This window comes from Rhizobium centroccidentale, assembly GCF_030182565.1.
GTDB lineage: Bacteria > Pseudomonadota > Alphaproteobacteria > Rhizobiales > Rhizobiaceae > Rhizobium.
The window spans coordinates 1-115343 of the sequence record NZ_JAQJCG010000004.1 but is presented as its reverse complement, the minus strand read 5'-3'; the positions used below and the strand labels follow the sequence as shown (position 1 = coordinate 115343).

103 protein-coding genes (1 of these 103 running past the window's edge) are annotated in these 115343 nt (G+C 59.4%); 47 read left to right on the top strand and 56 right to left on the bottom strand.

The genetic code is table 11. The features are described 5' to 3' along the window. Positions 1 to 3368: the 3' portion of a Pls/PosA family non-ribosomal peptide synthetase gene (locus tag PH562_RS07290; protein WP_285172372.1), read on the top strand. Its footprint begins 676 nt before the window's first position; 3368 of the gene's 4044 nt are visible here — the last part of the coding sequence; its start codon lies off the left edge, out of view; the stop codon is at positions 3366 to 3368. A 7-nt stretch (positions 3369 to 3375) separates the two neighbouring features. After that, positions 3376 to 3993: a 4'-phosphopantetheinyl transferase family protein gene (locus PH562_RS07285; RefSeq protein WP_285172370.1), complete on the top strand. Its 618-nt coding sequence runs from the start codon at positions 3376 to 3378 to the stop codon at positions 3991 to 3993. A gap of 80 nt (positions 3994 to 4073) precedes the next feature. Here PH562_RS07285 and PH562_RS07280 read toward each other — a convergent pair whose 3' ends face one another. After that, complete coding sequence (locus PH562_RS07280) at positions 4074 to 5021, bottom strand: bile acid:sodium symporter family protein (RefSeq protein ID WP_285172369.1); 948 nt, start codon at positions 5019 to 5021, stop codon at positions 4074 to 4076. Positions 5022 to 5178: 157 nt separating this feature from the next. Between PH562_RS07280 and PH562_RS07275 the strand changes: the two genes are divergently transcribed. Next, a complete protein-coding gene (locus tag PH562_RS07275; RefSeq protein WP_285172368.1) occupies positions 5179 to 5877 on the top strand; it encodes a methyltransferase family protein in 699 nt (232 codons plus the stop codon). Positions 5878 to 5896: 19 nt separating this feature from the next. Here the strand turns inward: PH562_RS07275 and PH562_RS07270 are convergent, their stop codons facing one another. Continuing rightward, on the bottom strand, positions 5897 to 6394 hold the full coding sequence (locus tag PH562_RS07270) for a cupin domain-containing protein (RefSeq protein ID WP_285172367.1): 498 nt from the start codon (positions 6392 to 6394) through the stop codon (positions 5897 to 5899). 131 nt (positions 6395 to 6525) lie between these two features. Between PH562_RS07270 and PH562_RS07265 the strand changes: the two genes are divergently transcribed. From PH562_RS07265 to PH562_RS07220, 10 genes are all read left to right on the top strand, one after another. Further along, positions 6526 to 7086 (top strand): DJ-1/PfpI/YhbO family deglycase/protease, encoded by a 561-nt coding sequence (locus tag PH562_RS07265; protein ID WP_285172366.1) that lies wholly within the window; start codon positions 6526 to 6528, stop codon positions 7084 to 7086. A gap of 190 nt (positions 7087 to 7276) precedes the next feature. Then, positions 7277 to 8095 (top strand): ABC transporter ATP-binding protein, encoded by an 819-nt coding sequence (locus PH562_RS07260; RefSeq protein ID WP_285172365.1) that lies wholly within the window; start codon positions 7277 to 7279, stop codon positions 8093 to 8095. Then, positions 8092 to 8862: an ABC transporter permease gene (locus tag PH562_RS07255; protein WP_285172364.1), complete on the top strand. Its 771-nt coding sequence runs from the start codon at positions 8092 to 8094 to the stop codon at positions 8860 to 8862. Before PH562_RS07260 ends, PH562_RS07255 begins: the two co-directional genes overlap by 4 nt. Positions 8863 to 8896: 34 nt before the next feature. Then, positions 8897 to 9928, top strand: a complete 1032-nt coding sequence (locus tag PH562_RS07250) for an ABC transporter substrate-binding protein (RefSeq protein WP_285172363.1) — start codon at positions 8897 to 8899, stop codon at positions 9926 to 9928. A 265-nt stretch (positions 9929 to 10193) separates the two neighbouring features. Continuing rightward, entirely contained in the window at positions 10194 to 10619 is a 426-nt protein-coding gene (locus PH562_RS07245; RefSeq protein WP_285172362.1) for a hypothetical protein, read from the top strand. Further along, on the top strand, positions 10540 to 11400 hold the full coding sequence (locus PH562_RS07240) for a hypothetical protein (protein ID WP_285172361.1): 861 nt from the start codon (positions 10540 to 10542) through the stop codon (positions 11398 to 11400). The genes PH562_RS07245 and PH562_RS07240 overlap by 80 nt, the downstream gene beginning before the upstream one ends. Positions 11401 to 11467: 67 nt before the next feature. Next, on the top strand, positions 11468 to 12145 hold the full coding sequence (locus tag PH562_RS07235; RefSeq protein ID WP_285172360.1) for an ATP-dependent Clp protease proteolytic subunit: 678 nt from the start codon (positions 11468 to 11470) through the stop codon (positions 12143 to 12145). Positions 12146 to 12460: 315 nt separating this feature from the next. After that, positions 12461 to 13282 carry an alpha/beta hydrolase family protein gene (locus PH562_RS07230; RefSeq protein WP_285172359.1) on the top strand — a complete coding sequence of 274 codons (822 nt, stop codon included), beginning with the start codon at positions 12461 to 12463 and terminating at the stop codon, positions 13280 to 13282. Between the two features lie 273 nt (positions 13283 to 13555). Then, positions 13556 to 14683 carry a LysM peptidoglycan-binding domain-containing protein gene (locus tag PH562_RS07225; protein ID WP_113229100.1) on the top strand — a complete coding sequence of 376 codons (1128 nt, stop codon included), beginning with the start codon at positions 13556 to 13558 and terminating at the stop codon, positions 14681 to 14683. Beyond that, positions 14680 to 15504, top strand: coding sequence for a hypothetical protein (locus PH562_RS07220; protein ID WP_285172358.1), 825 nt, complete (start codon positions 14680 to 14682; stop codon positions 15502 to 15504). Before PH562_RS07225 ends, PH562_RS07220 begins: the two co-directional genes overlap by 4 nt. Positions 15505 to 15592: 88 nt before the next feature. On the opposite strand, the gene PH562_RS07215 is transcribed toward PH562_RS07220, so the two are convergent. From PH562_RS07215 to PH562_RS07200, 4 genes are all read right to left on the bottom strand, one after another. Then, the gene (locus PH562_RS07215) at positions 15593 to 16003 is read right to left on the bottom strand and encodes a DUF4168 domain-containing protein (protein ID WP_285172635.1); all 411 of its coding nucleotides are present in this window, start codon (positions 16001 to 16003) and stop codon (positions 15593 to 15595) included. 345 nt (positions 16004 to 16348) lie between these two features. Further along, positions 16349 to 17521 carry a lactonase family protein gene (locus tag PH562_RS07210; protein ID WP_285172357.1) on the bottom strand — a complete coding sequence of 391 codons (1173 nt, stop codon included), beginning with the start codon at positions 17519 to 17521 and terminating at the stop codon, positions 16349 to 16351. A 70-nt stretch (positions 17522 to 17591) separates the two neighbouring features. Next, the gene (kdgD, locus tag PH562_RS07205) at positions 17592 to 18500 is read right to left on the bottom strand and encodes a 5-dehydro-4-deoxyglucarate dehydratase (protein ID WP_285172356.1); all 909 of its coding nucleotides are present in this window, start codon (positions 18498 to 18500) and stop codon (positions 17592 to 17594) included. Positions 18501 to 18538: 38 nt separating this feature from the next. Further along, positions 18539 to 19513: a mannonate dehydratase gene (locus PH562_RS07200; protein ID WP_285172355.1), complete on the bottom strand. Its 975-nt coding sequence runs from the start codon at positions 19511 to 19513 to the stop codon at positions 18539 to 18541. A gap of 302 nt (positions 19514 to 19815) precedes the next feature. Here PH562_RS07200 and PH562_RS07195 point away from each other — a divergent pair, with 302 nt between their 5' ends. The 9 genes from PH562_RS07195 to ehuR all read left to right on the top strand — a co-directional run bounded on the left by PH562_RS07195 (position 19816) and on the right by ehuR (position 30813). Continuing rightward, the gene (locus PH562_RS07195) at positions 19816 to 21411 is read left to right on the top strand and encodes an ABC transporter substrate-binding protein (protein WP_285172354.1); all 1596 of its coding nucleotides are present in this window, start codon (positions 19816 to 19818) and stop codon (positions 21409 to 21411) included. A gap of 20 nt (positions 21412 to 21431) precedes the next feature. Further along, positions 21432 to 22460: an ABC transporter permease gene (locus PH562_RS07190; RefSeq protein ID WP_285172353.1), complete on the top strand. Its 1029-nt coding sequence runs from the start codon at positions 21432 to 21434 to the stop codon at positions 22458 to 22460. Further along, the gene (locus tag PH562_RS07185) at positions 22457 to 23359 is read left to right on the top strand and encodes an ABC transporter permease (RefSeq protein ID WP_285172352.1); all 903 of its coding nucleotides are present in this window, start codon (positions 22457 to 22459) and stop codon (positions 23357 to 23359) included. The genes PH562_RS07190 and PH562_RS07185 overlap by 4 nt, the downstream gene beginning before the upstream one ends. Continuing rightward, positions 23346 to 24191: an ABC transporter ATP-binding protein gene (locus PH562_RS07180; RefSeq protein ID WP_285172351.1), complete on the top strand. Its 846-nt coding sequence runs from the start codon at positions 23346 to 23348 to the stop codon at positions 24189 to 24191. Before PH562_RS07185 ends, PH562_RS07180 begins: the two co-directional genes overlap by 14 nt. Continuing rightward, the gene (locus PH562_RS07175; protein WP_113229091.1) at positions 24188 to 24925 is read left to right on the top strand and encodes an ABC transporter ATP-binding protein; all 738 of its coding nucleotides are present in this window, start codon (positions 24188 to 24190) and stop codon (positions 24923 to 24925) included. The genes PH562_RS07180 and PH562_RS07175 overlap by 4 nt, the downstream gene beginning before the upstream one ends. A gap of 789 nt (positions 24926 to 25714) precedes the next feature. Further along, the gene (locus PH562_RS07170; RefSeq protein WP_113229089.1) at positions 25715 to 26209 is read left to right on the top strand and encodes an Lrp/AsnC family transcriptional regulator; all 495 of its coding nucleotides are present in this window, start codon (positions 25715 to 25717) and stop codon (positions 26207 to 26209) included. Positions 26210 to 26328: 119 nt separating this feature from the next. Then, entirely contained in the window at positions 26329 to 27825 is a 1497-nt protein-coding gene (locus PH562_RS07165; RefSeq protein ID WP_285172350.1) for an NAD-dependent succinate-semialdehyde dehydrogenase, read from the top strand. A 34-nt stretch (positions 27826 to 27859) separates the two neighbouring features. Then, positions 27860 to 29239, top strand: coding sequence for an aspartate aminotransferase family protein (locus PH562_RS07160; RefSeq protein WP_285172349.1), 1380 nt, complete (start codon positions 27860 to 27862; stop codon positions 29237 to 29239). Between the two features lie 143 nt (positions 29240 to 29382). Beyond that, a complete protein-coding gene (gene ehuR / locus PH562_RS07155; protein WP_285172347.1) occupies positions 29383 to 30813 on the top strand; it encodes a MocR-like ectoine utilization transcription factor EhuR in 1431 nt (476 codons plus the stop codon). A 31-nt stretch (positions 30814 to 30844) separates the two neighbouring features. Here the strand turns inward: ehuR and ehuA are convergent, their stop codons facing one another. From ehuA to PH562_RS07110, 9 genes are all read right to left on the bottom strand, one after another. Continuing rightward, a complete protein-coding gene (gene ehuA / locus PH562_RS07150) occupies positions 30845 to 31609 on the bottom strand; it encodes an ectoine/hydroxyectoine ABC transporter ATP-binding protein EhuA (RefSeq protein ID WP_285172345.1) in 765 nt (254 codons plus the stop codon). Further along, positions 31606 to 32298, bottom strand: coding sequence for an ectoine/hydroxyectoine ABC transporter permease subunit EhuD (ehuD, locus tag PH562_RS07145; protein WP_113248906.1), 693 nt, complete (start codon positions 32296 to 32298; stop codon positions 31606 to 31608). The genes ehuA and ehuD overlap by 4 nt, the downstream gene beginning before the upstream one ends. Further along, the gene (gene ehuC, locus PH562_RS07140) at positions 32295 to 32960 is read right to left on the bottom strand and encodes an ectoine/hydroxyectoine ABC transporter permease subunit EhuC (RefSeq protein ID WP_285172337.1); all 666 of its coding nucleotides are present in this window, start codon (positions 32958 to 32960) and stop codon (positions 32295 to 32297) included. The genes ehuD and ehuC overlap by 4 nt, the downstream gene beginning before the upstream one ends. A gap of 93 nt (positions 32961 to 33053) precedes the next feature. Beyond that, the gene (ehuB, locus tag PH562_RS07135) at positions 33054 to 33911 is read right to left on the bottom strand and encodes an ectoine/hydroxyectoine ABC transporter substrate-binding protein EhuB (RefSeq protein WP_285172335.1); all 858 of its coding nucleotides are present in this window, start codon (positions 33909 to 33911) and stop codon (positions 33054 to 33056) included. Positions 33912 to 34015: 104 nt separating this feature from the next. Beyond that, complete coding sequence (gene doeB / locus PH562_RS07130; protein ID WP_285172333.1) at positions 34016 to 35035, bottom strand: N(2)-acetyl-L-2,4-diaminobutanoate deacetylase DoeB; 1020 nt, start codon at positions 35033 to 35035, stop codon at positions 34016 to 34018. A gap of 9 nt (positions 35036 to 35044) precedes the next feature. Continuing rightward, a complete protein-coding gene (gene doeA, locus PH562_RS07125; RefSeq protein WP_285172326.1) occupies positions 35045 to 36223 on the bottom strand; it encodes an ectoine hydrolase DoeA in 1179 nt (392 codons plus the stop codon). Then, on the bottom strand, positions 36220 to 37236 hold the full coding sequence (gene eutC, locus PH562_RS07120) for an ectoine utilization protein EutC (RefSeq protein WP_285172324.1): 1017 nt from the start codon (positions 37234 to 37236) through the stop codon (positions 36220 to 36222). The genes doeA and eutC overlap by 4 nt, the downstream gene beginning before the upstream one ends. Further along, positions 37233 to 38219, bottom strand: coding sequence for a hydroxyectoine utilization dehydratase EutB (gene eutB, locus PH562_RS07115; RefSeq protein WP_285172322.1), 987 nt, complete (start codon positions 38217 to 38219; stop codon positions 37233 to 37235). The genes eutC and eutB overlap by 4 nt, the downstream gene beginning before the upstream one ends. Before the next feature lie 283 nt (positions 38220 to 38502). Further along, positions 38503 to 39702 carry a DUF3422 domain-containing protein gene (locus PH562_RS07110; RefSeq protein ID WP_285172320.1) on the bottom strand — a complete coding sequence of 400 codons (1200 nt, stop codon included), beginning with the start codon at positions 39700 to 39702 and terminating at the stop codon, positions 38503 to 38505. A 274-nt stretch (positions 39703 to 39976) separates the two neighbouring features. Here PH562_RS07110 and PH562_RS07105 point away from each other — a divergent pair, with 274 nt between their 5' ends. Beyond that, on the top strand, positions 39977 to 40525 hold the full coding sequence (locus tag PH562_RS07105) for a VOC family protein (RefSeq protein WP_285172318.1): 549 nt from the start codon (positions 39977 to 39979) through the stop codon (positions 40523 to 40525). Positions 40526 to 40546: 21 nt separating this feature from the next. On the opposite strand, the gene lpdA is transcribed toward PH562_RS07105, so the two are convergent. From lpdA to PH562_RS07070, 7 genes are all read right to left on the bottom strand, one after another. Then, entirely contained in the window at positions 40547 to 41935 is a 1389-nt protein-coding gene (lpdA, locus tag PH562_RS07100; protein WP_285172315.1) for a dihydrolipoyl dehydrogenase, read from the bottom strand. A 4-nt stretch (positions 41936 to 41939) separates the two neighbouring features. Continuing rightward, a complete protein-coding gene (locus PH562_RS07095) occupies positions 41940 to 43244 on the bottom strand; it encodes a dihydrolipoamide acetyltransferase family protein (RefSeq protein WP_285172313.1) in 1305 nt (434 codons plus the stop codon). Between the two features lie 2 nt (positions 43245 to 43246). Next, positions 43247 to 44260, bottom strand: coding sequence for an alpha-ketoacid dehydrogenase subunit beta (locus PH562_RS07090; protein ID WP_285172310.1), 1014 nt, complete (start codon positions 44258 to 44260; stop codon positions 43247 to 43249). A gap of 1 nt (position 44261) precedes the next feature. Further along, positions 44262 to 45494: a 3-methyl-2-oxobutanoate dehydrogenase (2-methylpropanoyl-transferring) subunit alpha gene (locus PH562_RS07085; RefSeq protein WP_285172307.1), complete on the bottom strand. Its 1233-nt coding sequence runs from the start codon at positions 45492 to 45494 to the stop codon at positions 44262 to 44264. An 81-nt stretch (positions 45495 to 45575) separates the two neighbouring features. Then, complete coding sequence (locus PH562_RS07080; RefSeq protein WP_285172301.1) at positions 45576 to 46703, bottom strand: acyl-CoA dehydrogenase family protein; 1128 nt, start codon at positions 46701 to 46703, stop codon at positions 45576 to 45578. Positions 46704 to 46728: 25 nt separating this feature from the next. Then, entirely contained in the window at positions 46729 to 47916 is a 1188-nt protein-coding gene (locus PH562_RS07075; RefSeq protein WP_285172299.1) for an acetyl-CoA C-acyltransferase, read from the bottom strand. A 26-nt stretch (positions 47917 to 47942) separates the two neighbouring features. Then, positions 47943 to 48710, bottom strand: a complete 768-nt coding sequence (locus PH562_RS07070; RefSeq protein ID WP_285172297.1) for a 3-hydroxyacyl-CoA dehydrogenase — start codon at positions 48708 to 48710, stop codon at positions 47943 to 47945. A gap of 138 nt (positions 48711 to 48848) precedes the next feature. Between PH562_RS07070 and PH562_RS07065 the strand changes: the two genes are divergently transcribed. Then, positions 48849 to 49913 carry an AraC family transcriptional regulator gene (locus PH562_RS07065; protein WP_483315327.1) on the top strand — a complete coding sequence of 355 codons (1065 nt, stop codon included), beginning with the start codon at positions 48849 to 48851 and terminating at the stop codon, positions 49911 to 49913. A 111-nt stretch (positions 49914 to 50024) separates the two neighbouring features. Here the strand turns inward: PH562_RS07065 and PH562_RS07060 are convergent, their stop codons facing one another. After that, complete coding sequence (locus PH562_RS07060; protein WP_285172295.1) at positions 50025 to 50912, bottom strand: LysR substrate-binding domain-containing protein; 888 nt, start codon at positions 50910 to 50912, stop codon at positions 50025 to 50027. 108 nt (positions 50913 to 51020) lie between these two features. On the opposite strand from PH562_RS07060, the gene PH562_RS07055 reads away from it, so the two are divergent. Together PH562_RS07055 and PH562_RS07050 are read left to right on the top strand one after the other, a co-directional pair. Then, complete coding sequence (locus PH562_RS07055; RefSeq protein WP_285172294.1) at positions 51021 to 52274, top strand: aromatic ring-hydroxylating oxygenase subunit alpha; 1254 nt, start codon at positions 51021 to 51023, stop codon at positions 52272 to 52274. Then, positions 52264 to 53346: an FAD-binding oxidoreductase gene (locus tag PH562_RS07050; protein WP_483315326.1), complete on the top strand. Its 1083-nt coding sequence runs from the start codon at positions 52264 to 52266 to the stop codon at positions 53344 to 53346. Before PH562_RS07055 ends, PH562_RS07050 begins: the two co-directional genes overlap by 11 nt. A gap of 189 nt (positions 53347 to 53535) precedes the next feature. Here the strand turns inward: PH562_RS07050 and PH562_RS07045 are convergent, their stop codons facing one another. The 4 genes from PH562_RS07045 to PH562_RS07030 form a co-directional block, all read right to left on the bottom strand. After that, on the bottom strand, positions 53536 to 54729 hold the full coding sequence (locus PH562_RS07045; RefSeq protein ID WP_285172292.1) for an NAD(P)/FAD-dependent oxidoreductase: 1194 nt from the start codon (positions 54727 to 54729) through the stop codon (positions 53536 to 53538). Between the two features lie 76 nt (positions 54730 to 54805). Then, positions 54806 to 55606, bottom strand: coding sequence for an amino acid ABC transporter ATP-binding protein (locus PH562_RS07040; RefSeq protein WP_285172291.1), 801 nt, complete (start codon positions 55604 to 55606; stop codon positions 54806 to 54808). Positions 55607 to 55611: 5 nt separating this feature from the next. After that, positions 55612 to 56352 carry an amino acid ABC transporter permease gene (locus PH562_RS07035; RefSeq protein ID WP_113229065.1) on the bottom strand — a complete coding sequence of 247 codons (741 nt, stop codon included), beginning with the start codon at positions 56350 to 56352 and terminating at the stop codon, positions 55612 to 55614. Between the two features lie 14 nt (positions 56353 to 56366). Further along, positions 56367 to 57290 carry a substrate-binding periplasmic protein gene (locus PH562_RS07030; RefSeq protein ID WP_285172288.1) on the bottom strand — a complete coding sequence of 308 codons (924 nt, stop codon included), beginning with the start codon at positions 57288 to 57290 and terminating at the stop codon, positions 56367 to 56369. A 113-nt stretch (positions 57291 to 57403) separates the two neighbouring features. Here PH562_RS07030 and PH562_RS07025 point away from each other — a divergent pair, with 113 nt between their 5' ends. Then, positions 57404 to 58090, top strand: a complete 687-nt coding sequence (locus PH562_RS07025) for a GntR family transcriptional regulator (protein WP_285172286.1) — start codon at positions 57404 to 57406, stop codon at positions 58088 to 58090. A gap of 370 nt (positions 58091 to 58460) precedes the next feature. Continuing rightward, the gene (locus tag PH562_RS07020) at positions 58461 to 60413 is read left to right on the top strand and encodes a putative bifunctional diguanylate cyclase/phosphodiesterase (protein ID WP_162738084.1); all 1953 of its coding nucleotides are present in this window, start codon (positions 58461 to 58463) and stop codon (positions 60411 to 60413) included. A gap of 82 nt (positions 60414 to 60495) precedes the next feature. Here PH562_RS07020 and PH562_RS07015 read toward each other — a convergent pair whose 3' ends face one another. From PH562_RS07015 to PH562_RS07000, 4 genes are read right to left on the bottom strand one after another with little or no spacing between them, the layout of a single operon-like run. Next, positions 60496 to 61695, bottom strand: coding sequence for an ABC transporter permease (locus PH562_RS07015; protein ID WP_285172282.1), 1200 nt, complete (start codon positions 61693 to 61695; stop codon positions 60496 to 60498). A gap of 4 nt (positions 61696 to 61699) precedes the next feature. Beyond that, entirely contained in the window at positions 61700 to 62842 is a 1143-nt protein-coding gene (locus PH562_RS07010; protein WP_285172273.1) for an ABC transporter permease, read from the bottom strand. Continuing rightward, complete coding sequence (locus PH562_RS07005; RefSeq protein ID WP_285172266.1) at positions 62839 to 63549, bottom strand: ABC transporter ATP-binding protein; 711 nt, start codon at positions 63547 to 63549, stop codon at positions 62839 to 62841. Before PH562_RS07005 ends, PH562_RS07010 begins: the two co-directional genes overlap by 4 nt. Next, entirely contained in the window at positions 63546 to 64685 is a 1140-nt protein-coding gene (locus PH562_RS07000) for an efflux RND transporter periplasmic adaptor subunit (RefSeq protein WP_285172263.1), read from the bottom strand. The genes PH562_RS07005 and PH562_RS07000 overlap by 4 nt, the downstream gene beginning before the upstream one ends. Positions 64686 to 64694: 9 nt before the next feature. Between PH562_RS07000 and PH562_RS06995 the strand changes: the two genes are divergently transcribed. Together PH562_RS06995 and PH562_RS06990 are read left to right on the top strand one after the other, a co-directional pair. Continuing rightward, positions 64695 to 65036 carry a hypothetical protein gene (locus PH562_RS06995; RefSeq protein WP_285172652.1) on the top strand — a complete coding sequence of 114 codons (342 nt, stop codon included), beginning with the start codon at positions 64695 to 64697 and terminating at the stop codon, positions 65034 to 65036. A gap of 149 nt (positions 65037 to 65185) precedes the next feature. After that, positions 65186 to 66082 (top strand): LysR family transcriptional regulator, encoded by an 897-nt coding sequence (locus tag PH562_RS06990; protein ID WP_285172261.1) that lies wholly within the window; start codon positions 65186 to 65188, stop codon positions 66080 to 66082. A 3-nt stretch (positions 66083 to 66085) separates the two neighbouring features. On the opposite strand, the gene PH562_RS06985 is transcribed toward PH562_RS06990, so the two are convergent. Continuing rightward, positions 66086 to 67582 (bottom strand): aldehyde dehydrogenase family protein, encoded by a 1497-nt coding sequence (locus PH562_RS06985; RefSeq protein WP_285172259.1) that lies wholly within the window; start codon positions 67580 to 67582, stop codon positions 66086 to 66088. A gap of 147 nt (positions 67583 to 67729) precedes the next feature. Between PH562_RS06985 and PH562_RS06980 the strand changes: the two genes are divergently transcribed. Beyond that, on the top strand, positions 67730 to 68476 hold the full coding sequence (locus tag PH562_RS06980) for a glucose 1-dehydrogenase (protein ID WP_285172257.1): 747 nt from the start codon (positions 67730 to 67732) through the stop codon (positions 68474 to 68476). Positions 68477 to 68780: 304 nt separating this feature from the next. Then, positions 68781 to 70019, top strand: a complete 1239-nt coding sequence (serA, locus tag PH562_RS06975; protein WP_285172254.1) for a phosphoglycerate dehydrogenase — start codon at positions 68781 to 68783, stop codon at positions 70017 to 70019. A 92-nt stretch (positions 70020 to 70111) separates the two neighbouring features. On the opposite strand, the gene PH562_RS06970 is transcribed toward serA, so the two are convergent. Further along, complete coding sequence (locus PH562_RS06970; protein ID WP_285172253.1) at positions 70112 to 71599, bottom strand: GMC oxidoreductase; 1488 nt, start codon at positions 71597 to 71599, stop codon at positions 70112 to 70114. Between the two features lie 122 nt (positions 71600 to 71721). On the opposite strand from PH562_RS06970, the gene PH562_RS06965 reads away from it, so the two are divergent. Next, positions 71722 to 72606: a sugar phosphate isomerase/epimerase family protein gene (locus tag PH562_RS06965; protein ID WP_285172250.1), complete on the top strand. Its 885-nt coding sequence runs from the start codon at positions 71722 to 71724 to the stop codon at positions 72604 to 72606. 25 nt (positions 72607 to 72631) lie between these two features. Here PH562_RS06965 and PH562_RS06960 read toward each other — a convergent pair whose 3' ends face one another. Continuing rightward, on the bottom strand, positions 72632 to 73480 hold the full coding sequence (locus PH562_RS06960; protein WP_285172248.1) for a sugar phosphate isomerase/epimerase family protein: 849 nt from the start codon (positions 73478 to 73480) through the stop codon (positions 72632 to 72634). 386 nt (positions 73481 to 73866) lie between these two features. Here PH562_RS06960 and PH562_RS06955 point away from each other — a divergent pair, with 386 nt between their 5' ends. Both PH562_RS06955 and galE read left to right on the top strand, forming a co-directional pair. Next, complete coding sequence (locus PH562_RS06955; RefSeq protein WP_285172246.1) at positions 73867 to 74841, top strand: UDP-glucuronic acid decarboxylase family protein; 975 nt, start codon at positions 73867 to 73869, stop codon at positions 74839 to 74841. Then, positions 74838 to 75812, top strand: a complete 975-nt coding sequence (galE, locus tag PH562_RS06950; protein WP_285172244.1) for a UDP-glucose 4-epimerase GalE — start codon at positions 74838 to 74840, stop codon at positions 75810 to 75812. The genes PH562_RS06955 and galE overlap by 4 nt, the downstream gene beginning before the upstream one ends. 3 nt (positions 75813 to 75815) lie before the next feature. Here the strand turns inward: galE and PH562_RS06945 are convergent, their stop codons facing one another. The 6 genes from PH562_RS06945 to PH562_RS06920 are packed head-to-tail and all read right to left on the bottom strand — an operon-like array spanning position 75816 to position 83108. Then, a complete protein-coding gene (locus PH562_RS06945) occupies positions 75816 to 76994 on the bottom strand; it encodes a glycosyltransferase family 4 protein (protein WP_285172242.1) in 1179 nt (392 codons plus the stop codon). A 47-nt stretch (positions 76995 to 77041) separates the two neighbouring features. Next, positions 77042 to 77782, bottom strand: a complete 741-nt coding sequence (locus tag PH562_RS06940; protein WP_095438330.1) for a class I SAM-dependent methyltransferase — start codon at positions 77780 to 77782, stop codon at positions 77042 to 77044. Next, entirely contained in the window at positions 77779 to 79092 is a 1314-nt protein-coding gene (locus tag PH562_RS06935; RefSeq protein WP_285172237.1) for a glycosyltransferase family 2 protein, read from the bottom strand. The genes PH562_RS06940 and PH562_RS06935 overlap by 4 nt, the downstream gene beginning before the upstream one ends. Beyond that, positions 79089 to 80312: a glycosyltransferase family 2 protein gene (locus PH562_RS06930; protein WP_285172231.1), complete on the bottom strand. Its 1224-nt coding sequence runs from the start codon at positions 80310 to 80312 to the stop codon at positions 79089 to 79091. The genes PH562_RS06935 and PH562_RS06930 overlap by 4 nt, the downstream gene beginning before the upstream one ends. Beyond that, positions 80293 to 82116 carry an ABC transporter ATP-binding protein gene (locus PH562_RS06925; protein WP_285172229.1) on the bottom strand — a complete coding sequence of 608 codons (1824 nt, stop codon included), beginning with the start codon at positions 82114 to 82116 and terminating at the stop codon, positions 80293 to 80295. Before PH562_RS06925 ends, PH562_RS06930 begins: the two co-directional genes overlap by 20 nt. Next, complete coding sequence (locus PH562_RS06920; protein ID WP_285172227.1) at positions 82113 to 83108, bottom strand: glycosyltransferase family 2 protein; 996 nt, start codon at positions 83106 to 83108, stop codon at positions 82113 to 82115. Before PH562_RS06920 ends, PH562_RS06925 begins: the two co-directional genes overlap by 4 nt. 721 nt (positions 83109 to 83829) lie before the next feature. Here PH562_RS06920 and PH562_RS06915 point away from each other — a divergent pair. Continuing rightward, a complete protein-coding gene (locus PH562_RS06915; RefSeq protein ID WP_162738081.1) occupies positions 83830 to 84063 on the top strand; it encodes a hypothetical protein in 234 nt (77 codons plus the stop codon). Positions 84064 to 84088: 25 nt separating this feature from the next. Here the strand turns inward: PH562_RS06915 and PH562_RS06910 are convergent, their stop codons facing one another. Together PH562_RS06910 and PH562_RS06905 are read right to left on the bottom strand one after the other, a co-directional pair. Further along, a complete protein-coding gene (locus tag PH562_RS06910; RefSeq protein WP_285172225.1) occupies positions 84089 to 85864 on the bottom strand; it encodes a thiamine pyrophosphate-dependent enzyme in 1776 nt (591 codons plus the stop codon). A 131-nt stretch (positions 85865 to 85995) separates the two neighbouring features. Continuing rightward, complete coding sequence (locus tag PH562_RS06905; protein WP_113229045.1) at positions 85996 to 87180, bottom strand: 2-isopropylmalate synthase; 1185 nt, start codon at positions 87178 to 87180, stop codon at positions 85996 to 85998. A gap of 949 nt (positions 87181 to 88129) precedes the next feature. On the opposite strand from PH562_RS06905, the gene PH562_RS06900 reads away from it, so the two are divergent. After that, positions 88130 to 88588: a hypothetical protein gene (locus PH562_RS06900; RefSeq protein ID WP_285172632.1), complete on the top strand. Its 459-nt coding sequence runs from the start codon at positions 88130 to 88132 to the stop codon at positions 88586 to 88588. Positions 88589 to 88958: 370 nt separating this feature from the next. Further along, positions 88959 to 90137, top strand: coding sequence for an adenylate/guanylate cyclase domain-containing protein (locus tag PH562_RS06895; RefSeq protein ID WP_285172631.1), 1179 nt, complete (start codon positions 88959 to 88961; stop codon positions 90135 to 90137). A 474-nt stretch (positions 90138 to 90611) separates the two neighbouring features. Here PH562_RS06895 and PH562_RS06890 read toward each other — a convergent pair whose 3' ends face one another. The 4 genes from PH562_RS06890 to PH562_RS06875 all read right to left on the bottom strand — a co-directional run bounded on the left by PH562_RS06890 (position 90612) and on the right by PH562_RS06875 (position 94939). After that, positions 90612 to 91541, bottom strand: a complete 930-nt coding sequence (locus tag PH562_RS06890; protein WP_285172221.1) for an MYG1 family protein — start codon at positions 91539 to 91541, stop codon at positions 90612 to 90614. Positions 91542 to 91749: 208 nt separating this feature from the next. Then, a complete protein-coding gene (locus PH562_RS06885) occupies positions 91750 to 92583 on the bottom strand; it encodes a carbohydrate ABC transporter permease (protein WP_285172219.1) in 834 nt (277 codons plus the stop codon). After that, positions 92580 to 93476 (bottom strand): carbohydrate ABC transporter permease, encoded by an 897-nt coding sequence (locus tag PH562_RS06880; RefSeq protein ID WP_285172217.1) that lies wholly within the window; start codon positions 93474 to 93476, stop codon positions 92580 to 92582. Before PH562_RS06880 ends, PH562_RS06885 begins: the two co-directional genes overlap by 4 nt. Before the next feature lie 128 nt (positions 93477 to 93604). Next, positions 93605 to 94939, bottom strand: a complete 1335-nt coding sequence (locus PH562_RS06875) for an extracellular solute-binding protein (protein WP_483315325.1) — start codon at positions 94937 to 94939, stop codon at positions 93605 to 93607. Positions 94940 to 95174: 235 nt separating this feature from the next. Here PH562_RS06875 and PH562_RS06870 point away from each other — a divergent pair, with 235 nt between their 5' ends. Continuing rightward, positions 95175 to 95798 carry a GNAT family N-acetyltransferase gene (locus PH562_RS06870; protein WP_285172215.1) on the top strand — a complete coding sequence of 208 codons (624 nt, stop codon included), beginning with the start codon at positions 95175 to 95177 and terminating at the stop codon, positions 95796 to 95798. Positions 95799 to 95824: 26 nt separating this feature from the next. On the opposite strand, the gene PH562_RS06865 is transcribed toward PH562_RS06870, so the two are convergent. Next, positions 95825 to 97579 carry a glucosidase family protein gene (locus tag PH562_RS06865; protein ID WP_483315331.1) on the bottom strand — a complete coding sequence of 585 codons (1755 nt, stop codon included), beginning with the start codon at positions 97577 to 97579 and terminating at the stop codon, positions 95825 to 95827. A 359-nt stretch (positions 97580 to 97938) separates the two neighbouring features. Between PH562_RS06865 and PH562_RS06860 the strand changes: the two genes are divergently transcribed. Further along, the gene (locus PH562_RS06860) at positions 97939 to 99111 is read left to right on the top strand and encodes an ROK family transcriptional regulator (RefSeq protein WP_285172629.1); all 1173 of its coding nucleotides are present in this window, start codon (positions 97939 to 97941) and stop codon (positions 99109 to 99111) included. Between the two features lie 176 nt (positions 99112 to 99287). Here the strand turns inward: PH562_RS06860 and PH562_RS06855 are convergent, their stop codons facing one another. Continuing rightward, complete coding sequence (locus tag PH562_RS06855; RefSeq protein WP_285172212.1) at positions 99288 to 99674, bottom strand: winged helix-turn-helix transcriptional regulator; 387 nt, start codon at positions 99672 to 99674, stop codon at positions 99288 to 99290. Between the two features lie 152 nt (positions 99675 to 99826). Between PH562_RS06855 and PH562_RS06850 the strand changes: the two genes are divergently transcribed. Further along, positions 99827 to 100216, top strand: coding sequence for a DoxX family protein (locus tag PH562_RS06850; protein ID WP_285172210.1), 390 nt, complete (start codon positions 99827 to 99829; stop codon positions 100214 to 100216). A gap of 23 nt (positions 100217 to 100239) precedes the next feature. Beyond that, entirely contained in the window at positions 100240 to 100983 is a 744-nt protein-coding gene (locus PH562_RS06845; protein ID WP_285172208.1) for an SDR family NAD(P)-dependent oxidoreductase, read from the top strand. A 190-nt stretch (positions 100984 to 101173) separates the two neighbouring features. Here PH562_RS06845 and PH562_RS06840 read toward each other — a convergent pair whose 3' ends face one another. Further along, the gene (locus tag PH562_RS06840) at positions 101174 to 102565 is read right to left on the bottom strand and encodes an aldehyde dehydrogenase family protein (RefSeq protein WP_285172204.1); all 1392 of its coding nucleotides are present in this window, start codon (positions 102563 to 102565) and stop codon (positions 101174 to 101176) included. Continuing rightward, positions 102555 to 104213 carry an acetolactate synthase large subunit gene (locus tag PH562_RS06835; RefSeq protein ID WP_285172197.1) on the bottom strand — a complete coding sequence of 553 codons (1659 nt, stop codon included), beginning with the start codon at positions 104211 to 104213 and terminating at the stop codon, positions 102555 to 102557. The genes PH562_RS06840 and PH562_RS06835 overlap by 11 nt, the downstream gene beginning before the upstream one ends. 338 nt (positions 104214 to 104551) lie before the next feature. Between PH562_RS06835 and PH562_RS06830 the strand changes: the two genes are divergently transcribed. Continuing rightward, the gene (locus PH562_RS06830) at positions 104552 to 104755 is read left to right on the top strand and encodes a cold-shock protein (RefSeq protein ID WP_047631453.1); all 204 of its coding nucleotides are present in this window, start codon (positions 104552 to 104554) and stop codon (positions 104753 to 104755) included. 59 nt (positions 104756 to 104814) lie between these two features. On the opposite strand, the gene PH562_RS06825 is transcribed toward PH562_RS06830, so the two are convergent. Together PH562_RS06825 and PH562_RS06820 are read right to left on the bottom strand one after the other, a co-directional pair. After that, positions 104815 to 105153 carry a WGR domain-containing protein gene (locus tag PH562_RS06825; RefSeq protein WP_285172183.1) on the bottom strand — a complete coding sequence of 113 codons (339 nt, stop codon included), beginning with the start codon at positions 105151 to 105153 and terminating at the stop codon, positions 104815 to 104817. A gap of 107 nt (positions 105154 to 105260) precedes the next feature. Beyond that, the gene (locus PH562_RS06820) at positions 105261 to 105971 is read right to left on the bottom strand and encodes an SDR family NAD(P)-dependent oxidoreductase (protein ID WP_285172182.1); all 711 of its coding nucleotides are present in this window, start codon (positions 105969 to 105971) and stop codon (positions 105261 to 105263) included. 82 nt (positions 105972 to 106053) lie between these two features. Here PH562_RS06820 and PH562_RS06815 point away from each other — a divergent pair, with 82 nt between their 5' ends. After that, positions 106054 to 107025, top strand: a complete 972-nt coding sequence (locus PH562_RS06815; protein ID WP_483315324.1) for a LysR family transcriptional regulator — start codon at positions 106054 to 106056, stop codon at positions 107023 to 107025. Between the two features lie 143 nt (positions 107026 to 107168). Continuing rightward, entirely contained in the window at positions 107169 to 107819 is a 651-nt protein-coding gene (locus PH562_RS06810; protein WP_285172181.1) for a glutathione S-transferase family protein, read from the top strand. 16 nt (positions 107820 to 107835) lie between these two features. Here the strand turns inward: PH562_RS06810 and PH562_RS06805 are convergent, their stop codons facing one another. Then, entirely contained in the window at positions 107836 to 108429 is a 594-nt protein-coding gene (locus tag PH562_RS06805; protein WP_285172180.1) for a TetR/AcrR family transcriptional regulator, read from the bottom strand. Positions 108430 to 108564: 135 nt separating this feature from the next. Here PH562_RS06805 and PH562_RS06800 point away from each other — a divergent pair, with 135 nt between their 5' ends. Beyond that, a complete protein-coding gene (locus PH562_RS06800; RefSeq protein WP_285172178.1) occupies positions 108565 to 109800 on the top strand; it encodes an MFS transporter in 1236 nt (411 codons plus the stop codon). Positions 109801 to 109865: 65 nt separating this feature from the next. Here the strand turns inward: PH562_RS06800 and PH562_RS06795 are convergent, their stop codons facing one another. From PH562_RS06795 to PH562_RS06785, 3 genes are all read right to left on the bottom strand, one after another. Next, positions 109866 to 110507 carry a Pr6Pr family membrane protein gene (locus tag PH562_RS06795; RefSeq protein ID WP_285172176.1) on the bottom strand — a complete coding sequence of 214 codons (642 nt, stop codon included), beginning with the start codon at positions 110505 to 110507 and terminating at the stop codon, positions 109866 to 109868. A gap of 327 nt (positions 110508 to 110834) precedes the next feature. After that, entirely contained in the window at positions 110835 to 112463 is a 1629-nt protein-coding gene (locus PH562_RS06790; protein WP_285172175.1) for a thiamine pyrophosphate-binding protein, read from the bottom strand. 336 nt (positions 112464 to 112799) lie between these two features. Continuing rightward, positions 112800 to 113141 carry a hypothetical protein gene (locus tag PH562_RS06785; protein ID WP_285172174.1) on the bottom strand — a complete coding sequence of 114 codons (342 nt, stop codon included), beginning with the start codon at positions 113139 to 113141 and terminating at the stop codon, positions 112800 to 112802. A 304-nt stretch (positions 113142 to 113445) separates the two neighbouring features. Here PH562_RS06785 and PH562_RS06780 point away from each other — a divergent pair, with 304 nt between their 5' ends. After that, positions 113446 to 114933 carry a nucleobase:cation symporter-2 family protein gene (locus tag PH562_RS06780; protein WP_483315323.1) on the top strand — a complete coding sequence of 496 codons (1488 nt, stop codon included), beginning with the start codon at positions 113446 to 113448 and terminating at the stop codon, positions 114931 to 114933. Positions 114934 to 115343: the final 410 nt, after the last annotated feature.

Sequence of the window (115343 nt, the reverse complement as noted above, 5' to 3'; positions counted from 1 at the left end):
CGCTCGAGGAGATATTCGTTCCCTATCTGGTCGGCGCAACGCTGAAAGTGGCGACATCCGCCGTCATGGCCGAGCTCGACAGGCTCGCAGACGTGCTGGAAGCCGAAAAGATCACGGTCATCGACACCGTGCCGACTCTGCTGACCATGCTGGAACGTGATGTCGAGAGCCTGCGCGTCATCATCGTCGGCGGCGAAGCCTGCCCTCCGGCGATCGTCAGCCGCTTTTCCAAAGCCGGCCGGCGCCTGATCAATACCTACGGCCCGACCGAGACGACGGTGGTTGCAACCTATGCCGAGCTCGATCCTTCCCGGCCGATCACGATCGGCTGCCCGATCGCCAACACGACCGCCTACGTTGTCGACGAAAACCTGCAGCTCGTTGCTCGCGGCGATACCGGCGAATTGCTGATCGGCGGACCGGGCGTCGCTGCCGGATACAGAAACCTGCCGCAGCTGACAGCCGCGAAGTTCATCGCCAACCCCTTCGCCGGCCATGACGACCCGGTGCTTTACCGCAGCGGCGACGCCGTATTGATGGACGAGGAAGGACAGCTCCATTTCCTCGGACGCATCGACGACCAGGTCAAGATTCGCGGCTATCGCATCGAGCTCGGCGAGATCGAAACGATCGTCGGCGAACTTCCGGACGTGAAGGCTGCATCCGTCGTCGTGCACCGCCCGCCGGATGGCGAGGACATGCTGGTTGCCCACGTTGTTAGCACGGGCAGCAGCTTCGATCGAGACAAGGCGCGCGCCGTGCTTGCAGCCAAACTGCCGCCCTATATGGTGCCCGCCGCCTGGCATAGCCATGTCTCGCTGCCGCGTCTTCCGTCCGGCAAGATCGACCGCAAGACGCTTGCCGCCATTCCGCTGGTGGCCGATCAGCCAACCCAGGCACAAGAGCCGCCGCGCACGTGGACGGAAGCACAGCTGCTGAAGGCCGCAACCGAGGCGCTTCGACTGCGCTCTATTGGCTTCGAAGCGGATTTCTTCACCGAGCTTGGCGGCCATTCCATGCTCGCGGCCCGGTTTGTTTCCGAAGTGCGCAAGATCCCGTTGCTCGCCAGCATCGCCCTGCGCGACGTCTATGCCGGCCGCACCCTGCGCGGCATTGCCGCGATCCTGGAGCAGCGCGCCGAAAGCACCTCGGGACAGGAACGCAAGAATTTCGAACCGGTGCCGCTGCGCCGGCGCATCCTCTGTGGTCTCGCTCAGGCCGTGGTATTGCCCTTCATCGTCGCGATCGCAACGCTGCAATGGATCGGCCTTCTGCTCGCCTCGATCCTGCTGATCGATGACGGTGCATCGCTCTGGAATGAAATTCTCATTCTGGGCGGCGTCTACCTCGCTCTCAATCTCGGCGAGAAGCTTGTCGTTATCGCTCTCAAATGGCTTGTCATCGGCCGTACAAAGCCCGGTGTCTATCCGCTCTGGGGCACCTATTATTTCCGCATCTGGCTGATGCAGCGCATCGTCCAGCTCACCGCTCCGAAATTCCTCAAGGGCTCACCGCTCATTCGGGTCTATATGCGCGCACTGGGCGCCCAGGTCGGCAAGGATGCGATGATCGACGAGTTCGAGGAAGGCGCGATCGATCTTGTGCGCATCGGCGCAAGATCCAGCCTTGGCGTCAAGATCAAACTCGCGAATGTCGAGGTCATCGGCAATGAGATCCATGTCGGCACGATCGACATCGGCGAAGGCGTGCAGGTCGGCAATGGCTCCGTCATCGGCCATAACGTCAAGATCGACGACGGTGCCGTCATCGGCGATCTGACGGCGATTGCCGCCGGCACCCATGTCGAAGCCCATACGCGCTGGGACGGTTCGCCCGCCCGCCAGACCGGGCATGCCGAGCATGAAGAGATGCCCGCCCATCCGGAGCTTGGAACCGCCGGGCGCATCTTCCAGTTCGGCGCCTATTTCGTTGCCTACAATCTCAGCCTCGTCGTCGGCCTGCTGCCGATCTTCCCGGCCTTCTATCTGTTCTCCGCCGTGCAGCAGATCTACGCGCCCGGCTCCGATGAGGCCCTATCCTGGGGGATGATCGCTGCGCTCTCCTGGCCGGCCGCATTCCTGCTGATCGTCGTGTCCATGGCAGTGGTGGTGGCGCTCAGATGGGTGCTGTTGCCTCGCGTCGTGCCGGGCCGTTACTCCATCTTCGGCAATCTCTATTTCCGCAAATGGGTCGTCGGCCTGACCACAGAGGCTATGCTGGAAACCCTGAATTCGCTCTACGCTACCGTCTTCATGCGCAACTGGTACCGCCTGATGGGGGCCAAGATCGGCAAGGGCACGGAGATTTCGGCAAACTTCGCCGGCCGCTACGATCTGATCGAAATGGGCCGCGACAACTTCATTGGCGACGAGACGATTTTCGGCGACGAGGAAATCCAGAACGGCTGGATGATACTCAAGCGCCTGAAGACCGGCGATCGCTGCTTCTTCGGCAATTCCTCGGTCATTTCGCAGGGTGCCGTGATCGAAAGCGATTCGCTCATCGGCATCAAGACGCGCCTGCCCGATTCCATGCACGTCAAGTCTGGCGAAACCTGGTGCGGCAGCCCCGCCTTCCAGTTCCCGACGCGCGAGAGGCTGCAGGCGGCTGCCGACACTACCTATGCGCCACCGCTCCGCATGCGCCTTGTGCGCATCCTGTTCGAGGCCATGCACACGTCGCTGCCGACCGCGATCCTCATCGTCATGGCACTCGCCATGTCCGACATGTTGGCCAGCGAAATCGACAACGGCGCCTGGGGCAGCCTTTTCTGGACCCTGATGGCTGCAGGCCTGGCGACCTCCGGCATCCTCTATCTCGTCGCGGTCGCGTTCAAATGGACGCTGATTGGCACCTATAAGCCGATGAACCGGCCGATGTGGTCGTGGTGGGCGATGCGTACGGAGGCTGTTGCGGTGTTTTACGGCGGTCTCGCCAGCAAGATGCTGCTCGACTATCTGCGCGGCACGCCCTTCCTGCCCTGGCTGCTCCGTCCCTTCGGCGCCAAGATCGGCCAGGGTGCGTGGATCAACAGCACCGATATCTGCGAATTCGATTGCACTCATATCGGCGACCATGCGGTTCTCAACATGGGCTCCTGCCCACAGACCCATCTCTATGAAGACCGCATCATGAAGGTCGGCCGCATCACGATCGGCGAAGGCGTCTCCATCGGCTCGGGCAGCACCGTCTTGTACGAGGCCAATGTGGGCGATTTCGCCGAGATTGGACTGCTGACCCTGGTCATGAAGGGTGAAGCCATCCCGCAAGGAACGTCGTGGGTCGGCGCACCCGCCCAGGCGGTTCAAGCCGCGCAGGAGCCCGCTCCCGTCGCTCAGAAAGAGGCCCTGCCCTCCGCCGCAGCGTGAGCGCGGGATGACGGCCCCTCGATTTGAGGTCGTCCTGACGGTCGCAGATGCGATCGCCATCCTCGTTCGCCCGATGCCCGGCGGACGAGCAGAGCGTGATCAGATCGCGCAAACAGCCTTGAGAGAAGCCACACAACGGGACGATCTTTCCATCTATCGCCGGCCCAGCGAGCGGCCGGCGCTAAGGCCTCCCTATCACGAACTGGGCGTTTCGCTTTCGCATCGCGGCGATCTGCTGCTGGCGGGCTTTGCGCCTAATAGCGCTGTCGGCATGGACATCGAGATCGAGGATATCAACGGCTTCGATCCGGCAGCTTTTGCCGCCGACCATTTCTCGCCAAAGGAAGCGGCCGCCTTGGCCACTCTCGATAGCACGGCGGCGCTGGAGGTCTGTTACCGACTCTGGGTCGCCAAGGAGGCTGCCTTGAAGATCAGCGGCCGCGGTATTTTCGACGGGCTGGACGAACCTGATCTGGCGGCGCAGCTGAATCTCCTCCGCACCGATGGCGCAACAATCCATCTTGGCGCCGGGTCGCGGCTGCCGCCGATTGCGCTCGCGGTGACTCGACTTTCCAACGCTGCGGATCAATCTGTCTATTGTGCCCTTGCCAGGGATATGCGCTGAGCGACGATCCCTCGGCTGCAAGCATCTCGGCCGGAGAGGCGCCGGTGGAAACCGGGCCTTCCCCCATAAGCGTAGATATTTCAGGGCCGCGGCGGTGCGTCTGCGTCTTCGCGCGCTGCAAACCAGTTTGCCAGGGTCGCGCCGGAAATATTGTGCCAGACGGAAAAGATAGCGCTGGGAACCGCGGCGATCGGCGAGAAATAAGCCGTCGCCAGAGCTGCACCCAAGCCTGAATTCTGCATGCCCACTTCGATCGCCAGCGCCTTACGCTTGTAGAAATTGAGGCCGAGCACCTTCGACGCATAATACCCGAAGAGATAGCCAAGACCGTTGTGCAGGATAACGACGGCGAAAGTCAGCAGGCCGGACTGCACGATGGCCGCCTTCGATGCACCGACGACAGCCGCAACGATCAATACGATGCCGATGACGCTGACGAGAGGCAGAACCGGGATTGCCGCACGAACCAGACCGCGCATGGCTTTCTGCGCGACAAAACCGAGCAGAAGCGGCACGATGATGACCTGCACGATGCTGATGAACATCGACCAGGCATTGACAGGCAGATATTGGCTCGCGAACATCCATACAAGGAACGGCGTGACGATCGGCGCTGCAAGCGTTGTCACACTCGTGCAGGCGACCGATAGTGCCACATCGCCACGGGCAAGATAGGTCATGACATTGCTCGAGGTGCCGCCTGGGCAGCAGCCGACCAGAATGACGCCGGCGGCGACCTCCGGCGGCATCGGAATGATCCGCGTCAAAAGCAGTGCCAGCGCCGGCATGATGCCAAAATGTGCGATGACGCCGATCGCGACCTCATGAGGACGACGCGCCAGCTCGCGAAAGTCGTCAACGGATATCGTCAACCCCATGCCGAACATGATGATACCGAGAAGGACGACGATCCAGGGTGCGAACTGCTTGAAGACATCGGGCAGGAAAAAGCCGAGAACGGCAAACAGGATGACCCATATGGAAAAAGTCTTGCCGACGAAGGCGGAAAAGGATGCCAGGAATTTCATGGAATCTCCGGGGGAAGGAGCATAATGATATTCGGCCGGTCTAAACGCGGCGCATCGCGTGTCAAGGCTTCGAACTGCCGGATCTGTCCACTTCCAGCATCCATACGACATAAATACATGAAGGGCGCAGCAGGTTTGTCTTTCAAGGAGCCGATGCATGACTGTTACCGATCCCGAACCGATGTCTCGCAAAAAGGCCATATCGTACGCGATCGGCCTGCCGCTGGCGCTGCTCGTGCTGATCTTTCTGCCCGCCGGCCGCCTCGACTGGTGGCCCGGATGGGCTTTCATCATTTTCCTGGTGGTAATCTATGGGATAGCGTTGCTGATCATGCGGCGCGTGAACCCCGTCATCTTCAGAGCGCGCAGTCGCTTCCAGGCCGGGACCAAAGGCTGGGATCTCATTCTGGTCTCGCTTATCCTGCTTGGGATGATCGCCGAAATACCGCTCGGAGCCCTTGATGCCGGCAGAATGGGATGGTCGGCGATGCCAATCTCCATCGTGCTCCTCGGCTATATCCTGCTCGCGGCAGGCATTGCGCTCGGCACATGGGCTCAGGCCGTCAACCGCTTCTTCGAACCCGGCGTCCGCCTCCAGCGCGAACGCGGCCAGCACGTCATCAGTGACGGTCCCTACGCCTATGTGCGTCATCCCGGTTATGTCAGCGCGATCTTGGTATTTGCGGGGCTGGCACTGACACTCGGCTCCTGGTGGGCCTTGATCCCCGCCGGCTGGGCAAGCGCCGTGCTGATCCTGCGCACGAGCTGGGAAGACGCGCTGCTTTATGGCGAGCTGGAAGGCTATGCCGACTATTCCAAGCGCGTTCGGTTCCGATTGCTGCCGGGTATCTGGTGATGCTCGATTTCGGCTGGCGCTAGGCTTTGCCGTGCCAAAGGGAGCGGAGGCCACCGGTCTCTCCTTTCAGTGGATCCCTTGCGGGCACGCCAAGTTTTTCGATCATCGCCTGCTGCTCGCCCGTAGGCATTTCCCGGCAGAGATCGGCCTCTTGACCGTGAGGATAGCCGCCGATCACGAGCAGATCATCGCTCGCCTCCAGCCGGCAATGGCCGGTTCCGGCCGGCAGCAGCAGGGCATCGCCGGCTTCGACCGTGATTTCCTTGCCGGTGGGTCCGCCGATCATCAGCCGGGCCTGACCTGCCGCAACGCCCAATATTTCGTGGGCCGTGGAATGAAAATGGTGAAAGGAATAGACGCCGTTTCGCCAGAGGCCGCTCCAACCATTGGTTCGAAAGAGCCGTTCGAAACTTTCGGCTCGGTCGGGGCCCTCGAGCACCTGCCGATAGACGATCACAGGAAATCGCTCGTTATTGGGAATCCAGCCGGACTGCTCGAATTTGATTGCCTGCTCCATCCGATCTCTCCCTGTCGGCTGCCATCATAACCACCGGATCTCGGTGCGGTTCCCAGAAAAACCGGGAACGATTGCCTGCGGCTAGGGTTTGGACCTGGCATTCCATCAAAGATATAGCGAAAGGATAGATCATGCCTTCCATCAATTCCGCACATATCCTCATTCTGGCGACGGATGGCTACGAGCGTTCGGAACTTCGCGTTCCTCTCGACGAACTCAGGAAGCGTGGCGCTGACGTCAAGGTTGCCTCCGTCAAGAAGGATAGTATCAAGAGCTGGGACAAGACCGATTGGGGCGACAGCGTCGACGTCAATCTCATGGCCGGGGATGTCGACGTGAACCAGTTCGATGCGCTGGTGCTGCCAGGCGGCCAGATCAATCCCGACAAGCTGCGCCTTGAAGGAGATGCCATGCGCGTCGTCCGCGAGTTCCTGAATTCCGGCAAGGTGGTCGCCGCCATCTGCCACGCACCCTGGCTGCTCGTTGAGGCCGATGCGTTGCGAGGACGTCAGGCAACCTCCTATTGGTCCATCAAGACAGACGTCAAAAATGCCGGCGCGACATGGAAGGACGAAAAGGTCGTGACAGATCAGGGCATCATCACCTCGAGATCGCCCGACGACCTTCCCGCTTTCATCGACAAGATCGTCGAGGAGGTTCAGGAAGGTCCGCATCAGCACCGCGCGGCCTGACCGATCAACTCCCACGGAAACCGTAAAGCCCCGGTATCGAATGCCGGGGTTTTCGCATTTCCCGCCTCCGATAGAACGGAACCTGCACCAATCGCATATTGACTGGTGCGGCCGGCTTTGATCTGTTGGCCCAACATGACAATGCCTGATGTCCGCGCGAGGTTACGGGCGTCCGGGAGGAAAGCAGGGCATGACGATGGAGGCTGTGAGGGCGGTCAGCCTGAAACAGGTGGCGATTTCCTTTGAAATGGCCGGTAAGACACGGTTCGACGCCGTAGCGGCGACCAATCTGAATGTAGAGGCACATGAGTTCGTGGCTATTGTCGGCCCGACGGGCTGCGGCAAATCCACACTTCTCAATGCGACGGCGGGGCTTTTGACACCGGCGTCAGGGACGGTCGAAGTCTTCGGCCAGCCCCTGAAATCCATCAACCGCCAGGCGGGCTATCTCTTCCAGCAGGATTCGCTGATGCCGTGGAAAACGGTTCTCGAGAATGTTGCGATCGGGCTTGAGATCGCGGGCTTGGATAGGGCCGAGGCAAGACGGATTGCGCGCGACTGGCTGGGGCGCGTTGGCCTTGCCCCATTCGCCGATCGTTTCCCGCGCATGCTCTCAGGCGGCCAGCGCAAGCGCGTCGGCCTCGCCCAGGTTCTCATCCGCAATCCCAAACTGCTCCTGATGGATGAGCCCTTCGGGCCGCTCGATGCGCAGACCCGCCTGATCATGGGCGACCTCCTGCTGAAACTCTGGTCCGAGGACCGCAAAGCCGTGATGTTCGTCACCCACGATCTCGATGAGGCGATTGCCCTTGCCGACCGCGTGGTCATCATGTCGGCCGGTCCGAAGTCTCGCATTATCGGTGACTTCAAGGTGCCCTTGGCGCGGCCGCGCGATATCGGCGAGATACGTCACGATCCCGTATTCAACCGGCTACATCGTGATATCTGGCAGGCGCTGCGCGATGAGGTGATGACCGCCTATCGCCAGAGCAGCGGAGAGATCGCATGAACCGTTCTCTCCTTCTCCTGCTGCAAATCCTGGTGGCCGTGGCCATCCTGACTATCTGGCATCTCGCAACGAATACCGGCCTTTTCGGCAATCCGAAAACCATATCCTTCTTCTTTGCCGATCCGCTCAAGGTGGCGCAGCGCGTCATTCAATGGTTCGCGTCGGGATCGATCTGGTATCACCTTTGGATCACGCTATCGGAATCGATCCTGGCCTTTCTGCTCGGCGCCTTCGGCGGCATCGTCTTCGGCTTTTGGTTCGCCCGCCAGCCCCTGATTGCCGCCGTCTTCGACCCTTATGTGAAGGCGGCGAATGCGCTGCCCCGCGTCGTGCTCGCCCCGATCTTCGCGCTGTGGTTCGGCCTCGGTATCTGGTCGAAGGTGGCGCTTGGCATCACCCTCGTTTTCTTCATCGTCTTTTTCAACGTCTATCAGGGCGTCAAGGAAGTCAGCCAGCCGGTGCTGTCCAACGCCCGGATGCTCGGTATGAACGAGCGGCAATTGCTGCGCCATGTCTATATGCCATCCGCGCTCTCGTGGGTGTTTTCCAGCCTGCATACTTCAGTGGGTTTTGCTGTCGTCGGCGCCGTCGTCGGCGAATATCTGGGCTCGGCCGCCGGCCTCGGCTACCTCATCCAACAGGCTGAAGGCGTCTTTGACGTGACTGGCGTCTTCGCGGGCATGGTCGTTTTAACCGCCTTCGTCCTGCTCGTGGACTGGGTGATGACGATGGTCGAAAGGCGCCTGCTCGCCTGGCGCGGCCAATAGCGCATTGAGAATAGCGAAGTGGAGGAACAAGGACATGGAACGCAGGACATTTCTGATCGGGACGGCAAGCTTCGGTATCGGCGCATCGCTTGCAGGCATCTTGCCCGCCGGGGCACAGGATGCGAAACCGGAAAAGCCGGATCTATTGATCGGCGTCGGCGGCAAGCCGCTGCTCTATTACCTGCCGCTGACGATCGCCGAGCGGAAGGGCTTCTTCAAGGAGGAGGGTCTCAACGTCACTATCAATGATTTCGCCGGCGGTTCGAAGTCGCTGGAGGGACTGATCGGCGGCTCCCTCGATGTCGTCGCTGGCGCCTATGAGCATACGATCCGCATGCAGAACAAGGGACAGGATATCGTCGCGATCTGCAATCTCGGCCGCTTCCCCGGCATCGTCATCGCCGTGCGCAAGGATCTCGCCGGCGAGATCAAGTCGATGGCGGACATGAAGGGCCGCAAGATCGGCGTGACCGCGCCAGGCTCCTCGACGGCGCTGATGTTCCAATATGCCATGCTGAAGAGCGGGCTGAAGACCGACGATGCGTCGCTGATCGGCGTCGGCGGCGGGGCCGGTGCGGTTGCCGCGGTCAAGAGCGGTCAGATCGACGGCCTTTCCCATCTCGATCCGGTTATCGCGCAGTTGCAGTATGATGGCGACATCACGGTGCTTCTGGATACGCGCACCGAGGCCGGTACGCGTGCACTTTTCGGCGGTCCGAACCCGGCCGCGACCGTCTATATCAAGCGCGAATTTGCCAAGGAAAACCCGATAACCACGCAAAAGACGGTCAATGCCTTCATGAAGGCCCTGAAATGGATCGCGGCGGCAAGCCCCGAAGATGTCGCCGGCGTCGTTCCGGAAGAATATTTGCTCGGCAATCGCGACCTCTATATGCAGGCCTTCAAAAATTCCAAGGAAATGTATTCCCAGGACGGCATGGTCACGATGGAAGGCTATAATTCCATGATGGGCGTGTTGAAGGCGCTCGATCCCGAACTCGCTAATGCGGACGTGCCCTTCGAGAAGACATTCGATCCGACCTTTGCCAAGGCCGCAAAAACCTGATCGAGGCAATAGGTGTGCCCGGCGGTTGGCCGGGTACGCCTAACCCTGCCGAACCAAAATCCCTATCAGATCGAGCAAGCGCCGACCGACCGGCGTGATGCTGGCAGCGGTCTTATGACGGACCTTTCGGGGCGAAGAATTTTTTCAAATTGACCGACGGATTTCGATCAATTGCGCGTTCAAGCAGCGCAAGATCTGACGAAAGCCTGAATGACAAGGATTCTTAAGATCGAGGCAGGCTGCGGTCCGATACTGGAGAATGAGAATGGTTGCATCATTCAAAACGCCAGCGGGCCAGAAGCGGATATATTCGGCAAAACTGCTCGGCATGTTGCTCGTTTTTGCCCTTCCCTTCGCCGTGCGCGCAGAAGCCTGTGCAATCCCACCGCCAATTTTCACCATTGATGAGCCGTATCAGGCTCGCTTCCACGATCCACGATTGACGACCCTGATTGCTCGGCGCCGGCCATTTATCAAACCGCGGCTCGATAGCAACGTGACGGCCGCCTGGAGTGGACGCCCGACAATGGAGCGTCCCTGGTGGCGATATCCGGAACGGCCCGATCGACCTACGCTTCAGACCCATCTGAGATGGTCAATGGAGGACCAGTATGCATCTAACACGTCGGCAGTTCGCCATTCTGGCTTGCGCTTTGACGGTTCCGGCTGGCCGAAGCGCGGCGGCAAGTGACGATAATGCAGTATTCTGGCAAGCAAACCTGGCAGATCGGTCAATTGCCATCTTCGGCTATGAACGCATCGGTGCCGCACTGGTATCCGACATCGTTCGCGATGGTGAGCGGATATCCGATCAGGCAAGTTCGGTCTATACCGACATCGGCCCGAATGCTCCGCACTTGAAGTACTCGACGAATATAAAACAAGTACCACCGGTTCTTCCCGATTTGCCGCCGACGGATGCAGACGATCTACGCCGCATTATGCCGGCAGCAGCAGGTTCCCCGGTTGAACGTCTTCCAGGATACGTAGTGGCCTTGTTGCTGATGGGCGAAGGACAACACTCATGGGCACCAAGTGTCGAGGGTGTGATCATGGATCATATCCGCTCCGATGGAAAGCAAATCTCCCCGCTGATAAGCGATACGGACCTGATGTCGATATGGTCGCCACCCGATACGTTCACACTGAAAGCAGTCGGCGCACATCAAATCAGCTATCTTCTCGAGAAGCGCCGTCAGCTGGGGCCCATCGGTGGCTACATGGAAACGCTTTACGAGCAGCGGCGTGTATCTGAGATCACGCGGTTACGAGAGGAAATAGCCAAAGAAGGCGTGGTCAGCCCGCTTGGATCTCTGGCAGGTCCACAATTCAAGGCGCGACTTCTCAAACAGATCTTGAGAATTGAGTCGACGAAGAATTTTCTCCTTCTCCCTTTGGCTGTCTTACTGGGTGATGACGGCATCCTGGAACTCATGAAATCAAACGGCTTTCAGATAACGACATTGGCATAGTGCTGCCGGTGCCGGTGAAAGCCGCATGCTCCATCGAGGTATTTATCCCATTCGAGGACTATCCGATATGTCAGCAACGATGAACCGCCGCGATCTCTGCCTGTATCTATCTGCATTGGCTACGGGTATGCTTGTGCCCAGATCTGGCTCTGCTCAGGAGAAGGCAAATGCGAACAGCGCCTCAACGGCTTATTTGTATTTCTCCCAGCCGATCGATGACAAATCGACGCTCAGTCTGACCAATGGATTGATCGACCTGAGGGCCAAAGGCTACAAAGTAATATACCTTATGCTGAATTCCAACGGCGGGAACATATCATCAGGCATTGCCCTGTATCACATGCTATGCGCTATGGATATAACGATCAATACATACGCTATTTCCAATGTTGATTCAGCGGCAATTCTGTTGTTTTTAGCGGGGAAGGAAAGGGTTGCAAATAAAGAATCTCTATTTGCATTTCACTCCGCCAGGGAGGATTTCAGCAATGAAAAGCTCAATCCGGACGAGATCACCGAAAGATCAAACGTGCTGGAAATCGACAATGATCGAATGAAGGAAATATTCAAGGAACGGCTTACAATCAACGACAAGCAATACGGCGATTTCTTCGGTGCGCAGCTCCGGTTTGTACGACCACAGGAGGCATTGAGCATAGGCCTGGCGACACGGATCGGTGAGGTAAGCATGCAACCGCATGACGGTCTCTATTATGTTCAGTCCCCCGCCAGCAAGCAGCTTTGATGAAACATGGCTCCGTTCGCGGCACTCAAGGGCACTGCGGCCTTGTCGCACAGCTGCAATCCGAACGTGATGCCGATCGACTCTCATATTTACGGAGGCTGACCGACAATGAGTGGAAAGACGCGTTCGATCCTGTCGATTTTTCGCCTATGGTGGCGGGCTGCTGCTGTACTCGTCATGGTTTTTTCGGACGCGGCTCATGCTGAAGATCATACGTTTGTCGGCTTTCAGGAGATAGCCGTTCCGAACGGTAGCGAGCCTCCGTTGCACGCGGGCATCTGGTATCCGACGCCTGTCCGACCCCGGAACACACGTTTGGAGACTTTCACCCAATTGGTGGCGCCGGATGGTGCGGTCGCCGGAGGCGATCTGCCGCTGGTCGTCATTTCTCACGGTGGCGCGGGATCGTTCGCCAGCCATTACGACACCGCCCTCGCGCTCGCCCATGCAGGCTTCATCGTTGCCGCGGTCGATCATGCGGGTGACACTTTCGACGATCAGCGACAGGTGCTGAAACTTTGGCGGCGGCCGCTGCAGCTGAATCGCCTGATTACCTTCGTCCTCGACGATTGGCGAGATCATGCTCACGTAGACTCCGGGCGGATCGGCGCTTTCGGCTTTTCGAATGGGGGTTTCACCGTACTCGTGGCTGCCGGAGGAAAACCCGATTTGAGCCTGATCGACCCCTATTGCCGCGATCATCCCACGCATGATCTGTGCTCCGCACTTATGAAAGCCGGCGTCAGCTCTGTGGCCGCTTTACCAGTTCCGCCCGATCCCTGGGTGCGAGACCAGCGCATCAAGGCGATAGCGGTGGCCGCTCCGGCATTTGGGTTCACCTTCTCGAGCGGCGGCTTGAGCGACGTAACGGTTCCGGTCCAGCTGTGGCGTGCCGCCGATGACCGCCATCAACCCAATCCCTGGTATGACGAGGCGGTGCGCATTGCATTGCCTCATCCGCCCGAGATGCATGTCGTGGCACATGCAGGACATTATGATTTTCTGCCGCCATGCAGTGCGGTGCTCGCCAAGCACGCGCCTGAGATATGCGCTGATTCGAACGGCTTCGATCGAGCAGCGTTTCACCGCCGCATGAACGCTCAGTTGATCAATTTCTTCCGGGCCAAGCTTCGGTAAGGAATAAGCCGCGGCTATGCCGGAGTCGTGAACCGATAGGCAGCTCCGGCCTTCCAGCCTCGAGGCGCCACGCAAGTTGAATTCCGTGCTGCCCACGACCGCCGCGGGCCATCGGCAGCACGACCGTTTGGATACAGCTAATGGTGGAATATCTCTACGCCAGGTATGATTAGTAATCTTATTGTCATATGACGATAGCGAAAACCTGATACGGCGTTGACAGGCGCTCCAGCCAACTATCCTATTCCTTTAAGCAACGCACGGGGGAAAAGTATGATCGGCACACGATATCAGATCAAGGTGGGCGATACGCTCTGGTCTATTGCCCACGAACACCTCGGCCATGGTGCGCAATGGCCGCGTATCTGGCGCTATAATAACCGCCGCGATGTCATTCGTGCCACCGGCCATGGAATTCCCGATCCGGATTTGATCCATGCCGGCAGCACAATTCTGATCCCCGTTCTGCCGGGTCAGCGCGAGCATGGCAGCAATGGTCATCACCATCCGCGGCATACGTCGCAGCATCATAATCCCTCGACATCCGCCACCACGCCGGCGCCGCATTCCGCCTCCCCGCAACCGCTTCGCACCGGCAACCCGGCTACGGAACTGAAGAAGGAATTGCCGCACGTCTATTCGCCGATCTCGATCAAGTACCGCTTGAACGATCTGACGATGCCCGTCATCGAGACTCCGACGGCGACGATCGAGTTCCGTATGACCGGCGATGTCGTCCTGATGACGGACAAGCGCTACCCGGCAACCTACGTGAGCAACGGCGGACGGCTGGAGACACAGATCTCGCAGCAGGCCAACGTCGCCTTCGGCCAGCTCGTCGGCGACACGCGCTTCATCTACGATTCGAAGAAAAAAGAAGTGACGGTGCGTTCCATGCTAGTCAGCCAGAGCACAACGCCGAACGCGGCGGCCACCGCCGTCGGTGTCGAGTTCAGCTCCAGCAGCCCGATACCGAAGCTGCGTGCCGAGGTCCGCTTCCCCAAGCTGCAGGGCAGGATCGGCCCATTCCACTATGTCGCCATGAGCGTAGCCTTCGTCATTCTGATCACGCCAAAGGCTCACATTCCTCCGTCGGCACCCTCGCCCCAGGCCGTGCGTGACACGATACGGATCCGCGAGCCCGAGGAAGGGACCAACTGGAGCCGTGTCATCGGCACCGGTCTGGTCATCGGCGCTGGCGTCATTGTCGTCGGCACCCTGGTCGAGGATTTCTTCTCCGGCGGCGTCGGCGTTGCCGATGATCCGGCCTCCTTTGCTGCCGCCGGCGCTTCGCTGACGCGCGGCCTCGCTATGCTTCGCGGTGCCGCCACCATAGCCTTGCCACGCGCAGCGGTTCCGGCCGCCGTGCACGTCGGTGCCCGGGTCGGGCTGGCACATTGATTGTCTCACGACGTCTTCTACTTGGCGCGGCAGTGGTTCTGGCCGGGAGCGGTTCTTACCTTCTCGGCCGGTCGACACCGAAAGAGGATGCCCTTGCCGATCCTGATGCGTGTGCGGCCAAGCTTGGGCGGCAACAGGGCCTGACGATCGGTTTTGGCGATCCATCGACCTTCTACGTGCCGCCCTATCTACCCGCCGATGCGCCGGTGGAGGGGGTCGTGTTGAGCGCTGCCGACCACACGGCCGTAAAGGACTCGCTGCGCGGCATTGCCAGGGCTTTCGAAGCTTACCCGGAACAATGCCTCGGCCGGATCATCAAGGCGATCTTCATCGCCGGCAAGATTTTGATCGACGGTGCCGAAGCGGGCGGCACCTATGGACTAGACTGGATATTTCTCGCCGCGCCCTCCAACGTATCGGCCGAGACCCGTCAGCTGACCGCAGAGCTTGGCGTGCACCACGAAACGAGTTCTTTCATCTGGTTGCGCAACGATGCCCTGCAGCGAGCTTTCACCGCGCTCGAGCCGGCCGGTTGGCAATTTCAGAACAGCGCGACCGATCAGATCGCGCGCAATGCCCAAACCGCTCCGCCGGTGGAAACCGGTTTTCTCTCCGCTTATGGCGCAACGAGCTCGGAGAATGACTTCAATACCTATGCAGAAATTGTGTTTTCCGATCCGGGGCGCCTGATAAAGCTGGCCGAAAGTGTGCCTGTCATTGCGAGAAAACTCGCGCTGACACTCGATTCCTACGTCGCCATCGATGAGCGGCTGCGCGAAACCTTCGCTCGAAACGGTCTGCTGAAAGCAGCCCGGCGATAGGCCGGCCGACCGCCTCGCTGCCGGGGCGTCGAAAAGGCCGGTCGACGCCCCGGCATGAGATCAATTCATTTGGAGATCGTGCCGTCGTTTACTGCTGGGCCGGCTCGGCTTTCTGAATCTTGTCCTGGACCTTCTTGACGAGTGCCGGGTCCTTCTTCGCGGCCGTCAGAATTGCGTTATATTCGTCTACCGACATCCCCGGAGAAGTCTGAACAGCCTGCACCATCTGCTTGCTTGCTTCGGTCTGCAGCTGTTGTTTCGCGGTCGGATCCTGTGTTGCGCCGATCTTGGCCGAATATTCCTGCCTGATCTTGTCCACCTGGAGATAAGCGACCGCAAAAGCCTCTATCTTTTGATCGCTGACTGGGGCAGCGGCAGCGTTGCTATCGGGCTGCTGCGCTTGGGCAGGTTGTTGCTCTTGCGTTGCTTGCTGTGCGAACGCTTGAGTGCTGAGAACCATCAGGCTCAAGGCTGCAGCGGGGATATGACGAATAATCATCTGAATTCCTCTTAGTCGTGCGGGGGGAACACCTCTTTGATGGCGTAGAGCGAAGGTTGGCATATCGTTTTAGATTCAGCCGCCGGTTAGGGTTGAGGAACGATCCGGCGGCAATGTGGCCGTCAAACGTTTTCTGTGAGGCAATAGCGTGACGATCCCCTGGCCGTGGCGCGGCGGCTTTATGGCGATCGAGATCCGACCAGCACCAATTTCTTCCGAAGCCGCAATGCAGTTACCCGATGTGAAAGCCAGGAAACTGCGCGAACATGGCCGGGCTTCGGCCTTTATTGCTTGCACAGCCATCCCGCCATACAAAGGCGGAATGGCTGTGATCCTTGTCTCGTTTCAGGGAAGAGTGACGACCTCGACCCAGTTCGCGCCGGCGTCGACGGGATAACGGCCGATCGGCGTGAGCGCACCGTTTGCCTGGTCGATGGCATAGACGGCGATCTTGTCGGATTTTTCTCCGGTCGCGATCAGGAAACGGCCCGACGGATCGATGCGGATGCCGCGCGGCTGCTTCTCGGTCGGATAATTGGCAACGTAAGTGAGGTTGCCGCTTCCCTCCGCCACATGGAAGAGGGTGATCTTGCTGGTGGTTCGCTCGGTCGTATAGAGGAATTTGCCGTTCGGAGTGATGCCGATGTCCGCAGCCCAGACCTTCGGCTTGCCGTCATCGACAGGTGCAACTGCCGGCGCCGTGGCGTTGAACGGCGGTGGAGGCGGCGGGGCAATGCCCGGAGACAGGCCAGCGTCGTCCGGAACGGATGCGACGCTTTCGACTTCGGTGAGCGTCCCCTTGGCCGGGTCAAGGCTGTAGTGAATGACATGGCCGGTCAGTTCGGTGACGACATAGACCGATTTGCCGCCCGGCGCGAAAATGATATGGCGCGGCCCGAAACCCGGCTTGGTGGCGATCTCAGGCGGATTGTTCGGCTCCAGCATGCCGGTCTCGGCATTGAGCACGAACTGCAGCACCACGTCGGAGCCGAGATTGGTCGCAAAGACATATTTGCCCTTGGGATCGCTGACGATCGAATGAGCATTGCGGCCGGTCAGGATCATCTGGCGAGTGCCGTCCGTCACACGGCCATCCGGGTCGATCGGCAGGACCGCGATCTTGTTTCCACCATAGGAGGAGGTGAAGAGCAGACGCCCGGAGGGATCGGTCGACACATAGGGCATGCTGTCGGGCAAGGCCGCGACCGCACCCTGCGTCAGATTGCCGGTTGCCGGATCGATCGCCAGCGTCAGCACCCGGTAGGGCTGCGAGCGCACGACGGCATAAAGATGCTTCTTGTCGGGGCCGATGGTCATCGGCATCACCATCTTGCCCGCATCGAAAGTCGCCGCCGGCGTCAGGGTGCCGGTCCTCTCATCCATGCTGTAGCTGTCGATCTTCCCGTCCGTCGCCGCGGAGACATAGACGAATGTCCTGGCAAACACATCTTGTGTTGATGCAAGCATTGCCGAGCCCGCCATGATCGCGGCAAAAATTCCCGATGGTAATCCAACCACGAGTGTCCTCCTCAGACAAAGGGCGATCGCCGGCATTGCCGACGATCATTTGCATGTGCTTGGCTGTGCGTCACGCGGCCTTGGCCGTCTCGATGATCTTTGCGAGCGCTGCCAGCTCCTCCGGCGTCAGATCGGTCAGCGGTGGGCGCACTGGGCCCGGATCTTTGCCGAGAACATGCAAGCCGGCCTTGATGATCGAGACTGCATAGCCCTTTTTCCGATTGCGCAGGGCGACGAACGGGAAGAAGAAGCCCGTGAGGATTTCATCGACCGTTGCCTGGTTTCCGCTCCGCAATGCGCTGTAGAAACGCTGGGCAAGTGCGGGAATGAAATTGAAGACGGCGGAGGAATAGGTCGTGACGCCGGCGGCAAAATAGGCCTGGGCATAGACTTCATGCGTCGGCATGCCGCCGACATAGACCAGGCGATCCTGGAGCTTGGTGGTAATCTCAATCACCTTGTCGACGTCGCCGACCCCGTCCTTGTAACCGATGAGATTGGGGCACTCGTCGGCAAGCCGCGCGATACTGTCGGCGCTGAGCACCGCATTATCGCGGTTGTAGACGATGACGCCGATCTCGACGGATCGGCATACCGCCTTGACATGGGCGATCAGGCCGGCCTGTTCCGCAAACATGAGATAAGGCGGCAGGAGCAATAGACCGTCGGCTCCTGCCTTCTCGGCCGCCTTGGCGATCTCGATGGCAAGCGACGTGCCATAACCTGTTCCCGAGATGATCGGCGTATTGCCCGCAGATGCCTTTGCGGCGCGAACGACCTGCGGGATTTCGGCGGGATTGAGGGAGAAGAATTCGCCGGTTCCGCCGGCGGCAAAAAGAGCGGCGGCATCATAGCCTGCCAGCCATTCGACATGGCGGCGGTATTTCGCCTCGTCGAATTTGAGGTCGCTGTCGAAATGGGTGACGGGGAAGGACAGCAGACCGCTGCCAACCGCCTTTTTCAGTTCAATCGGGTTCATCTTGGAATCCTATTATCGATCGGTATGGGCAATGGATCTCAGACGCCTTCCAGCGACTGAACGAGGGCAGCGATGTAGCCGTAGCAGAAGGCGAAGGCGACGCCGGTCGGGTCCCGGCCGCTGATGGTCGGCACATGATCCGGCATCAGCATGTATTGATAGCCGACTTCCTTGTAGACCTTCGCGGAACGGACCATGTCCATGTCGCCCTCATCCGGAAAAGTCTCCATGAAGGACAGCTTGCCGCCGCGAATATTGCGGAAATGAACGTTGAAGAGTTTGCCGCGCGTGCCGAACCAGCGGATGATGTCGTCGATTTCCTCGCGCGGATTGTCGAGCATCTCGCCGACCGATCCCTGGCAGAAATTCAGCCCGTGATAGGGGCTTTCGCGCATCAGTACGAACTTCTTCAAGCCTTCGACAGAGCCAAGCACGCGCGTGACGCCGCGATAGCCCGGTGGTGTATAGGGATCGTGCGGGTGGCAAGCGAGGCGGACGCGATTGCTCTCAGCCACGGGCACGACGCGCTCCAGGAAATAATCGATGCGCTCCCAGTTCTCGTCTTCCGGCAGAACGCCGGCCAAGCCAGGGGCGGCCTGGTGGTCTGCCTTATCCCAGCGGAAGCTCGCATTCATCGAACCGCCGCGCCCAGGTTCTTCCGGCGTGCGCGGAATGCCGATGAGATTGAGATTGTATTTTGCCGCGGGAATGCCGGCCGCCGCCACATCTTCGATGAGCTTGCAGACCGCATCGATCTGGCGATCGCGGTCCGGTCCGGCAAGCAGAATATCAGGATAGGATGCCTTTTCGATCGGTTGAGACGGCAAGGGAAGCTGAATCATATCCAGAATCAGCCCGAAACTCTCGACCTTGTCGCGAAGGCGCTCAAGATCGGGCAGTGTCCAGCTCTCTGGCTTCCCCGGCGGGTCTGCACATATATGCTTCAGCCCCAATTGCGCGAAAACGCGATAATCGTCGTCGTCGCGCGCCTCGACCTGTGTTCCTACATACACTGAGCGTCTCTCCCACGAGATTGATCCATATCATATGACATAATATGAATTTTTTGAGGTGTCGAGCACTATTGCACCTGCAATGCGCCTGCCTCGAATCGGCCTCAAGCTGTGACCCGGGCGGATCGACGATCCTTCGCGACAGCCTTAGCCGCGTCCGGCACTCGTCGCTTCCCCCTCTCCCGTTCATTTGCATTGGAGCATTCTCACGGGCTTGCCAACATCGCCGATCTTCGATAAATCATAATATGAGATGAGGATAACATCATACGTATTATATACTATTCGAGGGAGGAAGCATAATGAAGCACTTTTCGAAGGCCATGTTTGTCGGCGCCACAATCGGCATGCTGACATTGGCCGCGCCACAGCTTCAGGCGGCTACACCCAAAGATCAATTGGTGATCGGTACGTCGCTCGCGCAGGTCCTGTCCCTCGATCCGCAGCAGGCCACCGAACCTAAAGCGCTTGAAATCCTTGCCAATCTCTACGATCGACTTGTCGCAACGACCGCGGATGGCAAGATCGTGCCGCAGCTGGCGGAAAGCTGGACGGATGACGGCAAGTCGCTGACGCTGAAATTGCGGGAAGCCGCTTTCGTTTCCGGCAACCCGGTCACCGCCAACGATGTCGTCTTCTCGCTGACCCGGCTGATGAAGCTCAACCAGTCTGGTTCCTCCTATTTCAAGCGCATCGGTTATTCCACCGAAACGATCGCCAATCAGATCCATGCGGTCGACGCCAAGACGGTGCGCATCGACCTGACGGACAAGGTGACGGCTGAAGGGTTGCTCTATCGGCTGGCGCTGGGCGTTTCGAGCGTCGTCGATAGTGTCGAGGTGCAAAAGCATATTGCGAATGACGATTCCGGAAACGCCTGGCTGCGTACCCATTCAGCAGGTTCAGGGCCGTTCACGCTGAACAAATGGACCCCGAACGAGATCGTCATTCTGGATGCCAACAAGGCCTATGTCGGCGGCGCACCGAAAATGCGGCGCGTCATCATCCGCCATGTGCCGGAAAGCCAGGTCGAGCGGCTGATGCTCGACCGCGGCGATATCGATATCGGCAACGCGCTATCCAAGTCCGATCTCGAGACCTTCGAGACGAAGAGCAATTTCGTCATCCAGCGCGTGCCGACGGGCGGCTTCTATGTGCTGGCGATGAATGCGGGCAACCAATATCTCGCCAACCCCAAGGTTCGCGAAGCCATTGCCTATGGCATCGACTATAAGGGCATCGAGAAGACCATCATGGGTCCTTACGGCCGGGCACGAAACATCCCCGTTCCGGAAAATTTCGAATATGCACTGCCGAATCCGGACTGGCACCTCGATGTCGCCAAGGCAAAGCAATTGCTTGCGGAAGCAGGCTTCAAGGACGGCTTTTCGCTGACGCTCAAGACGATCTCGCAGACGCCACGCATCGATCTGGCAACCGCCATCCAGGCCTCCCTCGGCCAGATCGGCATCAAGGTCGAGATCCAGCAGGGCAATGGTTCCGAGATCATCGCCGCCCACCGCGCGCGCAACTTCGACCTGTTGCTGCCGCAGACGAGCGCGCTGATGCCGAACGTTCTCGGTTCCATGGATGATTTCGCCAACAATCCCGACAACCGGCTCGAGGCCAACAATGCCGGCAATTTTGCCTGGCGTTCGGCCTGGGATATCCCCGGATTGACGGCACTTGCGGAAAAGACCTCGGTAGAGCCCGATGCCAAGAAGCGGGCAGAACTCTATAGCCGGATGCAGCAGATGTTCGTCGATCTGAAGCCGGCGCTCCTACCGCTCTTCGAGCGGTTCGAACCTCTTGTTCTCTCAGCCAGGGTCAAAGGCTATCTCGGACATCCCAACCAGATGACCCGCGTTGAAAACGTGACCAAGGCCGACGCCGAATAAGCAATCGAAGGCAGCCGATCATGAAGGAACTATCCGTAGCCGAATTCGGCCGACGCATCGCGCATCTGATCGTCAGCCTGTTCATCCTCCTGCTGGTCACCTTCGTGATCGGCCGTGTCCTGCCGGCCGACCCAGTGGGGGCGATTGTCGGCGAGCTGGCCGATCCCGCCGCCTATGCGGCGATGCGCCAGCGGCTCGGATTGGATCTTCCCGTTTACGAGCAGTTCTTCATCTATCTGAAGGGGCTCGCCCATGGCGATTTCGGCACGGCGATCCTGACGGGAAATCCCGTCTCAGCCGATCTTGCCCAGGCCTTTCCGGCAACATTCGAGCTCGCGACGCTTGCCGTCATCATCTCGACCTTCGTCGGCGTACCGCTCGGCCTGGTGGCGGCCCTGTTCCGTGACCGGCTGATCGACAAGATCGCGCGTGTCGTCTCTCTCGTCGGTCATTCCATTCCGGTCTTCTGGTTCGGGATCGTCGGGCTTGTCGTCTTCTATGCGGGTCTGAATTGGGTCGGTGGCCCTGGCCGGGTCGATGTCTATTATGAAGGTATCGTCACGCCGCAAACCGGCCTTCTGCTGGTCGACAGCCTCCTGCAAGGCGAAACGGACATTTTCTGGAATGCCCTGAGCCACATCATCCTGCCGGCCTTCATTCTCGCCTATGCGGCCGTTGCGTATATCACCCGCATGACCCGCAGTTTCACCCTGGAGCAGCTCAGCCAGGATTATGTGATCGCAGCCCGTGCCAAGGGTGTCGGTCCGGCGCGAACGATCATCAGCCACGTTCTCCCGAACATAGCGGTGCAGCTCATCACCATCCTCGCCATTTCCTATGGCGGGCTGCTTGAGGGCGCGGTGGTGACCGAAATCGTCTTCTCTTGGCCGGGCATCGGCCAATACATGACGAATGCCCTGATGATCGGCGACATGAATGCCATTCTTGCGGCGACCATCATTGTCGGATTCTTCTTCATGCTTTTGAATTTCCTAGCGGATATCGCCTATGCGGTCTTCGATCCGCGCACCAGGGAGGCCGCCCGATGAGCGATGCGATCCATGCTGACGTAACCGTCCGTCCGCCGAATATCGTGAGCCGCATCATGGGCTCGCTGAGAAGCGCCGTCGGCAAGCTTGCCCACGAGCCGCTTGGCCTCACAGGCTTCATCATCCTCGCCCTGTTATGCCTGATTGCGATCTTCGCGCCGCTTCTGGCGCCCTATGATCCGAACGTGCAGGTGCTTTCGGACGCCTTGAAGCCGCCAAGCCTTGCGCATCTGGCCGGAACGGACGAGTTCGGTCGCGATATTCTCAGCCGCCTGATCTTCGGCACGCGCATCACCATCCAGACGGTGCTGTCGATTTCGGTGATCGTCGGCCCGATCGGTCTTCTGATCGGTGTGGTTGCCGGCTTTTTCGGTGGTCGTATCGACGCGCTGCTGATGCGCGCCACCGATATCGTGCTCTCCTTTCCGTCGCTGATCCTGGCGCTGGCCTTTGCCGCAGCGCTCGGCGCCGGCCTGGGCACTGCGATCATCGCCATTTCGCTAACGGCCTGGCCGCCGATTGCAAGATTGGCGCGCGCGGAAGCGCTCGTCGTCAGGAACACCGACTATGTCGCCGCCGCGCGGCTCTACGGAGCCTCCAGGCTGCGTATCCTCGTCTTCTACATCGCGCCGATGTGCGTCCCGTCGGTCATCGTGCGCCTGACGCTCAATATGGCAGGCATTATCCTGACGGCGGCGTCCCTCGGCTTCCTCGGGCTCGGCGCCCAGCCGCCGGCGCCTGAATGGGGCGCGATGATTTCCAACGGTCGCAAATACATGCTCGATTTCTGGTGGGTCGCCGTCATGCCCGGCATCGCGATCCTTCTGGCAAGTCTGGCCTTCAACATCGTCGGCGACACATTGCGCGATATTCTGGATCCCCGCCATGCAAGATCTTGAGCCCCACCCCATCCTCTCCGTTCAGGGCCTGAACGTCCGGTTCGGCCGCAACTCGCTCGCGGCGGTCTCGGATGTCAGTTTCGATGTCGGACGCGAGCGTGTCGGGATCGTCGGCGAATCCGGTTCCGGTAAATCGACGACGGGGCGTGCAGTCATGCGTCTACTACCCCCTAGTGCAAGCATCACGGCCAAAGGCATGACGCTCGACGGCGTCTCCCTGCTCGACAGGTCGGAGCGCCAGATGGGTGCCCTGCGCGGCAAGGATATTGCTTTGATCATGCAGGATCCGCGCTATTCCCTCAATCCGGTGCTGACCGTCGGTAGGCAGATCGCCGAGGCGGCGCGGCTGCATCTGGGCTTGCGCGGCGGCAAGGCACGCGATGCAGCGCGCGCCATGCTCGAGCGTGTCCGCATCAGCGATCCGGAGCGTGTCATGGCGCTCTACCCGCATCAGATCTCGGGCGGCATGGGTCAGCGCGTCATGATCGCGATGATGCTCCTGGCAAAACCGAAGCTGGTCATAGCCGACGAGCCGACGTCCGCACTCGATGTCAGCGTGCGCAAGGACGTGCTCACCCTGCTCGATGAGTTGGTGCGCGAAAACAATTCCGGGCTGCTGCTCATCAGCCACGATATCCGCATGGTCGCAGCCTTCTGCGAGCGCATCATCGTCATGTATTCCGGCCGTATCGTGGAGACGCTGACGCGTCTGGAAGATGCGCAGCATCCCTATACGCGCGGGCTGATCTCCGCATTACCGGACCCGCACAAGCCGGTGCGCCGCCTGGCGGTGCTCGACAGGGCAAAGCTTGATCTGGAGACCAGTCGATGATTAGCGTTCGCGATCTTGATGTCGTCTTCACCTCCGGCAAGACGAAGAACCATGTCGTCAAAGGGATAAGCTTCGATGTCGGCAAGGGCGAGACGCTTGGCATTGTCGGTGAGTCCGGATGCGGCAAGTCGACCGTGCTGCGTTGCCTCGCCGGCATGGAAAAGGGATGGTCGGGCGATATCGGCCTCGCCGGCAAGGCTGTCGGCAAGACCCGTACACGCGATGAACTGCGCCATGCTCAGATGGTGTTTCAGGACCCCTATGGGTCGCTGCATCCCCGCCACCGTATCGGCACCGCGCTCGCCGAACCGCTGCTGGCCATGGGGCATGGCGATGTCTGGGTAAAGGTCGAAAAAGCATTGCGCCAGATCGGCCTGCCAGCAGCCTTCGCCAACCGCTATCCGCACGAACTTTCCGGCGGACAGCGCCAGCGCGTCGCCATCGCCCGCGCCTTGATCCTCTCGCCGCCGATCCTGCTGCTCGACGAGCCGACTTCGGCGCTCGATGTGTCGATCCAGGCGGAAATCCTCAATCTACTTGCCGACCAGCGTGACGAGCGTTCCCTGACCTATGTCCTCGTCAGCCACGATCTAGCCGTCATCGCCCATATGTGCGATCGAGTGCTGATCATGAAGGGCGGCACCTTCGTCGACGAACTGACCAAGGCGGATTTGCAGGCCGGCACGACGCACGACGCATATACGCGCGAACTGTTCGAGGCGAGTTTCCTTTAAGCGGACATGGCCGATAGTCGATCACTCCAATCATCACATGGAGGCAGATCGCCATCCGATTCCTATTACCATCCCGACTACGGTTTTCGTGTTCATGCTTTTGGAACAACGGAATTCAGAAGGAAACCTCCCGGGACACGTTGATGCATGGCCATTCGCCTAATTTCGATATAGTCCGTGAGGCTGGTGGTTTGCATTCATCATATGATCCTGTAATCGAAGAGAGATGATGCACAAGTTTCTTGCTCTCCTCTTGATCGGTCTTGCACTTTCCGCATGTGAGCAACGCGGCACCGAGGCCATGGATTGCCCGTCGCAGGGGCCTAACCTGGAGGCTATGGGTCCCAATGGGCTGTATGAGTTCCGCGAGGATTGTGAACCCAATGCCTTGACATGTATCGACCCTAACAAGAAGGCGCGAACGGGTGACGGCACCGTCATCTGCAGGGCTCGGAAGCAATAAGCGCTGTTGCAGGCTTGCCGATCCTCACAACGATCGCAATCCGATCGCCAATGTGGCGGAGCCGAAATACGTTTGATTACAGCCGCGGCCTTAGGTGCCGGGAATTAGCTCCTAGGCAGAATTGCCGGACTTGGAGAATTGGGGATGTGGGCGAGGCTCTGAATGAGGCCACAATCGGATCCCAGCGTCTCCTGCCAATCGCGAGCCTCATTCAGGATCGCACAATGCCGAGCCAACAGCCGAATTCCGGGAGGCAAGCTTGTCAGTTGTGGTTTCGAGTGCCATTGGTCTGGAAACGACAAGTGACGACAACAAGCAGCTTTCACATGAAACTTGATGCAATCGATCTGCGGATATTGGATGCCATTCAGCGCGATGGCCGCATCACCAAGCTTGCGCTAGCCGACAAGGTGGGATTGTCGCCGACACCATGCTGGCTGCGCCTTCGAAAGCTGGAAAAGGCTGGAATCATCACCGGTTACCATGCACATCTGGCACTGCGCCGTCTCGCTCCGATCGCCAGCGTCATGGTCGAGGTCACGCTCGCCAATCATCGTCAGGCCGATTTCGAGCGCTTCGAACGAGCGGTCGCGGCAACGCCTGAGATCGTGGCCTGCTGGGCCGTCGGCGGCGGCGTCGATTACATCCTGAAGATCATGGCGGCAGATATCGATGCCTATCAGCGCCTGATCGACGACCTTCTTAATCGCGACCTCGGCATCGAACGCTATTTCACCTACATCGTCACCAAGACTGTGAAGGAGGAGACGGCGCTTCCCGTCGCCAACCTACTTTCTCCGAGTAGGCCTGGCGACGAATAGAGAGATTCTCTACCGACAGCATTCACTTTAGGTCCTTTCTCTCTTCCAACTGCGAGCAATGGACAATCTCTCGCGCCGTTCCATGGCAGCATCGAGCATCTGGAAAGAGAGGCCCGACCATGACTGCGCTCCACGCCCGCGCCACCTATCATGAAGCCCTTTCGCGGCTAAACGACCGCCATCTGCTGCGAGACCTCTCCTATGTCGCAGGCCGCTGGGTCGCCGGCAAAGCCAATCAAAGCTTCGAGGTCACTGATCCCGCGTCCTCTGCGACGCTTGCCTGGGTTGCCAATCTTGGCAAGGACGAGACCGTCCGCGCCATCGACGCCGCGGCAGCCGCCTTTGCCGCCTGGCGCTCACTCCTGCCGCAGCAGCGCGCGGCGATCCTGCGCAGATGGCATGAACTCATGCTGGAGGCACGCGAGGATCTGGCGCTCATCATGACGCTGGAACAGGGTAAGCCGCTTGCCGAATCCCGGGGCGAGATCGATTACGCCGCGGGCTTCATCGAATGGTATGCCGAGGAAGCAAAGCGCATCAATGCGGAGAGCGTGACCAGCCACCTGCCTGATGCCGAAATGATCGTGCGCAGAGAAGCACTTGGCGTTGTCGGTATCGTCACGCCCTGGAACTTTCCTTCCGCCATGATCACGCGCAAGGCCGCTGCAGCACTTGCCGCCGGCTGCACCGTCGTCGCCCACCCGTCGTCCGAAACGCCGCTATCGGCACTGGCACTTGCTGAACTCGGCGAACGCGCCGGGCTTCCGGCCGGAGTCTTCAATGTCGTGACCGGCGATGCCGCAACCATCGTCGGCGCCTTCTGCGAAGATCCCCGGGTCAGGGCATTGAGCTTCACCGGTTCGACCGGCATCGGCAAGATAATCGCCGGCCAGTGTGCCGGGACAATGAAGCGGCTTGTGATGGAACTTGGCGGCCATGCGCCCTTGATCGTCTTCGACGATGCCGATCTCGACCGCGCCGTCGATATCGCCATCAATGCCAAATTCGCGACCTCCGGCCAGGATTGCCTCGCCGCCAACCGCATCTTCGTCCAGCGCCCGATCATGGACGCTTTCGTTGCGGCGTTCGTCAAGCGCATCGAAGCGCTCAAGGTCGGAAACGGATTGGACGGCACCTCCGACATCGGACCTCTCATGCACGAACGCGCCATTGCCAAAGTCGAGGAGCACGTTGCCGACGCATTGAAACACGGCGCAAGGCTTGTCACCGGCGGCAAGCGCCATGCGGCCGGCTCTCTCTTCTACCAGCCGACCCTGCTCGTCGAGCCCTCGCCGGACGCATTGATCATGCACGAGGAAACCTTCGGACCGGTCGCAGCCGTCAGCGTCTTCGACAGCGAGGACGAGGTGGTCGCAAGGGCCAACGACACCGAATATGGCCTTGTGGCCTACGTTGTCACGGCCAACGGCGCGCGCCAGATGCGGCTCGGCCGAGCGCTCGAATACGGCATGGTCGCCATCAACCGCGTGAAGATCACCGGCGGCCCGATCCCGTTTGGCGGCTGGAAGCAATCCGGCCTCGGTCGCGAAGGCTCCCGCCACGGCATCGAGGCCTTCACCGAGCTCAAATATCTCTGCGTCGACACGACAGCCTGACGCGCCCGCCCGATACGAAAGAAGGAACCACAATATGCTGGACAAGCGCAACGAACTGAACGCCTGGGACAGGGACCATTTCTTCCATCCCTCGACACATATGGGCATGCACGCGCGCGGCGAGACGCCGACCCGCGTCATTGCCGGCGCCGAAGGCGTTTACATCACGGATACCGCCGGCAAGAAGAGCCTCGATGCCTTTGCCGGCCTTTACTGCGTCAATGTCGGTTACGGCAGGCAGAAAATCGCCGATGCGATCGCGGAGCAGGCAAGGAACCTCGCCTATTATCATGCCTATGTCGGCCATGGGACAGAAGCCTCGATCACGCTTTCGAAGATGATCATCGACCGTGCGCCCAAAGGCATGAGCCGCGTCTATTTCGGGCTTTCCGGGTCTGACGCCAACGAGACCAACATCAAGCTCATCTGGTACTACAACAATATTCTCGGCCGACCGGAAAAGAAGAAGATCATCTCTCGCTGGCGCGGCTATCATGGCTCCGGCGTCATGACGGGCAGCCTCACCGGCCTCGAACTCTTCCATAAGGCTTTCGACCTACCGCGCGCGCCGATCCTCCATACCGAAGCGCCCTATTTCTTCCGGCGCACCGACCGGTCAATGAACGAGGAACAGTTTGCGCAGCATTGCGCCGACAGGCTGGAGGAGATGATCCTCGCTGAAGGTCCGGAGACGGTCGCAGCCTTTATCGGCGAGCCGATCCTCGGCACCGGCGGCATCGTTCCGCCACCGAAGACCTACTGGCAAAAGATCCAGGCCGTTCTCGACAAATACGACGTCCTGCTCGTCGCCGACGAAGTCGTCACCGGCTTCGGCCGTCTCGGCACGATGTTCGGCTCCGATCATTACGGCATGAAACCGGATCTGATCACCATCGCCAAGGGCCTGACGTCTGCCTATGCGCCCCTGTCAGGCAGCATCGTCTCCGACAAGATGTGGCAGGTGCTCGTCCAGGGATCCGATCAACTCGGCGCCATCGGCCATGGCTGGACCTATTCCGCCCATCCGATCTGTGCGGCTGCCGGCATCGCCAATCTCGAGCTGGTCGACGAACTCGGCATCGTCGAAAATGCGGGCTCGACCGGTGCCTATTTCCGGTCTGAACTCGCCAAGGCCGTCGGCGATCATAGGCATGTCGGCGAGGTCCGTGGCGACGGGCTGATGGCAGCGATCGAATTCGTCGAGGACAAGGATGATCGCAAGTTCTTCGATCCCGCGCTGAAGATCGGTCCGCAGGTCGCGGCAGCGCTACTCGAGCGCGGTGTCATCGGCCGTGCCATGCCGCAGGGAGACATCCTCGGCTTTGCACCGCCGCTGTGTCTGACGCGCGAGGAAGCCGATATCGTCGTTAAGGCGGCTGCCGCCGCCATCGAAAGCGTGCTTTCGAACCGCTGATCCGGCCCACTCGCGGACAGAACGGCTCTGTTTGCGGAATCGGATGGCCCATTGTTGACAATGGGCCGCCTGATCTCATTCGGTCATCGCCATTCAACGGCGGATGGTGTACATGGATTGTGAGAATTGTACCGGATCAATCCATGTATCGTCATGATTCAAAAGACCAGGACAATGGCGCCTGGAAGCCCGCCCTTCAGCATCGCAAGGGCGTGACCAAGCACAAGCTGCTCACTGACAAGATCATCTCCGACATCGATGACGGCATCCTGCCGGTTCACGCACAGATGCCGACGCATCGCGATCTTGCCCATGCATTGGGAATTTCCGTCCAAACCGTGAGCCTGAGTTACAAGGAGGCGGAGCGTCGCGGCTATCTGCGGGGCGAGGTCGGGCGGGGCACCTTCGTGCGTAGCCGTGTCACTGAGCGCGCAGACAGCTTCATGCTCGATCGCGATCCAAGCGGCAGCGCCGATCTTTCCATCATCCGTGCTGTTTATACCGAGGCGCATGAGCGATCGGCCCGCGAACTCATGCAGGCGCTTGCCGAGAGCGATAATAGCAGTTTCATGCGGCCCTGCCGGCCGATCGCCGGCCTCGATGCCCATCGTGCGGCAGCACAGGTCTGGCTCGCCGGCTTGTCGGTCACAACCGATCCGGATCGCATCCTCATCACGAATGGCGCCGCTCACGGCCTCTTCCTTGCCGTCGCCTCGGTCGTTCGACCCGGCGAAGTGGTTTTGACCGAGAACCTGACCGATCACGGCATCATCGGCCTTGCCAACGTCCTGGGCTTCACGCTGCGCGGCCTTCCGACCGATCCCGAGGGTATCCTGCCCGACGCCTTCGAGGCCGCCTGCGCTATCGGCGATGTGTCGGCGCTTGTGATCGTCTCCTCGCTGGGCAACCCCACCAGCCATGTCATGGGAGCCGAACGCCGGCGCGCGATCGCCGACATAGCCCGTCGGCACAATATCTTCGTCATCGAGGATGAGGTCTACAAGCCGATGTTGCGGGATCCCCTTCCCTCGATGGCGGACCTTATACCCGAGCTCGGCTTCTTCGTGACCAGCTTCACGAAATCCGTGATGACGGGATTGCGCATCGGCTATCTCGTCGTGCCGGCCCATTATTCAATCCGCGCTGCTTCGATCCTGCGCGTGACCGGATGGAGCGCCACCAACGTCGTTGCCGAAATGGCGTCGCGCTGGGTTCTCAACGGGACGGCGGAAGCTCTGCTGACCGTTCAGCGAAACGAGGCCGAGGCGCGGCAGGCCATCGTCTCCGATGTGCTGGCGCCGTTCGTGGCTGGCAGCCATCCGCTGTCGCTTTGCGCCTGGTTGTCGGTTCCCGAACGCTGGACGGAGGAAGGCCTCGTGCGGGCGCTGGCTCGCAAAGGTGTCGCGGTCACACCGTCCGATCCATTCGTCGCCGGTGGAGAGCGACCGATCGGCGGCATCCGCATCTGTCTCGGTGGCCGCCTCTCCCATTCCGCCCTTCGCTTGGCGCTCGAAACCGTTCGCGGCACGTTCGAGCAGTTGCCTCCCGTTTTCGATGTGGGATCGATCGTTTGATCGCAAGCGTCAAGTTCAGCGCTGCATCCGATCAAAGAATGGAGCGCAGAAACTCCTTGGTGCGGTCTTCCTTCGGCGCGCTGAAGATATCTTCAGGCTTGCCTTGCTCGCAGATACGGCCCTTGTCGAAAAAGCAGACGCGGTCGGAGACTTCACGGGCAAAGCGCATTTCGTGGGTGACCAGCAGCATGGTCAGATCGTGCTCATGGGCGAGATCGCGGATGACGCCGAGCACCTCGCCGACGAGCTGCGGATCGAGCGCCGATGTCGGCTCGTCGAACAGCAGCACGCGCGGACGCATGGCAAGCGCGCGGGCAATTGCGACGCGCTGCTGCTGGCCGCCGGAGAGCTGGCTCGGATAATGATCCTTCTTCTCCGAAAGCCCCACCATGCGCAAAAGCTCGACGGCTCGGCACTCGGCCTCCGCTCGGCCAAGCCCGAGCACGCGTGTCGGCGCCTCGACGACGTTGCGCAGCACGGTCATGTGTGGAAACAAATTGAAGCTCTGGAAGACCATGCCGACATGGGTGCGAATCTGGCGTAGATGCGCCTCGCTGGCGAGGAACCTGCCCCGGCCATTGTCCTGATGATAGGACATGCCGGCCAGATGCAAAGTTCCCTCCTGGAAAGGCTCTAGCGTCATCAGGATGCGCAGGACCGTCGATTTTCCCGAGCCGGATGGACCGATCAATGTCACCTTTTCGCCGGGCGTGACGTCGAAGCAGAACTCGTCGAGGACGGTCAGGTGGCCGTAGCGCTTGGTCACATCTTGAAAGCGGATCAATGGTTGCGTCATTTGAGAGCGATTCCGTTTTTCGGCAGCGCCTTTTCGAGCCAATGAATGGCCGCCGAGCAGACGAGCGTAAGGATGAGAAAGATCAGGCCGACGAGGGAAAGCGGCACCAGATACTCGAACGTCCGATCCCCGATGAGATTGGCAAGGTTGAGCATATCGACCACCGTGACGACCGAAAGCACCGGCGTCTCCTTCAGCATGGAGACGAGATAGTTGCCCATGGCCGGAATGATGCGGGGGATCGCCTGTGGGATTATGATATCCCAATAGGTGCGGCCGCGGCTGAGATTGAGCGCCGTCGCAGCTTCCCATTGTCCGAGCGGCACGGCATCCAGGCCGCCGCGATAGACCTCCGACGTATAGGCCGAATATTGCAGCCCGAGCGCCAGCGCGCCGGTCAGGAAAGCAGGTAATACGATGCCGTAGATCGGCAGGACATAATAGAGGAAGAAGAGCTGGACGAGCAGCGGCGTATCGCGCAGGAACTCGATGACGAAAGCCGTCGGCCAGGAGATGGCCACGAAACGGCTGCGCCGCAGCAAGGCGAAGACAAGGCCGAGAACAAGCGCGATCGCAAAACCGGCGGCTGCCGCCTCCAGGGTGACGATCAGGCCGATGCCGAGGATCGGCAGGATCGACAATGCGAAAGACAGCGTCGTCGAGGTATCCCAGGTGAAGCCATACATCATACCGGCGCCCTCCCCGGGAAAGCGACGCCACGGCGAAGAATCGTCTCCAGCCAGCGCATGAAGGCAACCAGAATGAGCGCCATGATGAAATATCCGATGAGCGTCAGCGAGTAGATCGTCACGCTGTCGAGCGTGATGTTGCGCAATTGCTGCGCCTGGAAGGTGAGATCGCTGATCGAAATGAGCGACACCAAGGCGGTGTCCTTCAGATTCTGAACGGCGAGATTGCCGAAAGCCGGCATCATTTCGACCACGGCCTGCGGCAGGACGACATGGAAGAGCGTCTGGCCCTGCCCGAAATTCAGCGCCCGCGCCGCCTCATGCTGCGTATCGGGGACCGCCTGCAGCGCGCCGCGCACCACCTCTGCGCCATACGCACCGATGTTGAGCGCCAGGCCGGCGATGCCCGTGGTGATGGGATCGAAGGAGATGCCAATCAGCGGCAGCGCGTAATAGAGCCAGAAAAGCTGCACCAGAAGCGACGTGCCGCGAAAGATCTCGATATAGACGATCGCGATTGCGGAGAGCAGCCGCCCTCCGGCAAAGCGCGCAAGGCCGGCCGCAAAGGCGAGGATGGCACCGAGAAACATCGAGGCAACGGCGATGAGCGCCGTCACCTCGGCGCCCTTCAGCAATGCGGGCAGATAGTGTGTCCAACTCATTCTTAGGTCACCTCCGTTTCGGGATGGGAGGGGCCGAGCGATCTGGCGACCGTCCGCAGACGGCCGCCAGCTCGTTCTTGACTATCGATAAGCTCACTTGCCCGCGCACAGGTCTTCGGTGCTCTTCGTGCGTGCCGCCTCGACGCTTTCGGCGCTCAAACCATAGGACATCAGGATCTTCTTGTAGTCGTCGGTCTTCTTGAAGGCTTCGAGAGCGGTATTGAAGGCCTTGTAGAGTTCCTTGTCCTCGGGCCGGAAATCGAAGCCGCCATAGCTTCTGACGGATTTTCCGTTGATGACCGGATCCGTGAAGGGCTCGGCATGCTCGACATTCGTGCTGCTCTGAACGAGCTTGGCGACAGTCAGCTCGGTTGCCGCATATGCGTCAGCGCGACCGGTCTGGATCGTGGACAGCGCATCCGCATTCGCCTGGATCATGACAATCTGGGATTCCGGAATGCCAAGGCCATGGAAGAAGTCCAGCTGATCGGCGCCCGATACGATCGCGACCTTGAGCGAGGGATCCTTCTTGATATCCTCATAGGAATGCAGCTTCTTCGGATTGCCCTTCGGCACCAGCAGCCCCTCGCCATAGCTGGAGTTCGGCGTGGTGAACTGCACCTGCTTGCAGCGTTCCGGCAGAATATTCTGCTCGGCGGCAACGAAATCGAAGCGTTTAGCCTTGAGGCCGGGAATGAGCGAGCCGAAGGGCGTCACGGTCCACTCGACGTCCTTGACACCCATCGACTTCAGAACCGCCGCGGCAACATCAGGGCCGATGCCCTTGGCGGCACCGCTCTCGTCCATGTAGCTATAGGGAACCTCATTGGCGCTGGCGCCACGGATATAGCCATCCTTCTTGATCTGCTCGAGGCTGGCGGCATGGGCGGAAGCGGCGAGGCCGATGGTCAGGCCCACGGCGGCGAGGCTGCGGTAAAAATTTGATCTCATGGTTCACTCCTCTGTGGTTGAAATTCGTTATCGGCTGTCCGGTTTTCCGGATCTTTGCCAACAACGGGGTGGTGACGCGCGCCGCGCAGTCGCGGCGCGGCAATTCAAGGCGCCTCCGTCAATGTTGCGACGACGGCCAAGCAATCCCCGACCTTGATGAGGCCGGGAAAATGACGCGCGGCGAGAACACCATCCAGCGCCGCCCGATAGTCAAAGGGTTCCGATCCAGTGCGGCCGATCGGATGGATGCGGGCGATGACCTCTCCCCGCACAACCCCGTCGCCAAGATCCTTCAGCGGCTCGAAAAGCCCATCGGCCTCTGAAAAGACGAAGCAATCTGACGATGGCATGTCGAGCCATTGCGTCGCTTCGACCTCCGGAGCGCCTGCGACGATTCCCGCGTGCTTCAAAACATTCAGAACGCCGCGCTTGGCAATGGAAGCCGTGCGCGCCGATATGGTTCCACCGCCTGAAAGCTCGGTGGTCACAAAGACCTTGCCCATCTCCTCGGCCGTGGTGTCATACATGCCGACGGCGTCGATCTCGATCATCCGCATGGAATAGGGCGCGGAGAACGCGGCAACGCCATCGAAGCAGGCCCTTTCCTGGCCCTTGTCCGGAAGAGCATGCGCGGCGGCATAGGGCAGGAAATCGAGCGTGCGGCCGCCCGAATGAAAATCGAGCACGATATCGGCAAGCGGCAGCAGGTAACGGGTAAAATAGTCGGCGATCTTCTCGGTCACGCTGCCGTCGGGTCGGCCCGGAAAACTCCGATTGAGATTGCCCTTGTCGATCGGCGAGGTACGGGTGGCCGCCTGGAAAGCGGGGTAATTCATCGCGGGTACGATGATGATCCTCCCCTTGATCTCCTCCGACTTCAGGGTGCGGGCGAGATCGAAGAGGGCAACGGGCCCCTCATATTCATCGCCATGATTGGCGCCAGTTAAAAGCGCCGTCGGCCCTTCGCCATTCCTGATGACGCAGATGGGGATCATGATCGAACCCCAGGCGGAATCGTCGCGCGACCAGGGAAGGCGCAGGTGGCCGTGCTGGATGCCGTCGCGGTCGAAATCGACTGTCGGCGTGATCGGCGATGGACGTTTGGATATGCTCATGCTGTTCATCTCAGGCCATCACTTGACAACAAGCCGTCGGGGAACGTTCGACAGGCACTCGACGCCGCTCTCGGTGATGACGATGCTTTCGGTGATTTCCATACCCATGTCTTCCAGCCAGAGGCCGGTCATGAAATGGAAGGTCATGCCGGGCTTGAGCTCGGTACGGTCGCCCGGGCGCAGGCTCATGGTGCGCTCGCCCCAATCCGGCGGATAGGAAAGGCCGATCGGATAGCCGGTGCGGTTGTCCTTGACGATCCCGTATTTCTTCAGAACCGCGAAGAAGGCATTGGCGATGTCCTCGCAGACGTTACCTGGCTTGGCGGCGGCAAGACCGGCCTCCATGCCCTCGAGCGTTGCCTTCTCCGCGTCGAGAAAGGCCTGCGTCGGCTTGCCGAGGAAGACGGTGCGCGACAGCGGGCAATGGTAGCGGCGATAGCAGCCGGCGATCTCGAAAAAGGTGCCCTCGCCGCTCTTCATCGGCTTGTCGTCCCAGGTCAGATGCGGGGCGGAGGCATCCGCACCCGATGGCAGCAAGGGAACGATTGCGGCATAATCTCCGCCGAAGCCATCGACGCCGCGAATGCCGGCATCGTAGATTTCGGCGACCAGATCGGACTTGCGAATGCCCGGCTCGACTTTCTCGACGATCCGCTGGTGCATGGCTTCGACGATACGGCCGGCCTTGCGCATATAGTCGAGCTCAGTCGGACTTTTGACGGCGCGCTGCCAATTGACGAGCCCTTGGGCATCCTTGAAGCGGGCATTTGGCAGATGCTTGACGAGCGATGCATACGCCGCGGCGGTGAACCAGTAATTGTCCATCTCGACGGCGATAGAGGCGCTGGCCCAGCCACGCTCCTCAATGATCTTCGAAAGCAGATCCATCGGATGGCGCTCATTGGACTGCACATAGTGATCGGGATAGCCGATGATATTGTCATGGCCGAGATAGGCCGTGCGCTTGGCGCCATTGGCATCCTGGCCGCGGCCATACCAGATCGGCTCGCCGGTATCAGGCACCAGCACGCATTGATGCACGTAGAAGGACCAGCCGTCATAGCCGGTCAGCCAGTGCATGTTGGAGGGATCCGTGACGATGACGAGATCGACACCGGCCTTTTCCATGGCGCGGCGCGTCTTTTCGAGCCTCTCGGCATATTCGGCGCGGGTGAAATTGAGGGTCGGTTCGCTCACGCTGGGTCTCCTGATGCTTTCGTCGTTTCGATCGCTTGGCCCACGCCCGCCGAGACGGCGCGGCGATGGGCAAGCGTGGCAATGGCGGTATCTTGGACGCCGGTCCCGGTCAGATCGCAAAGCGTGATCGCCTCGCGCGACCGGCGGCCGGCAATCTGACCCGAGACGATGGCCCCGAGTTCGGGAAAATCGTTGGTCTCGCTCACAAGCCCAGCGGCGATTGCATGATGAAGCTCACCCAGCCGCCGCGTCTGCTTCAGACTGTCGGCAACATAAGGCGCGGCCTTCAGGATGGCGGTCGGATCGATCTCGTTCTTGTGTTCGGCGTCGGAACCCATGGCGGTGACATGCTGGCCCGGCTGCAGCCACGCGGCTTTGAGGATCGGCTTGTAGGCGGGCGTCGTCGTCACGATAATGTCAGCGCCGCGACAAGCGGTTTCGGCATCGGCTTCCGCCGTCACGGGAAGGCCGAGTTCGGCCGTCAATTCCGAAGCGAGCCTTTCGGCTTTTGCCAGATCGCGCGCCCAAATTCGCGCCGCCTCGATCGGCCGAACCAGCGTGAGCGCAAGCAATTGCAGGCGGGCCTGCATGCCGGCTCCGAAAATTGCGGCAATCCGCGCGTCAGGACGGGCAAGATGCCGTGCTGCCACGGCCCCCGCAGCAGCAGTGCGTACATCCGTCAGATAGCCATTGTCGAGCAGGAGTGCCTCGACCAGACCGGTATGCGCCGACAGCAGCATCATCAGCCCGTTGGTGCTTGGCAACCCAAGTGATGGATTATCGAAAAAGCCGGGGCTTACCTTGATCGCGAAACTGCCGAGATCGGGAACATAGGCCGTCTTCACGTCGACCTCGCCGCGATGGGCGGGAATATCGAGCCGCATGATCGGCGGCATTTCCACGGCCTTTGTCGCCAGCGCCGCGAATGCCTGTTCGACGCAATCGACGGCATCGCTATCGAGCCGAACGATCTTGCGAAGATCTGTTTCCGTCAGGATCAGCACGCGGGTCATGGCGCCACTCCCCTATCGGGACCACTCACGATTGCTCGATGGGTCGCCGGATCGATATTGCCTCCGGACACGATAACAACCGTCAGACCATCGGGCTTGATCTTGCCGGCGAGCAAGGCCGCTATCCCGACGGCACCCGCCCCTTCGACGGTCAACCCCTCGATCAAGGCCGCATGGCGAATGCCGGCGGCGATCTCCTCCTCGCTAAGCAGGATGACATCATCGAGAAGCGCCAGGCACATTCGGAACGTCAGCCGGTTATCGAGCCCAATGCCGCCACCCAGCGAATCCGCCAGGGTCTCCACCTCCCGCACATCCGTCGGCCGGCCGACCGCAAGGCTTGCCACCATCGCCGCGCCACGCTCCATCGACACGCCAGTGATTTTGGCATTCGGCAGACGGCTCTTGATCGCAGCCGCAACGCCCGACGCCAACCCACCGCCCGAGAGCGGCACAAGGACTAGCGCGGTCTCCGGCAGATCATCGGCGACCTCGAGCCCGAGCGTGCCTTGACCTGCAATGACATCGGCATCATCAAACGGGGGAATGAAACACATGCCCTCTTCACGGACGAGGCGCTCGACCTCCAGCATCGCATCATCCTGCGAGTGCCCGACAATACGAATATCAGCCCCAAGATTCCGGATAGCCTCGACCTTGTTGGCGGGAACAAGTGCAGACAGGCAGATCGTCGCGCGAGCGCCCATCGCCTTGGCAGCATGGGCAACCGCCCTGCCGTGATTGCCGGTCGATGCCGTCACAAGCCCGCGCGAACGTGCCTTTTCATCCAAACATAGAAGCGCATTCGTGGCGCCGCGAAGCTTGAAACTGCCCGTATGCTGATGATTTTCCAGCTTGAGATGAACCGGAACGCTTGTCCGCTGAGACAGAGCTTGCGAGAGCCGCAACGGCGTGCGCAGCACGTTTGGCGCAATGCGTTGCCGCGCCGCTTCTATATCCTGCAGTGTCACCATCATTGTCATGGCGCACACCGATGCCTTGCCCATGATGCAACCGGCGTCATTACGAACTTCATCTCTTTCTCGCGCTGGATGTTCATGACTATCAGCGTGAAAGAGACAATGGATCATGTCAATCTGTATATTGTTTCATTACAATTATAAGTGCGCCTCCCAAGACTGATAGCCAAGTGAGGCCATGTCAGCATGGCGCGCGCCGACGGATCGCCAGCTGCATGGGATTTCGTATTCGTGCTGATGCAAATGCCGGCGCAGGCAGTTGCTGTGCGCTGCGTTCAAAAAGACGTCAGGATTTCAGCGCGTGCCTGACCCTCAGGATCGCAAGGGCGACTGCTCCGATCACCACGGGAATGGAGATCAGCATGTAGATTGGATTGATGTGAAGGCCGGCATGATCCGCCGTCTCGATCGCGACCTTGATCAGGCTCAGAAGGTAGTAGCTGATGGCGATGATCGAGAGACCCTCGACCGCCCGCTGAATTTTGACCTGGGTTTCGGCGCGCTCGGCCATGGCCTGGATCTGAACGGCGTTCTGGACCTCGATCTCCACCTGGATGCGGGTCTGGAGCAAATCGATCAGATGCATGGTCGCATGCGATAGCTGCTCCAGGCGCAATGCAGTCGCCTCACAACTCCTGACTGCCGGTTTGAAGCGGCGCGCGACGAAAACCCCGAAACGCTGAAAACCTGGAACATGGGTCTCGCGCAGCTCGGCGATGCGTTCCTCGACGATCTTGGCATAGGCTGCCGTGGCACCAAAACGATTGCGCGTCTGCGCCGCCGCGGAGATCACCTCCGCGGAAAGCTGGGAAATCTCATCGAGCAGTCGCTTATGGTCTTCGGCGGAGGTCGATACGTGGCGATTGGTCAATTCGACAAGCTTCCGGTCGTAGCCGCCAAGAACAGGACCAAGCCGCCGTGCCTCCGGAAAGCCCAAAAGCGCCATGACGCGGTAGGTCTCGATTTCATAGACCCTGCGAACCATGCGGCCGAGCCGATATGCATTGAGGTCATGGTTGAAAAGGATCGTACGGCTGGTGCCGTTGTCTCCGACGCGAAAATCCGAGCAAACGAGTGCAGCTCCGCCGCCAATCGTGGAGGCCGCCGTATCGCCGAATTGAAGCGCCGAAAGGAGAGGTCCGAGTTCGCTCGGCGCCGATCCGCAAATGAGAATTTCCAATCGGCAAATGAACGACCAGTCGGTCAGGCCGGCGAGCCGCGCCGCCTCATCGATCGACAGCGAACCCGCAGGCCAGGTCGAGGGTTCGGCCTCAAGAGGCGTAACCCGGGTGACGGTGACAAATTCGGTGTGAAACTCGACCTGTGTCCGAGGACCTTCGATTGCGTCCTCGGCAACGACGACGCGGTGGCTCAGGTCGGAAGTCGACGGTGATGTGCTCGACAGGGCTATATGCTCGACCAGCGCCGGACCCGAAAAATAGATCGATGGCCGCGCGTGAAGTTCCGAATTGAAATCGACTGCCACCGTTTTCGCTCCCCCAAGCAAATGCCTGCTCCAATCGTATGCCGGCCATTGCGGCAATCGGCAATGCTTCGCTGCCTGCGACAGAGTGTCCCGAGGTTTTGAAGGCAACCCTGTTCGGCTGAATTCTGACATAGGGTAAGCTCGACGCAACCAACATCGATCGCATGACTTGCGAACCGAGGCTTTCGGTAGAAAAATAGCGGTGAACGCACGGCCAGACTCAGAGAACGACACAACCGGTGGTTCACCCTGGGAGTATTGAAGGGGAGATCGCATGACAAATGCCGCAAGCCTGGGATTGCCTGGCCTCCTGGGTCAGGACCATACGGGCATCACCGTTCCTGATCTTGACGAGGCACTCGACTTCTTCGTCCGGATACTCGGTTGCAAGCATGCCTATACCTTCGGCCCGATCGGTGACGATGACGGCGATTTCATGCATCAGGCGTTGGGCACCCATCCACGCGCCCGCATCAGGCGTGCGGCGCTTATCCGCATCGGCCACGGCTCCAACCTGGAGCTCTTCGAATATGAAGCACCGGACCAACGTCGCATTGAACAAAAGAACAGCGACATTGGGGCCTTCCATGTCGGACTTTACGTCGAAGACATTCAGGCGGCCAAGGCCTACCTCGATGCACAAGGCATCACGACCCGCCTCGGACCGCTCTCCATCAGCGAGGGACCGAATGCCGGACAAAGCATCCTCTATTTCCAGTCCGCCTGGGGCTTGCAATTGGAGGTCATCAGCTATCCGGAGGGCATGGCCTACGAAAAGACGGCCGAAACCGTCCTTTGGTCGCCGAAATCTCCGGAAAAATGACTATTGCCACCTGACGCCGGCTCAGATGTGCAGGGCATGGCCAAGCGCTTTCAATGCGGCTTCCTGCAGGCTTTCGCTGCGGGTCGGATGGGCGTGGATCGTGCCCGCGATGTCTTCCAGCCGCGCGCCCATCTCGAGTGCCAGCGAGAACGCGCTTGACAGTTCTGAGACGCCGGCACCAACCGCCTGCAGGCCAAGCACCAGATTGGTGTCCGCGCGCGCCACAGCCCGCACAAAACCATCTTCCGACTGGGTCGTCATCGCCCGCCCGTTGGCAGCGAAGGGAAAGTGACCGACGCGGATTTCATAGCCCTGAACGCGCGCTTCATCGGGTGAAAGCCCCGCGGTGACGATCTCGGGATCGGTGAAGCAGACGGCGGGCATGGCACGTTTATCCCAGACACGCTTGCGGCCGGCAACGATCTCAGCGACCATCTCCCCCTGCGCCATGGCACGATGGGCAAGCATCGGCTCGCCGGTGACATCGCCGATGGCATAGACACCGCGCATGGATGTGCGGCAGCGCTCATCGATGCGGATGAAGCGGCCGGCGCGATCGAGATCGAGCTCTTCGAGACCGCAACCTTCCGTGCGCGGCTTGCGCCCGACTGTGACGAGAACCTTGTTCGCGGCGATCTGTTCCTCTTCGCCGGCAGCGGTCTCGATCAGCAGCGCCTCTCCCGAATAGGCTTTCGCCTTCGCTCCAGTCAGCACACGCACGCCAAGCTCATGCAGGCGTTTGGCAACCGGCTTGACGAGCTCGGCGTCATATTGCGGCAGGATCTGCAGCATTGCCTCGACCACTGTGACCTGCGCGCCCAGCTTGGCGAAGGCAGTGCCGAGTTCCAGGCCGATATAGCCGCCGCCGACGACAGCAAGTGTATTGGGCACACTCGTCAGCGACAGTGCCTCGGTGGACGAGAGGATCGCTCCGCCAAAGGGCAGCAGCGGCAACTCGACCGGTTGGGAGCCAGTCGCAATGACAACCGTTTCGGCACGGATGACCTGAGTTCCCGTCTCGGTCTCGACTTCGACAGTCTTGCCGTCACGGAACGTCGCCTGTCCATGCACGATCTTGACCTTGGACTTGCGCAGGAGCCCAAGCACGCCGCCGTTCAGCCGGCCGACGATGCCATCCTTCCAGCGTATGGTCTGCGCGAGATCAAGCTTGGGTGCCTCGACAGTAATGCCGAGCGCATTGGGGCTGGTCATGTGGCTGATCTTTTCGAACTCCTCGGCCGCGTGAATCAGTGCCTTGGAGGGGATGCAGCCGATATTCAGGCAGGTGCCCCCGGCCTTTGTGGATTCGACGATGACAGTATCCACGCCGAGCTGTCCGGCGCGGATGGCACAGATATAGCCCCCGGGACCGGCGCCGATAACGAGGAGCTTGCAGACGATTTCTTTCATGTCATCAACCTTCGATGAAGATCAGCGCGGGAGTTTCCAGCAGGGCCTTGATCCGCTGCACGAAGACTGCTGCGTCCCAGCCGTCGACAATGCGATGGTCGAAGCTCGACGACAGGTTCATGATCTTGCGCGGGATGAATTGAGTGCCATCCCAGATGGGCCGGGCCACGATCTTGTTCACGCCGACGATCGCGACTTCCGGATGGTTGATGATCGGCGTCGTGACGATGCCGCCTAGCGCGCCGAGCGAGCTGATGGTGATCGTGGAGCCGGAAAGCTCCTCGCGCGCGGCGGTGCCATTGCGGGCGGCCTCGGCAAGACGCACGAGCTCGGCGGCAACGTCCCAGATCGACCGGGCCTCCGCATGCCGCACGACCGGCACGGTGAGGCCCGACGGCGTCTGCGTGGCGATGCCGATATGAACGGCACTATAGCGGGTGACAACGCCGGCATCGTCGTCAAAGGTGGCATTGACGCCCGGCTGCTCGCCGATCGTCTTGACCAGCGCCCGCATCAGAAAGGGCAGGATGGTCAGCTTCGTCTGATCCGGCTTGCGGCCGGCATTCATCGTCGCGCGCAGATCCTCGAGGTCGGTGACATCGACCTCTTCGACATAGGTGATGTGGGGAATGCGCGAGCTGGCAAGACGCATCTTTTCGGCGATGCGGCGACGCAAACCGGTCACCTTGATCTCTTCGGTGGCGGTCTTTCGGGCAAGCCCGGTTTGAGCAGCGGGAGCGGGCTGAGCGCCGCGCGCAACGAACTGATCGAGGTCTTCATGGGTAATGCGACCGGCCGGACCTGTACCGATCACCTGGCGCAGATCGACGCCGGCCTCTTGAGCCCGCAAGCGCACGGCAGGCGATGCCAGCGGTCGCTCCACCGGCTCGCGAGCGGCGGGGCGCTCGGCAACTCCTTCTGGCTCGATGTTTTTCGCTTCGATGACCGCTTTCGCCGGAGACGGTGCCGTCGGCTTGGCTTCCACGGGCTTGCCCTGGACTGGCTCGACTTTCGCAGGCGGCTCGGCATCGTGGGTCGGAGCTTTTTCGGCTGCATTCCCATCCTCGCCAGCGACCTTGATGCGCAGCAGCGGCGCCTTGACGGCGACCGTATCACCGACCTCGGCGCCGAGCCAGAGCACGACGCCTTCGACCGGAGAAGGGATTTCCACCGTCGCCTTGTCGGTCATGACGGCGGCGAGGATCATGTCCTCACGCACCGGATCGCCCGGCTTGACATGCCATTCAACCAGTTCGGCCTCAGCCACGCCTTCACCCACATCGGGCATCTTGATGACGAATTCACCCATCCTCAGCCCTCCATCACTTCTTTCAGCGCCCGGCCGACGCGGGCGGGACCGGGGAAATAATCCCATTCCTGTGCGTGCGGATAGGGCGTATCCCAGCCGGTTATGCGGACGATCGGCGCCTCGAGACTATAGAAGCATTGCTCCTGAACCAGCGAAGCGACTTCCGCGCCGAAACCGGAGGTGAGCGTCGCCTCGTGCACGACGACACAGCGGCCGGTCTTTTTCACCGACTGGACGATCGTATCGAGATCGAGCGGCAGAAGGCTGCGCAGATCGATCACCTCGGCATCGATCCCCGTTTCCTCGGCCGCGGCAAGCGCCACATGCACCATCGTACCATAGGCGACCACGGTGACGGCGCTGCCCAGCCGGCGGATTTCCGCCTTGCCGATCGGGATCGTATAGTGCCCTTCTGGAACCTCGCCGAGGTCATGTTTCGACCAGGGCGTCACCGGCCTTTCATGATGACCGTCGAAAGGGCCGTTATAAAGCCGCTTCGGCTCGAGGAACATCACCGGATCCGGGTCCTCTATCGCCGCCATCAGCAGGCCCTTGGCGTCGTAGGGATTGGAAGGCACGATGACCTTCAGGCCGCAGACATGGGTGAAGAGTGCCTCCGGGCTCTGGCTGTGCGTCTGCCCGCCGAAGATGCCGCCGCCGGTCGGCATGCGCACGACGATCGGGCAGGTGAAGTCGCCGTTGGAGCGGTAGCGGATGCGTGCGGCCTCCTGGGTGATCTGATCGTAGGCCGGGTACATGTAATCGGCGAACTGGATTTCGACGCAGGGCTTCAAACCATACGCGGCCATGCCGATTGCAGTGCCAAGAATGCCGGATTCGTTGATCGGCGCATCGAAGCAGCGGGTCTTGCCGTATTTGGCCTGGAGCCCCTGCGTGGCGCGGAAAACGCCGCCGAAATAGCCGACATCCTCGCCGAAGACGACGACATTGTCGTCACGCCCCATCGAGACGTCCATGGCGCTGCGCACGGCCTCGATCATTGTCATTCTTGCCATGTCAATATCCTGCCTTCTGCCGCTGGCGACGGATATGGGCGGGCATTTCCGCATAGACGCCCTCGAAGATATCCCGCACCGACGGCTTGCCGCCTGCATGGAGCGTGCCGTGGCTTTCGGCCTGCTTCTGTGCCTCGATGACCTCATCGAGAACCTCGGCCTCCGCCTGGGCATGGCGCTCTTCCGACCAGACACCGCGCACGATCAGATGCTTCTTCAGCCGCAACACTGGGTCGCCGAGCGGCCAGGCCTCGGATTCGGTTTTCGGACGGTAGGCGCTCGGGTCATCGGAGGTGGAATGGGCGCCGACGCGGTAGGTGACATATTCGATCAGGGTAGGCCCGAGATTGCGCCGAGCACGCTCGGCCGCCCATTTGGCGACGGCGTAGACGGCCAGATAGTCGTTGCCGTCGACGCGCAGCGCCGGGATACCAAAGCCGAGGCCGCGGGCCGCAAAGGTGCCGGACCCACCGCGGGCAATGCCCTGGAAGGTCGAAATGGCCCACTGGTTGTTGACGATATTGAGGATAACCGGCGCCTTGTAGGTGGAGGCGAAGACCAGTGCGGAATGGAAATCGGATTCGGCAGTCGAGCCGTCGCCGATCCAGGCGGCAGCGATCTTGTTGTCGTTCTTGATGGCCGAGGCCATCGCCCAGCCGACGGCCTGCACATATTGGGTGGCAAGATTGCCTGATATGGTGAAGAAGCCATGCTCCTTCGACGAGTACATGATCGGCAGTTGCCGGCCACGCAAAGGATCGGCCTCGTTCGAGTAGATCTGGTTCATCATCTCGACCATCGGATAGTCGTCGGCGATGAGAAGCCCCGCCTGGCGATAGGTCGGGAAATTCATATCCCCCTTGTTCAGCGCCTTGCGGAAGGCGGAGCTGACCGCCTCCTCGCCGAGATGCTGCATGTAGAAGGAGGTTTTTCCCTGGCGCTGCGCCATCAGCATGCGCGCATCGAAAGCTCTGAGCTTCATCATGTTGCGCAGGCCCGTCAGCAATTCCTCATCGGAGAGCAGCCCGGCCCATGGGCCGACGGCTTCGCCGTCGCGGTTGAGAACGCGGATGATGGAATAGGCGAGATCGCGGATCTCTTCCGGCGCCACGTCGACCGCCGGCTTTGGTACGGCGCCGGCTTTGGCGATCTTGACGTTGGAGAAATCCGGCTGGCCGCCTGGCCGCACCGCCGGCTCGGGGACATGCAGGCTTAGATTTGGTACCTCGTTCATGCGCTGTGATACCTCCCTCGTCGGCCGCCCCACCCGCGCTCCCCACGGCGGGCACGGCCGCAAACATCCTAAGAAAACATACTATAAGTTGCGCGCGATAACGATGCGCTGAACGTCGCTCGTCCCCTCGTAAATCTGGCAGATGCGGACGTCGCGGTAGATGCGCTCCACCGGATAATCCGCCATGTATCCATAGCCGCCATGGATCTGAATCGCGTCGGAGCAGACCTTTTCGGCCATTTCCGAGGCAAACAGCTTCGCCATCGACGCTTCGGTAAGGCAGGGTTGTCCCTCCTCTTTCAACTGTGCCGCGTGCAGCACCATCTGGCGGGCGACCTCGATCTGAGTCGCCATGTCGGCAAGCCGGAAAGCAACCGCCTGATGATCGATGATCGGCGAGCCGAATGCGGTGCGCTCACGGGCATAGTCGCGCGCCGCCTCGAAAGCCGCTCGCGCCATGCCGACGGATTGCGAAGCGATGCCGATGCGGCCGCCTTCGAGATTCGACAGGGCGATCCTGTAGCCGTCGCCTTCCTCGCCGAGCCGATTTTCGGCGGGGATGCGCATGCCGGTAAAGGCGATCTGGCAGGTGTCGGACGAGTGAAGACCGAGTTTGTGTTCGACGCGCACGATTTCGTAGCCGGGCGTGTCGGTCGGCACGATGAAGGCCGAGATGCCTTTCTTGCCCGCCTCGGGGTCGGTGACGGCGAAGACGATGATGACATTGCCGTTCTTGCCCGAAGTAATGAACTGCTTGGCGCCATCGATGACATAATGATCGCCGTCACGGCGGGCGCGGGTCTTCAGGTTCGAGGCGTCGGAGCCGGCCTGCGGCTCGGTCAAGGCAAAGCCGCCGATCCATTCGCCACTTGCCAGTTTCGGCAGGAAGCGCTGCTTCTGCTCCTCCGTGCCGTATTTCAGGATCGGCATGCAGCCGACGGAGCTGTGCACGCTCATGATGGTCGAGCACGGCCCGTCTCCGGCGGCGATTTCCTCAAGTGCTACGGCATAGGCGATCACGCCCGTTTCCGAACCGCCATAGGCCTCGGGTACGAGCATGCCGAGGAAGCCGAGCTCGCCCATCTCCTTCAACTCCTCGCGGGGAAAGAGGCTCTTCGCATCGCGCTCGGCAGCACCCGGCGCCAAGCGCTCCCTGGCAAAATCACGCGCCATGTCGCGGATCTGGATCTGGTCTTCGCTCAGGATCATGGTCCGGTCTCCTCCTCGAAACCGTTCAGTTCAGTTCGACGGCCATGGCGGTTGCTTCGCCGCCGCCGATACAAAGCGTCGCCATGCCACGCTTCATGCCGTGGCGCTTGAGTGCTGCAAGCAGCGTGACGAGCACGCGGGCGCCGGACGCGCCGATCGGATGGCCGAGCGCGCAGGCGCCGCCGTGAACATTGACCTTGTCATGCGGTAAGTCGAGATCGCGCACCGCCGCCATGGCGACGACGGCAAAGGCCTCGTTGATCTCGAACAGATCGACATCCCGAAGGGTCCAGCCGGTGCGTTCGGAAAGCTTGCGCAAGGCACCAATCGGCGCGGTCGCGAAGAGATTGGGCGCCTGCGAATGCGTGGAGTGGCCGACGATGGTGGCAAGCGGTGCGATACCTTCGCGCTCGGCCTTTGAGCGCCGCATCAGTACCAGCGCGGCAGCACCATCGGAGATGGACGAGGCATTCGCGGCGGTCACCGTGCCGTTTTCACGGAAAGCCGGCTTGAGCGTCGGGATTCTTTCCGGCTTCGCCTTTCCAGGCTGTTCGTCACGGTCGACAACAAGTTCGGATCGCCCTGTCTTTACAGTAACCGGAATGATCTCGGCGTCGAATGCACCCTCCTCGATCGCCTTGCGGGCACGGGTCAGGGATGTGACGGCGTAGTCGTCCTGTGCGGTACGGGTAAACTGATAGGCTTCGGCGCAATCCTCGGCGAAAGTGCCCATGAGGCGTCCCTTGTCATAGGCGTCTTCGAGCCCATCGAGGAACATGTGGTCGATGACGCGGCCGTGCCCAAGCCGGTAGCCGCCGCGCGCCCGATCGAGCAGATAGGGAGCATTCGTCATGCTCTCCATGCCGCCGGCAACGGCGACCGACACACTGCCGGCGCCGATCAGATCATGTCCCAGCATGACGGCCTTCATTCCCGAACCGCACATCTTGTTGACAGTGGTCGCGCCCGCCGCAAACGGCAGACCAGCACCGATCGCGGCTTGTCTTGCCGGTGCCTGGCCCTGCCCGGCCGGGAGAACGCAACCGAAGACCGCTTCCTCCACGGCATCCGGACTAACACCACTGCGCTCGAGTGCGGCGCGGATGGCGGCAGCACCGAGTTCCGGCGCCGTGCAATCCTTAAAATCTCCCTGGAAGCCGCCCATCGGAGTACGGGCCGCGCCAACGATGACGATCGGATCTTCTCGCGTCATATCAAACCTCCCGTTACGAGCCTGCCTTAGTGCGACGCCATGCGCAACGCGCCATCGAGGCGGATGACTTCGCCATTCAGCATGACGTTCTCACAGATGTGGCGTACCAATGCGGCGAATTCCACGGGCTTTCCGAAGCGCTGCGGAAAGGGCACGCTCTTGCTCAGCGATTCCTGCACCTCGTGCGGCATGCCGGCCATCATCGGCGTCTCGAAAATACCTGGCGCGATGGCGACGACGCGAATGCCGCTGCGCGCCAATTCGCGGGCGATCGGCAGCGTCATGGCGGCAACGCCGCCCTTGGAAGCCGCATAGGCCGCCTGACCGATCTGCCCGTCGAAGGCGGCAATCGAAGCCGTGTTGACGATGACCCCGCGCTCGCCGTCCGCATTCGGCTGCTCCTTGGCGATGGCCGCGGCCGCGAGCCGGATCATGTTGAAAGTACCGATGAGATTGATGCCGATCGTGCGGCCAAAACTGTCGAGCCGGTGCGGACCGTTGCGGCCAATCACCTTCTCGCCGGGCGCGATGCCAGCGCAACTGACGAGCCCATGCAGATGGCCGAAGCGCTCCTGCGCCATATCGATCGCGGCTTGGCCGTCTTGTTCCTGCGTGACGTCGGTCTTGATGAAAGCGGCGCTGGCTCCAAGCTCGCTGATGACGGCGGCGCCGGCGTCCGCGTTGAGGTCGGCAATGACCACGTTCGCGCCTTCACCTGCCAGCATGCGCGCAACCGCAGCCCCAAGGCCCGAACCGCCACCGGTAACGACGAAGGTCTTTCCCTGGATCAACATGGTCGCTCTCCTCCAGCGCAGTCGATTTCAACCGAGGGCTTCCACGCTTCGTGCAGTCGCCCGCAGTATCGTATCCCCGGAAGAGCGCGATTCACCTTGCGCCTCGGTCAAGCTTATCGCCGCACGATATTGCATTCGATGACAAAAGCGTCTCAAATCAGCGGCCAGTTTTACCATATTTCGCAGGTCATGACGATGACGGAAACCGCACGGCGGATGATATCACCTTTCTTCGTGAAAGAGGCGATCGACTGCCTTCGGCGGCAGGGAAAATCGCCCGAACGATTGCTCGCGACGCTCGGCCTATCCGCTCAGATCGACGCGCCGATTTCGGCCGAAAGCTATGGCGCGCTCTGGCTGGCGATCGCGGCCGAGATGGATGACGAATTCTTCGGCATGGGCGGCAGACCTATGCGTCGCGGCAGCTTCACGCTGCTCGGTCATTGCGTACTACACGCAAGGACCCTCGACCAGGCACTACAGCGGGCGCTGCGATTTTTGAACATTGTGCTGGAAGACCCGAAAGGGCATATCGAAGTGGTCGATGGGCTGGCGCATATTGTGCTAACCGACCTGAAGAACGCGCGTTCGGCCTTTGCCTACCGGACCTATTGGATCTTGCTGCACGGCATCGCCTGTTGGCTCATCGGGCGGCGTATCCCTCTTCGGATGGTCGATTTTCGCTGCGCCGAGCCGGACCATGGTGCAGATTACCGGCAATTTTTCGGGGCGCCCGTGCGCTTCTCACAGCCGGCAAGCAGGCTTGCCTTCGATGCCTCTCTCCTTAAGCTGGCGGTGACGCGCAACGAGCAGGCTCTGAAGCAATTTCTACGCAATGCGCCGGCCAATATTCTCGTGCGTTACCGCTATGACGCCGGCCTTGCGGCGAGCGTGCGCAAGCGGCTGCGCCAATCGCCGCCCGCCTCATGGAAGGCATTCGATGATTTGGCCGCGCAAATGCGCATGTCTCCTTCGACCCTGCGGCATCGCCTGCATGCCGAGGGCCAGAACTATGCCGCCATCAGGGATGAAATCCGCCGCGATCTTGCAATCGAGATGCTGCAAACGACCAAGTTCGGCGTCGGGGAAATCGCAACACGCCTCGGCTTTTCCGAACCCAGCGCCTTTCATCGGGCATTCCGGAAGTGGACCGCAAGGAGCCCGGCTGCATTTCGAAAGGAGATGACCGCGCGAAACCGGTGACTATGGCCGGCGTAGGTCTTCCAACGGCCTTCGCCATAGTGTTTCGTTATGGCCAGCGACGGCATTCGCGATCTCGATAAGCCTTATCCAGGTTGAGCTCCGAAACCGGCCTTACCGCGTCAGGGCGTTGGCAAGCCAGTTTGCGGCGTGTTCCGCGGCAAGCGTACGGCGCGTTCTCGCTGGAAGGAGAATGTGATATTGGTCGGCGGTGGGTATCTCGGCCTCCTCCAGGGCGACGAGCGTGCCATCCTCCAGGAAAGTCTGGACAAGAAGACGCCAGCCGAGCGCGATCCCCTGCCCCGCACGCGCGGCCGCGATCGCCTCCGTATAGTGGTTGAAGCGAAGATGCGGCTTTATTCGCAAGGCCCGGCCCGTTTCCTGAACCCATTGCGTCCAGGAAAGCCATGAGCGTTCGTAAGCGTCCGTCTCTATGAACTCATCGGCATCGGACATCTGCGCCGTCAGACGACGCCGAAAATAGTCGGGCGAGCACACGGGAACGACGACGTCCTCCTGCGAGGCAACCACCTTGGCATCGGCAAACGGTGGCCTGCCGTATCGAATGGCTATGTCTATGCCGCCGGCGTCGAGATCGATTCTTGCGTCCTGCGAGATGACTCTGATTTGTACGCCCGCATTCTCCCACCGAAACGCTGCCAACCGCGGAAGCAGCCAGAAGGAGGAGAAGGCGACGGTCGCGCCGATCGTCACGACGTTCTGCTGGGAGGATCTGACCCCATCGACGGCGTCCGCGATGCTGGCAAAGCTTTGCGCAAGCGTCGTTCCGAGGGTGAGGCACGCAGCAGTCGGTTCGATGGCGCGATGCTTGCGTACGAACATCGGGAGCCCGAGTTCCTCTTCCAATGTTGCGATCTGGCGGCTGACGGCTGCCTGAGTGACGCCAAGTTCAGCCGCGGCCGCCGTAAAGCTCCGATGCCGCAGAACGGCCTCAAGAGTCATCAATGCGGTCAGGGAGGGAATTCGCCGCCGAAAGTTCATTATACGTCCTTCGCATTACATAATATTATGCGTAGGTGAAAATTAATGCCGTTGAAGCATAACGGATGCAAGGGCAAACTGCGGACCATCGAGGCATAAGAGGTTATCATGCTAAACAGGCTCCCGTCTTCCATCTCTGCCCTCCTTGAAGCACGCGCCGATGGTTATTCCCTGCCTGCCGGCCTCTATATCCGCGAGGATGTCTTCGAGGCCGATATCGATGTCTTCTTTCACAAGCACTGGATCTGCGTCGGCCTCGACTGCGACGTGCCGGAACCCGGCGATGCCACCGTTGTCGACGTCGGCAAGACCAGCCTGATCCTGCTTCGCGACGACGACGGCGAGCCCCGCGTGCTTCACAACGTCTGTCGCCATCGCGGGTCGCGCCTGCTCGATGCCGGCAAAACGATCGTCTCGAAGCTCGTCTGTCCCTATCACACATGGACCTACGAACTGACCGGGGAGCTAAGCTATGCGCCACACATGGGCAAGGATCTGGACAAGCAGTGCCACAGCCTTAAGCCGGTGAACTTCAAGTCGATCGGCGGCTTGATCTATGTGTGCCTCTCCGACAATCCGCCGGAAGACATCGCAAACCTCGAGCAGGTAATGATCGAACGCCTTGCGCCCTATGACATTCGGAATGCCAAGGTCGCTCACCAGACCGACGTCATCGAGGACGGCAACTGGAAGCTCACGATGGAAAACAACCGCGAGTGCTACCACTGTTCCGCCAATCATCCCGAGCTCTGTGTCTCCTTCGTCGACCTCGACTTCGGCTTCGATCCGGAAACGCTGAACCCGGAAGACCGCGAGCAGGCCGCCGAGCACTTCCGGCTCTACGACGAGCGGACAAAAGCCTGGGAAGCGGATGGTTTCCCGTCGGCGGCAGTCGAACAGCTCGTCGACTGCGCCACGAACTTTCGCACCCAGCGCCTGATCATTGCAGGTGCAGGCGAATCCCAGACACATGACGCGACTGCGGCATCGTCGAAGCTGCTCGGTGAGATGACCCGCAAGGATCTCGGCGATACGCATCTTTGGGGTCACAATAGCTGGAACCACTTCATGGGCGATCACGCGATCGTTGCGATCGTCATCCCGCTCTCCGCCGGCAAGACGCTCGTCAGAACCAAATGGCTCGTCCACAAAGATGCCGTCGAAGGCAAGGACTACGACCTCGACAAGCTCACGGACGTCTGGATCGCCACGACGGACCAGGATGCGGACCTCGTCGCCCGCTCGCATGCCGGCGTGCTCGACCCTGCCTACCAGCCCGGTCCTTATTCTCGGTTCTCGGAAACCAATCTCGACAAGTTCGCGACCTGGTATATCGATCGGATGCGCGCCCATGGGTATTGAGTTCGCCCAAATGCAGCGCGGCCAGTCAGCTGTTTGGGATCCGGAGCACGACGAGACGCTCGTATGCATCGACGTGCACCAGGAGACGCATGACGTGAAGAGCTTCACGTTCGCATCTCCAGAAGGCAAGCGCTTCAACTTCGATGCCGGGCAATACTTTCTGTTCGATTTCCCGATGGGTCCGGACAGTGAAGCGCGCTGCTACAGCATCTCGTCGTCGCCCCATCGCGGCAACGCGTTCACCGTGACGGTCAAGCGCGTGCCCGGCGGCAAGGTCTCGAACTGGCTGCACGACAACATGGCGGCCGGGATGACGGTCAAGGGCCAGGGGCCTCTCGGTCACTTCATCCGTCCGCAAGGAGAGAACACGAAACTCCTGCTGCTCTCAGGCGGCTCGGGCATCACGCCGGTCATGTCGATTACACGTGATCTGGCGGATCGATACGCACCCTCGGACATCGTTTTCCTTCACGCAGCGCGCACGCCCTCGGACCTCATCTTCCGCCATGACCTTTCGGGTCTTGCAACACGGATGAAAGGCCTGCGCCTCCAGTTCCTGGCGGAGACGGTGGCCGGCGAACCGGATTGGCCGGGATTGACCGGCCGGATCTCGCTCGAATACCTCAAGCTTGCGGTTCCGGACATCGCCGAGCGTGTCGTCATGTGCTGCGGCCCGGCGCCCTTCATGGCGGCGGCGCGTTCCATCACCGCGGCGTTGGGCGTTCCCGCGTCAAACTACATCGAAGAGAGTTTCGATGCGGCTGTCATTGACGAGCCGGGACTGGACGTCGAGCAACAGCCCGCCCAGAAGGTTCATCAGGTCGAATTCTCGAAGCAGAAGCGAACGCTGCAAGTCTCCTCCGATCAGACGGTGCTCGCGGCTGCGAAGAAGGGCAGCATCAGGCTTCCTTCGTCCTGTTCGAATGGCATGTGCGGCACGTGCAAATCGAAGCTCGTTTCAGGCTCGGTCGAAATGAATCACAATGGCGGTATCCGTCAGCGGGAGATCGACGCCGGCATGTTCCTGCCTTGCTGCTCGAAGCCGCTTAGCGATCTGGTCATCGATCGCTGACGAAGGAGTGGTGGGAGAGGAGAGCCGGGTGGAAGAGAATTTGTCGCCTTCATCCACTGTATCCGTCTTTAAGGACGATCCCATCATCGACGCTGGACAGTGTAAGACGCTACCGCCTCGGGCGTTTGGGCGAAGATGAAAAAACGGGACTGTCCGGTGCTGCTGCCCCAGGCCATTTCCTCTCGTCCCTTAGCCGGCCAGCATTGCGCTGACCAGCTGGGCCGTGCGGGGCGCCAGGGTCAATCCGATGTGCCCATGCCCGAAGGCGAGGATGACGTCCCGGCCGCCTCTCGAAGGCCTAATGACCGGTACGGAATTGGGCATTGAAGGCCGAAACCCAAGCCACGAACGACTTGGTGTCCCAAGTTCGGGGAAGAATCTGCGCGCATTCCTCACAAGGGCTTGCGTAAGCCGCGGGTTCCCCGGAGCCGTCAATCCGCCCAGTTCCACCAGACCGGCAACACGCAGCCGCCCCTGCATCGGGCAAAAATAAAAGCCATGAGCGGTCGGGCAGATCGGCCGCTCGATCGGCAATCCCGGCATGTCATATTCAACATGATAGCCACGTTCGGTATCAAGCTGCACGGGATCGCCGAGCGATGCAGCCAGTTTGCGCGAGTGGGCACCGGCTGCAATGACGACTGTGCGCGCATGCAGCTCATAAGCCGAAGCTGCGATGCGCAGGCCGCTTCGTTCGCGCACGATGTCGGTCGCCAATGCCGGAACGAATTCCACGCCTGCCCGCTTCACGGCTGAAGTCAGGAGATGCATCACCTCGCCCGGGTCGCTGAGATTGATGGCATTGGGAAAGAAAACCCCGCCTTCGAACCCTGTGAAGCGTGGCTCGAGGCCGGTCACCTCGGCCGCTGAGAGAAGTTCTTGCGAGACGCCATAGCGGCGGCGCAGCTCTATATCCGCCCCAGCCGCCTTGAACGCCTTGCGCGTCTCATAGAGGTAGAGACAACCCTTTGCGGACAGAAAGTTCGACGCGTTTATCTCCGAGGCGAACTCCGTCCAGGCCGAGGCGGCATCCGAAACAAGCTCGGCAATCCGGCCGGCATTTTCGCGATAGCGGTGTGGGAGGGATTCATAAGCAAATCGGGCCAGCCAGGGAAACAGAGTCGGCAGCGCTGATGTCCGGACTGCCAAAGGGCTATCCGGACTGAGCACGAACGACAGGAAATTTCGAAGCACTGATGGGGTTCCCACCGGTATGACCGCGTAGTTCGCCACAGTCCCCGCATTCCCATAGGAGGCACCTGAACCAGGCTCATTCGGTTCAACGACGATGACCTCGCGCCCATCGGCGCGAAGCCGAAGGGCGATCGCAAGACCAATGACGCCGCCGCCCACGACGGCGATATCTGTCGAAATCCGTATCATATCACCCATATTTTCAGAGAAAGGCAGTCACCGGAGCAGCCCGAACACCGGGCCGGCATGGTTGGAATCGTCGCGCTCAACCCGGTTTTGCGTATCTTGCGACATAGGCAACGGTTCGAGCTTCCGTGGGATTGTCGAGCACGTCTGCAGCCGGACCCTGCTCGATAATTCGACCGCCATCAATGAAGACGACCCAGTCCGACACTTCGCGAGCGAACGGGAGTTCATGCGTGACGATGATCATCGTCATTCCATCCCTTGCAAGTTCGCGCATCACACGCAGCACTTCACCGGTCGATTCCGGATCGAGCGCGGAGGTCGGCTCGTCAAACAGGAGTACGGTCGGCGAGAGCGCGAGTGCCCGCGCGATCGCGACGCGCTGCTGCTCGCCACCGGACATTTGCTCGGGGTAAGCCAGTGCCCGGTGTACAAGACCAACCCGGGTCAGCAATCGCACGGCGCGCTCCACCGCCTCACGCTCGCTGACGGCCGCAGCGTGCATCTGCGCGAGGACGACATTTTCCACCGCAGTCAGATGCGGAAACAGATTGAAGCGCTGGAACACCATGCCGACCCGCTGGCGCAGCTTTGCAAGGTCCTTACAGGTCACGGTTCCATTTAAAAAGACCACTTCCCCGTTTATTTCGATAGCGCCATCTTCAGGCTGTTCAAGCAAATTCACGCAGCGCATGAGCGTCGTCTTGCCGCCGCCGCTCTGCCCGATGATGCTGACAATCCGGCCGCGTGGCACGTCGAGGTCTATGCCACCGAGCACCAGCCTTTCGTCGAAGGATTTTCGAAGTCCCCTGATCTTGATTGCGGCCATGTTGTCGGCCGTGGTCACATGGCGCTTTGCTTCGACCGTCATCTGAGCCATTTGGTCTAGCCTCCCGTTTGAATCAAGGCTCTTGCCAGGCGGAGCCGCCGCCTGCGACCAAACGACAAGGGTATGCCCGCATGTATGGTGCGCTCGAGCCAGAGAAGGCATTGGGAGACGGGGTAGCAAACGGCGAAATAGATCGCCGCAATCACCAGATAGACTTCGAGTGACCGAAACGTCTCCGAGGCAATCAGTTGCGCCCTGGTCATCAGCTCCGCCGCCGAGATAGTCACCAGCAGTGACGTTGATTTAAGGAGGTCGACGAACATCGTATTTGTGCCCGGCAGCGCAAGGCGAAGCGCCTGCGGGAGGATAACATGACCGAAGGTGGTGGCGCGGCCAAGACCCAGTGCATGCGCCGCCTCGTTCTGGCCCGAATGAATGCCCGCAATGGCTGCCCGAAAGATCTCCGACAGATAGGCCGCATAGAACAGCACCAGGCTCAGCACGCCGGCCACGAAAACGCTGAACCTGATCCCGACCGAAGGCAAGCCGAAGTAGGTGACGAAGATGATGGCAAGTAGAGGCACATTCTTGAAGACTTCGGTATAGATCGTAGCCGGCAGACGCACGATGCGCAATCGATTGAGGCGCATCAAGGCCAGCGCAAGTCCGAGGAGCGCCGCCCCAATGAAACTTGCGACCGTATAGGCAAGGGTCCGTAAAAGACCCTCGCCGAGATTGCCTGCATAATCGCCCCAGGGAACTTGAAACAATTGAGCAAGAGATTGCCAAAAGCTCATATCCGTTCCCCCACTCAATCGGCGACGGATGGTGGTGACCAGGTCTGCGGGCGATCGACGCCGCGGCGCTGCGCCGCCATATCCGGCGACGGAACCAGGAACTGCTTGGGATCGCCGCCCCATTTCGTCACAAGCGCGGTGAGCGAGCCATCCTTGTACATTGCATCGATCTGGTCGGAGATCGCCTGGGCAAGCTTCGGCGCTTGCTTGGGTAGATAGAAGCCGGTCATATAGGGCTGGAAATATTTGTAGTCGGGATGAGCGGCAACCTGCTCCGCGGTGGGCGCATTGAGGTAGGCAACCTGAAATTTCATATCGGGTCGTTGCTGCTGCTGATAGATGATCAAGAGCGGATCGAGAAAGCCGACGTCGAGCCTGCCCGACGAAAGATCCGAGAAAACGCTGTCGGCGGTCGGATAGGTGCGCGCGTCGGCTTTCGGGACTTCGGCGATCGACTTGGCCCAGACATATCCGGTCACCGTGCCGAGCGCCTTGCCCTCCAGGCTCTTCACATCGGGATAGGCGGTATCGCCATGCACGGCCATGGCCGGTGGCGAATAGTAGGGCGGATCAGTGAACAAGCCAACTTTCTGGCGCGCATCGGACCATGCGATGCCGCCGATCGTAATGTCGGCACGCTGGGACTGGACCGCCGCCAGCATGCCGGGGAAATCGGTCACCGTCGTTTCGATCTTGAGACCAAGCTTCTTGGCAACGGCATCGAGAATATCGCTGTCGAGTCCGACCAGCTTTTCATCCTTTAATGCCGTGTAGGGCATATAGGGCTCTATTGCGACCTGCAGCACGCCGGGTTTCAGCGTTTCCAAATCTCCAGCAGCCGCAACCATGGATGTTGAGATCATTCCAATACAAAAGCTTAAGATTGCAGTCGCTCCGCGCCTGAACCGCGAATGCAGGAAAATATCGTTGCTAATCATGTTCACCTCCTTATATTTTTGTAATATATTACAGAGTATATTATCGAAGTGCATTGTCAAGCGATTCAATGGGAAGCGTTCCCGGATCGCGCGCAGGGATGGAGACGAGGTGAATGGATACGTGGATGTCGGAAGAAATGCTCGCCGATCCGGAAGCGACGCTGACATTGGCGGAACGCACCTATCTGCAGCTGCGCGAAGACATCATCACGGTACAGCTGGCGCCTGGCACAATCCTGCGCGAAAATGATGTGATGCGCCGCCTTGACGTCGGCCGCACGCCTGTGCGGGAGGCATTTCTGCGGCTGCAGCGTGACGGCTTCATCGATGTCAATGCACGCCGAGGCACTTTCGTCAGCCGAATCGACATCAGCGACCTAACTGCGATCTACGAGGCAAGAGCACGGATCGAATCCTGGGCCACGCGATTAGCGGCAGAGCGGCTTCGCGAGCCAGAGCGCCGCGAAGCCGGCGAACTGATTGAAGCGCTGAAGGCGCTTTCTCTCCCATCGGAACTGGATGCGCTACTTGCGCTCGACCGGCGTATTCATCGATTCATCTATCGGTGCGCCAAGAACCGATATCTTTTCGATACGCTCGACCACTACCATAATCTTTCGCTCCGTATTCTCCATGTCGCGATGCGGCGATTTCCTGAGCTTTCCCCGGAGCTCGATAAGGTCGTGCAGGAGCAGACCCTTATGCTCGAGGCCGTCTGCCGTGGAGATGCCGATACTGCGGAACGAATTGCCCTGCATCACGTCCTCAGTTTCGAACAGGAGGTCCGCAAGGTCATCTGATCGCGTCGAAGAAGCTGAAGCTCCACTTCGCCGCACCATGGGTTCGATGGACTCCGACGATCGGCGCCGAATGCTCGTCTAATGACTATGGTCTGCAATTTTCTTCAAGGCAATCTTACCGCCATGCTCGCATAATTGACCACTGCTGCAACGTTGGAGATCGATCCGACTACTGAGGTACACTTTATATATCAAATTTGGTGCATGTGACAGAATATACAGCCTTTACAAGAAAATACTTGCCCCAAATTAAGATAATAAGGGATGCATCCGATGGTTGAGGCAATTGTTTTTTGATTAACCGTTTGCATTTCAAATAATGTAACAACATCTATGCCATGAATAGCGCCGTTACTCTATGAGCCGCGCTATGGAAATACTAAAAGCCAAACAGAAATTTCAGCATTTTATGTCCATTCGGTCCGATAATCCGGATTTGTTGAAAGCTCAGTACCGCGCTTTCACACGGCAGATGCCGATGATGTATTTAATCCTGATTTCGAGTACATGGGCGCTTTCTATCACCCATATGCAATCGGCACCGACTTGGCTCACCGTTGGCATTCCTGCTTTTTTCACGCTCGGCTGCATGCTGAGGATCACCTTCTGGTGGAGGACACGCAATGTCGACCCGCAGCCCGAGGTGGCTTATGCAGCGCTTGTCCGCACCAATCGCCTGGCTATCGGGATTGCCACCGCATTCACTGTTTGGTCATTTTTGCTGGTGCCCTATGGCGATGCATACGCTCAGTCTCATGTCGCCTTCTATATGGCGATTACGGTCATTTCCTGCATTTTCTGCCTGATGTATGTTCGCTCGGCGGCATTCATAGTCACCGTGATCGTCAATGGAGCATTCGTTTTATTTTTCGTGGCCTCCAGGCAACCGACCTTTATTGCGATAGCTATCAATGTGGCACTGGTGTGTGCGGGCATGATGTCGATTCTCCTGACAAACTACCGCAATTTCGAGCGCATGGTTATCTCGCAGCAACGCACGGAAGCGCTTAGCAATGAGAACCTCTTGCTTGCCAATGTCGACAGCCTGACGGAATTACCCAATCGTCGCGCGTTCTTTACACATCTGGAAGCCGAGTTCGAAAGAGCCAAGACCGAAAACACGCGGCTAGCCCTGGGCGTCATCGATCTTGATGGCTTTAAGCCGGTCAACGATCTTTACGGACACTCGGTGGGAGATAGGCTGCTGATCGATGTCAGCAGACGCCTTACGACCAGCTTGAAAGCCAGTCGGGCGTTTCGATTGGGTGGTGACGAGTTTGCAATCGTCGCCCCGGTCGCGCCTGAAGATGCTCAGCTTGTCAAAAACGCGAATGCGATTTCCGAATGGCTCGGAGCGCCTTATCACCTGCCGGAAGGAACCGTGCACGTATCCGCATCGATGGGAATAGCAGTCTTCCCAAACCTCGCTTCCACTCTGGAGCAGCTTTTCGACAGGGCTGATTATGCCCTTTACCATGCCAAGAGAAGCCATCGTGGGGGTGCAGTTTTATTTGACGCCGAGCACGAAAAGCAGATCAATATAGAAGCACGCATCGAGCACTTGCTCAGGCAAGCCAATTTGGAAGATGAGCTCTCGGTCATGTTTCAACCGATTGTGAGCTTGGGAAATGACCGGACGGTTGGCTTCGAGGCCCTGGCCCGCTGGCACAGCCCGGTTCTTGGACATGTCTCGCCCGCGCAATTCTTCCCGATTGCCGAACGGGCTGGCATCGTCAGTTCACTGACACGGCCGCTACTGAAAAAGGCACTTGCCTTCGCATCCGAATGGGAAGAACCTTTGCGCCTTTCGTTCAACCTGTCGGCCTACGACCTGAATTCAAGCGAAGGGGTGCTGTCGTTGATCGGAATCATCGAAAGCAGCCGCTTTGACGCAAAGCGGCTTGATCTTGAAATTACCGAAACGGCCTTTACGCACGATTTCGAGCAGATCAAATCGTCGGTCGAAATGCTGCGGCATCTCGGTTGCGGTATTTCACTCGACGACTTCGGCACCGGTTATTCCAGCCTGACGCGGCTGCATGCTCTTCCTTTGACCAAGATCAAGATCGACCGCAGCTTCGTCACAGATTTGCACAAAAGACCCGCCAGCTACAAAATAGTGAAATCCCTTCTCACTCTCAGCCGGGACATGGAGCTGGAATGCGTGGTTGAAGGCGTCGAAACACCCGAAGAACTTATCGCCCTTCGCGGGTTGGGAGGTACGCTGGTGCAAGGCTACCTCTATTCGCGGCCGCTGAACGAAAAAGACGCTGCCGAATGGTGTTGCACTGCCGCACGGCAAGCAGGCTCATTAAATAGCTGAACCGCAAGCATCGCCGACACGTGCCGCAGATGGCGCGCTCTTGAACGAAAGGGAACCGGCGGCGACTGTCACACTTGAGAAATTATCCGTTCGACCGAAGCGCCACCGTCAAGGGAAGCCGGCTGGCGACGATCGCCGGCAAGGCGCCGCCCAGAATGCCGATCGCAAGTCCGAGCAGACCCGCTATCGCCATGACGTCGCCGGTTACTGAGAGCTGGAACGCCATGCGCGCGCCATTGGCCCCAACCGTGCTCGCTTGCCAGCCATTGAAGACCAGCCAGGATGCCAGCAGTCCGAATGCCACGCCAAGGGCGGCAAGCACGATCGCCTCCGCCCATGTGCCGAGAAACGCGGATATCCGGCTAAAGCCGAGTGCGCGGACCGTGGCGATCTCGACAGTACGGTCCGATACGGAGTTCATCATGGTGTTGAGCGCACCGGCGGTCGCGCCAACGGCCATCAACAGCGCAAGCGGCCAGCCGAACAGCCGAATAAGACTGGCGGTGTGGGCGGATTGCGCCGCATAAAGGTCGGCTTCGACGACGGCACGCAACGGGGTCGTCCTGATTGTGTCGAGCTTGGCTTGCAGCCGCGGCAAGGAAGCGGGATTGGCAAGACGCAAACGCAGGTTCTGGACCTGCCCCTGCCGGTCGAAGGCCGATCGAACCGCGTCGAGGTCAGCCCAGATTTCGGACTCGAAGGCGCTGCCTCGCGCCGAGAACAGGCCGACCACCGTCCAGTCGACCGTGCCGAGCCGCACGATGCTGCCGATCGATATCCCGAACTGGTGCGCCAGGCGCCCCCCGACGACGATCTCGCGCGAACCGGGTGCGAATGGACGGCCGGCCGACAAGGCAATATGATCACGGATAGAGGGACCGGATTGATCCATGCCACGGAGAGCCAAGGTCCGGCCCTCTTCCGACCCTTTCGATTTGGCATCGACGGCAACGACGATCTCGCGCGAGAAAATCAGCATGCCGTTGGCGTCTCGCGTCACACCGATATCGTCGGTCATTGCGCTCAGCGTGCGAATGACGGAGGCCGGAACATCCGAGCCGGTCTCCTGGTTGGTGCCGCCACCCAGAACGACGGCAACGGAATTGGAGCCGGCACTTTGCAGAGCCGTCTCAAAACCCCTTGCCATGGCCAGAAAGCCTGTAAGAACGCTGACGACGAGCGCCACGGAAAGAACCATGGAGGCGGAAATGGAGATGCGTCGCGGCAGGCTGAACAGATTTGCCCTGATCATGACGAATGCTTGCTTGGCATTGGAGGGCATGGCTCTACCTCGTTTTGAATGCGGAGATTATTGGGATCCTGAGCGCGTTCAGTGCAGGAAGCGCACCGGTTGCAAGCGCCAACAGGGTGACCATCGCCAGGGCTCTTGCAAAAATCGCATTGGAAAAGACGAGGCCGATCGCAGGTCCCGTGATGACCGTTGCAAGCAATGCAAGCATCAGGCCGATGGTGCCGCCGACCACGAAAATGAAGAATGTCTCACCAAGGATCAGCGCCATGATCCATGAACCTGAAAAACCCAAGGTCTTTAGCACGCCGATTTCGAAGGTGCGCTCGCGAACGGCAAAGATCATGGTGTTGCCGACGATCATAAGCAGCGTGCCGAATGCCGCGCCGACCACCATGTTCACGATCAATCCGATGTCGGCATACTGGCGCAGGAAGGCCTCCAGGAATTGCTTTTCCGATCTGGTCTGCGTCGGCGCCGTCGAATTGGCGAATAGCTGATCGATCCTTGAAGCAAGCTGCCCTGTTTGGACACCTGGCTGCGGCCGGAGGATGAAGGCGTCGACCGTGTCCTTGTTGCGGGCTCTGAGCGCATTGACATAGTCATATTGGGCGATGACGAAATAGGTGTCGGTGGAGGCGTTTTCGCCGTCGAAGATGCCGGCGATTTCAAAGGACCAGTCGCGACTGCCATCCTGCCGTGCGGTATCGAAGCTGGTGACAGTGATCTTCTGGCCGACGGTCCAGCCCTGCGCCTCGGCAAGCGCCCGGCCGGCGAGGACGGTGCTGCGGTCCCTGGCAAGCGCGCTGATCAAATCCGGCGTCAGCCCGAGCTCCTTGCCGTTCGAGCTGAAGAGCCGTGCAGGATCGGCGGCACTCACGGAAATGATGTTCTTTTCGACCGTCGCAAAGCCGCGCAGGCGCGACATGTAGCCGACGGCGGCCACACCTGGTTCGGTGTCTATCCGGTTCAGATAGGAAATCGGCAGCGGCTGGGCGCGGCCGACCGCACTCATGACCCCGAGAATATCCTCGCTGGCCGCTGACGAACCCTGGCTACCGTCGATGAAGCTCGCCGTCAGACCGTAGATGAGAAAGGCCGTGGCGACGCTTATCATCAGCAATATTGTGCGCAGCGGTTTTCGCCATACACTTTTTCGCACGAGATCGAGGAACGTCATGCGTCCGCCCTCCGCTCTTCGAGGAACCTGCCCTTGTCGAGATGAAGCGTTCGACTGGCATAGCTTGCGGCTTGCGGGTCGTGGGTCACCATGATGATGGTCTTGCCGAGTTCCTGATTCAGGAAGCGCAGCATTTCCAGCACCTCGTCGGCCGACCGCCGGTCAAGATCGCCCGTGGGCTCGTCGCAGAGCAGCAATGCCGGGTCTGCGACGATCGCCCGCGCGATGCCGACGCGCTGCTGCTGGCCGCCCGACATCAGCTTCGGATACTGCTTCTGGCGGCCCGAAAGCCCCACCAGATCCAGAACCTTGTCGACGCGGACCCGGCGCTCCCTCGACGAAAGCGGCTTCAGCAGAAGCGGCAGTTCGATATTCTCGGCCGCGTTCAGCATCGGCAGGAGATTATAGAACTGGAAGACGATGCCCATATTGTGGGCCCGCCAGGAGGAGCGGGCTGCCTCGCCCATCTGGTCAAGGTTGCTGACTCCAATGCGCAGGCGGCCTTGATCCGGCTTGTCTATGCCCGATAGCATGTTGAGCAGCGTCGATTTTCCGGATCCGGAAGGCCCCATGATCGCGACGAACTCGCCACGGGTGATCTGCAGGTCGAGATTGGAGAAGATCGGTACGGTCTCGGTGCCTATCTTGTATCCCTTCTTGACATTGTTGAGCATGATATACGGCTCTTTGCTTGTTGAGGCGGTCATCGAGGAGTGTCTCCTGGCTGTTGTGCTGGAATGGTCGAAATGCGGATGCGGGCGGCCATGTTGGGCATGGTACCGTCTGGTGGATCAAGGAGCGCCAGACGCAGGGTGATCGTGCCTTTTTCCGCCGAAGTGACGGGCCACAGCTGCAGGATCTCGATCGCGAAAGGCTTATCCGGAAAGCCGTCGAGGACGGCCTCGCCTTGAAGGCCTGGTCGAAGTTCGCCGATATTGGTTTCGGCGACGTCAGCATCGATCACCAGGCTCTTGGTATCCGTGATCGTCAGCAGACTTTCATTTTCGTTGATACTGTCCATTCGGGCCAGCACGCGGCCGCCGACATGCGCGTCGAGCCGCGTCACCGTACCCGAGATCGGGGCTCTGACGGTCAATGCATCGACATGTTCCTGCGCGATCTTCACACCGAGTTGCGCCCTGGCATAGCTTTGGCGCGCCTGGTCGACCGCATTCGACGCCGTGTCTCTGGCGGTCTGGGCCTCCTCGACGGTCTGGATGGAAACAGCGCTCTTTGCAGAGAGCGCCGCATTGCGCTGCAGCGAGCTGTCGGCCTGCTTGAGCGCCAGGATCTTTCCCTCAAGGACAAGCTTGGCGGCATCGTTGTCGGCCTTGGCCTGCTCGAGTGAGAAGTTGGCGCTGATGTCATCGATCCTGACGATAACCTGCCCGGCTTCGACAAGATCGCCGATATGCACGTCAATCGATGCGATCTCTCCCTCATATTTGGAAAAGACTGTCACGATGCGCGGTGCGACGACGAAGCCGGACCCGGTTATCTCCGGCGCGGATGCCGATCTCAGCGAATTGGCGGAAGGGATGGGCGAACCGCTACCGGAGGCCGCCTGACTGGATGCCGCCTTTGGGTCGTCGCCGGTTTGCGCCATGCCGGGCGGTGTCATGATTTCCGGCTGCGATTCCAGTACCGCTTTGAAGCGAGGCGAAATATCCGGCCAGAAGAACGCGACAGCGATCGCACTGACGCCAAGCGCAAGCAGGACACTCGATAAGGCAAGCCGCCGATTCCTCTTGACCGGCGACGCCACTGTTTGGAATGAAGGCTCAAGCGACAATGACCTGAGCGTTTCGGCGAGTTTGCGATTTTGTTCGGTGTTCGTGTTCATGCCGCCAACATGAACGAGACGCCCGAAAACTCGACCTCAAACACGTTCTGGCCCGTGCTCGATCGCGATCCGGTACTTCTTGCGTCACTCCGGAGGCGTCATCTTCGTTACGCCGCAAAGGCCGATAAAGACGAGAACCAGGACAACATCGATCGCGTCGCGCCAGAAAATCAGGAGTATCAAGACAAGGATCGCCGGCAGGCAGTGGGCGTCGTCGTCATTTCCTCCTACCTGCCGGAAATCATGGCCGTGTCCGATCGTATTCTCGTGGTCAAACGCGGCCGTGTTGTCGAAGAGATGATGGCCTCAGATGCGTTCGAAGAGAAAATCATGTTTGCAGCCGTTCATTGATCCCTCCCAAATTGACCTCCAGGCCGCTTGCATCGCCATTGCAAGCGGCTTTTTTCTGCAGCCGATCTTGTCATGATCACATGGCGGAATATGCTCGGGCTCGGAGGGGTCGATCGGTATCGATCGGCGCAAGTGAGACCATAACAATCATGCCGAATATCAATCTGAAATTGCTGCAAACCTTTCTTCTTGCAGCGGAATCCGGAAGCTTTCGCAAGGCCGCGGAAGAAAGCAACCGGTCACCCTCGGCGGTGAGCATGCAGATCAAGGACCTTGAGGAGCAGATCGGCATCAGCCTCTTCACGCGCACGCCGCAGCGGGTCAATCTCACCAACGAAGGCCAGGCGCTGTTCGAGGAGATCGGGCGGGCCATGGCCGATGTGCAGGCAAGCCTCGACAAGCTGACGGAACTGGCCGCGCGCCGTAAAGGAAAGATACAGATCGCCTGCGCTCCGACGCTTGCCACCAGCCGGCTCGGCGACATCCTGTCGACCTTCAAGCTGCGCTATCCGCGCAGCATAGTCGAGGTGCAGGAAACGCCGCCGCAGGCAGCACTCGTCATGCTGCAGCAGCAGGAGGTGGAGTTCTATATCGGCCCGGAGGTGCCCAACCTCAACGACTTCCATTTCGAATCGATCATCGACGATCCGCTGGTCGCCTGCATTCCCGAAGAGCTATACACCGGTGAAAAAACGATCAGGCTGGACGCCATCGCCCAGTTCCCGTTGATCATGCTCAATCGCAAGACCGCTGTTCGCGGCCTCGTCGATCGGCTGATGCGCGAGGAAGGCATCGAACTCAATGTCCAATACGAGGTCGAGAGCGCCCAGACCGCGTTGGCGCTCGCCTCGTCCGGACTTGGCGTGTCGATCGTGCCGGGCATCGCGCTCGGGCGGAATGTCGACAGCCGCGTCCGCGTCGTGCCGCTCGACAATCCCAACGCCCGCCGGGCTGTCGGCATCATCACAAGCCGTGGCTATGTGCAGCAGCGCTATGCCGAGCAGCTTATCGCCCTCATTCGCACCAATCTGCGCGGTGAAGCCTAAATACTAGTCCGTCTGTATCCAAACGGCCTTGGTTTCGAGATATTCGTGAAGATGCTCTATGCCGCCTTCGCGACCGTAGCCCGACATCTTCATGCCGCCGAAGGGCACGGCCGGGTCGAGCGCATGATACATGTTCACCCAGACCGATCCCGCCTTGATGCGGCGCACCAGCTTGTGCGCCATTCCAAGATTCTGGGTGAAGATGCCAGCCGCAAGTCCATAGGGCGATGCATTGGCGCGCTCGACGGCTTCCTCGATCGTGTCGAAGGGCATCGCCGAAATGACTGGCCCGAAGATCTCCTCGCGGGCGATCCTCATCTCGTCCTTGACGTTACCGAATACAGTCGGGGCGATGAAGTTTCCCTTGTCGTAGAGCGCGCCCGAAAGGCGCGTGCCGCCCGCGACCAGGGCGGCGCCTTCGCTCTGCCCGGATGCGATGAAGCTCTCGACGACCTGCGCCTGGCGGGCGGAAATCAGCGGTCCGATATCGGTATCGGCTTCGATCCCGTGACCGATCCGCAGCGAGCGGGCAAATTCGCCGACCTTGGCGACGAATTCTTCGTGGATCTCGCGCGCCACGAACAAGCGCGAACCGGCGATGCAGATCTGCCCCGAATGCGCAAAGACCGCCATGGCGGCGACGGGCACGGCTCGGTCTATGTCGGCATCACGGCAGACAATCACCGGCGACTTGCCGCCGAGTTCCAGCGAGACCCGTTTCAAGTTGCCGACTGCGGCGCGGGCGATCGATTGCCCGGTGGCGGTGGACCCGGTGAAGACGATCTTGTTGACATCGGGATGTTCGGCCAGCCGGGTGCCGGCGACCGATCCCCGGCCGGTGACGATATTGACCACGCCGTCCGGCACGCCGGCCTCTTGCATGAGTTTGGCGATCAGCAGGGGAGTAAGCGGCGCATCCTCAGAGGGTTTCAATACCACCGTGCAGCCTGTCGCCAGCGCTGGGGCGATCTTCCAGATCGATGCGGCGGTGGGCGCGTTCCAGGGAATGATCGCACCGACGACCCCGATCGGCTCCCGGCGGGTGAAAGTCACGATCTCGCCGGGTATGGAGTTGTCGATCACCTCGCCATGAAGGGCTGTCGCCATGCCGGCGTAAAACCGCAGCATGCCGATCACCCGCCGCTTGTTGGCGAGCGTGCGCGTGATCGGCATGCCCATGTTCAGCGTGTCGGAAACCGAAAGGCGCTCCCAGTTTTTCTCGAACAGATCGGCGATTTTCAGGAGCAGCGTCTGGCGCTCATAGGGCGAGAACCTGGACCACGACCCCTCCAGAGCCCGTCGCGCCGCGGCAACGGCGCGGTCGACATCGGCGGGTGCAGCCAACGGAACCGTTGCCAGGACTGCCCCGGTCGCCGGATTGTAGGTTTCGCTGACTTCGCCGGATTGGGCGGCAACCCATTGGCCGCCGATGAACATTGGCCGAAAGCCGCCGTCGTAAAGCTCGGCCGCCATTTGCTTGGCGTCGAAAGTCAATGTCATGGCGCGGCCTCCCAGCTTCATTCTGTCGTCGATATTCACTATCAGACGGCCACAATACAAATAAAGAAAGCTAAAAAGGCGTTCAGATAATCGGACTGTGAAATCGCTCCGACTTATCCGATGCTGGAGCAAATGGAGGAGCTTGATATGCGTCTTGTGGGAAAAGTGGCGATCGTCACGGGTGGCGGGTCGGGTTTCGGCGAAGGGATCGTCCGGAAATTCGTCGAGGAAGGCGCGCGGGTCGTGCTCGTCGATCGGGACCTTGCAGCTGCAGAGCGGGTGGCGGCGCAGCACGAAGGGTCGGTCGCGCCGATTGCGGGCGATGTCGCCACGCTCGACAGCCTCGCTGCCGCAAGGGATCTCGCGCTGGCGCGGTTCGGCGGCCTGCACATCCTCGTCAACAATGCCGGTGTCGGACAGCCGCCGATGCCGATGGAAGATATGGATGAAGACCTTTTCGAGCGCATCTTCAATGTCAACATCCGTTCGATCTACAATGGTGCGCGGGCGGTGCTGCCGCATTTCAAGGCTGAGCGGCACGGCGCCATTTTGAACATTGCCTCCACCGGTGGCGTCTCCCCTCGCCCCAATCTCACCTGGTACAATGCCTCGAAAGGATGGGGCATCGCCGCCACCCGCGCTATGGCCGTAGAGCTTGCTCCCTTCGGAATTCGCGTCAACGCCATCAATCCCGTCGCCGGCGATACGCCATTGCTCTCGACCTTCATTGGCTCCGACAGCGACGAAAGCCGCGCGCGGATCGTCGCCACCATTCCGATCGGACGGCTTTCGACACCCGCGGACATGGGCAACGCCGCCGCGTTCCTCTGCTCGGACGAAGCGAGCATGATCACCGGCGTCGATCTCAATGTCGATGGCGGCAAGTGCATCTGAAGGGGCTGTCATGAAGGATATCTTCGGGTTGTCTTACCGTCGACCTCTGCGGCAGCTGGAAATCGGCTGATATCCCCCAGTTTCTATGCGAACGGCTCGCCCGATTGCATTGAACCGTTGCCAGCCGTCGATGATATGATTTGGCGATCGCATAGTGCGAGGACGAACTGAACTGCTGGAACAAAGCTCCTCCCGCCGAACGAATTGAGTTTGTTCTTGCGCTGTCCCTTGGATGGTCTAAGTCATGTGCTCGTGGCGGCGATCGGCGTCGGCCTAATCGAATTCGACTATCGAAGGTAATTCAATGAGCGGACAACTTTCTCTTCCCCGTGATCGGATTTCAGTCCTTCTGCTGGAAGGGATCAGTCAGAGCGCGGTGGACTATTTTACCTCATCGGGCTACGTCAATCTCACGCATTTGCCGAAAGCTCTCGATGACAAGGATCTCAAGAGCCACATCGCCGAAGCACACATCATCGGCATTCGTTCACGCACGCAGCTGACAGAAGAGATTTTCAGCTCCGCCAAGAAGCTCATGGCGGTCGGCTGCTTTTCCGTAGGGACGAATCAAGTCGATCTGGATGCGGCTCGTCGGCGCGGGATCCCGGTATTCAACGCCCCCTATTCGAATACGCGCTCGGTCGCCGAACTCGTCATCGGTGAAATCATCATGCTGACCAGGCGGATCCTTCCACGTTCGGCTTCCGCTCATGCCGGCGGATGGGACAAATCCGCCGAAGGCAGCCGCGAGATGCGTGGGAAAACGCTCGGTATCGTCGGCTACGGCAATATCGGCTCGCAGCTGAGCGTTCTTGCGGAAAGCATGGGCATGAACGTTCGCTATTTCGATCCGACGGACAGGCTTCGCCACGGCAATTCGGAATCCATGGCTTCGCTCGGCGAGCTGCTCGAAATCTCGGATTTCGTGACGATGCATGTTCCCGAAACCAGCTCAACCCAGAACATGATCACCGAAGCCGAGCTGCGCAGGATGAAGAAGGGTGCCTTTTTCATCAACAATTCCCGCGGCACCGTGGTCGATTTGGACGCCCTCGCGAAGGTTTTGAAAGAAGGGCATCTCGCAGGCGCAGCAGTCGACGTGTTCCCCAAGGAGCCGGCATCGAACAAGGAACGCTTCGAAACGCCGTTGCAAGGGCTGGATAATGTGATCCTGACGCCGCATATCGGCGGATCGACAGAGGAAGCCCAGGAGCGGATCGGAAGAGAAGTTTCCCGGAAGCTTGTGGAATATTCCGATATCGGCTCGACGTTGGGCGCGGTCAATTTCCCGCAGGTTCAATTGCCGCCGCGTCCAAACGGCACGCGTTTCATCCATGTTCACGAAAATCGCCCGGGGATCCTGAACAGCCTGAATACGATCTTTTCGTCGCGCGGGTTGAATATCGTCGGCGAGTTCCTGCAAACCCACGGCGACACGGGCTACGTGGTCATTGAAGTCGAAGGCGTTGGCCAAACAGCGAATGAAATACTCGACACGCTCCGGCAGATCCCGGGAACGATAAGAGCTCGATTGGTTTACTGACCGATCGGTTGCGGACGACGGTAGCGCCCTTAGGTGACGATAAGGGCGCGCATCGATCCGGTCCTATGACCAATAATCAGCCGGTCTCTCGATCAGGCGATACGGCGAGCGGCAGCGATTTGGCTGGCGCCGATACTGGCGAGAGCGACGCTGAACAGGGTCGGGTTTGTGGCGGTCTTCGTGGGAATGACCCCATTGCCGGCAACATAGAGGTTGTCGAAGCCCCAGACCTTGGAGTTCCTGTCGCAAATGCTGGTACCATCGTTGCGCTCGCCCATACGGATCGTGCCCTGATAATGCAACGACGAGCCGACCGGCTGCACGAAGGTAGCAAAACCGGGCGCCGGGCGACCGATAATGGCGGAAATCCGCTGGGCATGGCCCTTGGCCTCTTCGAGGCGCGCCTTGTCGCCCTCCGACTGACGCCAATGGATGGAAATAGCTGGCAGCCCGAGCCAGTCACGGCGATCGTCATCGAAGGTGACACGGTTGTCGGCGCTGATATCGGAGGGCACGAAAACGCCCATGCCAATCGGCTGGCCGCTCATGTCGCTGGCATGCGGCATCGAGTGCAGGCTGGCCGGAGCGATGGTGACCGAGTAGGGGAACTCCTTGGTAGCCGGAATCCAGCTCATCGCGGTCATGGGCACATCGGTCTGCATTTCGGTGATCTGCGAGACGATATAATGGTCGTTGATGTAGCGGCCGAGCGCTTCAGGGCGGATGCCAGAGGCGTAGAGCAGCTGAGGGGAATGCAGCGAGTCGCACGCAACGACGACCGTGCCGGCCTTGACAATAAAGGTTTCCTTCGAGCCGGCTCGCGCGAGCTCGACCCCCGTGACATGACCATTTTCGTGGATCACGCGGCGGCAGGCGGTTTCAGAGAGAATATGAAAGCTCTCCTCGGGCTCGTCGACAAGGTCGCCAAGAACGACGTCAGTGCCGTGATAGCGCAGGCCGTCAGGACCGGGCGTTGCCGCGAGCGGCATCGGCTGGACGAAGCGATCGGGTGAGCGACCGGGATTGAAGACCTCGCCCAGGCGCTCGCGCATCGCGACCGCTGCGGCATCGCCGGCGCGTGGGTCCTTGTTGGTACCGAGCAATCCTGCCGACACGGCCAAAGCCCTCTGCATCTCATCGGTGGAGATGAAGGGCACCAATTCGATCTCCGATGGCACCGGCGTGCCGGTCGACCATTTGGTGCCCATGCCGCCGACATTGGCCGCCGAGAAGCCGGCGAAGAGGTTCTCATCCTGGGCATCGGCGTCGTTGGCGATGAAAAGGCCCGAGCGGCGCAGCAACGAATGATCGAAGCCGCCAGCGCGGCGGGCCTCCCACTCTTCCTTGTTGATTGGCATGCGCGGGCTGCGGTCGCCACCCTGGGCATGCACCTCGAAACCTGCGCGTTCCTCGAGATCCGGAATATTGTCGAGATGTGCACCCTTTTGCGGCAAAATCTGCGGACCGGCTTCCACCATCAGAATACGCGCTTCCGGCCATTCATTCCTGATGACCCGTGCATAGGCCGAGCCGGTCGGGCCACTTCCGATGATGACGACGTCGGCGGACTGACGAGACATTCCTGCTATTCCCCACTCTTAAATCAATTTGATTGCAAACAAAGATGTATCGTAGCCGAAGTCAACCGGGATTGTTAAGTTACCGAACAAAGTTTTTGTGAAAGAGCTCGAGGAGAGGCACGATGAAGATAGGTCTGAGTTCATACAGTTTCCGTCCGTTGATGCAGAGCGGCGGCATGCAGATCGAGGATGTCTTTGCTTGGGTCGGCAAACATGGCGGCGATCATGTCGAACTGGCGACGCTTTCCGTCGCGCCCGAAGGACAGGACCTGCAGTATGAACTCGCCAATGACGCGGAGATGTTGGAGCGGCTGAAGGGCGCATCTCAGAAAAGCGGCGTACCGCTTTCCGGCCTCTGCATGTCCGGCAATTTCATTGATGACGGCGAACGCGCATTCCAGCTTGGCCGGCTGAAGCGCTATGTCGAGCTTTGCGACAAGCTCGGCATCCGCTTCCTGCGGCACGATGTCGTTCCCTGGTCGCTCCGCGCAACGGAGCCCGGCCAGTTCGAAGCCGCGTTCCCGGCGATCGCCGAAGCCACCCATGAGCTTGCCACGCATGCCGGGCGCTATGGCGTGACCACCAGCGTCGAGGATCACGGTTTCTTCATGAATTCCAGCGAGCGGATCAAGCGGCTTCTTCATGCCGTCAATCTGCCGAGCTTTAAGCTGACCGTCGATATCGGCAATTTCCTCTGCGTCGATGAGAATCCCCTGACGGGGACGCGTGCGTGCCTTTCTCATGCAAGTTTCGTCCACATCAAGGATTTCTATGTGCGCCAGATAGCGCCTGGCGCGGACTGGCTGCAGACGGCCGGCGGCCAGGCGATCCGCGGCTCGGTATTCGGCTATGGCGACCTGCCTGTCAGGTCCATCATCGAGGACATCGTCACCTCAGGTTATGACGGCTTCGTCTCGCTGGAATATGAAGGCAACGAGCCGACGCAATATGGTTGCGAAACCGGCCTGAAGAATGCGAAGGCGATGTTTGCGGCTGCCGGCCGCTGACCATCGCCCGCTTGCAATCCGGCCATTAGAGCGCGGCGATCCGATCGACGCGCTTCTTCAAATCGGCTAGGCGCTGACGGTCGCCTCCCGGCACCTCGATGGAGGCCCAGCCGGAGTAACCGACATCAGCGAGAGCCTTGTTGACCGCTGCCCAATCGCAGTCGCCCTCGCCCAGCTCGACATCGAAGCCCTTCCACGGGCCTTCGCTGTTCATCTTTTCGAGGCTGTATTCCTTGATGTCGATCTTCAGGATGCGCTTGCCGAGTGCCTCGATCCAATCCGTCGGCCGGCCGTAGCGGAGCACATTGCCGACATCGAAATACCAGCCGAGCCTGGGATGGTTGAAGTGATCGATAAAGTCAGCCGCCTCAAGCGGGCTCAGAAGAAAGTCGTTCCACACATTTTCGAGTGCGATCGATACACCGCTCTCTTCCGCAGCGGGCAGGATCCTGACGATTTCCTCTCCGGCTCTCGCGTAAGCGGTCTTGTAACTGGTGCCCGCATTGACGACGCCGGGAACGAGCAGCACCGTCGTCGCGCCATAGAGCTTTGCATCATGCAGAGCCTTGACCATCGAATCGATACAGGCCTGGCGCGCCGATGGATCGGGATCCGTCAGCGGACGCTTCCAGTGCACGGCATTGACGAGGCCGGGGATAGCGAGCCCGGTCTTGTCGCGGGCATTCAGAACTTCGTCGAGCGGCAGGTCATTGGGCGCATCGAGCTCGACCCCGTCATAACCGAGATCCCGCAGGAGCTGGAATTTCTCCAGGATGGAAAGCGACGGCTCCTCGACCATGCCCCATTTCAGGCTGATCTTCGCCAAGGGGCGAGCGGAAACGGGCGAAAAGGAATGAGCGGCGGATTCGGTCATTGATGGGTCTTTGCGCAGAATGGTCGGATAGCGGCGGCACTATGTCAGCCAATCCAAAGCCGATCAATCGGTCATTGGAAGCCAAGAAGCGATGCCCGCCATGATGTCCTCCGGAAGACTTTCAGCCTCCATCAGACCAAAGTCCGATCCATGACAGGACCTAGGCCCGAAGACATAATCTTTGGTCCTATTCCCATGGATTGCCCCGACCTTTGCGCCAGTTGTTTCTGGCGATGGAGGCGGCGGGACATCCGGCCGCTGTCATAGTGCATGCGGAGAAGGTCGATGAATATGAACGGCGTCCTTGAAAGCGGCATCCTAGCCCCGGCATCTGTCGCAGTTTCCAACGGCGGCAGCATCACGCCGCCAGCGGCGAGATGACCGTCATGCAGCAAACAAAGCGAATCCTCGTTACCGGCGGCGCAGGTTTTCTCGGCTCCTTCCTATGCGAACGGCTTTTGCAGGAAAAACACGAGGTTATCTGCGTAGATAATTTTTTTACGGGACGGAAAAACAACGTCTCGCATCTGCTTGATAACAGATCTTTCGAAATCGTCCGCCACGACATTACCTTCCCTCTCTATGTGGAGGTCGACGAGATCTACAATCTCGCCTGTCCGGCGAGCCCCGTTCACTACCAGTTCGATCCGGTGCAGACGACCAAGACCAGCGTCCACGGTGCGATCAATATGCTCGGCCTTGCCAAACGGGTCGGCGCCAAGATCCTCCAGGCCTCGACGTCCGAAGTCTATGGCGATCCCGAGATCCATCCCCAACCGGAGGAGTATTGGGGCCGGGTGAACCCGATAGGCCCGCGTTCCTGTTACGACGAAGGCAAGCGCTGCGCCGAGACCCTGTTCTTCGATTACTGGCGTCAGCACCGGCTACGGATCAAGGTCGCGCGCATCTTCAACACCTATGGTCCAAGGATGCGCCCCGATGACGGCCGGGTCGTCTCCAACTTCATCGTGCAGGCGCTGCAGAACAAGCCGATAACGGTTTATGGCAGCGGTCAGCAAACGCGCTCGTTCTGCTATGTCGACGATCTTATCGACGGCCTGGTTCGCCTGATGGGAACAAAGGATGAGGTGACAGGCCCGATCAATCTCGGCAATCCGGCGGAGTTTACGATGCTGGAACTTGCCAATCTCACGATAGAACTGACCGGAAGCCGCTCGGCGATAAAATACCTCCCCCTGCCGGCCGATGATCCCAGGCAACGGCAGCCGGATATCGGGGTCGCATCGCGCGAACTCGGCTGGAAGCCGAAGGTTCAGCTGAAAGCCGGGCTGGGCAAAACGATCGCCTATTTTGAGGAACTGCTTTCATCTGGCCGTTCGCACGCGATCGCCGCCGAATGAGGACGGTCCTTGTCACCGGCGGAGCCGGCTATATCGGATCGCATTGCTGCAAGGCCTTCGCCGAGGCCGGATGGTCGGTTGTCACCTACGACAATCTCTCCCGCGGCTGGCGTGACGCCGTGAAGTGGGGGCCGCTGGTCGAGGGCGACATTGCCGACGCCGAGACGGTCGCGGCAACGTTGCGCCAATACCGCCCGGATGTGGTCGCCCATTTCGCCGCCTACGCCTATGTCGGCGAATCCGTCGAGTTTCCAGAGCTCTACTATCGGAACAACACATTCGGGACGCTGGTTCTCATCGAGGAAATGCTCAAGGCAGGCATCAACCGGCTGATCTTTTCAAGCACCTGCGCATCCTATGGCATTCCGAGCCGTACCCCGATTGACGAGAGCCATCCGCAATGGCCGATCAATCCCTATGGATGGTCGAAATTCATGATCGAGCGGATGGTGGAGGATTTCGCGCGCGCCCGCGGCCTCAACGCGGTGATGCTGCGATATTTCAATGCGGCCGGCTGCGATCCTGATGGCGAGATCGGTGAACGGCACGAGCCCGAGACCCATGTCGTGCCGCTCGCCATAGAAGCGGCGATCAGATCGGGCCGAACCTTCACCATCAACGGCACCGATTTCGACACGCGTGACGGAACTGCCATCCGCGACTACATCCACGTCAGCGATCTCGCGCAGGCTCATGTCCTTGGCGGGGAGAAGCTGTTGCGGGATGAGGGGGTGCACGTCTACAACCTCGGCACCGGCAATGGGACGACCGTTAGGGAATTGGTCGATGCTGTCAGCCGCATTTCCAGACGCGGCCTTCCCGTTGCCTATGGTCCCCGCAGAGCCGGCGATCCACCGGCTCTCGTCGCTGCGGCCGATAAAGCCGAGCGCGAGCTTGGATGGGTGCCCCGGCATTCCGGCATAAACAGGATTATCGAGACCGCGCTCGCCTGGTATCGCCGCCGGATGTGATCCTTACTTGCGTGCCGTTGTCAGAAACTCATCGAGAGCGGCGCCAACCGCTTCGATCGAAAATTTCTCCGTAACCCGCCGTCGGGCGGCGGCACCCAGTCGCGCGCGAAGAGCTCCATCATCTTTCAATCTTGCCAAGGCCCGCGCGATTTCGTCCGGCTGTTCCTGCGCGACCATCAGGCCGCCCGAGGCCTCGCCGTCGACGAGAATGTCCGGCAGGCCTTGTGCATCCGAAGCGATGACGGGAAGGCCGCAGGCCATGGCCTCCAATGGCGCAACCGGCATGCCCTCGATACGCGAAGCTGTGACATAGACGTCCGCGGCGGATAGCCAGCGGCGAATCAAGATGCGATCCGTCATGTAGCCGGACAACCATTGGACGTTCGCCAGTTCGCTTTCGCGAACGAGCTTTGCGAAAGCGTCGTTGTCTTGACCCGAGCCAATGATCACCAATCGGCACGTGGAAGCATCGGCGAAGCGCTCCCACGCGTTCAGAAGTACATCGAGCCCCTTGCGGCGGATATCGATGCGCCCGTGATTGAGGACGATGAAGCAATCCTGCGGCAGGCCAAGATTTGCGCGCGCCTCGCTGCGATCCGTGGCTTGCCATTCCCGCGTATCCAGCGGATTGGGGATATTCGCGATATCGACAGCAATGCGCGGATAGGCCCTGGCAAGACGCTCACGCTCTGCGGAAGACGCGACGATCAGGCCGCGACAGACGCGCAGCGAAAGCTGTCTTGCAGCAGCCTCGATCCAGGACAGCGTGCGATCCCCTCCCTGAAAGGTGGCGTAGAGAGGAAGGTTCAAACGCCGCGCCAGCCATGCCAGCGCATCGAAGCGCGTATATTCATACTCCTGGGCAAGCAGCAGATCGCATTTGGAGCGGGAAAGGATCTCGCGGAAAGCTGAAAGCGGCGTTGCAGACCAGCGCCGCAGGCTGTAGGCGGCAGGGGAATGGCCCTGGCGTGGCCGCTTTGCCGGCGCGACCCAGATCGGCGTGCCCGTACCTTGATGCTCATAGCACTCAATCCCGTTCACTCGCTCCGATGCACAGACGATGATCGGCTTGTGGCCGGCCGAACCCAGTGCCGCCGCATAGCCGAACAGCCAGCCTCCCGTCATCCGCTCGACGAAATCCCGAAGTTCAAGCCCGATCGGATCGAGAAATTCTTCGATCACGTCCCCCCATGGGAAAAGCGCGATCACCTTTGACGTCTGGTCACCTCTCATTTGCGCCAGGCAAAGGCCGTCTCGGTGCCACGCGTGGATGGCCGGTGCATCAAGTAACCGAGGAAGGTCACGGGCGCGGCCAGCGCATAGAGGACCTTGCGGCGACGGCGTCCGATGCGAGAAAACGAAACGTCATGGAAAAACGCTGTGGCGGCATTGATGAAGGTGGCGCGTCGTTCCGGGCGTCTGTCGAAAAGGGCCGCGAGTTCCGGATCCCGGTATCCCCGCCTGACATGGCCCCATTCGCGCATCAGTTCGCTTTCATGCGGACAATGGCGTTTCATGACGCTGAAATAGGGATAATGCCAGTTGATCTCGGGAGTGGAGATCAGGACATATCCACCCGGCCGTACCACCCGCAACGCCTCCTGCGCGGCGCGGCGGTCGTCCTCGATATGCTCCAGCACGTCGAACATGGTGACGATATCGAAACTGTCGTCATCCATTGGCAGCGAGCAGGCGTCGCCGCAAATGAAGGTCGATTTCGCCCAGGAGGGCTGATGGTCGGCCAGCTCCGGATCGATATCGAGCGTGACGATTTCGGCCTGCGGATAGAGGATACTGGCAAGGCCGCTGCGGCCGCCGCCGATTTCCAGCACCCGTCCTCTGCCTCCGGTTTCCGCCGGGGCCACCCGGTGGATGGCGCGCATCTTTTCGCGATAGAACAGGCCATCCGTCAAGCCGTTCGGATAGGGGTTTCCGGACAGAAACTGGCCAAGCGCTGCTTTCTTGATCATCGCGATATTCCTTTTTCAGCCGTAGCAGCGGTCCCCATCGGGGTTCGCCGCATTCTCCAGCCGAAGCGCAGGAGAAACTGCAGGCCGGCGATCCAGCCCTCTACTTCGGCCGCCAAAATTCCGAGCCTGCCCGGAGGCCCTTCGAAAAGCGCCTTGACGAAGGTCTTGGCAAAATAGACGGGCAGCTGCTTGCCGATACGCACGATGTTTCCGCGATCGCCGAAATTGTCGTATTGCGTCACAAGGGCTGCAACGTGACCCTTCATATAGGCTCTGATCTGCCGCTTGAGGCCGGGCCAGTCGCTGCGATGGTGGTGGAAGACAACAGCCCGGGGCTCATAGAGGCATACGCCGCCGGCCGCCAGCAGCCGGTACCAAAGCTCCGAATCTTCGGAACATCCTGCCGCCCCCGCGCCGAGGCGTTCGTCGAAGAGGCCGACCCGCTCGAATACGGAGCGTCGAAAGGCCATGTTGGCGCCGGCGCCGATCTTCCAGACATGCGCTCCGCTCGGCCGCGTCTCCTCAAAGAAACGCCTGTCGAAGGTGAGCGGCACGAAGGTCGAGCCAAAGCCGCCCATGGTGAACTGAAAGGCGCATTGCGCCGCCGTATCGAGACGCGCAGGCAACACGAGACCGGTGAACGCCTCGATGACATCCCGTTCCGCAAAGGCGCGCGCGATCTCCGCAGTCCAGCCCGGATGCGCTTCGACGTCGTCGTCGGTGAAAGCAACGATATCAAACCGGCTCGTTTGAATACCGGTGTTCCGGGCTCGGCTTAGACCGGCACGAGGCTCATGGACATAGCGAAAATCGGGGAATTGCCCGCAGATGTCCGTCGCATTCCCATCGTAAGAATTGTCGACGACGACGACCTCACCTGGAGGGCTGCGTTGTGCTGCAAGGCTGCTCAGACATTTGCTCAGAGCCGGACCGCGATCGCGAGTACAGATGACCACGGAAATGTCCTGCGCGGAAGCGGAGGATGAAGCTGCGATCGCATCGAGCGACTCTACCAGATTTTGCGCGTCGAGCGCCGCCTCCAGCGAGAGCGCGGGCTTGGGCTGTCCTTCATAGGTGGCACGCAAGGGTGCACCCAGCCCGATGCTGCGGGCTTGGAGCTGTGCGGCTGCATGTTCGGCAGCAAGCTGGCGCAATTGAGAAACCCCGTAAGGTAGCTCGTCCTCCAGGGATGCCCGCGCCCCGAGCGGTAAATCTTTCCACCAGAAGATCGACAAAGCGGGCGCGCGTTCGCTACCGATATCCGCAGCCGCAAGATCGACATGCCTCACCTCAAAACGTTCTGTCGTCATGAGTTGCGCTCCCGGATCGACCTGATACGGGCGCGCGAGCGATCGTATTCACCAGCAAGGCCATAGATCCCGCCCCAGAGTTCCGCGATACCAAACCGCAGCTCATGGCCGCGCAGCCGCCTCGCAGCGCGGATAAGCGCCTTCAACTGGTCGAAGAACCACCAGCGGACCATGGCGCGATGGCGCGCTCGCATCATGCCATCGGTGCGGTAGCTCTTGACGAGAAAGGCCATCATGCCGAGACCCCAGGTCCAGTATTGCCGCCTGAGCTGCGGAATGGTTTCGCGGTGCTCATGATAAACCGCATATTCCGGCTCATAGATCATCGGGCGTCCGGAGCGCAGGACGCGGTAAAAAATATCGAGATCCCCGCCTCCGGGCAGCGGCGCTCCCGTATCGAGCGCCTCGTCGAAACCGCCGAGCTCGATCAGTAACGAACGGTCGAAGGCCATGTTGCAGCCGGCACCGAGAATGCCGGCACCGACGGGATGGAGCGGATTGTCGAAGCGCGCCTTGTGAAACTCCCGTCGCGCAAAGCCGCGGCCGAACCCTCCACGTCGCTCGAAAAAGATCTGTGCCTCGGTGTCGAGACGAAACGGCAGCACAAGGCCGGTGAAACCGCCGACGCCAGGGTTGTCGCGGCACGCCTTGGCAAGGCCTGCAAGCCAATTGCGGTCCACCACGACATCATCGTCCAGATAGGCGATGATATCGCCCCAGGCCGCGTGAAGGGCAGCATTTCGGGCGAAATCCAGCCCAGCCTTCGGTTCGAAAACGTAGCGGATATCGCGGAAATTCTCGACGGCCTCGCGCGTGGCCGTATCCACCGAGGCATTGTCGACCACGATGATTTCGACGAACCGGAAGGGAGATTCATGCCGAACCTGATCGAGCGAGCGCAGCAACCGGGAGAGACGTTGTGCACGATCCTTGGTGCAAATGGCGATGCTGAGACTGGGCAGCGTCGCCTCGTTCGCGGGCAAGCGCGCCCTCAGCTCCTCCTCCAGCTTTGCAACGAGGATGCGCTCCGCAAATCGCTCCTCGGCAAGGGCTTTCAGGCTCTCGGCCGACAGCACAGAGCCGGCCGGCCGCTCGATCATTTCAAATGCGATCAGCCGGCCCCGCCATCGTGCGATCAAGCCGACACCCGTCTGGTCAGCCGAGAGTTCGATAGGCGCCAGGGGCTCCGACAACTCGATATCAATAAGCTTGTAACTCATCACCCAACTCCCGCCCGCTGCGGCGGCCGTGCTGAAATTCGTGGAGCCTGGAAAAATGTCCCTGCCGCTTGAAGAGCTCATCCGGCGAACCGGCCTCGACCACACGGCCCTTTGTCATGACGATGATCTGATCGGCCGCGAGAACGGTCGAGAGCCGGTGAGCGATCACGACAACGGTGCGGTTGTGTGAGTACGCGTCGAGCGCCAGCTGAAACGCCTGTTCGGTTTCGGCATCGAGCGCGTTCGTCGCCTCATCCAGGAGCAGAATATCGGGATTTCGAAGGATCGTTCGCGCGAGCGCCACGCGCTGCCTTTGCCCGCCCGACAGCCGCATTCCCTGATCGCCGATCCGTGTCTCGTAGCCATCCGGAAGCAAACGGATGAAATCGTCCGCCTTGGCGATTTCGGCAGCCTTGCGGATCTCGGCCGGCCCGGCCCCCAGATCGCCATAGGCGATGTTGGCTGCAATCGTGTCGTTGAAGAGATGGACCTCCTGCGACATCAGCGACAGGCGCTTGCGCCAGCTGCGAAGATCGAATTCGGAAAGAGGCATGCCGTCTGCCACGATCGCACCGGATGTCGGATCCATGAAGCGAAAGAGCAGCGCCATCACCGTGGACTTACCGGCCCCCGATTCGCCCACGATCGCCGTGGTTTTACCGGCGGGAATGCTGAAGGAAACATCCTCCAGCGCAAGCGGCTGATCATGTGCGTAATGGAAGGAGACACTGCGGAATTCGACGGCGTTCCTGAAGGCGGGCGCCTGCACGTGCCCCTGCGCGAGAAAAGGCTTCTCCGTTGTGCGGAGGAAGTCATCGACATCGTCGATGCTGCCGGCGAGCCCGTCGAGCGCGATCTTCGATTGCAGCAACTCCCGTGTTGGGCCTTGCAGGCGATATAGCAGCGAGAGAAACGCGGCGAGCGCAGCAATGCCCAGGCCCACCGATTGAGCGACGAGAACGAGCACACCGATCAGGATTGTAATCGAGATTTCCGAGACAGGCGCGGGTGTCGCCCACAGCATATCGAGCTTCAAAAGGCGTCGCCGCACATTGTCGGAAGTCTTTCGGAAGCGATTGCGTTCATAGTCTTCCTGGGCGAAAGCGCGGATCAATTGCAGCGCGTTGATGCTCTCCCACATCCTCAAGCCGAACTGCTTGTTTTCCTCGACAACGGCCTTGCCGGTCTCGTCCGCACGCCGCGTGGCCAGGCGAATAGCCATAGCGCCCATGAGCAGGAACATCATCGAGAAGAAGGTCAGCCGGACGGAAATCAGCAGCATCAGCAGCATGAAGACGGCAAACGTGCATAAGCAGATCATCAAACGGTAGGTGAGGCTTAAGGCCTGACTGACTTTCCAGGTGTTGTTGGCGATCGTCGTGATAATATCGGAGCGCTTGTTTTCCACCCTGTAGTCGATACACGAGCTTATCGTCTGATCGAAGACCCTTGCTCTTAGCCGATGCGCAACGAGACCATCGATATACCGGGTCACCCAGATATTGACGAGATGGACGGCGTTCTTCAGAAGGATGCTGACGCACAATACGCCCACCAGGAACGCCGTCAAATGGCTTTGTGGGACGGGCGCGAGAAGCCGGTCGAAAATTCGCTGCCATTCTCCCTGCTGGGCCGCTACGGCGCCGAGACTCTGAATGAGGGGAATGAAGAGAAAGAGGCCTGCCCCCTCAAGGACCGCAGCGGCCAGGCCGAGTCCGACGATGGTCGGTCCTGCCCAGGCAGGCGCCTCTGCCAGGCGGAAGAGCCGCTGCAGCCGCGTGAGGAACGAGCTGCCCGGCCTCACGGGATCGTCTCCATATAGAGCGGCCGCAACTCCGCGTTTCTTTGCAACCCCCGCAAGCGGGCCTTGAGCCAGTCGGGAACCAGCCTGGCGCGGCAATATACGTCCAGTATGTTCGGCAGGCTCGAAATCGCCAGACGCGGCTCCAATGCCAGAAATCGCTTCAACAGATCACAGCCATCGAAAAAGCGGCCGCTGACAAAAGCTCTGACGACCAGCCAGTGGATCATGTCGACCAGATGAGCGTCGAGATCGCTGCCATATTGCGGATATTTTTCACGATACTCGGCGAGGACGATTTCGCATGAAGAGAGCATCTGCCTGACGTCGCTCGACATGTTCGTGTTCGTCATGCGGTAGCCGATCAAGTGCTGCTGTATGACGCGGAATTCGTAATGCTCCGCAATTCTGAGGCAGATCAGAAGATCCTCGCAACCCTGCGCGTTGCGTGCCTTTAAGGATGGGTCGAACTGCCCGGCGTCTTCGAATGCGGAACGACGCATGAGCATCGAACTCCCATTGCCGACGAAATTGTTTCTGCACATGCGCCGGAGCACATGCCCTTCATGGCTCGGCCGGTTATGCAGGGAAAATACGCGGCTATGTTCGTCGATGAGCGCATACCAGCAATAGGCCAATCCAACCGAAGACCCGCCCTCGTCAAGCGCTTGCCATTGAAGCGCGATCTTTGAGGGAGCCCATAAATCGTCGGCATCGATAAATGCGAGAAACTCCGCGTCGGTCGCCGCCGCACCATTGTTACGCGCGACGGCGACGCCGCTATTGGCCTGCCGAAGGATCCGGATTCGCGGATCCTGCCTCGCATATTCAGCCACGATCGATAGCGATCGATCCGTAGAACCATCATCGACAATGATGATATCGAGCGCCTGATGGGTCTGGCGACAGATGCTGGCCAAGGTCGCACCGATCGTTCGTTCGGCGTTGAACATCGGTACGACGACCGCAATCGTGGTACTTCGCTTAGCTTCCAAAGTCGTTGCCACCTTTGGCGACGAAGCCGACGATACCGCTATCGGCGGAAACATTGACAAGTGCCGCGGCTGGGATGCCGCTTTCAGGGGCGCCGTTCATATTCATCGACCTCTCCGCATGCACCACGACAGCGGCCGGATGTCCCGCCGCTTCCATCGCGGGAAACAACTGGCGCAAAGGACGGGGCAATCCATGGCATTAGGACCAAAGATTGCGTCTTCGGCCCTAGGTCCGATCACAAGCCAGACTTTAGTCTGACGGAGGTGGCTTTGTTGCCAAAATCAGCGGAACGATTGCCGGTTGCGGCGGTTTTCAGCGGGACTTTTTCTGGGCAATTTCAAGTAGTCTCATTTCGGGAGTGATGCCTTTGATTGTACCCATCGCTGTCGCCCACTCCTATTTTCATTTAATGCAAATACATTCAATGCGACACAGCCGAGAACGCCAACCGGGAACGTCAGCAATTTCAAGACATGGGCGCGCTCGTGGCTGTGGAACGGTGCGCCGCAATGGCTATGATAGCGCATTGTTGAAGTTTACCCATCGACGACATCGGCGTTGCCGATATCGCTCCCAAGCACTACAACCATTCATTGAATATGCGAATTGCTTATCGTACAGACGAACAAATGATGCCATTGTTCTGGAAAAATGGCGTTACAGCAGTTGCCTGCGCTTACCTCCGCTATACCTTGTCGACAAATATGGACGTCTGTCGTCATGGAGGAGAGCATCGTCATGCCAGATAAGCAATGGCTGATCGGTTTTGCAGATCAATCGAAACAGCAATGCCACGAGCAACTCCGCCGGACAATCGATGCGGCCGTGCAGGATCTCCTGCAAGATGGGCGGGAACCTCAGTGCATTGCGGAAGCCCTGCTCGAAATCGCCGACAACTATTTCGATACGGTCATCGCTGACATGGAAATGACGCCTTCAACACCATTGCATTGAGCTGGATCGACTGCTTCAAGTAGCGCTAAAGGTTGTTGGCCCGCGGATTTTGCCCCACCACCTGCTCTGCATCGACGGGTACCTCAACAAGGATGGATGAGCGACCGGGGCCGTAGCTTTCACGCATGATCTCAGCCAGGTTGCTGAGATCCGGCATCAGCTTGCGGCTTTCCCAACCGCATGCGCGCGCCATGGATCCAAAGTCGATGCGGTAGAGATCGCTGTGGTAGCGATCGGATGAATGGTCGGGGATGACTACGGGCAGGCCCTGCACCATGATGCCCAGTGCGCCGTTGTCCAGCACGAACAGGATTAGCCCCAATGATCGGGCTTCGGCCAGGCAACCGGCAATCAACCGGAAACACCCATCACCCGTAAAAGCGAAGACCGTCGCGTCCGGTTTTGCGAGCTTTGCGCCGATTGCCGCGCCCAATGCTCCACCCATTGCCGAACCGCGATAAAGCGAATGGAAGCGAACGTCCGGATGCGGGCGCTGCGTGACATATTGACGATCTTTGTAGGCCAGGCACACATCGTCGAATGCAACGCTTCCCGGCTGCCAATGACGATCGAGTTCCTGATAAAATCGGGCAATATCGATCGTCCCGGGGCGTGGCGGCATGATCTCGCGATCATTGAGATCAGCCACGAAAGCCGGTGCCGGAGGGCGCGGCAGCTGAAGACCCTCGAGCCGACCTATCGCTTCGCTCAGAACCTGATCGATCGGGCCTCGAACATCGAAATATTCGCCGCGCACACGATGCCGAAACTCGCCCCCAACGCTGCCGTATGGCGCGGCCAGATTGGTGAAATTCCATGTCGTATGGGCGGGTATGTCAGAGAAATTAAGGGTATATTCGTCAGGGCAAAAGCCGAGGGTAATGACGATATCGTCAGGGCCGAGGCTTCTCCAGAGCTGCATTGCGCGATCGTTGCCGCCAAATCCCAGATAGCCGAAACCGAAGACATTGTTGCGCGCCACCGCATTCGCCCCGTTTATGCTCCAGACGATCGGCGCCTGTAACACCTTGCACAAACGTGTGGTGAGGACGGGCATATACGGATACATGGCCGCCTCTTCTCCAGCGAGCACGATCACCCGGCGCCCAGCCGATTGCCGCGGGAATTCGGCCAGAAAATGGGCGAGCGCTCCATGATCGATCTTGTTCGGTTTATGGACGTACTCACCACGCCAAGGCGTATGGACCGGCTCAGGCACCATCTTTCCAAGTGCCTCCGGCGGCATCAGAAGTGCGATGGGAGAGCCTTGATCAAGGTGTTGACGGGCCTCGTCAAGCTGTTCTCCGATGCGTTCTGGATCGTTCAGAACGAATGTGCCTGATGGCAGCTCGGCCATCAGCTGAGCCACGACATCGGCACCTTCCGGGCTCGTGTCCTGCAATGGTGCACGATATCGCGTATCCGCCGGGCTGAGAGGAATGAGGTAGATTGCGGGAATATTGTGCAATTTCGCATCGCTAAGGCCGCAGGTCAGCAGCCGCGTTGCAGCTCCCGTCGTTGCAATGGCCGCACTGATTTTACCGCTTGCCAGATAGTATCCCAACGGAATGAAGCCGGCGACATACTCTCCGATATTGAAGAAAACCGGAAATTCGGTACCGTCTTGGAGAGAAACCATCGGCTCGAGATGTTTGAGCAAATGGATGACCCCTCCCCCGGTGACGCCGGCATAATGACGCACATGCCAGGTCGCAAGCGTTTCGATCAGGAATTCATATCCTGTTTTCGGCTTGACGACCTGAACATCACTCGCTGTTCCGACTGCAAGATTCACCGTCATTGGCTCGCTTCTCCGCTATGACCTTTTCCTGAACTCAGCAATGTATTGACGTTCGTTCCCCGGACCAGTCGGCCCGAAGAAAGCGCGGTTCCGGCATCGAGCGATCCCGATTACATGCTCCGACGGCCGATTTATGCGATGCTTTTTTCCCGCGAGAACGCTTCCACACCCGCAACCGTCGCCAGAAGATCCTCATCGCAAAGCGATGCCTTCTGATCGGCGATATCCTTGAAACGAGAGAAAGCGAGATCGAGATCGGCATCGGAGCCGAACTCGACGCCGAGCGAGCGCATGCACATGCGAAAACCGTTGCGACCCGAATTCTTTCCGAGCACCAACCGATACTCGTCGGCGCCGACCTCCGCCGCCGTCATGATTTGATAGGTCAACGGGTTCTTCAGCATGCCATCCTGGTGAATGCCGGACTGATGCGAGAAGGCATTCCTGCCGACGATCGCTTTGTTCGGCTGCACGACGAAACCCGTGATCTCCGAGACGAGCCTGGATGCAGCGGTCAATCGTCGGGTTTCAACGGACGTCCGGCATCGGAAAAAATCCTCGCGCGTATGCAGTGCCATGACAATCTCTTCAAGCGACGCGTTGCCCGCTCGCTCACCAATGCCGTTGATCGTGCATTCGATCTGGCGCGCGCCCTGCCGCGTCGCCTCGAGCGAGTTGGAAACAGCCATGCCGAGATCATTGTGACAATGCGCGGAGAATACGGCCTTATCAGCATTTGGCACTGTATTGCGCAGATAGGTGAATAGCTTGCCGTATTCGTACGGCGTGGCGTAGCCGACCGTATCAGGCAGGCTGACCGTCGTCGCACCGGCTTTGATCACCTGCTCCACGAAGCGGGCAAGAAACTCCGGCTCCGACCGGCTCGCATCCTCGCAGGAAAACTCGATATCCTCGGAATAGCGTCGTGCGTGGGCCACCGCGCGAACAGCATGCTCGAGCACGTTTTCCGGTGTCATTTGCAACTTGTATTTCATGTGAATGGGCGAGGTCGCTAGCACGATATGGATACGGGACGACGCCGCACCGGAAACAGCTTCCGCAGTCAGATCGATGTCGCGCTCGACCGCGCGGCTCAGGCTGCAAATCGTGCTGTCCTTGACGACGCGCGCCACGGCCTTGATCGCCTCGAACTCGCCCGGACTGGAGACCGCAAAGCCGGCCTCGATCACGTCGACCTTCAGGCCCTCAAGCATAAGTGCAATTTCCACCTTTTCCCCGGCGTCGAGGTTGATGCCGGGGCTTTGCTCGCCGTCACGCAAAGTAGTGTCAAAGATAATGATCTTTTCAGTGTTCATGCGACTCTCCCGATCAATTGAAGCATCGGCTTTGCCGAATTCCTAAGGCTGGCTGTATGGCACTACATGCACGTCATGGATGATCGATGCCTCAGACACGTTTCATGCCTGCGGCGAAAATCCATCATCGGATGCAAGTCTCGTCAGATCTGATCCTGGTTGCCCTGCGCTTTGCTAACATGCAAAGCGGGCAAAGCGCTTCACGCTTGGGCCGGCATCCACGCCTGCGTCGTCGTCGAAATTTTGCAACTCCTGAAGTACGCGTCCCATTCCGATCCCTGGCTTCGATCGGCTCTGATATCCCTCACCCCGGGCTGCGCCGGCTCCGAAGCGGAATGCAATGCAACATATGTGTGATCGGAAGGGAGCTTTGTCCCCACGCAGGCGCGGCAGGCATATAGATAAACGAGCTCCCAAGCGGCCGCACGGCTCGCATATGGCCGTTGCAGGACAGTCCTGGCCACCTCGATTTTCGGAGCAAAAATTTCAAAACCTGAGAATTGAATGTCCATAGCGCACCGAATGGTTACCATGGCGAGGATGGCTGCATTCGAGGCGGCGGTATTTTAGAAAACTATGGACTATTTTTAGGAAATTACGGCTTTTGCTGAGTCAACGACACGTGTCGCCACTTTGCCACACTTGCTTCTGCCAGCCAGCATTTCAATGATATGACGTACCCCGGCTGCTCTTCGGAAGCATCCCACACTTCGATTGCCTGCACCTGCGCGCCTATTGGCGGTTTTCCGGCATCCGGGCGATCCACTCGCACGGACTTTCCGTGCCCGCCGATATTTCCGTGATCGGTTTCGATGACCTGCCCGTTATGGAATTGTCAGGTTTACCGAGTTAGTTAATGACTGCCTGTGAAGCGTTGATCAGCAAGGATGCAATTGTTTTGGGGAATGTATTCGTTAGAGTGAATGGATTATCAAGCATCGCGGCGATCATGCTTGCCATGAGTATTACCGTGCCGGCACTGGCCGGATCGGCAGATCATCTTTGGTCGCAAGATCCGGTAAGCCATTGCGAGTTCGTTGCCCCCGCATCCCTGACGAATGGGCCTGCGTTCTGGACAGGAGCCTGTGTCGACGGGAAGGCCTCGGGTGCGGGCATGTTGCGACGCCGCGACGGCAACCGCGCCGGACCGGCTTTTTTTGGCCGAATGAAGCACGGCCTTCCCGAGATCGGCGTCGTCGATTTGGGCGATGGATATCGGGCTGGTACGTTCAGTGACGATGACATCGGCGGCGGAGCCGAGCTTGAGCCTCAGGTCAGGATTGACGCGTTTCGCATCGCGGCTGAGGCTGCGAGGAAGGTTAGCGCAAAGTATGCCGCAGAGAAGAATTCGGCCTCGGCGCAACACTATGATGAGATTGCAAAGACGCTTGAACTTCAGATCGAATGACCGTGCACATAAAGACCTCCACTTAGCAAAAGGCCGTCGCTTCAAGCGAAACAAACCTGCCAGATGGTGAAATCGTTGCGCCCACAATGAAGAATCGATTGCGTCGTTCGAGGACGACGCGATTAGGCGGTCAAGGCGTGGCAAGGTAAAGGCCGCCCAGTTTTACCCGTTTGGTTTCGCCATTATCTCCAAACACTTCGAAAAAGCGCATATCGATCTCGTGCTGCACGGCCTGCCGCTTCGCTTGTATGCACACAAGGTACTTTCGCCACTTTCCATGCTAGGCTGCCCATTGATATGAACCGGAACACCAAACCCGGTCGACGATTTTCAAACGTTGCCGTTCAGAGGAGCTTACGAAGTGACGCGGATGCGGGAGTTGGTCGACTGGATCATAGCTATGGGCCTGACCAGCGACAGCGTCGAAGAGATCCTGACCGGAGTTTCAGAACGGCTGATCAGGCTCGGCTATCCACTCGTTAGGACGTCGATAGCGATGCCGTCCATCGATCCGCTTCAGAGAGGCTCTTCTATTTCCTGGTCGCGGTCATCGGGCATCTCTCTCGAAATACAAGAGCATGGCGAAGCGGGTGACGCGATGTTTCGCCGCTCGCCTATTTCATATCTTCTTTCACGAGATCTCGATGCTGGGCGCTGGAGGCTGCCGCCCGGCGGTGACGCAGCCGGGTTTCCGCTGCTCAACGAACTCTCCGATCTTGGGGCAACCGATTACCTGGTGAAACTTGTGCGGCTTCCCGGGGAAACTGCGCTGGCCGGTATCGGCTTCTCATTGGCTGTCGATAGCCCGGAGGGGTTCTCCGACAGCCAGATTGCCGCCCTGGATGAATTTCTACCGCCTCTCGCCCTTGCCTGCTGCCGCATCGCGGCGATGCGCGTCGCGACCGACATGCTCGCCGTTTATACCGGAGCCCGCACGAGCGGCCGCATCCTCAGCGGCCAGACACGGCGCGGCAATGGTGATGCCATCCATGCCGCCATCCTGCTTGCGGACCTGAAGAACTTTACGGCGCTAAACGAACGTTTTCCGTCCGAGCGTATCGTCGGTTGGCTGAACGAGCATTTCGATGCGATCGGAGGACCGGTTGAGCAATTCGGCGGCGAGATCCTCAAATTCATGGGCGATAGCCTGCTTGCTATCTTCCCGACCGATATTGAAGATCCGGCTAACGCATGTGAAAGGGCCCTGTCCGCCGCGAAGATGGCAATCGAGGCGAATTCAGCGGTCAACCAGGCACGCGTGGTTTCCGAGGAACCCGAGCTCCTCGTCGATATAGTTCTGCATATCGGAGACGTATTCTATGGAAACGTCGGAGCTGCCCGCAGACTTGATTTCACGGCAATCGGCAGAGCTGTCAACGAGGCGGCCCGGATGGAAAAGCTGTGCGATACGGTCGAACGCAACCTGTTGGCCTCCGAACTATTCGCTTCGCATGTCCAAGACGGATTTGAACGGCTCGGGATTTTCACGTTGAAAGGTGTGAGCGAGCCCGCCGCTGTTTACGGTCTGTCAGGTAACCCTGGCCGTTGATTATCGCCTCGATGCACACGTTTCTGCCGCGTCCGCACGTTTCCATCAACGCTTCGACAGCGATCTCAAGCTATTGCGAATTAGATCCGCTGGACGGGCCTTCTTCACATATTACTTTTCCACCGTCCGGGCTCCGCATACCGGTGTGACCTCCTTGCTGCTTGGTGTCCGGCGAAAAACCAGCCAGCAACTGCGCAAGTCGTTCTTTCGACATCAGCGGGGCGGATAAGCGCATGATAAGCCTCCCTTCTTGGTGTCGTGATCGTGCCAATGCATGCTCGTGAGAGCAACGGTGGCGCAGGATCATCCCCAATAATTTCAGCCGGGAGTATTTTCAGTCGATCTGAATAGCGTGCAATTCAAGGCAGTCCGGTTCTGATTGCAAAATGAGTTGCTTCCACATTCCGATCCGCTCAGTGCTTCGGGCGGAGTTTGCCCCGCGAAGCGGCGATGCGCTCGGCCCCGAGCCGATAGTCAACCGGCTCGTTGCTGCGCGTCTTTCACCGCCAAGTTGGCCAGAGCGAGCGCTGCCTCTCGCGTTTTGGCGGCGGCGATAAAACGGCCGTTGTGGCAAAAACTTGCGCCCTCGATGCCGGTCGCCATTTCCAGGTCGCGACCGCTCAACCCGGCCCAGCCCGCCGGAAGATCGGCGCGCAGTTCGAATCCTTCCTCCGCACAGCGAATCCCCGTCAGGCACCAGTCAGCCTCGCGCGGATGGACCACGAACAGGAGATGATCGGCACCTGCCTTCACGATCGCCGGACGAAACGGCATGCCCATCGGCAGCTCCAGAACGCGGCTCCCGCCGGCAGACGCAATCGCCTGCAGCACCAGAGCTTCGGCGCGCAGTTTCGCATGGATCCCGGCGATCTTCGCTTCGACGAAATTGCGGGCGATCGCAACGGCAGCATGGAATGCCCGGTCTGTCGCCTCCGGGTCCGCATCGTCGAAGACCGGCTTCAATGTTTCGAGCAATGACGGCAGGGTCAATCCAGCCAGCAGGCCTGCGCTATCCGGGCTGAGCGCACCATTGTCGACCAGGTCGATCGGCAAGACGAAGCCCGCATCGAAAGCAACATGCACGGTCTCGACAAAGGCGCTCGGGACCAAAAGGGCTGTCAGGTAGTCGCGACCGAAATGTTTCCAGATCAACCCGAACGAACTGAAAGGCCGGCCATCTTCGCGCTGCGGTGCGCCGCGCTGGTGATGATCGAATATCCCGGCGGCCGCATCATAAGCGCCCCCGACATCGTAGACGATGCGATCGGCGCCGGGCGTGATCCATTCCGGCGCTCTGCTGCGAACCAACCGCGCGCCGGGGAAAAGCCGCGTGAGAATGACGCTGGACAACACTTCGTCGGCATGGAAGCCGCCGGAATGGGTGACGAGGAAATTGGGAGCCATACGGCCGGGACCTTACTGTTCGCGAATTGGACGGACAGGCAGATAACCAAATTTACGTGTCATCTCAACCGGCAGACCGATTAAAAGATCCTATAATTGCATGACCGCATTTGCGCGGGAACGCACGATGATCGGCGAAAGAAGATCCCCATCGCTTTATGGCGCCCAAGAGCACGCCGATCTCTTCGGAATCGAGATCAACGTGGTTTTACTTCGTCGCTCCAGCTGTGAGGCCTGTGATAAGTTTCCGCTGGAATATCATATAGGCAAGAATGAGCGGCCCGATGACGATGACAGCACCCGCCGTTAACACAGGTGTATTGACCGTATAGCGTCCCTGGAAAAACAGCATGCCGATCGGCAGGGTGCGGTAGTTATCGTCATTGACAAGGACAAGTGGGATAAGAAACTCGTTCCATGTCCAGATGAACAGAAACAATGCCAATGTGGACATCGACGGCAGCATCAAGGGTACGATAACTTTCGAGAGAATGTATCGTCTGGATGCTCCATCGAGAACTGCCGCTTCTATGATCTCCGATGGCAACTGCTGCATCGCACTTGCCATGAACATCGTCGCAAAGGGCAGCGACATGGCAATTTGCGGAAGGATCAGCGCCGCATAGGTGTTGATGAGACCAACATATCGCATCTCATAGTAGAGCGGAATGATGAAGGCTTCGGTTGGCACCATCATGCCGATGGTCAAGAGAACGAAAATGGTGCGCCTGAAGGGAAAACTCAGGAACGCGAAACTGAATCCCGTCAATGTCCCGAGTATGATGCTGGCGATAACCACGGGGAAAACGATCAGAACCGAATTCAGGAAATAGACGTTAAAATGACCCTCGATCCAAGCATTCGCATAATTCTCGAAATGCGGATAGGCGGGCAAAACGAATGCGCCCTGGATAAGATCGGCGCGGCTTTTCAGGGACGTCAGTATCAGAAGCGCGAAAGGAATAACCGTCAGGACCGCAAAGAGCCAAAGAATGATACGAGACGGCAATACGGCGCCTACGCCATGAAAATTTCGACTCACGATGCACTCCCCTCATTCACTGGCCGCACCAGCCGATGAACGGCATAATTGATTATGAAGACCAGAATCGCGCCGATGATGGCGACGGCCGAGGCATAGCCATACCGATTCAATTGGAAGCCAAGTTCATACATATAAATATTGGGAACGAGGGTCGCGTTGGCCGGACCGCCCCTGGTCATCGTAAAGATCAGGTCAAAGCTCTTGATGGAGGCAATGATGGTGAGAAGGAGCGCAATACGTATTTCCGGCAGCAGGAGCGGCAGCGTTATAAAGAAGAAAATCCTGCTTCCTGATGCACCGTCAACCTTTGCCGCCTCAAACAGCGAGGCGTCGATCCGCTGAATACCGGAAAGAAACAGGACCATGCAGAAACCGAAGAAATACCAGCTGGCGACGATGCCGACCGCCGGTAGGACAAAGGTGAAATCGCCAAGCCAGGGTAAAGCGATTGAACCCAAGCCAACCAGCTTCAATGCCTGATTGATGGGACCAAAAGCAGGATTATAGAGCCAGTGCCAGATGATGCCCAGAACGGCGGTCGGCATGATATAGGGCAGAAACAACAATGTCCGCAGAGCGAACTGCTCTCGCTGCCTGAGCGACCAGACCAGTGCGGCAAGTGACAGGCCGACGACAATCGGGATAACGCAGTAAAACACCATGAAGAGAGCATTATTTTTCAATGCGACATAGAAAGTCTCATCCGAAAGCAATTTTGCATAATTGCCGAAGCCGATCCAATTGGGCGAACCGATCCCATTCCATTCGGTGAAGCTGATGCCGATTGCTGCGATAATGGGGCCTAAGACCAGAGCAAAATAAACCAGCAAACCAGGGAGAATATAAACGAGATTTCTGCTGGCGTTGGCATCAAGTGGTGAGCGTTTCATGCACCGTCTCATAGATATGCCAGGGGTCGACTGACGCCGCTCTGGCCGTGATCAGGATTGACGTCGCGAAGTTTCCCGCCGCTGCTTCTCGTCAAATGGAGCAGCAGCGGGATTGCTGTACCTGGCAATCACTTGCTCTTCATGTAGGCGGCATAACCCGCATCGAGCTTGGCGATCAGCTCTTCAGGCGTTTGTTTGTTCGCAAACAGCAGAGGCGTATTTTCATCAAACGTCTTGAGCATGGTGGGGCTCGCCCAATCGGGATAATGCCCGAGTGCATTGTCATCGTTCAACGATTTCCAGATCGCGATGCCCTCTTTCAGAAGCGGGGAAGCGTTGACCCCTGCATCTGCGGGAACCGGGGTCGCTGGCAGATAGCCGGCTCTGGCCCAGGTCACGGATGCGTCCTTGGAGACCATGTAATTGATGTATTCGCCGGCGAGATCCTTCATTTTGTCGCTCTTGGCGAGGCTAGTGATCGCCCAGGCAAGGTCGACGCCGCCCACCGAAAGCGGATGCTCAATGCCGGCGGGTGCCGGGATCGGCATGAAATGGATATCCGGATTGTTCTGCATATCGCCGAAATACCAGGTTCCAGAAATCAGAAAGGCCCCTTGGCCGGCGACAAAAAGCTGAACGGCATCATCACCCGAGATGCCCTGGTAACCATCGGAGAAATAGCCGTTTGTTGCCCATTTCTGAGCAAGTCTCACCGATTCCAGATTGCCGGGCGTATTCCAGGTTCCGCCGCGGCCGTAGATCAGGTCATCGAGCGCCTTTCGATCGGACGCATCGATATGCGCCTGACTGATCCCTGCCAGCATATGGAGCGCCAGATGGCCCTTGGCCGTGCCGATCGTCAGCGGTGGGGTACCTGCAGCCTTGACCTTATCCAAGGCTGCAAGGAAATCGTCGAAATTCTTGATCGGCAGCTCGACTCCGGCGGCCTTCAAGACCTTTTCGTTGTAATAGAGACCGACAATTTCGGCGAGCGACGAGATACCATAGGTCTCGCCGACACCGAACTCACCCTTGCTCGACCAGCGGTCACGCGCCAGGAGGCTATCGGACTGGTTTTTATCCCATCCATATTTCTTGAGATAAGTATCGACAGGAACGAGAAGGTTTTCCTTCACCATCGCGCCCATGTCGCCGGCGCCCTGGTTAACTTTGGTCACCACTGGACCATCGCCGGATGAAACCGCAAGCTTGAGCGTAAGATTGAGATCCTGGAAGTCGCGCACGGTATGGTCGAGCTTAACCTCAGGATGCGCCTTCTGGAAATTGGCGTTGAGCTCGGTCATCACGGCAGCCCGCGACTCCGAGTCATGGTCGTCCCAGACGGTAAGCGTCTCGGCAAAGACGGCCGTCGACATGCCGAGCCCGACGAACGTGACGCCCGCCAAAATTCCTGTCTTCTTCAGAATGGATGCCATGTTGATGGAGATGAAATTGCTAAACATTGATTGGTTCCCTCTAGCTGCGTTTTGGCAGTTCCTATCGTTTCCAACCGGCCGGTCTGCTGAGACGAGCCGAATGTCTTGCCTCATCAGGCCTTTACTGGCCTGATGAATTTCCTTATCCTTTTCAAAAGATCAGCGGGCTTTCATCCCGCAAATGCAGTTCCTCAACCTTCCCAGTTTTACCGCTGCCTGATGTCAGTTCTCGCCGTGCAGCGGCCAGCAAATCGATGGTGCGATGCCTCCTAAGATCGACGATTATTTCATCCGCCCGGCCACCGAAGACGACGTTGACGCCCTCTTTCACATTTGCCTGGTGACGGCTGACGCCGGAGCCGACGCGAGCGCACTTTACAGCAATCCGCGCCTTCCCGGTTACGTATGGGCGGTGCCCTATCTCAAATTCGCTCCGGAATTCGCGTTCGTTCTTGCCAAACACGATCGGGTCGTCGGCTATGTTGTCGGTACGCCGGATACCGCCAGCTTTGACAAAGCGCTCGGCAGAGATTGGTGGCCGGTTGTCCGCCGCGAGATCGCCGGTCTTGTACCCAGCACGGAAAAAGACGCCGATGTTCTGGAGCGAATAGCCAATCCTCATAGCGGCACGCCGGGCCTTGAAGAGACCTACCCTGCGCATCTTCACATCAATATTCTGCCCGAAGCCCAATCGGGCGGATGGGGACGCCTGATGATCAAAACCATGCTCAACGAGCTTTCGCGCCATGGCGTACCCGCGGTCCATCTTGGCGTCAGTCCCGCAAACGAACGCGCCAAGGGATTCTACAGGCATCTCGGCTTCGAAGAACTCAGCCATGGCGATCACCTTGCCTTCGTCATGAGATTGGACAAGCCGGCAATCTGAACGCAAATCTTGCCGGCATCCGCTCATTACCTATCCTCCGCGTTCGCAGCCTCTAGGCCATATTTGAGGACGACTGCCGCCGGCATCGCACTCCATCCCTGCAGCAGGGAGCCGCGTCCATAGGGCGGCGAGAAATACTCGACAGCGCCGGCCCAACCGTTAGCCAAGCAGGTTTCCCACCAGCGTATGAGGGCATAGCGCGCGCCACCGAGACCGTGGCGTATTCTTTCTTCCGCATAGACGCCGTCCCAATAGGGCCAATCCGATCCATTGTGATAGCGAAAGGGGAACGCGGTCTTCGATCTCACGTCACTTGCCCGTTTAAATGGTGGAAACGCGCAAAGGACGCCCCAATCGCCATAGGGCTGTTTCGTATTGTTTCGAGCCTCCAGAGCCCCTTCCATCGCCTTCAGGAGACCAATCGCGCGCGTTTGCGAAATCGCCCCATAACGAGAGAGTGTCAGGCTATCGAGCACGAGATGATCCTCGACAAATCCATCGTGAGTGACGAAATCGGCGTAACCGTTTTTGCCCGGGACGAAAAGCCTATCCTCGATTTCGGCACGAGCGGAGGCCGCTATCTCGCGTGCCTTCTGCGCCAATGCAGGATCATGCACGGCCCCCAGCTTGGCCACGCCATCCAATGCACCGACGAAAAGGCCGAGATTATAGGAGACGAGACCTTCCCGATAGACATTGTCTGCCCAGTCCCTGTCGTTTCGCGGCTTCAAGGGCAATACGCTGCCGGGGCCAGCAAGAGCCAGATATCGTTCAATGATGGCGGTCACAAGCGGCCAGTGCCGCAATGCTTCCGCCGTATCCCCTGTGGCGTCCACATAATCGACGAGAAAGAGGATGAAAAAAAGCGGGCTATCAAAATGATCGCTCCACCAATCATCAGGACGATTGTGATGTTCCGGAGCAGCCTTGCCACGATATTTCTCGGGATTTCGTTTGGCATCGAGAACGAAGTTCTGCCAGGCGCGCGATTGCGCCGGTCCCGTCAATATCACGCCGCTCGGCGCCTCCCCGTCGGGCTGGATTCCCTTGGCCAAAAGCCGGATTTCATCGCGTACCGCTTCGGGCGCAAGCTTCAGCAGCATTTGCATCGTCCAGTAACCATCGCGATAATAGGTGCGTGCAGGCGCACTATAGGCCTGACCCGCGGCTAGGCCGGCAAACACGCCATTCTCGTCCAGCCGAATGCTGGAAAGCGCGGCGTGCGTGCCTTGAATCACCATGCTGCGCATCACTGGATCGGCTTTGGGCGCGACGTCGCACCGGGCGATATAATTGGCAGCTTCTACCACGATAGCGTCGCTGGCGAGGCTAAATGCAGCTTCAGCCTCCTCTTCAGAGGACCCGACCGCGATGCGGATATCTCCGTCACCAAGCTCGACGATCATCACACCCCAGCCGCTCACGACGATACTGCGGTTATTACGTTTGATGATCTTGGCTCGCGGACTGTCCTCATCAATCTCATGCCACCATGCACCGCGACGAGCCGGATAGATTCCTGCCAGGCGAGCGTTGCGGATCAGGAGAATGGGCTTTGACTGGGCGACAAAGATGCCGCCCGCTTCGGCGATGATCCTGTTTGGACCGTAAACGTAAGGTCCGGCAAGCTTGGAAAAACGTATGCGTCCCAGACGACCGCTTCCCCAAAGAGCGAGATCAAGATAGCCGCCGGGATGCGCGTCCGCCTGCAATCGAGGCGCCATGATCGGCAGAATGACCGGATGCCGGGTGGTGATTTCGCCTTGGGACGTGGGGGTCATCATGGCAAATCAAGCACCTTTCACCGCGCGGTGTCGGAAATGGGATGACGTATAAAAATCAGGCGGCAATACCAAGTAATCTTGCCGAAATGGAGCGCTATAAAGTCCGCGGCATAGGCGAAACGAGCTCTCTCATCCGTTGACCTCGCTTTCATGACTCCTCGCAATTTGCTTAGTCATCGGGGAAGTCTACAAATCAGGCGCCGAATTTGTCAATGACATGGACAAATTAAATGATTTCGCGTGGCCAACCGACTGAGAGTTACTTGCTTTTTATTCATTTTCACCGGAAGTTGGCATTGCCGCGGTACGACGTGAATGAATTAGGAAAAGGTCCCGAACTAATTAGAGGCCCCATCATGCCTAACGCGCCACAGACACCAATCGCGCGAAAAATCTCGACGAACTCTGTCATCCGGACCATCCTTGCCAACGGCCCCATTTCCCGCGCGGATATTGCCAAGCAAACCGGCTTATCCAAGCAAACCATTTCCGACGTCGTTCGCAGTTTAGAGAGCAACGGGTGGCTGAAGCCGACCGGATATACCGATGGGCGTTTGGGGCGAACGGCGATAACCTATGAGCTCGATGCGAGCGCGGGCTTTGCCGCCTCCATCGATCTTGGCGGAACCAAGATTGCCGCCATCATCTGCGATCTCGTCGGAAACGTCGTCGCCGAAACCAAGGTGCCGACGAATGCGCGCGGCGGGCTCCATCTGGTCGATCAATTCCAGGCCATTATTGAGGATCTTGCCCGTAGCGCCGGCATCGATCTCTCCAAATTGCGCATCATCGTGCTGGCGACTCCAGGCATACTTGACCCGGCCACCGGACATATCAACGTTGCACCGAACATCCCGGGTGTGGAAACGATCGACTTGCGCCGCCTCCTGAGTAACAGGATGGCAACCCCGGTCATCATCGAAAATGACGTCAATCTTGCTGCGCAAGGAGAACGATGGCGAGGGCACGGCTCCACGTCGGATAATTTTGCCTTCGTAGCACTCGGAACCGGTATCGGCATGGGCATCATTGCAAATGGTCGCCTGATGCGTGGCGCGCGCGGCGGCGCCGGCGAGATTGCCTATCTGCCTCTCGGCGGGGAGCCATTTGATCCCGATGGCTTTACACTTGGTACTCTTGAAAGCGCCGTGGGCAGTGCGGCGATGGTGCGGCGGTATTCCGGATATGGCGGGCAGAGCGAGGCAACCGTGGCGGATCTTTTCTCGGCTCTGGTGGCTGGCGAGCCAGCCGCTGTTGCGGTGATCGAGGAAACTTCGCGATCGATTGCGCTTGCCATTGCCGCGATCGGTGCAACGCTCGATCCAGAGCTCGTGATCATGGGCGGCAGCATCGGCGCGCGCCCCGAGCTTGTTGAAGCCATTCGCAGATATTTGCCACGTTGCACGCCTTACCCGCCCCGCATCGAAATCAGCCAGTTTGGCAATCGGGCGGCCCTCGTCGGTGGCATCGGCATCGCAGTCGAGCACATGCATCAGGAGCTGTTCGGAGTTGATTTGCAAGATTCATGAAATGGGCGCCGTATGGCGCAAATGAGGAGATAGCGAGCTGCCTGGCGACTGCCCCAAAAGGTACACGAACAACCAGGGAATGCTCGGCCCAAAGTCATAACGGCTTTGGGCCGGGAGCGGTGATGACATAGAAGCGCAGATGTCGGCCATCCGGCTGCCCTTCGGCTGCTCTCTAATCACCTATTTTTCGAAGCCTGCTTTCGTCCGCGGGTTGTCGTCCTTTCGGGCACACTTCTCCCATACTCGTTCCACCACGCCGTCAAGGCTTCCATGGTCGGTCCAAGCCCCCTCGCTTTCGCGGTGATCTCATACTCCACGCGAGGCGGAACTTCGGCGAAGACAGTGCGCGACACAAGACCATCGGCCTCCAGTTCCCGCAATTGCGCGGTCAACATGTGCTGGGTGATGCCTGGAATCGCTTTGCGCAGCTCGTTAAACCGATAGACCCGTTGGTTAAGAAGCCACATGATTTCCAGCTTCCATTTTCCCGAAAGCAACGCGAATGCACGACGCATCTCCTCATGCATGTTGACGCTCGCTGGCTCATTAGTCTGGTTTTTCATACTTACAGCGCCGAATTCATCCTACTTGCGTACATTCATTTAATACCACATTTTCAATCCAAGCACCGGAGAGATAGCGGATCGCTATTCCGGACATCGAAAATCTTGAACGGAGCAAGCTGCCGGAGCCATCCGGCGGCAACGGATATCCTATGTCTGAATTCTACATTTACCGGGTCGCGACGGCCTTGCTTATCTTGTTGTATCTGGCCTCTGCCGTGACCTACATCATCAAGACCGAGTGGGTGCGGCAAACAATCCTCGGGTTCGGGTACCCCAGCTATCTTGTCCAATTTCTGACCTTCGTGAAGCTCGCTGCCGTCGCCGCTATCGTCTGGCGATTCAACGTTGCCGTCAGTGATCTGGCATATGCAGGCATGTTGTTTCATCTCCTGCTTTCCGGGCTCGCCCATATGGGCGCTCGCAAACCTCTGGGCGCACTGCCGGCTGTCATCGGACTGGCATTGCTCGCTATCTCTTTCGCGACGCAGAAGGCGGGACGCGAAGTTCCCTCACCGTATGCGTTCGCGCAGATGCTCTGATTGCCAACCCGAAAGGAAACCAAATGGGAAAGCTAACCGGAAAAGTGGCTATCGTCGCCGGTGCCGGCCGAGGCATCGGACGTGCCACGGCGGAACTCTTTGCGGCCGAAGGCGCGAAAGTGGCCGTATTGTCGCTCACCCGCGCCAACGTGAATGCGGTCGTCGATCATATTCAATCCAGGGGAGGCACCGCACTCGGCGTGGTCTGCGACCTGAGTTACGGCGAGCAGATTGCTGAAGCAATAGCTAAGGTCGTGCAGACATTTGGCGGCATCGACATCCTTGTAAATGTCGCGTTCGACCCGACCGTCGTTCAGTCCTCTATCCTCGATCTCTCCATCGAGCAGCTGCAACGCAACTTCGATATGGGACCGATTGCGTACCTGCGGACCATGCAGGCTTGCTACCCATACCTGAAAGCCAGTGGGGAAGGTCGAGTGATCAACTTTGCGTCTCTGGCCGGCGTTCTCGGCATGTCGCCTTACGGGCCGTACAACCTCGCCAAGGAGGCCGTCCGCGCTCTAACGCGATCCGCCGCACGCGAATGGGGTCCAGACAGGATCACCGTCAACAACCTTCTGCCCGTGGCCGACACTTGGGGAGCAGGACGAGACACTCCTCCGCCGGCGAATGCTCTCGGCCGCTTTGGCTCGCCCGAAGATGATGTCGCTCCGGTCGCCCTGTTCCTCGCCAGCAGCGATTCGAAATTCATCACGGGGTCAAGTCTGACGCCGGACGGCGGGCAGATTATCGACAGCGCCCGATAATTCCCATTGGGGCGCTTCGTAAACCTCAGCACGCAGCCTCTATCGATTGTATTGTGAATAGATACACACGCATGCTCTGGGGTTGCGAGGAGGACTTATTTCGAAGTGGCACCCCGGCGTCGTTCGGCAGCCGCATCATCCGACAGACGATCGCGGGGACAGTCCACGGATGATGCTTGCCGACGCTCACCTAGCTGACGCCGTTGAACACTACCATCTTGTCGTCGGCCATCTCCTCCATCGTCCAGGGAATACCCCCGACCCCATATCCCGACTGCCTGCGCCCGGCAAAAGGCATCCAGTCAGTTCGAAAGGCCGTGTGGTCGTTGACGAGCACCGCGGATGCATCGAGATGCCTTGCTGCCTTGAGCGCGACTGCTATATCGGTGGAAAAGACGCTCGCCTGGAATGCGTAGGGCAGCGAGTTGGCTATGCGGATCGCCTCGTCAATGTCGCTATAGCCATAGATACAGGTCAGCGGTCCAAATACCTCGAGGCGCGACACTTTGGCGTCCGCCGGCGGATCGAGCAGGACGGAGGGCAGAAGCGTGGTCTCGGACAGCCGCCCTCCCCCGAATTGCCTTGCTCCCGCATCGGTCGCTTCCTTGATCCAGCTTTCGACACGTTCCGTCTCGCGCGGCAGGATCAACGGCCCGACTTCCGTCTCCTTCAACGTGGGATCGCCGACGCGCAGGTTTGCAACCTTGGCGGCGAGCGCGTCGGTGAAATTGGCTAGGATGTCATTGTGCACGAAGAGGCGCTGCACCGACACGCAGACCTGCCCCGCGTGGTAATACCCACCTTTGACGATCGTCCCGACGATTGCGTCGACGCCGGCGCTGCGATCGACGATGACGGGGGCTGCTCCGCCATGCTCCAGCGCACATCTCGTGCCTGGCGGCAGCTTGCTTTTCAGATACCAGCCAACCTTCGCCGAGCCGATGAAGCTCAGGAAGGCGACGCGCTGATCCGTAGCAAAGCTCTCGGCAAGCGCATTGTCCTCCGTGATGAAGGTCTGGCACCAAGGCTCGTCCAGTCCCGCCTCCCAGAACAGCTTGACGATCTCGATGCAGGAAATCGGGGTGGTTGCCGCCGGCTTGACGATGACGGGGCAGCCAACGGCCACGGCCGGCGCAATCTGGTGGATAATGAGATTGAGGGGGTGGTTGAACGCCGATATCGCCGCCACGACGCCGATCGGCTCCTTGGTGGTGAAGGCCCATCGGTTGGCGCTGGCAACAGTCAGGCCCATCGGGATTTCCTTGCCGCCAAAATTGCGCAACTCGTCTGCCGCATTGACGAGACCATCGATCCCGCGCGTCACCTCGATGATCGCATCCGTCAGCGGCTTGCCACCTTCACGGGCGATCATGATGGCAAAGCGGTCACGGTTCTCGGAGAGAAGCTCGGACACCCTTCTGAGGATAGCTATCCTGCGATGCGTCGGCAGCCAAGCGCTGCGATCGGCATAGGCTTTCGCGGCAACATCGAGCTTATGCTCGAGAGCAGCGGCGTCATCGGCCGGGATTTCGGCAATGAGCGCGCGATCGAATGCCTGATAAACCTTCAGATTAAGCGTCATCTTGATCCTCCAGGATGGCGGGAAGCCGCGCACGCAATTCCTTCACCAGCACACGTTCGTTTTCCGAATAATCGACGGGGACGTTCACCAGATGAACGCCACCGCCGGAAAAGGCATCTTCGAGCGCCTGCTTGAACTGGCTGATGTCGTCGACCCTCGTTCCCCTGGCGCCATAGGATTGCGCATATCTAACGAAATCCGGGTTGCCGAACGTCATCCCGAAGTCCGGAAACTCGTCCACCGCCTGTTTCCAGCGGATCATGCCATAAGCATCATCCTCGATGACGAGGATGACGAGGTTCAGCTTCAGCCGCACCGCCGTTTCGATCTCCTGCGAATTCATCATGAAGCCGCCATCCCCGCAGACCGCCATGACACGCCGCCCGGGATAGAGCATCGAGGCGACCATGGCCGAAGGGAGCCCGGCACCCATTGTCGCAAGGGCATTGTCGAGCAGCAGCGTGTTCGCCATGCGCGTTCGATAGTTCCGTGCGAACCAGATCTTGTACATGCCGTTGTCAAGCGCCAGGATGCCGTCATGAGGCATGACTTCCCGGATGTCATGGACCAGCCGCTGCGGCGTGAAGCGATCTTCCGTCGCCCGAACGGCGATGCGCTCCAGGATGCGCTCCCGCAGGTGAAGAAGGGCTTGCGCGTTCGGCACCTTGCCTTCGAGGCGATCCGCCAGCGCCTTCAGCGATGGGCCGATATCGCCAATGACTTCCGACTGCGGGAAATAGACCTGTTCGACGGTCGCCGGCTGATATCCGACATGGACGACATTGGGACCGCCCTTGCCCATGATGAAGGGCGGCTTCTCGATCGTGTCATGGCCGATGGTGATGATGAGATCGGCCTGCTCGATCGCCTCATGGACATAGTCCCGCTCCGACAGTGCGGCCGTGCCCATGTAGAGCTCGGTTCCGCCCGGGACCGTTCCCTTGCCCATCTGGGTCGTGAAGAACGGGATGCCGGTGCGAATGACGAATTGCGCGATATCAGACGTCGAGCGCGGGCGCGAAGCAGCTGCCCCGAGCATGAGCAGCGGGCGTTTCGCCGCGGTAATGAGCCCAGCCGCACGATCGAGCGCCGCGTCACTTGCGATCGGCAGCTCCAGCTGATGCGGGGCGACGAGAGCGACCGCTTCACATTCCTCGGCGGCGATGTCCTCCGGAAGCTCGAGATGGACCGGCCCCGGCCGTTCCTCCTGTGCGATCCGGAATGCCTCCCTGACCATCGTCGGGATCATTTGCGGCGAAACGATCTGCCGGGCAAGCTTGGTGAGCGGTTTCATCGACGCCACCACGTCTACCACCTGGAACCGGGCCTGCCGGGATGAAAGTATCCCTTTCTGGCCGGTGATCATCACCATTGGCATGGCTCCAAGCAGCGCGTATGCCGCGCCCGTCGAAAGGTTCAAGGCGCCCGGCCCGAGCGTCGTCAGGCAGACACCCGGCTTGCCGGTCAGGCGACCATAGGTCGCGGCCATGAACGCAGCCGCCTGCTCATGCCGGGTCAGCACCAATTGAATGGACGATTTGCGGATGGATTCGACAACATCGAGATTTTCTTCGCCTGGAATACCGAAGATACGGTCGACACCCTCGTTTTCGAGTGCGGCCACCAGGAGATCGGAGCCTTTGGTCATGGATGGAGCTCGTGCTTGTTGGCAGATCGATTGATGCCTCCAAAACTGGGAGGCAGGCCGCAAGAATAGATCCTTTTGCAGTCTAGTCCATCAGAGTTGTATCAGATTCCAGTTACCGGAGATGACCGGAGCTGCGCGCGAATGCTCGACGAAAAGCGGGCAAAGCCGAGTCGCAGAAGGAATGGCTATCGCTGATACCAAGGCTTCAAAGACGATCTGGTACAAAAAAACACGTTTGATCACAGGACCTGACGGGCGCCATTAGCAGATGTGCTTGATCTGACAGCAGTTGCCCGCTAGGTTGCCGCCGCGATCAACTGCAAAGACATGGGGATTTCATGCCAACTGGCACGGTTAAGTTTTTCAACACCGACAAGGGCTTTGGCTTCATTACGCCGGAAAGCGGAGGACCTGACGTTTTCGTTCACGTCTCCGCCCTGCAATACGGCAATGTGCTCAGGGAGGGGCAATCCGTCTCCTACGATCTGGGTCAGGACCGGAAGACGGGCAAGTCGAAGGCGGAAAACGTCAGGCCACTCTAATCATTATGGACACGTCACTACCCGATATCTCGGGTAGTGCACTCGGGCGCCGTGAGAATTCACGTAATCGCCCTGCTTTGTAATGGGCGTGGGCGGTAGCCTTTCGCCCGCTTCTGCCGCGTCAGCGCGAGAAACATTCTGACGGCATCCCTCTCATCCTCGAAATGATGCGCCATCGTCTGGCCGCCGAAACCTATGCGGCCCCAGCGTCGCGTGAGACAGGTATCCCCGAACAATGTCATCGATATGTCCAGCGCGTAGTAGCGGGCCATGTTCTTCGCAGCATTGGTGCGCTCGATATAGAGGTGATAGGGCTGAGTAAGCATGCTGGGAGAATCGTCGATCACGCGGCTGCGGTCCAACGAGTGTTTTGAATCGGTCGGCCAGCTTCGATTCATTTCCGTTATGTGTTCGGCGATCCGCCGAACAATCGCCAGCCGAATCGGCGGAGCGCCGGCTCCGGTCTAGCGATGCCTCAAGGCTCATATGCTGCGTTGACGACGGATCACCAGGGAACTGTCCGGCCCAGATAGTCCAGATATTCAAGGCCCCGCTTCCCTTGCTGGCCGAGAAGCACGTTCACCAGGTTCGGAATGCTTTCCTCTATCGTCAGCCGCCCGTCGGGGCCGCCCAGATCGGTCTTGACCCAACCGGGAGCCATGAGCACCAATGCACGCGCATCTTCCGCATGCCGGGCGGCATAGCTGCGCATCAACGTATTCAAGGCCGCCTTGCTGCCGCGGTAGACTTCCCGCATGCCCGTCGTATTGTTGCTGACGCTCCCCTGCCCCGACGACATGACGCCGATCAGCCCCATGGGCGAAACGAGGTCCTGCAACCCTTCAACGGTCCGCATCGGGCTCAGCGCATTCGTCACCATGACGCGCACGAACTCTGCCGTCGTCACCTCCGCGATCGTCTCGGTCGGGACATTCGTCGTTCCCGCATTGACGAACAGCATGTCGAAGACGCGGCCGTCGAGGCGCGCGCGCAGCGAGGCGAGCTGTTCCGGCTCGTTGATATCGAGCGTTTCGATGGTGACGCGGCCATCGGAACGGTCTGCCAGATCGTGCAGTTTCGTCCTCGCCGTCGACGCCCGCACCGTGCCGACGACGGACCAGCCCTTCTTGAAGAATTCTTCGGCCATCGCATGGCCGAGACCGCGTGATGCGCCGATGATCAGGATGCTGCCGGTGGACGATGATGATGACGGCATGGGCACGCCTCCTTTGTTTGCTGTGAGTGCAATATGAAAGCCTGGCCTGGATTTCGCCAGACGCACAGGATGCAAAGAATAGTTGCGTCAGACGCTAGGCATGTTGATCGATCTGGTCTACCCAATTGCCATGGAAGACATAGATCTCAATCTGCTCGCCGCCCTTGATGTCCTGCTTGCCGAGGGGAGCGTGACGGAAGCGGCGAAGCGTCTTGGCTTGAGCCCTTCCGCCATGAGCCGCACGTTGTCGCGGCTGCGTGCCGTGACGGGTGATCCGTTGCTTGTCAGGGCAGGCAGATCCCTCGTGCCGACACGTTTTGCCGAGACCCTTCGGGATCGCGTTCATGCCGTCACACTGGATGCGCGCGCCATTCTTCGGCCTGCGGCAGGCGAACTCGATGTTGCCACGTTGGACACCACGTTTTCGATCCGCGTGAGCGAAGCCTTTCTCGAGCTTTTGTCTGCGCCCCTCGTCGCGGCCATCACGGAAGCCGCCCCCCGCGTCCGCATCCGCTTCGTGCTCAAGCGGGACAAGGAGCCGCATATGTTGCGGGAAGGACTGATCGATCTGGAAATCGGCGTCTTGGGCGTGCCTGCGCCGGAGCTGCGCACGCGACTTCTGCTTCGCGATCGGCTGGTTGGAGTGGCGCGGGAAGGTCATCCTCTGCTGACGGGCGGGGCGGTAACGGCAAAGCGCTATGCCGCCTGCGCCCACATCGCCGCTTCGAGAAGAGGAGAATTTGCCGAAACGGTCGACGAGGCTTTGGACAGGAAAGGTCTGAAGCGGGAAATCCGCGTTGTGGTGCCTGGTTTTCCGGATGCAATGAGAATTGCGGCTTCGACGAATTTCATCGCGGCTGTCCCCCTCTCCTGCCTCGGCAAGAGCAAGCTGAACGAACCGGTGGGCGAGTTTGGTATTCGAAGCTTTGAATTGCCGTTCGAAACGCCGGAAATACTCATTGCCGCCATATGGCATCCGCGCGTCGACGCCGACCCCGCCCATAAATGGCTGCGCAATATCATCACGCGCGTCTGCCGCGCCGCCTATCCATGAACTGATCCAGCAGACGGTCGAACTGCAAAATGAGATGCATTGGCCCGCATCGCTCCCGGCTCTGAAAACCATCTCGAAAATGGAGTGTCGGAATCTCGTTCAGCCGATCGTCTTTAAGGCAGACAAAGCCATGGAGAGCAGCAATGACGATAACGATCACCGCCTTTGAAAAATCGCCGGATCGCGGCAGAGGTCTGGCGCGCGACATGCGCGTTCGCTGGGCCCTCGAAGAAGTCGGCCAGCCTTATGAAGTGCGCCTCCTCTCCTTCAAGGCGATGAAGGAGCCTGCGCATCTCGCCCTTCATCCCTTCGGGCAGATCCCGACCTACGAAGAGGACGGCCTTGCCTTGTTCGAATCGGGGTCGATCGTGTTCCATATCGCGGAGCGCCATGCCGGGCTTCTGCCGGACGATGCCAAGGCGCGGGCACGGGCGATAACATGGATGTTTGCTGCCCTCTCCACGGTGGAGCCGCCGATCATCGACCGCGCAACCGCAAGAATCCAGGAGCGCGATCAGACCTGGTATCAGCAGCGCCTGTCCATGGTCGATGGGCACATCCGCCAGCGGCTGAACGAACTTTCCGATCGCCTCGGCAGTGCCGACTGGCTCGAGGATGCATTCAGCGCCGGCGATCTTCTGATGATATCGGTCCTGCTCAGGCTGAAGGATTCCGGCCTTTTGCAGCAATATCAGAACCTCTCTGCCTATGTCGCCCGTGGGGAAGCACGGCCTGCCTACAAGCGGGCTTTCGAGGCTCAGCTGGCGGTCTTCACCGCCGCATCGGCCGGCTAAGCGAACTCCAGTCCGATCAGTCCTTCTCGATCCGCAAGCCTTCAAGGAAGGTTCGAAATGCGCCGACTGCCCGTTTCGAGATTGTCTCGGGATCGTCCGAATGGGCGATCCACTGCGCGGCACAACTGCTTGCAGCATTGATGAGGCGAGCGCCGGCTTCCGCGTCGATATCAACGATGATACCCTCCTCGCAAAGGCAACGAAGGCTTTCCCTGATCGTGGCGATACAACCGTTGGCGCTCGGCCATCCGGAGGGATCGCCGAGCACGGCGGGGCCGTCACGAAACATGATGCGCTGGATTTCCGGCTCCAACGCCATCTCGACATAACCGACATTCTCGTCGACGAATGCCTGCCAGCGCGACGGCGCTTTCGACGAGATATGACAGAGCCTTGTGGTCATTTCCGCATCGATCTCGCTGACGACGGCCTGCAGCAGCCCCTTCTTGTCGCCGAAATGATGATAAAGTGCGCCCCGCGTCAGTCCGGCAGCCGCTGTAAAGTCATCCATCGATGCATCGGCATAGCCGACGCTACCGAATGCCTCACGGCCGGCGGCGAGCAGCTTGGCTCGCGTCTCGGCAATCATTTCACTGCGAGGTTTGCGCATTGCGTCTCCATAGATCACCCATATTAATTTGCATACGTTGCGTATATTAGTTGACATACGTGGCGTATGCAATTACTTCATTCACATACGCTGCGTATGTATGCGGCCATTTCGTTCAATATAGGGAATGTTCCGATGTCCAATCCGTACAGAGAGATTTTCCGAGCACCGGGCGCCAAGAGCTTTTCGGCCGCAGCCTTCTTTGCCCGCCTTCCGCTTGCCATGGCTCCTATCGGCATCGTCGCCATGCTGTCGCAGACGCGCGGTGAATATTGGCTGGCCGGCGCCGTTTCGGCGACCTTCGCCCTGACCAATGCTTTTATCTCGCCGCAAATATCGCGTCTCGTCGACCGGCTCGGCCAGCGTGCGGTCGTCACTCCCGCCACCATCCTCTCGGTCATCGCCTTCATCATTCTCGTCATCGCGGCAAACCAGGTCTGGCCCGCCTGGACGCTGTTTGCCTCGGCCTTCTTCGCGGCCGTCATGCCGAGCATACCGGCCATGGTGCGCGCCCGTTGGACGGAGATCTTCCGAGACCGGCCCGAATTGAATACGGCCTTCGCCTTCGAATCCGCCGCCGACGAGCTCGTCTACATCATGGGGGCATCCCTTTCCGTCGGGCTTGCCGTCTCGTTGTTCCCAGAAGCCGGGATGGTCGCCAGCACCATCTTTCTCGCACTTGGATCGGCAGCCTTCCTGATGCAGCGATCGACGGAACCGAAGGTGCGCGCGGCTGGCTCCACAGGCCCGCAACGCTCGGCGATCCGGCTGCGGCCGGTCCAGATCATCACACTCGCCCTGATCTTCGTCGGTGCTACCTTCGCCACGGCGGAAGTGAGTGCCGTTGCCATCACCAAGCAGCTCGGCCAACCGGGTGCCGCCAGCGTCGTCATCGGCGTCTATGCGCTCGGCTCGTTCGTCGTCGGTCTCATCATCGGAGCGCTGAACCTCAAGATGCCATTGCAGCGCCAATTGCTGGTGGCCGTCAGCGTTCTCGCCCTTACCTCCCTGCCGCTTCTTGCTGCCAGCACCTCGGTCGCTCTGCTTGCCTTTGCCGTCTTCCTCAGCGGCGTCGCCATTTCCCCCACCTTCATCACCGCCTTCGGCTTGATCGAACGCCGCGTGCCCGAAGCCATGCTGACCGAAGGCGTGACCTGGGTGATGACCGGCATCGGTATCGGCATGGCACTTGGCGCCTTTGTCTCCGGCTGGGTAGTGGACAGCTTTGGACCTGCAAATGGCTTCTGGGTTTCGGTCGCCGCGAGCATCGCAACCGTCGCGGTCGTGGCGCTCGGCCAGGCAAGCCTTTCCGGCACGCGCGCGTCCAGCCCGGCAGCCATTACGCAACTGCCGGAATGGGCGGACCGCTAAGCTCAAACAAGAGCCGCGCGGCGGCGAATTGGTCAGTGACGAATTCGCCTTCGCAACAATATTGCCTATGCGCGCCGGAAGGCCCGTTGCTTGGCGCCGACCCAATCGAGAAAAGTCAGCACTCCCCCCAGAACCAGCAGGGCCGATGCCAGCAGCCCCATGTTCAGCAGCACGCCTTCAAGGCCGATATCGCGGACATCCAGGAATGGGTAAGGGTAGAAGTGAGAGATATATCCGTGCGAAAGCGTATAAGCGGAGTAGGCTGCGGGAAAAGCCAGCCACCAGAGCACATCGCGCCAGGAAAGCTTGCCGCGCTCGCTCAGAAAAATCCAATCCAAAGCGTACAGCAGCGGAACCCAATAATGGAGTATCTGATCGCCGAGCAGTTGCCAACCGCGAGGGTGCCAAACGTCCCTCAGCATCAAAACGTAAACGATGCCGGCGATCCCCACGTAAAGAAGAAGGGCGCTGCGTACCGGCGGCTTGCTCGCCCATTTGCCAATTGACGAGAGCGGCGCAATTTGCGCGCAAAGCAGTGTCATAGCGAGCAGAAGATTGGATTGCATGGTGAAATAGCTGAAGAAATTCACCGTCATCGTCAGCCGTGAAACATGCACGCCCGGTGTGATGGCGATATATGAGACCGCGATACCCGATAAAGCGAGCAGGGCAAGCAGATAGCGATAGACGCGGATCAAGCCTGCCATGAAGTCCTCCCCGCTGAATTGACGCCTGGGCGGAGGCTGAGGGAATTCAACATCGACTCGTTCGATTTCATCGAAATTCTACGGCTCATTGAAGACAAGACCGGCCTCGAAATCCCCGCCACCTTACCGAACTCCGCGGCAAGATCGACTGTATCGGAGACATCTACCGTCTCGCAGAAGAATATTCGATTGCGGCAAATCAAAAGCAGGCATCGAACGGCTGAAGAAATCCTTCGGCCAGGAGGTGACGTCAGCTCTTGGCCAAGTCGATGTCGTCACGCTGAGCCCGGAAAGCGGTTTTGCCTTTCGCGCTTTCAGAAAAAATCGTCAGATGCGCATCCGTGGCACGTCATTGGGATCAAGGCGCAACTCGATCAGCACTGGGCGATTGCGATTCCTGATGGCATCCAGAGCGCCTCCAAGCTCATCGGCCGAGCTGACCGCAATACCGTGGCCGCCGAGCGCGGTTGCAACCTCGGCAAACGAGGGCCAGTTAAATTGGGTAAGCCCAGGGTCCATCTTGCGATCGCGAAACTGGATATGTTCGGCTCCATAGGCGGAATCATTGCAGACGATGACGATCAGGTCCTGCCCGAGACGCACGGCAGTATTGAATTCGTTGACACCGCTCATCATGAAACCGCCATCCCCGGTGAAAAGCACCACCGGTCGATCGGGTGCGGCAACGCTTGCGCCGATCGCTTCCTGCAATCCCAGGCCGATCGAGCCGAAATTTGCCGTCACCACGAAGCTCCGCGGATCGCTGACGGAAATCCGGCACCAGACCTCGGTCATGAAACGCCCGCCGTCGGTCACAAGCACCCTATTCTTCGGTAGAGCTTTTTCCAGCTCTTCGAGCGCCCAGATGTAGTTCACATATCCCGCATTCGTCTTGTCGCGCTGATCGCCTGGATGGGTTGTGAGCGAGGGGACATCCAGTTCGTGAGTGAAGCCGCTCGGCGGAATTTCCGCCTCGTCCAGCCAATGAACGAAATTGTCTGCCGTCAATCCCGCATCGGCAACCAGAGCTGCATCTGGATGAATGTTCTTGCCGATGGCGCGTGCATCCATATCGATCTGGACGATGCGCTTGCCCTTCAGGAGCTTGCCCCTGTCGGTAGTGAAATCATGCAACCCCGCTCCAAAGCAGATCAGGCAATCCGCCCTGGCGATCAGGTCATAGGCGGCAGGGGTGCTGAGCGTGCCGAAAATATCCATATTATAAGGATGACCGCCGAAAAGCCCTTTTGCCTTCAAGGTCGTTGCAAGCGGCGCTTCCAGCCTGTCCGCCAGCCGGATCAGCTGATCGCGCGCACCGCAGGCCCCGCCGCCCGCGAGGATGAGCGGACGCTTTGCCGAAGCGATCATGCCGATGGCCCTGTCCAGCGCGTCACCCTCGGGCACATATCCGGGAGCATCGAAAACTTCGAAGACAGCCCGCTCGTGAGGCTGTTCGCACCACATGAAATCGGCCGGCATGTTCAAGACGATCGGACGCCGCTCGACGCGAGCACGATAGAAAGCGCGGGCGACGTCCCGGGTTGCAGTTTCCGGCGAGCGCATCTGCTCGAAGCCGGCGCCGGTGGCCTTGACGAGCTCGCGCTGGTCGATGCTCTGCAAATGGTGCGGGTTGACGACCGGCGTGTCGCCCGCCAGGAGCACCATGGGGATTGAGCCGCGGGCGCCTTCGGTGAGCGCAGTGACGCAATTGGTCAATGCCGGACCGTGGGTCACGCTCGCCACGCCCACCCTGCCCGCGACGTGGGCATAGGCAAGCGCCATCAGGACCGAGCTTCCCTCATGCGCCGCCGGCACGAAGCGGCCGCCGCATCCGCGTACATAGTGGTCGATCATGAAGAGATTGGCATCTCCCATGAGACCGAACATCGTGCCGACATCGTGATCGCAAACCGCACGCGCAATCGATTGATACACATAGATCGCATTTTCGGTCATCTTGGGTATTTTCCCTCCTGCAGCGCCTCAAATCGTTGATGCTCAGAATATCAGGAAGGCCATGCAAGAGGTGCGCGACCTAGAGGCGGAATGCTTAATTCAGCACAAGATAATCGCCTATATTTTATACCTCATGCATGATTTGTGCGAACGTAGATATGGGAGCTTCAACATACCTCACTTCGGGCTGATGATGCGGGGGCATCCCGGCCTTGTAGAAGGGACGCGGGCACAGAGACGGCAATGTTGCTGTCCAGGCAAACCCGAGGCATCCACAAAAGCGAACGGGCTCGTTCGCGAAATTCATTATGGCCAAGAGAGGAATCTTGCCCGGTCCTATCGGGGAAGATGACGCTCCTCGCCCGCAAATGTCGGCTTGGCGTCGTCGAGCTTGTTGTAACCTGCCTGTATGATATCAATATCGCATACGTGACCGATGCCGGCCAATTTATAGAGAACATCGCCGACGGCTATATCCACGCGCGGCTTGTTTTTCGAATAGACTTTCTCAACCATCGGCTTGATAGCGTCTTCGGTGCCGCCAGCGGCAAAATAAAGCTCCAGAGCGCGGTGCAGAAACGCATCTCTGCGATCATTCAAATCCATCAGAGACTCGTCGCCGACAGTCGATGCCAGCATCCTGACGGCTTTATTTTGGTATTCACTCATATAATCCATCCAAATCTTCGGAATGATATTCGAATCGAAAACTAATACAGGCTCTGCACGTCTATTCTTTCCCGAGACTGAATCGATTTCGGCAGCTATGTAAGCCCGCGGGGCGATACAGGGAGAGATGAGTTTTCGCCCAATCTCAGCTGGATAGAGATCTGTCCTTTTCGAACATTCACCGGGACTGCGGTTGGTCCATGAGAAGGGATGCGACCTTCAGATAGGTGTTTCGCATTTTTCTATAAAGTCATGAGACGGCACACACCGTAACGTGCAGGGCTCGTTTGGAGGAAACGAGACACGCAAAGGTATGGAGGAGATTACCTTGGCAATAGCAGTAGAGGAAAATACCACACCCCTGTCCCCCGAAGATGAAAAACTCAGCATCGGCGCCAATCTGGCCTATGGCCTTCAGCATGTTCTGACCATGTATGGCGGTATCGTCGCCGTTCCACTGATCATCGGCCAGGCATCGGGCCTGACGCCGGCCGATGTGGGTCTGCTCGTGACCGCATCGCTTTTTGCCGGCGGTCTTGCGACCATCCTGCAGACGATCGGAATACCGTTCTTCGGCAGCCGCCTCCCCCTGGTGCAGGGCGTATCCTTTTCCGGCGTCGCGACGATGATTGCCATTACCGGACATGGGGGCATCCAGGCCGTTCTGGGCGCAGTCATCGCGGCATCGTTCATCGGGCTCCTCATCACGCCCGTCTTTTCACGCATCACCCGCTTCTTTCCGCCGATCGTCACCGGCATCGTCATCACGACCATTGGGTTGACCCTGATGCCGGTTGCGGCAGGCTGGGCGATGGGCGGCAACAGGAGCGCGCCGGATTTCGGCAGCCAGGCCAATATTCTGCTTGCGGCGGCAACGCTCGTGATCGTGCTGCTGCTCAGCAAGCTGGCGAGCGCCGCTATATCGAGACTATCGATCCTGCTCGCCATCATTGTCGGCACGGGGATCGCCTATGCAGCCGGCATTGCCGACTTCTCACGGGTGATGAGCGGCCCTTTCGTTGCCCTACCGCAGATTTTCCATTTCGGCTATCCCGTGTTCGATACCGCGGCGATCATCTCGATGTGCATTGTCATCATGGTGACGCTGGTCGAGACCTCGGCGGATATCCTCGCCGTCGGCGAGATCGTCGGCACCAAGGTCGATGCGCGCCGACTCGGCGACGGCCTGCGCGCCGATATGCTTTCCAGCATTCTCGCCCCGGCCGTCGGCTCCTTCACGCAGAGCGCCTTTGCCCAGAATGTCGGCCTCGTGGCCGTGACCGGCATCAAGAGCCGATTTGTCGTAGCGACCGGCGGCCTTTTTCTCGTCGCTCTCGGCTTGCTGCCGATCGTCGGCCGCATCGTCGCTGCCGTTCCGAGTTCCGTCCTCGGAGGAGCAGGCCTCGTCCTCTTCGGGACGGTCGCGGCAAGCGGTATCCGCACGCTCGCCAAAGTCGACTACGAGAACAATATGAATCTCATCATCGTGGCGACCTCGATCGGCTTCGGCATGATCCCGATCGCCTCACCGGGCTTCTACGAGCACTTTCCCGCATGGGTCATCACCATCTTCCACTCCGGCATCAGCTCCGCGGCCCTGATGGCGATCACGCTAAACCTTTTGTTCAACCACCTGACAACGGGCAATTCGGATCAGCAATCGGTCTTCGTCGCGGGAACGGAACGCCTGATCCGCTATCAGGATATTGCCGGCCTGCATGACGGCGATTATTTCCTGAACGGCAAGCTCTACGACGCCAATGGCGCGGAAGTTCCATTGGTCCCCCTGGAAGCCCATTAAAACACAGAGGGACCTGCTTCGGCGGCTTCAGAGCATTCTGTATGGGTCCGTCGGACAAATTCTAAGAGCCGGACGGCCCCACAATTGCGCCGGTCTCGTAATCCAGCCATTTAGCTGGGGAATCGGCTGACGCATTGCCCTAGTTCGTAAGTGGCCTGCGCGAAGTTCGGCTTCAGGCGCACTACCCAGCGGCACCTTCGCCCCTCCGCCCGTAGATCGACAGGTCGGAAACCACGACCTTCGATCCTTCTGCAATTCATCTCACTGACTTGAGTAAGATTGCATCAAGATGCGCGCTCCGCATCCTCAACAACTATTGTATAGTTTGTATAATTTACTTACTAATATCAAAAATTTTCGATTAGTAACATACATATTGTACGTTTATTACGTATATAATTCTAATATAC

Excerpts from the sequence above, each read along its gene's own strand:
- ehuB (WP_285172335.1), bottom strand. The coding sequence starts at position 33,911 with ATGAGATCAAATTTTTACCGCAGCCTCGCCGCCGTGGGCCTGACCATC.
- PH562_RS07005 (WP_285172266.1), bottom strand. The coding sequence starts at position 63,549 with ATGACCGCCTCAACAAGCAAAGAGCCGTATATCATGCTCAACAATGTC.
- PH562_RS07035 (WP_113229065.1), bottom strand. The coding sequence starts at position 56,352 with ATGAGCTTTTGGCAATCTCTTGCTCAATTGTTTCAAGTTCCCTGGGGC.
- PH562_RS06940 (WP_095438330.1), bottom strand. The coding sequence starts at position 77,782 with ATGATCAAGAAAGCAGCGCTTGGCCAGTTTCTGTCCGGAAACCCCTAT.
- PH562_RS06910 (WP_285172225.1), bottom strand. The coding sequence starts at position 85,864 with ATGACGGTGAATCTTGCAGTCGGAACAGCGAGTGATGTTCAGGTCGTC.
- PH562_RS07265 (WP_285172366.1), top strand. The coding sequence starts at position 6,526 with ATGCCTTCCATCAATTCCGCACATATCCTCATTCTGGCGACGGATGGC.
- PH562_RS06980 (WP_285172257.1), top strand. The coding sequence starts at position 67,730 with ATGCGTCTTGTGGGAAAAGTGGCGATCGTCACGGGTGGCGGGTCGGGT.
- PH562_RS06930 (WP_285172231.1), bottom strand. The coding sequence starts at position 80,312 with ATGAGTTACAAGCTTATTGATATCGAGTTGTCGGAGCCCCTGGCGCCT.
- PH562_RS07215 (WP_285172635.1), bottom strand. The coding sequence starts at position 16,003 with ATGATTATTCGTCATATCCCCGCTGCAGCCTTGAGCCTGATGGTTCTC.
- PH562_RS07195 (WP_285172354.1), top strand. The coding sequence starts at position 19,816 with ATGAAGCACTTTTCGAAGGCCATGTTTGTCGGCGCCACAATCGGCATG.
- ehuD (WP_113248906.1), bottom strand. The coding sequence starts at position 32,298 with ATGATGTATGGCTTCACCTGGGATACCTCGACGACGCTGTCTTTCGCA.
- PH562_RS07095 (WP_285172313.1), bottom strand. The coding sequence starts at position 43,244 with ATGGGTGAATTCGTCATCAAGATGCCCGATGTGGGTGAAGGCGTGGCT.
- PH562_RS07025 (WP_285172286.1), top strand. The coding sequence starts at position 57,404 with ATGGATACGTGGATGTCGGAAGAAATGCTCGCCGATCCGGAAGCGACG.
- PH562_RS06935 (WP_285172237.1), bottom strand. The coding sequence starts at position 79,092 with ATGACGACAGAACGTTTTGAGGTGAGGCATGTCGATCTTGCGGCTGCG.
- PH562_RS07175 (WP_113229091.1), top strand. The coding sequence starts at position 24,188 with ATGATTAGCGTTCGCGATCTTGATGTCGTCTTCACCTCCGGCAAGACG.
- kdgD (WP_285172356.1), bottom strand. The coding sequence starts at position 18,500 with ATGAACCCGATTGAACTGAAAAAGGCGGTTGGCAGCGGTCTGCTGTCC.
- PH562_RS06875 (WP_483315325.1), bottom strand. The coding sequence starts at position 94,939 with ATGTTTAGCAATTTCATCTCCATCAACATGGCATCCATTCTGAAGAAG.
- ehuR (WP_285172347.1), top strand. The coding sequence starts at position 29,383 with ATGTATCGTCATGATTCAAAAGACCAGGACAATGGCGCCTGGAAGCCC.
- PH562_RS07080 (WP_285172301.1), bottom strand. The coding sequence starts at position 46,703 with ATGATCCTGAGCGAAGACCAGATCCAGATCCGCGACATGGCGCGTGAT.
- PH562_RS06810 (WP_285172181.1), top strand. The coding sequence starts at position 107,169 with ATGACGATAACGATCACCGCCTTTGAAAAATCGCCGGATCGCGGCAGA.
- PH562_RS07280 (WP_285172369.1), bottom strand. The coding sequence starts at position 5,021 with ATGAAATTCCTGGCATCCTTTTCCGCCTTCGTCGGCAAGACTTTTTCC.
- PH562_RS07065 (WP_483315327.1), top strand. The coding sequence starts at position 48,849 with ATGACAAAAGCGTCTCAAATCAGCGGCCAGTTTTACCATATTTCGCAG.
- PH562_RS07285 (WP_285172370.1), top strand. The coding sequence starts at position 3,376 with ATGACGGCCCCTCGATTTGAGGTCGTCCTGACGGTCGCAGATGCGATC.
- PH562_RS06990 (WP_285172261.1), top strand. The coding sequence starts at position 65,186 with ATGCCGAATATCAATCTGAAATTGCTGCAAACCTTTCTTCTTGCAGCG.
- eutC (WP_285172324.1), bottom strand. The coding sequence starts at position 37,236 with ATGACCCGCGTGCTGATCCTGACGGAAACAGATCTTCGCAAGATCGTT.
- PH562_RS06790 (WP_285172175.1), bottom strand. The coding sequence starts at position 112,463 with ATGACCGAAAATGCGATCTATGTGTATCAATCGATTGCGCGTGCGGTT.
- PH562_RS06995 (WP_285172652.1), top strand. The coding sequence starts at position 64,695 with ATGAACGAGACGCCCGAAAACTCGACCTCAAACACGTTCTGGCCCGTG.
- PH562_RS06785 (WP_285172174.1), bottom strand. The coding sequence starts at position 113,141 with ATGGATTATATGAGTGAATACCAAAATAAAGCCGTCAGGATGCTGGCA.
- PH562_RS07030 (WP_285172288.1), bottom strand. The coding sequence starts at position 57,290 with ATGATTAGCAACGATATTTTCCTGCATTCGCGGTTCAGGCGCGGAGCG.
- PH562_RS07020 (WP_162738084.1), top strand. The coding sequence starts at position 58,461 with ATGGAAATACTAAAAGCCAAACAGAAATTTCAGCATTTTATGTCCATT.
- PH562_RS06800 (WP_285172178.1), top strand. The coding sequence starts at position 108,565 with ATGTCCAATCCGTACAGAGAGATTTTCCGAGCACCGGGCGCCAAGAGC.
- PH562_RS06880 (WP_285172217.1), bottom strand. The coding sequence starts at position 93,476 with ATGAAACGCTCACCACTTGATGCCAACGCCAGCAGAAATCTCGTTTAT.
- PH562_RS07070 (WP_285172297.1), bottom strand. The coding sequence starts at position 48,710 with ATGTTGATCCAGGGAAAGACCTTCGTCGTTACCGGTGGCGGTTCGGGC.
- PH562_RS06830 (WP_047631453.1), top strand. The coding sequence starts at position 104,552 with ATGCCAACTGGCACGGTTAAGTTTTTCAACACCGACAAGGGCTTTGGC.
- PH562_RS07225 (WP_113229100.1), top strand. The coding sequence starts at position 13,556 with ATGATCGGCACACGATATCAGATCAAGGTGGGCGATACGCTCTGGTCT.
- PH562_RS07045 (WP_285172292.1), bottom strand. The coding sequence starts at position 54,729 with ATGATACGGATTTCGACAGATATCGCCGTCGTGGGCGGCGGCGTCATT.
- PH562_RS06960 (WP_285172248.1), bottom strand. The coding sequence starts at position 73,480 with ATGACCGAATCCGCCGCTCATTCCTTTTCGCCCGTTTCCGCTCGCCCC.
- PH562_RS07180 (WP_285172351.1), top strand. The coding sequence starts at position 23,346 with ATGCAAGATCTTGAGCCCCACCCCATCCTCTCCGTTCAGGGCCTGAAC.
- PH562_RS06825 (WP_285172183.1), bottom strand. The coding sequence starts at position 105,153 with ATGAATCGAAGCTGGCCGACCGATTCAAAACACTCGTTGGACCGCAGC.
- PH562_RS07170 (WP_113229089.1), top strand. The coding sequence starts at position 25,715 with ATGAAACTTGATGCAATCGATCTGCGGATATTGGATGCCATTCAGCGC.
- PH562_RS07055 (WP_285172294.1), top strand. The coding sequence starts at position 51,021 with ATGCTAAACAGGCTCCCGTCTTCCATCTCTGCCCTCCTTGAAGCACGC.
- PH562_RS06985 (WP_285172259.1), bottom strand. The coding sequence starts at position 67,582 with ATGACATTGACTTTCGACGCCAAGCAAATGGCGGCCGAGCTTTACGAC.
- PH562_RS07240 (WP_285172361.1), top strand. The coding sequence starts at position 10,540 with ATGCATCTAACACGTCGGCAGTTCGCCATTCTGGCTTGCGCTTTGACG.
- PH562_RS07255 (WP_285172364.1), top strand. The coding sequence starts at position 8,092 with ATGAACCGTTCTCTCCTTCTCCTGCTGCAAATCCTGGTGGCCGTGGCC.
- serA (WP_285172254.1), top strand. The coding sequence starts at position 68,781 with ATGAGCGGACAACTTTCTCTTCCCCGTGATCGGATTTCAGTCCTTCTG.
- PH562_RS07160 (WP_285172349.1), top strand. The coding sequence starts at position 27,860 with ATGCTGGACAAGCGCAACGAACTGAACGCCTGGGACAGGGACCATTTC.
- PH562_RS06895 (WP_285172631.1), top strand. The coding sequence starts at position 88,959 with ATGCGGGAGTTGGTCGACTGGATCATAGCTATGGGCCTGACCAGCGAC.
- PH562_RS07275 (WP_285172368.1), top strand. The coding sequence starts at position 5,179 with ATGACTGTTACCGATCCCGAACCGATGTCTCGCAAAAAGGCCATATCG.
- PH562_RS06970 (WP_285172253.1), bottom strand. The coding sequence starts at position 71,599 with ATGTCTCGTCAGTCCGCCGACGTCGTCATCATCGGAAGTGGCCCGACC.
- PH562_RS07075 (WP_285172299.1), bottom strand. The coding sequence starts at position 47,916 with ATGACGCGAGAAGATCCGATCGTCATCGTTGGCGCGGCCCGTACTCCG.
- PH562_RS06915 (WP_162738081.1), top strand. The coding sequence starts at position 83,830 with ATGGAGGAGAGCATCGTCATGCCAGATAAGCAATGGCTGATCGGTTTT.
- PH562_RS07165 (WP_285172350.1), top strand. The coding sequence starts at position 26,329 with ATGACTGCGCTCCACGCCCGCGCCACCTATCATGAAGCCCTTTCGCGG.
- PH562_RS06855 (WP_285172212.1), bottom strand. The coding sequence starts at position 99,674 with ATGAAAAACCAGACTAATGAGCCAGCGAGCGTCAACATGCATGAGGAG.
- PH562_RS07060 (WP_285172295.1), bottom strand. The coding sequence starts at position 50,912 with ATGAACTTTCGGCGGCGAATTCCCTCCCTGACCGCATTGATGACTCTT.
- galE (WP_285172244.1), top strand. The coding sequence starts at position 74,838 with ATGAGGACGGTCCTTGTCACCGGCGGAGCCGGCTATATCGGATCGCAT.
- PH562_RS07090 (WP_285172310.1), bottom strand. The coding sequence starts at position 44,260 with ATGGCAAGAATGACAATGATCGAGGCCGTGCGCAGCGCCATGGACGTC.
- PH562_RS07190 (WP_285172353.1), top strand. The coding sequence starts at position 21,432 with ATGAAGGAACTATCCGTAGCCGAATTCGGCCGACGCATCGCGCATCTG.
- PH562_RS06860 (WP_285172629.1), top strand. The coding sequence starts at position 97,939 with ATGCCTAACGCGCCACAGACACCAATCGCGCGAAAAATCTCGACGAAC.
- PH562_RS06870 (WP_285172215.1), top strand. The coding sequence starts at position 95,175 with ATGCCTCCTAAGATCGACGATTATTTCATCCGCCCGGCCACCGAAGAC.
- eutB (WP_285172322.1), bottom strand. The coding sequence starts at position 38,219 with ATGACAATGATGGTGACACTGCAGGATATAGAAGCGGCGCGGCAACGC.
- PH562_RS06805 (WP_285172180.1), bottom strand. The coding sequence starts at position 108,429 with ATGCGCAAACCTCGCAGTGAAATGATTGCCGAGACGCGAGCCAAGCTG.
- PH562_RS06820 (WP_285172182.1), bottom strand. The coding sequence starts at position 105,971 with ATGCCGTCATCATCATCGTCCACCGGCAGCATCCTGATCATCGGCGCA.
- PH562_RS07250 (WP_285172363.1), top strand. The coding sequence starts at position 8,897 with ATGGAACGCAGGACATTTCTGATCGGGACGGCAAGCTTCGGTATCGGC.
- PH562_RS07085 (WP_285172307.1), bottom strand. The coding sequence starts at position 45,494 with ATGAACGAGGTACCAAATCTAAGCCTGCATGTCCCCGAGCCGGCGGTG.
- PH562_RS06955 (WP_285172246.1), top strand. The coding sequence starts at position 73,867 with ATGCAGCAAACAAAGCGAATCCTCGTTACCGGCGGCGCAGGTTTTCTC.
- PH562_RS07040 (WP_285172291.1), bottom strand. The coding sequence starts at position 55,606 with ATGGCTCAGATGACGGTCGAAGCAAAGCGCCATGTGACCACGGCCGAC.
- ehuA (WP_285172345.1), bottom strand. The coding sequence starts at position 31,609 with ATGACGCAACCATTGATCCGCTTTCAAGATGTGACCAAGCGCTACGGC.
- PH562_RS07050 (WP_483315326.1), top strand. The coding sequence starts at position 52,264 with ATGGGTATTGAGTTCGCCCAAATGCAGCGCGGCCAGTCAGCTGTTTGG.
- PH562_RS07260 (WP_285172365.1), top strand. The coding sequence starts at position 7,277 with ATGACGATGGAGGCTGTGAGGGCGGTCAGCCTGAAACAGGTGGCGATT.
- lpdA (WP_285172315.1), bottom strand. The coding sequence starts at position 41,935 with ATGAAAGAAATCGTCTGCAAGCTCCTCGTTATCGGCGCCGGTCCCGGG.
- PH562_RS06900 (WP_285172632.1), top strand. The coding sequence starts at position 88,130 with ATGCTTGCCATGAGTATTACCGTGCCGGCACTGGCCGGATCGGCAGAT.
- PH562_RS06835 (WP_285172197.1), bottom strand. The coding sequence starts at position 104,213 with ATGACCAAAGGCTCCGATCTCCTGGTGGCCGCACTCGAAAACGAGGGT.
- PH562_RS07245 (WP_285172362.1), top strand. The coding sequence starts at position 10,194 with ATGGTTGCATCATTCAAAACGCCAGCGGGCCAGAAGCGGATATATTCG.
- doeB (WP_285172333.1), bottom strand. The coding sequence starts at position 35,035 with ATGAACAGCATGAGCATATCCAAACGTCCATCGCCGATCACGCCGACA.
- PH562_RS06795 (WP_285172176.1), bottom strand. The coding sequence starts at position 110,507 with ATGGCAGGCTTGATCCGCGTCTATCGCTATCTGCTTGCCCTGCTCGCT.
- PH562_RS07000 (WP_285172263.1), bottom strand. The coding sequence starts at position 64,685 with ATGAACACGAACACCGAACAAAATCGCAAACTCGCCGAAACGCTCAGG.
- PH562_RS07105 (WP_285172318.1), top strand. The coding sequence starts at position 39,977 with ATGACAAATGCCGCAAGCCTGGGATTGCCTGGCCTCCTGGGTCAGGAC.
- PH562_RS06905 (WP_113229045.1), bottom strand. The coding sequence starts at position 87,180 with ATGAACACTGAAAAGATCATTATCTTTGACACTACTTTGCGTGACGGC.
- PH562_RS06890 (WP_285172221.1), bottom strand. The coding sequence starts at position 91,541 with ATGGCTCCCAATTTCCTCGTCACCCATTCCGGCGGCTTCCATGCCGAC.
- PH562_RS07015 (WP_285172282.1), bottom strand. The coding sequence starts at position 61,695 with ATGCCCTCCAATGCCAAGCAAGCATTCGTCATGATCAGGGCAAATCTG.
- PH562_RS07185 (WP_285172352.1), top strand. The coding sequence starts at position 22,457 with ATGAGCGATGCGATCCATGCTGACGTAACCGTCCGTCCGCCGAATATC.
- PH562_RS06850 (WP_285172210.1), top strand. The coding sequence starts at position 99,827 with ATGTCTGAATTCTACATTTACCGGGTCGCGACGGCCTTGCTTATCTTG.
- PH562_RS06865 (WP_483315331.1), bottom strand. The coding sequence starts at position 97,579 with ATGACCCCCACGTCCCAAGGCGAAATCACCACCCGGCATCCGGTCATT.
- PH562_RS07235 (WP_285172360.1), top strand. The coding sequence starts at position 11,468 with ATGTCAGCAACGATGAACCGCCGCGATCTCTGCCTGTATCTATCTGCA.
- PH562_RS07010 (WP_285172273.1), bottom strand. The coding sequence starts at position 62,842 with ATGACGTTCCTCGATCTCGTGCGAAAAAGTGTATGGCGAAAACCGCTG.
- PH562_RS06965 (WP_285172250.1), top strand. The coding sequence starts at position 71,722 with ATGAAGATAGGTCTGAGTTCATACAGTTTCCGTCCGTTGATGCAGAGC.
- PH562_RS06780 (WP_483315323.1), top strand. The coding sequence starts at position 113,446 with ATGGAGGAGATTACCTTGGCAATAGCAGTAGAGGAAAATACCACACCC.
- PH562_RS06840 (WP_285172204.1), bottom strand. The coding sequence starts at position 102,565 with ATGACGCTTAATCTGAAGGTTTATCAGGCATTCGATCGCGCGCTCATT.
- PH562_RS06845 (WP_285172208.1), top strand. The coding sequence starts at position 100,240 with ATGGGAAAGCTAACCGGAAAAGTGGCTATCGTCGCCGGTGCCGGCCGA.
- PH562_RS07270 (WP_285172367.1), bottom strand. The coding sequence starts at position 6,394 with ATGGAGCAGGCAATCAAATTCGAGCAGTCCGGCTGGATTCCCAATAAC.
- ehuC (WP_285172337.1), bottom strand. The coding sequence starts at position 32,960 with ATGAGTTGGACACACTATCTGCCCGCATTGCTGAAGGGCGCCGAGGTG.